Below are 113,078 nucleotides of genomic sequence, written 5' to 3' on the forward strand. Positions count from 1 at the left end.
GCGACGAGGGGGCCGTGTTCGGCGATGGCCTCGGCGGTCTCCTCGGAGGTGGCGCGCCAGCGGAGGACGATGCGGTCGGCGACGTCCAGGCCGGAGTTCTTCCGGGCCTCCTGGATCTGGCGGATGGCGTCGCGGGCGATGCCGAGCCGCTTGAGCTCCGGGGTGATGGCCAGGTCGAGGGCGACGGTGGCACCGGACTCGTTGGCGACGGCCCAGCCCTCGCGCGGGGTCTCGGTGATGATCACCTCGTCGGGGGAGAGGGTGATCGTCTCGCCGTCGTGCTGGACGCTGGTCTGGCCGGTGGCGCGCAGTTCGGTGGCGAGGTGGGCGGCGTCGGCGGCGGCGACGGCCTTGGCGACGCCCTGGACGCCCTTGCCGAAGCGCTTGCCCAGGGCACGGAAGTTGGCCTTGGCGGTGGTGTCGACGAGGGAGCCGCCGACCTCGGCGAGGGACTCCAGGGTGGAGACGTTGAGCTCCTCGGCGATCTGCGCGCGCAGGTCGGCGGGCAGTTCCTCCCAGCCCTGGGCGGCGATCAGCGCGCGGGACAGCGGCTGGCGGGTCTTCACACCGGACTCGGCGCGGGTGGCGCGGCCGAGTTCGACCAGGCGGCGGACCAGTGCCATGTGGCGGGAGAGCGCCGGGTCGACCAGGGTCTCGTCCGCTTCGGGCCAGGCGGCCAGGTGGACGGAGGCGGGGGCGGTCTCGTCGATCGGGACCACCAGGTCCTGCCAGACCCGCTCGGTGATGAACGGGGTGAGCGGGGCCATCAGACGGGTGACGGTCTCCAGCGCCTCGTGCAGGGTGGCGAGTGCGGCGGCGTCGCCCTGCCAGAAGCGGCGGCGGCCGCGGCGGACGTACCAGTTGGACAGGTCGTCGACGAACGCGGACAGCAGCTTGCCGGCGCGCTGGGTGTCGTAGGCCTCGAACGCCGCGTCGACCTCGCGGACCAGGGTGTTCAGCTCGGAGAGCACCCAGCGGTCCAGGACCGGACGGTCGGTGGGGGCCGGGTCGCCCGCGGAGGGGGCCCAGTCGGCGGTGCGGGCGTACAGGGCCTGGAAGGCGACGGTGTTCCAGTAGGTGAGGAGGGTCTTGCGGACCACCTCCTGGATCGTGCCGTGGCCGACCCGGCGGGCCGACCAGGGCGAGCCGCCGGCCGCCATGAACCAGCGGACCGCGTCGGCGCCGTGCTGGTCCATCAGCGGGATCGGCTGCAGGATGTTGCCCAGGTGCTTGGACATCTTGCGGCCGTCCTCGGCCAGGATGTGGCCCAGGCAGACGACGTTCTCGTAGCTGTTCTTGTCGAACACCAGGGTGCCGACGGCCATCAGCGTGTAGAACCAGCCGCGGGTCTGGTCGATCGCCTCGGAGATGAACTGCGCCGGGTAGCGCTTCTCGAACAGCTCCTTGTTCTGGTACGGGTAGCCGTACTGGGCGAAGGGCATCGAGCCCGAGTCGTACCAGGCGTCGATGACCTCGGGCACGCGGGTGGCGGTGCCGCCGCAGTCGCGGCAGGCGAAGGTCACCTCGTCGATGAACGGGCGGTGCGGGTCGAGGCCGCTCTGGTCGGTGCCGGTGAGCTCGGACAGCTCGGCCAGCGAGCCGACGCAGGTGAGGTGGCCCTCCTCGCAGCGCCAGATCGGCAGCGGGGTGCCCCAGTACCGGTTGCGGCTGAGCGCCCAGTCGATGTTGTTGTTCAGCCAGTCGCCGAAACGGCCGTGCTTGACCGTCTCCGGGAACCAGTTGGTGGCCTCGTTCTCCCGGATCAGCGCGTCCTTGACGGCGGTGGTCCGGATGTACCAGGACGGCTGCGCGTAGTAGAGCAGCGCGGTGTGGCAGCGCCAGCAGTGCGGGTAGCTGTGCTCGTAGGCGACGTGGCGGAAGAGCAGGCCGCGCTCCTTGAGGTCCGCGACCAGGGCCTCGTCGGCCTTCTTGAAGAACTGGCCGCCGACCAGCGGGACCTCGGGGGCGAAGGTGCCGTCGGCGAGCACCGGGTTGACCACCGGCAGGCCGTACTTGCGGCAGGTCGTGAGGTCGTCCGCACCGAAGGCGGGGGCCTGGTGGACGATGCCGGTGCCGTCCTCGGTGGTGACGTAGTCGGCGTTGAGGACGAAGTGGGCGCCCTCGATGTCGACCAGCTCGAACGGGCGCCGGTAGCCCCAGCGCTCCATCTCGGCACCGGTGAAGGACTCGCCGGTGGTCTCCCAGCCCTCGCCGAGCGCCTTGGCGACCAGCGGCTCGGCGACGACGACCTGCTCGGTGCCGTCGGTGGCCACCACGTAGGTGACGTCCGGGTGCACGGCGACGGCGGTGTTGGAGACCAGGGTCCACGGGGTGGTGGTCCAGGCGAGCAGCGCGGCGCGGCCGGCGAGCGGGCCGCTGGTGAGCGGGAACCTCACGTAGACCGAGGGGTCGACGACCGTCTCGTAGCCCTGGGCCAGCTCGTGGTCGGACAGGCCGGTGCCGCAGCGCGGGCACCAGGGGGCGACCCGGTGGTCCTGGACCAGCAGGCCCTTGTCGAAGATCTGCTGGAGCGACCACCACACGGACTGGACGTAGGACGGGTCCATCGTGCGGTAGGCCTCGTCGAGGTCGACCCAGTACCCCATGCGGGTGGTCAGCTCGGCGAAGGCGTCGGTGTGGCGGGTCACCGAGTCGCGGCACTTGGCGTTGAACTCGGCGATGCCGTAGGCCTCGATGTCCTGCTTGCCGGAGAAGCCGAGCTCCTTCTCGACGGCCAGCTCGACCGGCAGGCCGTGGCAGTCCCAGCCGGCCTTGCGGGCGACGTGGTAGCCCTTCATGGTCCGGTACCGGGGGAAGACGTCCTTGAAGACGCGGGCCTCGATGTGGTGCGCACCGGGCATGCCGTTGGCGGTCGGCGGGCCCTCGTAGAACACCCACTCGGGACGGCCCTCGGACTGCTCCAGACTGCGCTGGAAGACCTTGTTGTCCTGCCAGAAGGACAGGATCTGGTGTTCCAGGGCGGGGAGATCCACCTGTGCGGGGACGGGGTTGTAGGTGCTCATCGCGGGTGTCTACCTCCGGCGGATGCTGGGACTGAATCCTCCGGAGGGACGAGACGGCCTTCGCCGACCCGCGGTACCACCCTCCTTGGCCGCGGTGGTGCGGTGCGGCCCTCTTGTTTGGGGTTGCTGCCGGGTCTAGTGGGCCGCCGTGGTGGTGGCCGTTCTTCCGGCGGCTCCGGGGTGATCTTCCCGCCGCGCACACCCCCGGGCTCGCACCGTCCCCGGGTCGCTGGTGGCTGCGTACGTCGGTACTCGTCCCATCTGCGCCTTGCAGGCCCAGTGTATCGGCTGCCGCAAGTCGGTTTCGTCCGGCGCGGGGTGCGCGGGACGCGCCGAACGGCTGCTCGCGGGTGCTCCCGGGAGCGCGCCGCGGGGTGGTTAGGAGGGGGTGTTCTGGGCACAAGTCTGGTCAGCGCGAGGGGCGTGGCGGTTGGGGCGGCTGCCTGGGTGGGATCATGGTGAGGCGTCGGTATGTCATGTTGTGACCGGTTTTGATCGGGATTATCGTTCCGGCACTGGAAGCCGCCGGGAACCGGCGGCTCGATTCGTTCGTAGATGGGGTCGAAGCCATGGCTGAGAAGGCAACCGGCGCGGGTACCGCCACCAAGCGGGCACGCAAGGCCGTGGCGGCCGATCCAGGGGAGGGGACCGTGACCACTACCGCACGGCAGAACACCAGCACCGACACCGTCACCGTGCTGCGCGGCGCAGAATCCGTGGACCCGGCCACGCTGCCGGTCCGTCCAGGCGAGGAGCCGTGGACCTCGGAGGAGGTCCACGAGCTGCACAACGAACTGATCAGCGAGCTGGAGCGGCTGCAGAACGAGATCGGCGCCGCCGAGGCCGCCATCTCCGGCCTGATGCGCGACTCCAACGACGGAGCCGGCGACGACCAGGTGGACGCCGGCACCAAGAACATCTCGCGGGAGAGCGAGCTCGCCCTCGCCAACAACGCCAGGGACAGCCTCGCCCAGATCGAGCGCGCCCTGGAGCGGCTGGAGGGCGTCGGCTTCGGCGTCTGCGAGTCCTGCGGGCAGGCCATCGGCAAGGCCCGGATGCAGGCCTTCCCGCGGGCGACGCTCTGCGTGCAGTGCAAGGCCAAGCAGGAACGCCGCTGAACCGCCCGACCGGCGCGGCGCGGGGGGTCGGGCTTGCCGTACGCTCGACCCCGTAACGTCGCCTGAACGTCGCCCGACGCCCCCGTGACGGGGAGCGACCGGTGTCGTCACCGGCCCACCACCCTCCCCCACCTCCGGCCGGGGGAGCTCCATCGGCAGCGGAGCGGATCATCAGTACGCAAGGTTCTCCCCAGACCCGGGACGACGCCGTCCCTGCCCCCGCCGAAGCCGTGGAGGTGGCCGTGGCCGAGCCTGCAGAGCCCGCGGAGTCCGCCGAACCGGCCGCCACGGACGGTGCCACGGCGGTGGAGAAGGGCAAGGGGCCGCGGCGGATCGGCGTCCTGCTGGTCGTCGCCGTGCTCGCGTTCCTCATCGACCTCGGCAGCAAGCTGCTTGTCGTCGCCCGGCTGGAGAACCACGCGGCGATCAAGGTCGTCGGCGACGTCGTGACCTTCCAGGTGATCCGCAACTCCGGGGCCGCGTTCGGCATGGGCCAGGCGCTCACCGTCGTCTTCACCATGATCGCCTCGGCCGTCATCGTCGTGATCTGGCGCATCGCCCGGCGGCTGTACAGCCTGCCGTGGGCGATCGCGCTCGGGCTGCTGCTGGGCGGGGCCCTCGGCAACCTCACCGACCGGCTGTTCCGCGCGCCCGGCGTCTTCCGCGGGCACGTCGTGGACTTCATCTCCGTGCAGCACTTCGCGGTCTTCAACCTCGCGGACTCGGCGATCGTGTGCGGCGGGATCCTGGTCGTCCTGCTGTCGTTCCGCGGGAGCAACCCGGACGGGACCGTGCACCAGCAGGCGGAGAAGCCGGCGAAGTAGCGGCGCAACCGGGCGGCCGGGAGGGACGGGCGGAAGGTGGCGGCCGCCTTTCCGGCATACTCGTACGGGTGAGTACCGCAGCGCAGATCCGCAGCCTCCCCGTACCCGACGGCCTGGAGGGCGAGCGACTCGACGCCGCCCTCGCCCGGATGTTCGGCTTCTCCCGGACCAAGGCCGCCGAGTTGGCCGCCGACGGCAAGGTGACGCTCGACGGCGCCCAGGCCGGCAAGTCGGACCGGGTGACCGCCGGCTCCTGGCTGGAGGTCGAGATCCCCGCCCCCGCCGCCCCGGTGCAGGTCGTCGCCGAGCCGGTCGACGGCATGCGGATCGTCCACGAGGACGACGACATCGTGCTCGTCGACAAGCCCGTCGGCGTCGCCGCCCACCCCAGCCCCGGCTGGACCGGCACCACCGTCATCGGCGGCCTCGCCGCGGCCGGCTTCCGGATCTCCACCTCCGGCGCGGCCGAGCGCCAGGGCATCGTCCACCGGCTCGACGTCGGCACCTCGGGCCTGATGGTCGTGGCGAAGTCGGAGCGCGCGTACACCGACCTCAAGCGCCAGTTCCACGACCGCATCACCGAGAAGCGCTACCACACGCTCGTCCAGGGCCACCCGGACCCGATGAGCGGCACGGTCGACGCGCCGATCGGGCGCCACCCCAGCTCGGACTGGAAGTGGGCGGTGACGCGCGAGGGCAAGCCGTCCGTCACGCACTACGACCTCATCGAGGCGTACCGGGCCGCGTCGCTGCTCGACATCAAGCTGGAGACCGGCCGCACCCACCAGATCCGCGTGCACATGTCCGCGCTGCGCCACCCGTGCGTCGGCGACCTCACCTACGGCGCCGACCCGACGCTCGCCAAGCGGCTCGGGCTGACCCGGCAGTGGCTGCACGCCGTCTCGCTCGGGTTCGAGCACCCGGCGGACGGGCAGTGGGTCGAGTTCTCCAGCGAGTACCCGGCGGACCTGCGCAAGGCGCTCGACATCATCGCGTCGGAGAGCTGAGATGACGGCGGCCGCGGGGATCCGCGTCGCGGAGGGCGACGCGGACCTGGAGCTCGTGCGGGCGGTCCGGCGCGAGGTGTTCGTCGTCGAGCAGAACGTGCCGGAGGAGCTGGAGTACGACGAGTACGACGCCACCTCGGTGCACGTGCTCGCGGTCGCGGGGGACGGCACCGCGCTCGGCACCGGTCGGCTGATCCACGGGGACGCCGCGCTGGAGCTCACCGGTGGGCGCGCCGGGCGGGTGCTGCTGGGGCGGCTCGCGGTGGTGCAGGCCGCCCGGGGGACCGGGCTCGGGGCCTCGCTGGTGCGGGCGATCGAGGCCGCGGGGATCGCCCGTGGGGCCGTGGAGCTGGAGCTGCACGCGCAGGTGCAGGCGCTCGGGTTCTACGAGCGGCTGGGGTACGCGGCGGAGGGGCCGGTGTACGACGCGCACCGGACGATGACGCGAGTGCTGTAGGCCCCGCGATCCCCCCGCGCCCCGGAAGGGGTGCGGGGGGATTCGTCGTTCAGGGGGTCGTGCGGAGGCGCGGGAGGGCTTCGGGGTGTTCGTCGCGTAGGTACGCGATGAGGTGTTCGCGGATGTCGAAGCGGAGTTGGGCGGCGTCGTCGGGGGTGCGGGCGGTCATCGTGGCGCGGACGACGATGGTGCTGGGGGTGGCGTCGGTGACGTTGAGGGCCCACTCGGTGCCGTCCCAGAGGGGGTGGGTCTCCAGGCGGGTGTGCAGGGCCCCGCGCAGGGCGTCGACCGGGGTGGTGTGGTCGAGGTGGAGCAGGACCGCGGCGAGCAGGCCGGGGTCGCGGCGGGTCCAGTTCTCGAACGGCTTGTTGACGAAGTAGGAGACCGGCACGATCAGGCGCCGGTGGTCCCAGAGCCGCACCACCAGGTAGGAGAGCGTGATCTCCTCGACCGTGCCCTGCTGGCCGTCCACCACCACGGTGTCGCCGATCCGGACCGTGTCGCCGAAGGCGATCTGCAGGCCGGCGAAGAAGTTGCCCAGGGCGCTCTGGGCGGCGATGCCCGCGACGATGCCGATGATGCCGGCGGAGGCCAGCAGGCTGGCGCCGATTGTGCGCATCGCGGAGAACGTCAGCAGCATCACGGCGACCGTCACGATGACGATGCCGGCGCTCACCGCGCGGCGCAGCATGCTGATCTGGGTGTGCACGCGCTGCCTGCGGGCGGGGTCCTCGGTGACGGTCTCGTACCGGCCGAGCAGCGCCTCCAGGAGCGCCGCCACGACGCGGACGGTCAGCCAGCCGAGGGAGGCGAGGAGGAAGAGCAGGAGCAGGTGGTGCGCGCCCTCGTCGTTCTTCAGGTGGAAGATCCGCTTGAGCGGGCTCGCCGCGAGCAACAGGGCGGTGATGACGGTGAGTTGGAGGGGGATCCGGCACCTGCGGAGCAGTGGCCAGACCGGGGCCCCGGGGTTGCGGGCGGCGATGCGCTGGAGGGCCTGGTCGACGGTCCAGCCGGTCGCCAGGGTGGCGACGATGGTGGCGAGCAGGGTGATCAGCGGCCGGAACACGGGCACCTCGCCGAGGGGACTGGGGTCGGGTGAGCGGTACGATACCCGGGCATAGCGGACTGGAAGCGGGTGAAACGGGCGGGGGCCGGGGCGGTGGCTTTATCGGACGCCTACTCGTGCGGCCGTTACGATCAACGGCCATGGAGTTCGGTGGCGCGTGGCGTCGGTGGCGCGGCCGCGGTGCGGTGACGCGGCGGAGACTGCTGGCCGGTGCGGTGGCCCTGGTGGCCGTCGCGGGGATCGGCACGGCGGCGGTGGCGTCCGGCGGGGAGCAGCCGGTCCACCAGGAGGATCGTTTTCTCAGCATGCCGGAGACGCCCGGCAGCGCCCAGCAGGTGCAGCTGGACACCTCGTTCTTCACGACGGGCTCCACCCCGCGCCCGGCGGTCCTACTCGCCCACGGCTTCGGCGGCTCCAAGGAGGGCGAGCACGACCGGGCCGAGCAGCTGGCCCGGCAGGGGTACGCGGTGCTGACCTGGTCGGCGCGCGGCTTCGGGCACTCGGGCGGGAAGATCGGGCTCAACGCGCCCGACCGCGAGGTCGAGGACGTCAAGCACCTGGTGGACTGGCTGGCCCAGCGGCCCGAGGTGCAGCTGGACGGGCCCGGCGACCCGCGGGTGGGCATCACCGGTGCCTCCTACGGCGGCGCCGTCTCGCTGCTGGCGTCCGCGTACGACCACCGGATCGACGCCGTGGCCACCCAGATCACGTGGTGGAACCTGGCCGACGCGCTGTTCCCGCAGGGCGTGCAGGGGTCGGGCGCGGCGGACGGGGTGTTCAAGAAGCTGTGGGCCGGGATCTTCTTCACGACCGGCGCCGCGGGCGACCTCGGGCCGTCCGGGGGCTCGCCGCGCGAGGGCGGCCGGCCGGCGGGCGGCGACGGCGGGCCGGTCGGGTGCGGGCGCTTCCTGGAGTCGCTCTGCCGGATGTACGACCGGGTCGCCACGAGCGGGCACGCGGACGCGGACGCCGTCGCGCTGCTGGACAAGTCGAGCCCGTCCTCGGTGGCCGGGCAGCTCAAGGTGCCGACGCTGGTCGTGCAGGGGCAGCAGGACTCGCTGTTCCCGCTGGACCAGGGGGACCGGATCGCGCAGGCGGTGGCGGCCAACGGCGCGCCCGTCTCGGTGGACTGGTTCGCCGGCGGGCACGACGGGGGCACCGACACGAGCGCCCGGGTGGACGACCGGGTGACGGCCTGGTTCGACCACTACCTGCGGGGGCGGGGGAACGACACGGGCCCGGCGTTCCGGGTGACCCGGACCGGCGGGGTCGACTCGACCGGGTTCCAGGCCGTGCTGCGCGGCGCCACGGCGGACGCGTACCCCGGGCTCGGCGGTACCGGCTCGCGGTCGGTGGACCTGACCGGCGGTGAGAAGACGCTCCCCAACCCGCCGGGCGGCGCTCCGCCGGGGATCTCGACGCTGCCGGGGATCGGGGCGCTCAGCCAGGCGGCCTCGCTGGGGGCCGGTCTGGCGCTGGACTTCCCCGGGCAGAACGCGGCCTTCGAGTCGGCGCCGCTGGACGGGCCGCTGCACCTGACCGGACAGCCGACCGTGCCCGTCCGGGTGCAGGCGGACCGGCCGGAGGCGGTGCTGTTCGCGAAGCTGTACGACGTCGGGCCGGACGGCAAGGCCCAGCTGCCGCAGCAGCTCGCCGCGCCGCTGCGGGTCACCGGCGCGGACGCCGGGCGGACCGTCACGGTGGCGCTGCCCGCCGTCGACCACACGTTCCCGGCGGGGCACCGGCTGCGGCTCGTGCTGGCGAGCACCGACCTCGCGTACGCCTCGCCCGCCGAGCCGGCCACCTACCGGGTGGCGGTCGCGGGGGCGCTGGCCGTGCCGACCGTCGAGCAGCTCGTCACCGAGTCGACGCCGCTGCCCGCGCGGACCTGGATGCTCCCGGTGGCCGCCGTCGTGGTGGCCCTCGGGCTGGTGCTGGCGCCCCGGCTGCGGCGGCGCGCGCGGGGGGCCGGCGGGCCCGCGTACGACCCGGCGCTCGGCGGGGTGCCGCTGCAGATCACCGGGCTCGGCAAGCGCTACAAGGGCTCGGCGGACCGGTACGCCGTACGGGACCTGGGCTTCCGGGTCGAGCAGGGGCAGGTGCTCGGGCTGCTCGGGCCGAACGGCGCGGGCAAGACCACGACGCTGCGGATGCTGATGGGCCTGATCCGGCCGGACGCGGGCGAGATCCGCGTCTTCGGCCACCTCGTGCGGCCCGGCGCGCCGGTGCTCTCGCGGGTCGGCGCGTTCGTCGAGGGCGCGGGATTCCTGCCGCACCTCACCGGGCGGGCCAACCTGCGGCTGTACTGGCAGGCCACCGGGCGTCCGGAGGAGGACGCGCACCTCGCCGAGGCGCTGGAGATCGCCGGGCTCGGCGAGGCGCTCGACCGCGCGGTGCGCACGTACTCGCAGGGCATGCGGCAGCGGCTCGCGATCGCCCAGGCCATGCTCGGGATGCCGGACCTGCTGATCCTCGACGAGCCGACCAACGGGCTCGACCCGCCGCAGATCCGCGAGATGCGCGAGGTCATGATCCGGTACGCGGCCGGCGGGCGGACCGTCATCGTCTCCAGCCACCTGCTCTCCGAGGTCGAGCAGAGCTGCACGGACCTCGTGGTCATGGACCGCGGGCGGCTCGTGACGGCCGGCGCCGTCGGCGACATCGTCGGGGCCGGGGAACTGCTGATGATCGGGGTGGTGCCGTCGTTCGCGCCGGAGACGGTCGTCGAGAAGGTGGGCGAGCTGGCCGGGGTCGGCTCGGCCGAGGCCGTGGAGGGCGGACTGCTGGTGCGGCTGGACGGGATGGCGGCGAGCGAGCTGGTCGCCGAGCTGGTGCGCCTCGGCGTGCCGGTGGAGAGCGCCGGGCCGCAGCGGCGGCTGGAGGACGCGTTCCTGTCGTTGATCGGAGGTGCGGCGTGAGCGGCGTCGTTTCGGCGGACCACGCCGAGGGGTACCGGGCGGGGCGGACGCTGCCGCTGCGGGTCGAGATCGTCCGGCAGCTGCGGAGGCGGCGGACGCTGGTGATCGGCGGGGTGCTGGCGGCGCTGCCGTTCATCGTCCTGGCGGCCTTCCAGGTCGGCGGCACCCCCGGGCGCCAGGACCGGACCACGTTCATCGAGCTGGCCACCGCGTCCGGGGCCAACTTCGCGACCACGATGCTGTTCATGGGCACCGGGTTCATGCTCGTGATCCCGGTCGCGCTGTTCTGCGGGGACACCGTCGCCTCGGAGGCCAGCTGGTCCTCGCTGCGCTACCTGCTGGCCGCGCCGGTACCGCGGGCGCGGCTGCTGGCGCGCAAGTTCGTGGTGGGGATGCTGTTCTCGGCGGTCGCGGTGGTCATGCTGCCGGCGATCGGGCTGGTCGTGGGGACGGCCGCGTACGGCTGGGGGGACCTCAAGCTCCCCGCCGGGGCCAGCCTGCCGGCCGCCGACGCGCTGCCTCGGCTGGCCGTTGCTGTCGCGTTTGTTTTTTTGAGCGAGCTCGTGATCGGGGCGCTGGCCTTCTGGCTCTCGACGGCCACCGACGCGCCGCTCGGCGCGGTCGGCGGCGCGGTGTTCGCCTCGATCATCACCGGGGTGCTGGACGCCGTCACGGCGCTCGGGAGCCTGCGGGAGTGGCTGCCGGCGCACTGGCAGTACGCGTGGGCGGACGCGCTGCAGCCGCAGCTGGAGTGGGGCGGCATGGTGCAGGGCGTGTCGCTGTCGCTGTCGTACGCGGCGGTGCTGCTCGCGCTCGCGTTCCGCGGGTTCGCCCGGAAGGACGTGGTCTCGTAGGGGTCTCGTAGCGGGGCGGGTCCGTCCGGGGCGATGAGGGATCATGGGTGGGTAGCCGACCTCTCCCGAAGGACCCCCGCCGTGGCCCAGATCGTCCTCTTCCACTCCGCCTACGGGCTGCGCCCCGCCGTCCACGCCGCCGCCGAGCGGCTGCGCGGCGCCGGGCACACCGTCCACACGCCGGACCTGTTCGACGGGCGGACCTTCGACGACATCGAGGCCGGGCTGGCGTACCAGGAGGAGCTCGGCGGGAGCGACGAGCTGCTGCGGCGGGCGGTGACCGCGGTCGCCCCGCTCGCGGACGGCGGGCTGGTCTACGCCGGGTTCTCGCTCGGCGGCTCGCTCGCGCAGAACCTGGCGCTGGCCGACGAGAAGGCGCGCGGCCTGCTGCTCCTGCACGGCACGTCGGACCTGCGGGAGGACGCGGCCACCGACATCCCGGTGCAGCTGCACGTCGCCGAGCCGGACCCGTTCGAGACCGAGGACTGGCTGAACGCCTGGTACCTGCAGATGCGCAAGGCCGGGGCGGACGTCGAGGTGCACCGCTACCGCGGCGCCGGGCACCTGTTCACCGACGCGGAACTGGCGGACTACGACGCCGAGGCGGCCGAGCGAGCGTGGGCCGTCGCGCTGGACTTCCTCGCGGAGTGCGACCACTGAGCGGGTACTCGCGGACGCCGCTGGCGCGCAAGCTCGGCATCCGGACGGGGGACGAGCTGCTCCTGGTGGACGCGCCGGCGGGTTTCGCGGTGCCGGACCTGCCGGAGGGCGTCACGGCAGCCGCCGGATCGTTCGACGTCTGCGTGTGGTTCCCGGCCGGGCGCGCCGCCTACGAGACCGGGCTGCCCGGCCTGCGGGCGCTGATGCGGCCGGCGGCGGGGCTGTGGGTGGCGTGGCCGAAGAAGTCCTCGGGGGTGGTGAGCGATCTGGACGAGAACGGGGTGCGGGAGGTCGCGCTGCCGACCGGGCTGGTGGACAACAAGGTGTGCGCGATCGACGAGGTGTGGTCCGGGCTGCGGCTGGTGATCCGGCGGGAGCTGAGGGGACGTGACTGAGCGGAGATACGAGTACGCGCCGGCGGGGACGCTGCCGGGGCTCCTGCAGCGGGGGCGCGGGCTGGGTGCGCTGATGGCGGCGGAGGACCCGGCGGCCGCCGCCGGGCTGGTGTACGGGTGCCTCCGGTGGGAGTGGCGCTGGGACCGGCAGGTCGACGAGCGGGCGCTCTACCTGGCGCGGCTGGTACGGGACTTGGCGCTGCCGCTCGGGCCGGTGGCCGAGCTGCCGGCGGGGAACGCCCGCGTGCGGGCGGACGAGGTGCTGGAGCTGCCGGCGCGCGGGCCCGTCCGGCGGGACGGGCACGGTGATCACGGGCGGGACGAGGATTCCCGTCCGCTGCCGGTGCTGCTGGAGGAGCTGGAGCGGTGCTGGGTGGAGCGGACCTGGTGCGGGCCGGCCGCGCTCGCGCGGGGGCTGGCGCGGTTCGGGCCGGAGGCGGGCGGGGCGGCGTCGCTGCTGCGGCGGTTCTGGCTGTGGACGCCGCACTCCTCCGAGCGGCCGGCGTACCTGGAGGCGCTCGCCGCGGTGGCGCCTGCGGGGCTCGACGAGGCGTACGTGGAGAGCCTCTGGGACTGTGAATCCGGTGCCAGGCTGTTGGGGGTCCGACACGCTCCGGAACGGCCCGAGGTGGGGGAGCGCCTGGTCGCTCTGCGCGACGATCCGCTGGAGGAGACGGCCGTGCGGGACGCCGCCGCGGTGCGGCTCGGCGGGGGCGGGGCGGGCTAGAGTAGACGCGTGAACGCGTGAGGGATGGTCCGGACCCCGGGAGGTGGTTCGGACCACATCTGTTTCCAGGGAACCCCTGTGACCTGCGCGTTCGCCGGCCCACCACAAAGCCCAGAGCCTCTGGAGGCCCCGCCTTGAGCGATCAGCCGTTCGCGCACCTGCACGTCCACACCGAGTACTCGATGCTGGACGGCGCCGCCCGGTTGAAGCAGATGTTCAAGGAGGTCGAGCGGCTGGGGCAGACCCACGTCGCGATGACCGACCACGGGAACATGTACGGCGCCGCCGAGTTCCACAAGCAGGCCACCGCGGCCGGGATCACCCCGGTGATCGGCATCGAGGCGTACGTCGCGCCCGAGTCCCGGTCCAACACCAAGCGCGTCCTGTGGGGACAGCCGCACCAGAAGAAGGACGACGTCTCCGCGTCCGGCGCCTACACCCACAAGACCATCTGGGCCCGCGACAAGGAGGGCCTGCACAACCTCTTCAAGCTGACCTCGCGCTCCTACGCCGAGGGCTGGCTCGTGAAGTGGCCCCGCATGGACAAGGAGCTGATCTCCGAGCTGTCCGGCGGCCTGATGGCCACCACCGGCTGCCCGTCCGGCGAGGTGCAGACCCGGCTGCGGCTCGGGCAGTTCGACGAGGCGGTCAGGTCCGCGGCCGACTACCAGGACATCTTCGGCAAGGAGAACTACTTCCTGGAGCTGATGGACCACGGCCTGGACATCGAGAAGCGGGTCCGCGACGGGCTGCTGGAGATCAGCAGGAAGCTGAACATCCCGCCGGTCGTCACCAACGACTCCCACTACACCACCGAGGCCGACGCCGGTGCGCACGACCTCCTGCTCTGCGTGCAGACCGGCAAGAACCTCTCCGACCCGGACCGCTTCCGCTTCGACGGCACCGGCTACTACATCAAGTCCGCGGCCGAGATGTACGCCCTGGACTCCTCGGACGCCTGGCAGGAGGGCTGCCGCAACAGCCAGCTCCTGGTCGCCTCGCGGGTCGACGCCGAGGGCATGTTCACGTTCAAGAACCTCATGCCGCGCTTCCCGATCCCGGACGGCTTCGAGTCCGAGGCGGACTTCTTCAAGTCCAAGGTCTGGGAGGGCATGGACTGGCGCTTCCCGGGCGGGTACGACGAGGAGCACAAGAAGCTCGCCGAGTACGAGATGGACACCATCATCCAGATGGGGTTCCCGGCGTACTTCCTCGTGGTCGCCGACTTCATCATGTGGGCCAAGAGCCAGGGCATCGCGGTGGGCCCCGGCCGCGGTTCGGCGGCCGGTTCGCTGGTCGCCTACGCGATGGGCATCACCGACCTCGACCCCATCCCGCACGGCCTGATCTTCGAGCGCTTCCTCAACCCCGAGCGCATCTCCATGCCCGACGTCGACATCGACTTCGACGAGCGCCGGCGCGGTGACGTCATCCGCTACGTGACCGAGAAGTGGGGATCCGACAAGGTCGCCATGATCGTCACGTACGGCACCATCAAGGCGAAGGCCGCCATCAAGGACTCCTCGCGCGTCCTCGGCTACCCGTACGCGATGGGCGACCGGATCACCAAGGCGATGCCACCGGACGTCATGGGCAAGGGCATCCCGCTGTCGGGGATCACCGATTCGAGCCACCCGCGCTACGGCGAGGCCGGCGAGATCCGCGGCCTGTACGAGACCGACCCGGACGTGAAGAAGGTCATCGACACCGCGCGCGGCATCGAGGGCCTGATCCGCCAGCCCGGCGTGCACGCGGCCGGCGTCATCATGTCCGCCGAGCCGCTGACCGACCACATCCCGGTCTGGACCCGGCACACCGACGGCGTCACCATCACGCAGTTCGACTACCCCACCTGCGAGGGCCTCGGCCTTCTCAAGATGGACTTCCTCGGCCTGCGCAACCTGACGATCATGGACGACGCCGTCAAGGCGATCGAGAAGAACAAGGGCGAGAAGATCGAGCTGCTCAAGCTGCCGCTCGACGACAAGCCGACCTACGAGCTGCTGGCGCGCGGCGACACGCTCGGCGTCTTCCAGCTCGACGGCGGGCCGATGCGCTCGCTGCTGCGCCTGATGAAGCCCGACAACTTCGAGGACATCTCCGCCGTTCTCGCGCTGTACCGGCCCGGCCCGATGGGCGTCAACTCCCACACGAACTACGCGCTCCGCAAGAACGGGCAGCAGGAGATCACCCCGATCCACCCGGAGCTGGAGAAGCCCCTGGAGGAGGTGCTCCGGCCGACGTACGGCCTGATCGTCTACCAGGAGCAGGTGCAGAAGGCCGCGCAGATCCTCGCCGGGTACTCGCTCGGCCAGGCAGACCTGCTGCGCCGTGCGATGGGCAAGAAGAAGAAGGAGATCCTGGAGGCGGAGTTCGTCCCCTTCCAGAAGGGCTGCCGCGAGCGCGGCTACTCCGACGCGGCCATCCAGGCGGTGTGGGACGTCCTCGTCCCCTTCTCCGGCTACGCGTTCAACAAAGCCCACACCGCCGGGTACGGGCTCGTCTCGTACTGGACGGCCTACCTGAAGGCCAACTACCCGGCCGAGTACATGTCCGGCCTGCTGACCTCGGTGAAGGACGACAAGGACAAGTCCGCCGTCTACCTGAACGAGTGCCGCAAGATGGGCATCCAGGTGCTGCCGCCGGACGTCAACGAGTCGGACTCGGACTTCACGCCGCACGGCAGCGACACCGTCCGGTTCGGGCTGACCGCCATCCGCAACGTCGGCGGGCCGGTGGTCGACTCGATGATCCGCACCAGGAAGGCGAAGGGGAAGTTCGTCTCCTTCCCGGACTTCCTGGACAAGGTGGAGTCGGTGGTCTGCAACAAGCGGACCGTCGAATCGCTGATCAAGGCGGGCTCGTTCGACTCGCTCGGGCACACCCGCAAGGGCCTCAGCGCGCAGTTCGAGCCGATGATCGACAACGTCGTCGGGGTCAAGCGCAAGGAGGCCGAGGGGCAGTTCGACCTCTTCGGCGGCGACGCGACCGCGGACGAGCCGAGCTTCGGACTGGACGTCACCTTCTCCGACGAGGAGTGGGACAAGGCCTTCCTGCTCACCCAGGAACGGGAGATGCTCGGCCTGTACGTCTCCTCGCACCCGCTGCACGGCATCGAGCACGTGCTCGCCGACAAGGCGGACTGCGCGGTGGCGGACCTCGCGGAGCGGCCGGACGGGACGATCGTCACCATCGGCGGCATCATCTCGGGCCTCCAGCGGAAGATGACCAAGCAGGGCAACGCGTGGGCGATCGCCACCGTCGAGGACCTGGCCGGCTCGATCGACTGCATGTTCTTCCCGGCGAGCTACCAGCTGGTCTCCTCCCAACTCGTCGAGGACGCCGTGGTGTTCGTGCGCGGCAAGCTGGACAAGCGGGAGGACGTGCCGCGGCTGATGGGGATGGAGCTGGCCGTCCCCGACCTGTCCAACGCGCACGCCGAGGCGCCGATCGTCATCAACATCCCGAGCGTGAAGGTGACGCCGCCGCTGGTGGCCCGGCTCGGTGAGGTGCTGAGCAGCCACCGGGGGACGACGGAGGTGCGGTTGCGCCTGGAGGGCGCTCGGTCGACGACGGTGCTGCGGCTCGACCGGCACCGGGTGAAGTCGGATCCGGCGTTGTTCGGGGACCTGAAGCAGCTGCTGGGGCCGAGCTGTCTGGCGGGCTGAGAGCACTTCGGGGAGCGGGGAGCTGTGGGCCTGCGGGTGACGGGAGTTGCCTGGCTGGTCGCGCAGTTCCCCGCGCCCCTTTCGGGGCGCGGGGATTGAAGGGGGTAGAGGGAGCGTGGGATTGAGGGGGAGTTGAAGGCCGGGATCCTCAGACGGTGCCGCCGAGGCCCGGGGGGACCGAGGTGTGGAGGGCCGAGACGAAGGCGGAGATCGCCGGGTGGGAGCCGGCGCCGGCCCGGAAGGCGGCGCGGGTGCGGCGGTACATGGGCAGGCGGGTGAGGACCACGCCGGGCGGGGGCGCGGCGGTGCCCAGGTGGGGGACGAGGGCGACGCCCTGGCCGGCGGCGACCAGGGCCAGGACGGTCGTGAAGTCGTCGATCTGGTGCCGGACCCGCGGCGCGAAGCCGGCGGCCTCGCAGGCGCGCACGGCCATGCTGTGGCAGAGCGTGCCGCGCGGGGCCAGGATCCAGGGCGCGGAGCGCTGCTCGGCCACCGTGCCCGGGGCACGCGCGGCCAGGTACATCGGCTCGGTGAACACCGGGCGGGTCACCGCGAGGCCGGGCTCGGCGTCGGCCGGGACGAGGTCGTACTCGTGGACCAGGGCGACGTCGAGCTCGCCCGCGCGCAGCGCCGCGCCGACGCCCGCCGGGTCGACCTCGGTGACCATCGGCTCCAGGCCCGGGTGCCAGCCGGCCAGTTCGGCGAGGACGGCCGGGATGATCGCGCGGGCCGCCGAGGGGTAGGTGCCGATCCGCAGCGGTCCGGCCAGGCCCCGGCGGGCGTGGGCGAGTTCGGCGTCCGCCTGCTCCAGCCGGGCCAGCACCGCCTCGGCGTGCCGGACCAGGCCCAGCGCGGCCGGGGTGAGGGCGACCCGGCGGCCGGTGCGCTCCAGCAGCGGGACGCCGGCCTCCTTCTCCAGGACGGACAGCTGCTGGGACACCGCCGAAGGGCTGAAGGAGAGCGCCTCGGCGACGGCGGCGATGGTGCCGAGGTGGGCCAGTTCGCGCAGCAGGCGCAGGCGTCGGACGTCGAGCATCGGCTCAGCTTACGAGAAGCGTCGGAAATGTGAACTGGACCTGGGTGATCGGCGCGGCGCAGGATCGGTCGCATGGAACTCGCGGGTATCTACGTCCCCCTGATCACTCCCTTCGCCGCCGACGGCTCCGTCGCGCTGGACGCCCTGGAGAAGCTCGCGCACGAGGTGCTCGACGCCGGTGCGGCCGGGCTGGTCGCCCTCGGTACGACCGGTGAGCCCGCCGCGCTGGGCGCCGAGGAGCGGCGGGCGGTGATCGACGCGTGCGCCGCCGTGTGTGCCGCGCGCGGCGCGCAGCTGATCGTCGGCGCGCACGGCGGCGACACCCGGGCCACGGCGGAGGCGCTGGCCGAGCTCGGTGCCCGGGTGCCGCGGGCCGCGGCCGCGCTCGTCACCGTCCCGGCGTTCCTGCGGCCGGGCGAGGCGGGGACGGTGGCGCACTTCCGGGCGCTCGCGGAGGCGAGCCCGCTGCCGCTGGTCGTCTACCACATCCCGTACCGGACCGGACAGCAGCTGTCGGCCGCCGCGCTGCGCGAACTCGCCGCGCTGGACGGCGTGGTGGGCGTCAAGTACGCGACCGGCGGGCTGGACCAGGCGGCGGTCGAGCTGCTCGCCGCCGGTCCCGAGGGGTTCGCGGTGCTCTCGGGGGAGGACGCCTTCGTGTCGTCGATGCTGGCCCTCGGTGCGGCCGGCGGCATCCTCGCCGCCGCCCACCTGGCGACCGGCCGCTTCGTCGAGCTGGCCGAGGCCTGGCGGGCCGGGGACGTGGAGCGCGCCCGCGCGCTCGGGCACCGCCTGACCGGGCTGGCGCTGGCCGTCTTCGCCGAGCCGAACCCGACCGTGGTGAAGGGTGTCCTGCACGCGCAGGGCCGGATCCCCACCCCGGACGTGCGGCTGCCGCTGCTGCCGGCCGGGCGGGCGCAGGTGGACGTGGCGCTCGTTCTCGCGAGTGGTCTGGACCACTAGACCGGGTCCCAGCCCTCTCTCACACCGTGGAATACCAGGTCGCCCTCGCCGCGTGACAAGGCATGATGGGCAGAGTGCGGCTGTGAAAGCACCATGCAGAGGAGTCAGTCGGAATGAAGATCGGTATTGTCGGGGCCACCGGCCAGGTCGGCGGCGTGGTCCGCGAGATCCTGGCGGAGCGCAACTTTCCGGTGGAGCAGCTGCGGCTGTTCGCCTCGGCCCGCTCGGCCGGCCGCACGCTGCCGTGGCAGGGCACCGAGGTCACCGTCGAGGACGCGGCCACGGCCGACTACAGCGGCCTGGACATCGTGATCTTCTCGGCCGGCGGCAGCACCTCCAAGGCCCTCGCCCCCAAGGTCGCCGCGGCCGGCGCGGTCGTCATCGACAACTCCTCCGCCTGGCGCCGCGACCCCGAGGTCCCGCTGGTCGTCTCCGAGGTCAACCCGGAGGCCGTCGCCGACCGGCCCAAGGGCATCATCGCCAACCCGAACTGCACCACCATGGCCGCCATGCCCGTGCTGCGCCCGCTGCACGAGGAGGCCGGGCTCGCCGCCCTCGTCGTCTCCACCTACCAGGCCGTGTCCGGCAGCGGCGTGGCCGGCGTGGCCGAGCTGCAGGACCAGGCCGCCAAGGTCGTCGACGGCGCCTCGGCGCTCGCCCACGACGGCTCGGCCGTCGAGTTCCCCGAGCCCAAGGTCTACCAGCGGCCGATCGCGTTCAACGTGGTGCCGCTCGCCGGCTCCATCGTCGACGACGGCTCCAACGAGACCGACGAGGAGCAGAAGCTCCGCCACGAGAGCCGCAAGATCCTCGGCATCCCCGAGCTCAAGGTGGCCGGCACCTGCGTGCGCGTTCCGGTCTTCTCCGGCCACTCGCTGCAGATCAACGCCCGCTTCGAGCGTCCGATCAGCCCCGAGCGCGCCGCCGAGCTGCTCGCCGCCGCCCCGGGTGTCGAGCTGTCCGACATCCCCACCCCGCTCCAGGCCGCCGGTCGGGACCCGAGCTACGTCGGCCGCATCCGGGCCGACGAGACGGTGGAGCACGGGCTGTCGCTGTTCGTCTCCAACGACAACCTGCGCAAGGGCGCCGCGCTCAACGCCGTCCAGCTGGCCGAGCTGGTCGCCGCCGAGCTGAAGGGCTGAGACCCGGGCGAGCCGAAGGGCCGGGACGCCTGCGAGCCGTAGGGCCGGGACCCCGAAAGCGCAGCCCGCGTGACGTTTGGCGGGCCCCGTCGTTGAACGGGGCCCGCCTTTGCTTTCTATTGGGAGGGCCGTTGCGCGACCGCGACGTCCCCCGGGGTTCGGCGCGCGAACCATGGGGAAAAGGTGAGCCAACGATCGGGCGGTCGCGGAAGCCCCCTCACCCACCGCGTCCGTTCCCCGGGCGGACCGCGCCCACCTGGCCTGACCCGAGGGCGAGCGGAAAGAGGTGCGCGATGGATCGCTGTGTCGTTCTGGTGGATGCCGGATACCTGCTGGGCGCCGCCGCCAGCCTGCTCGCCGGCGACCCGTCCCGCTCCCGGGTCACCGTCGACCACACCGCGCTGATCACCGCGCTGCGCGAACGCGCCGAGGCCGAGACCGGGCTCCCACTGCTGCGGATCTACTGGTTCGACGCCGCCCCCGACCGGCGCCCGATGCCCGAACACCGGCGGCTGCGGGTCCTGCCCCGGGTGACCGTCCGGCTCGGCGCCCTCACCCGCGCGGAGGGCCGCTGGGTGCAGAAGGGCGTGGACGCCGCCATGCACGCGGAGCTCTCCGAGCTCGCCCGCAACCGGGCCTGCGCCGACGTCGTGCTGATCACCGGCGACGGGGACCTCCTGCCCGGCATGATGTCCGCCAAGGAGCACGGCGTCGTCGTCCACCTGTGGGCCCTCCAGGCCGCCGACGGCGACTTCAACCAGTCCGAGGACCTCGTCGGCGAGGCGGACGAACGGCGGGTCCTCGACCGCGAGTGGATCGAGAACTCGTTCAGCCTCCGCGAGACCGCGAACGTCTTCCCCGCCCCCGGCCAGGGCCCCCGGCAGGAGATCGCCAAGATCCTCGCCGCACCGCCCGCCGCACCCCCGGCCGCCGTGCCGCCCACCGGGCCCGTACCGGTCCGCCCGGCCGCCGGCGCGCCCGCGCCCGTCGCCCCCGCCGCCACCAACGGGCGGCCGCAGCCGGCCACCGCGCTCAAGGTCGTGCCCACCCCCAAGGACCTCGCCGGGCGCACCGCCGCCGCGCCCGTCGCCACCGCGAACGGCAGCGCCGCCCACACCGGCCCGGTGCTGCGCTGGTCCTCCGACCGCGGCTGGGTCGACCGGCCCGCCCCCGAGCCCGCCGTCACCGCCGGCGACAGCCTGCCGACGCTCGCCCAGCTCACCACCGCCGAACAGCGCTGGGCCGACCGCGAGGAGGACATCACCTCCATCGGCGGCGACGCCCACGAGGTCGGGCAGGTCTTCGCCCGCCGCTGGAGCGAGCGCCTCGGCGACGTCGAGCGGCTCACCGTGCTGTGGCCCGACTACCCGCGCATCCCGCACCGCGTCGACGGCGAACTCCTGCGCTACGCGGCCCGGTTCGGGCTGCTCGCGCACAAGGACGACCAGATCGACGAGCACGACAGGTACGCGATCCGGGCCGGGTTCTGGAAGGAGCTCGCGTCCCGGGTGCCGGGCGGGTCGATGGTCGTCGACGACTGAGGGCGCGGCCGGTCCCGGGCGTCGCACGGCGGGCGGGAGTCCGCAGGCAGGCCCGACGGGCCCCCTTGTCCGGTTCGCCCGTGTGAGCGCGTAAAGTCGTCCGTCGTGAACGAGACGGCGGCAGGGCGAGCACCCAGGGGCGGCCTGCCGTGCTGTGCCGTCCGCGACCTGGTGAAGACCTACCGCGCCGGACGCGGCTCCGCGGCCACCGGCATCCGGGCCAACGACGGGATCACGCTGACCGTCCGGACGGGTGAGATCTTCGGGCTGCTCGGGCCCAACGGCGCCGGCAAGTCCACTCTCGTGCGCCAGCTCTGCGGGCTGCTGCGCCCCGACTCCGGCTCGATCGAACTCTTCGGGCACGACGTCGTGCGCCACCCCGAGCTGGCCGCCCGCCTGCTCGGGTACCTCGGGCAGGAGTCCACCGCCCTCGACGAACTGACCGTCGCGCTCGCCGCCGAGACCACCGGACGGCTGCGCGGGCTCAGCCGGGCGCAGGCCCGGGCCGAGGCCGGCGAGGTGCTGACCGAACTGGGGCTGGAGCCGATCGCCGGCCGGCCGCTCGCCAAGCTCTCCGGCGGGCAGCGCCGCCTCGCGTGCTTCGGCGCCGCGCTGGTGGGGGAGCGGCCGCTGCTGGTGCTCGACGAGCCCACCACCGGGATGGACCCCGTCGCCCGCCGCGCCGTCTGGGCCGCCGTCGACCGGCGCCGGGCCGAGCGCGGCACCACCGTGCTGCTCGTCACCCACAACGTCATCGAGGCGGAGACCGTCCTCGACCGGGTCGCCGTGGTCGACGAGGGACGGGTCATCGCCTGCGACACGCCGGGCGGGCTCAAGGCCCTCGTGGACGGCGACGTCCGGCTCGACCTGGTGTGGCGGGACGAGGCCCCGGTCGGGGTGCCGGCCGTCGCCGAGCTCGCCGAACGGGCCGAGCGCACCGGCCGCCGCTGGACCGTGCGCACCAGCCCCGAGCAGGCCCGCGAACTCGTCGCCGCCGTCACCACCGGCCCGGCCTTCGCCGCCCTCGACGACTTCACCCTCGCCACGCCGAGCCTTGAGGACGCCTACCTCAAGCTGGGCGGCCGCCACGGAGGACTGGCCAAGTGACGCTGCTCTCGGTGCCGCCCCGGACCGCCGCCGACCCGGGCCCCGCGCCCGCCCCGCTCGCCCCCGCGGCGCGGCTGCTGCCCGCGCTCGCGGCCGTCTACCGGGCACAGCTCGCCCGCGCCCGGGTGGCGCGGATCCCGCTGCTGTTCGTGGCGACGTTCCAGTCCCTCGGCATCCTCGTGATGATGCGGGGCGTCGTCGACCCCGGGCAGAACTCGGCCGCGCGGTCGGTGGTCGCCGGGTCCAGCGTGCTGGTGGTGGCGTTCGTCGCGCTCAACCTGCTCGCGCAGTACTTCGGGAAGCTGCGGGCCACCGGCGGCCTCGACCACTACGCGACGCTGCCGGTGCCGGCGGCCTCCGTGGTGCTGGGCGCGGCCGGGGCGTACGCGTCGTTCACGCTGCCCGGCACGGTGGTGACGGCGGCGGTGGGCGCGGTCATGTTCGGGCTGCCGCTCGGCCAGCTGTGGGTGCTGCTCGCGGTGGTGCCGCTCGCCGGGGCCGCGCTGTCCGGGCTCGGTGCGGCCTGCGGGCTGCTCGCGCCGCGGCAGGAGATCGCCACCATGCTCGGGCAGCTCGGGATGTCCGCGGCGCTGCTGCTCGGCGTCCTGCCGGTGGACCACCTGCCGCAGCCGGTGCTGTGGCTGCGCGACCTGCTGCCGTCCACGTACGGCGTGGAGGCCTTCGCCCGTACGTTCACGGCCGACCCGGACTGGGCGCTGGTCGCGGGGGACCTCGCGGTCTGCGCGGGGGTGGGCGTCGTGTCGCTGGCGATCGCCACCTGGGCGTACCGGCGGGCCGTCTCCCGGTAGGGCGCACGGCCGCGGCACCCGGGCGGCGGTCCCTCCGGGGCGCGATCGTGAAACGATGGGGTCCGTGACCGTACCGAACACACCTCCGGATCCCACCCGCGACGACGTGCCCGCGGTGCCGGACGCCAACCCGTTCGCGCCGCCGCAGACCCACGACGTCGCCGGGCTGCCGCCGCTCCCGGAGGGGATCGGGGGCGTCTCCAAGGCCGAGAGCTCGCCGGTGGACCGGCTGATGTCGGAGCTGCGGATCGGTGCCGCGACGGTGGTCGTGTGCGCGGTCCTCGGGCTCGCCATGGCCGGGCTGTGGGCCTGGCTGGCGCCCAAGGTGCCGCTGGTCGTCGACGGGGACCGGATCCTGTACGCCGACCCCGAGGGCGAGCAGCGCGCCGGGGCCGACGCGGTGTTCGTGCTCGTCGGGCTCGGCATGGGGATCGTCACGGCGCTCGGGGCCTTCCTCGTCACGCGCCGCCGCGGCGGGGGCATCTCGGTCGCGGTGGGGCTGGCCGTCGGCGGGCTGCTCGGCTCGCTCGGCGCCTGGCGGCTCGGGCGGTCGTTCGGACCCAGCCACGACCTGATCGGGGAGGCCCGGCGGGTCGGCAACGGGGGACGCTTCTACGCGGACATCGACCTGGGGGCGCACGGCGCCCTGCTGGCCTGGCCGATGGCGGCGATGGTGCTGCTGCTCCTGCTGTCGGCGGCGTTCGGCAAGCGCGAGGAGGACCCGCCGCCGTACTGGGCGGGGCCGTACGGGCAGCCTCCGCTGGAGGGGCCGGTCGGGCAGGCCGGGCTGGACGGGCACGCGGGGCCGGACGTGAAGGACGGGCCGGCGGGGGAGCAGGGCGGGGCTGACGGCCGGCGGCCGGGTCTCGGGTAGCGGCTCTTCCAGGCCGCCTCAGCGGGCGATGGGGGCGGTCGTCGCCTTGGTCAGGGTGATCAGGTCGGTCGGGGCCAGTTCCACTTCCAGGCCCCTGCGGCCCGCCGACACGTAGATCGTCGGGTGCGTCATCGCGCCCTCGTCGACGACCGTCCGCAGCGGGCGGCGCTGGCCCAGCGGGGAGATGCCGCCGCGGACGTAGCCGCTGCTGCGTTCGGCGGCGGCCGGGTCGGCCATGGCGGCGCGCTTGCCGCCCACGGCGGCGGCCAGCGCCTTGAGGTCGAGCTGGCCGGCGACCGGGACCACGCCGACGGTCAGGACGCCGTCCACGTCGGCGACCAGGGTCTTGAAGACCCGTTCGGCGGGGACGCCCATGGCCTCGGCGGCCTCGCCGCCGTAGGAGGCGGCGGCCGGGTCGTGCTCGTAGGAGTGCACGGTGAACGGGACGGCGGCGGTCTCCAGGGCGACGGTGGCCGGGGTGCCCTGGCCGCCCTTCTTCGGCTTCCTGGCCACGGGAGCTCCTCGGGTCACACGGGGTTCGGCGGAGGTCAGTTGGGGCTGAACGACTGGCGGGTCAGGTCCACCGCGGGCAGCGACGGCAGCCAGCTGAGCACGGCCGTCTCGCGGCGCAGCAGGTCGAGTTCGGTGCGCAGCCGCTGGGCGGTGTCGGGGCAGGCCAGCAGCCGCTGCTTGACCGGCGTCTCGAACACCGAGGCGGCGGCGACCAGGTAGGAGAGCACCTGCGGGTCGTCGGGGAGCTCCTGGTGGCCGACGGTGCTGGCCTCGCGGGCGCCGGCCAGCCGCTTCTGGTAGGCGCGGAACGCCCGCTCGACCTCGGCGGCGAGGGCGCCGGAGCCCTCGCCGGGCCGCTCCTCGATCGGCTCGATCTCACCGGTCAGGTACGGACCGGAGGCGTCCACGTCGCGCAGCAGGAACCGGGTGGTGCCGGTGACCAGGAGCTCGTACCGGCCGTCGGGCTGGTCCTGGACGGAGGCGACGTCGGCGACGCAGCCGACGCGGTGGATCGCCTCCAGGGCGTCCCCGGTGAACGTGCCGAGGCCGTCCAGCGGGCCCGCCGGGCCCTCGTCGGGGCGGACCGGGGCGACCTCGCGGCCGTCCTTGATCGCGAGCACGCCGAAGCGGCGCGGCTCGTCCTCCGGCTGTTCGAGCAGGTCGGCGACGAGACGGCGGTAGCGCTCCTCGAAGACGTTCAGGGGCAGCACGAGGCCCGGGTAGAGCACGGTGTTCAGCGGGAAGAGCGGCAGCCGTTCTGTCACGGCCGACAGCGTAGTTCCCCGGGCCCCGGCCTTGTCGCGGGGTTTGTCACGGGGTTCGTCGCGGTCGGCCGCGCCGGAGTCCGGCTCACCCGCGCTGGAGCATCCGCGTGGCGCCCGCGACGACGGTGGTGGCGAGCAGCCAGCCGACCACGACGAGGCCGGCGGAGACCCACTGGGCGAGGCCGCCGGGGTTCCACGCGCCCTGGTTGAGGTCGACGATCGGCAGGAGCTGGTTGAGCGTGTACAGCACCGGGTTCCAGTTCGGGCGCTCGTCGGCCTTCAGCGGGTTGAGCGGGTGGGTGGCGAAGAACACGCTGCCGAGGGCCCAGGCGAGGAGCAGCCACAGGGCGGCGCGGCCGGGGCGGAATCCGTAACCGACGCTGACGTCCTGGACGGTGCCCCAGATCCGGGCGGGCAGCGGGAGCGTCTCGCGGCGGCGGCGCTGCTTGGCGTAGAGCACCTCGCGGGCGTCGTCGTCGGCGCCGTCGCGGCGCATGGCCGCGGCGAGCTGCTCGTAGGACTCGGGCTGGAAGTCGACGGTGGAGCCCTCCAGCCAGGCGATGCGCTGCTGGACGGTGAACGGCGCGGCCGGGCGCAGGACCTCGTAGGTGAAGCCGGTGAGGCCGAGGTGCTTGCCGAGCGGCCAGGCGTCCGGGGTGTCGACGAGGTTGCCGACCCGGGCGCGGGAGAGCGAGACCGGGCCGGTGGGCCGCATGCGGCAGGTGAAGCGCAGTTCGGGGGTGTGGATGCGGCGCAGCGAGAGCTCGTCGTCGCCGTCCAGGTGGAACTCGCCCGAGATCAGGCAGGCGCCGTCGAAGCGGGCGTCGGACAGCCGCACCTGGCCGTGGGCGCGGAACGGGGTGCTGGGGGCGCCGGCCGGCGCGGTCTGGCCGTAGCCGGAGCCGTAGTAGCCGCGGGAGCCGAACCAGCCGCCGTCGGCGGAGCTGGTGAGGTAGGCGGTGTGGCCGACGGTGATCCGGACGGCGTTGAGGCAGATCCGGTTGTCCGGGACGGCGTGGAGCTGGGCGCCGCGCAGCGAGAGCCGGCCGCCGATGCGGGCGGTGCGCAGGCTGAGCTCGCCGTGGACCTCGATCCGGTCGGCCTCGAAGTCCTGGTGGACGGTCATGCCGTCGGCGGAGAGCGCGCGTCCGTAGCGGTCGGAGCCGAGGCGGGTCACGTTGAGCAGCAGGTCGGTGCCGATCTTGGCGTCGGTGAGCCGGACGCCCTCCGGTATGCGGCAGCGCGCGAGGTGGAGGTCGCCGGTGGTGGCCAGCCGGGAGGCCTCCAGGCGGGGTATCAGGCAGTCGACCATCCGGACGGTGCTGGCCTCGGCCTCGGACATCAGGACCTTGTGCTCGAAGCGGCAGCCGTACAGCTCGACGTACTGGTTGATCCGGCCGCCGGCGAGGTTGAGCGCGCCGGTGACGTTGACGCCGTTCATCCGCAGGGAGGAGACCCGGCCCGGGGCGGCGGTGGGGCCGGCCAGCAGCAGGCGGGCCAGGACCTCGGCGCGGACGGTGCGCTCGGAGCCCCATTCGGCGTCGCCGTAGGGGTCGTCCTCGGCTGATTTCCGGGCCCGGCGGTCGAAGACGTCCCCCTGGCGGAAGGCCTCCCAGAGTTCCTTTTCCGTGTCGGTCCAGTCCTCCGGCGCGCGCTCCGCCATGCTTTCCCCCGTCCCCCCGGTCGTCTCGCCTTTCGTATCACGGAGTGAAATGCGGGACCAGTGGTTTCGGCCACTCCTTACACTGGGTGGCGTGATCTCTCGAATCGACCTCCGCGGCTCGCTGGACGACCCGCGTGACCTGCTGCCCCGTGCCGAGTTCGACGTGGCGGCCGCCCTGGAGAAGGTGCGGCCGATCGCCGAGGACGTGCACCATCGCGGGGTCGCGGCGCTGATCGAGATCACCGAGCGCTTCGACGGCGTCCGGCTGGAGTCGACCCGTGTCCCGGCCGAGCAGCTCACCGAGGCCCTGGAGACGCTGGACCCGAAGGTGCGCGCCGCGCTGGAGGAGTCGATCCGCCGCGCCCGGGCCGTGCACGCGGACCAGCGCCGCACCGGGCACACCACGCAGGTGGTGCCGGGCGGCACCGTCACCCAGCGCTGGGTGCCGGTGGACCGGGTCGGGCTGTACGTGCCGGGCGGGCTGGCGGTGTACCCGTCGTCCGTCGTGATGAACGTCGTGCCGGCCCAGGAGGCGGGCGTCCGGGGCATCGCCGTCACCTCGCCGCCGCAGAAGGAGTTCGGCGGCCGGGTGCACCCGACGATCCTGGCGGCCTGCGCGCTGCTCGGCGTGGACGAGGTGTACTCCGTCGGCGGCGCCCAGGCGGTCGCGATGTTCGCGCTCGGCACCGAGGAGTGCGCGCCGGTGAACATGGTCACCGGCCCGGGCAACATCTACGTCGCCGCCGCCAAGCGCTACTTCGCCGGCCGGATCGGCATCGACTCCGAGGCCGGCCCGACCGAGATCGCCGTCCTCGCCGACGACAGCGCGCTGCCGTCCGACGTCGCCGCCGACCTGATCAGCCAGGCCGAGCACGGCCCGACCTCCGGCTCGGTGCTGGTCACCGACTCGCCGGCGCTGGCCGACGCGGTCGAGGCCGAGCTGGCCGTGCAGGTCGCGCGGACCAAGCACGGCGAGCGCGTCGCCGAGGCGCTCGGCGGCCGGCAGTCCGGCATCATCCTGGTCGACGACCTGGAGCAGGGCCTGACCGTCGTCAACGCCTACGCCGCCGAGCACCTGGAGATCCAGACCCGGGACGCGCACGCGGTGGCCGCGAAGGTCCGCAACGCGGGCGCGATCTTCATCGGCCGCTGGACGCCCGTCTCGCTGGGCGACTACGCGGCCGGCTCCAACCACGTCCTGCCCACCGGCGGCTGCGCCTGCCACTCGTCCGGCCTGTCGGTGCAGACCTTCCTGCGCGGCGTCCAGGTCGTCGAGTACGACCGGGACGCGCTCGCGGACATCGCCGCGCACGTCGTCAACCTGGCCGACGCGGAAGACCTGCCGGGGCACGGCGACGCCATCAAGGCTCGGTTCGATTGGACGGTTCCCGGCTCGTGACGCGCACCACTCGCATTGACGACCTTCCCATCCGGGACGAGCTGCGGGGCCAGTCCCCCTACGGCGCGCCGCAGTTGGACGTGCCGGTACAGCTCAACACCAACGAGAACCCGTACCCGCTGCCCGAGGAACTGGTCGCCCGGATCGCCGAGCGGGTCGCCGAGGCCGCCCGGGGGCTCAACCGCTACCCCGACCGCGACGCGGTCGAGCTGCGCGAGGGGCTCGCGGCCTACCTGAGCCGCACCACCGGCTTCCCGGTGGCCCGCGAGCAGGTCTGGGCCGCCAACGGCTCCAACGAGGTGCTCCAGCAACTCCTCCAGACCTTCGGCGGCCCCGGCCGCCGCGCGCTCGGCTTCGAGCCGTCCTACTCGATGCACGCCCTCATCTCCCGGGGCACCGGCACCGAGTGGATCTCCGGCCCGCGCAACGACGACTTCACCATCGACGTGGACGCGGCCGTCGCCACGATCGCCGAGCACAGGCCCGAGGTGGTCTTCGTCTGCTCGCCGAACAACCCCACGGGCACCGCGGTGGCCGCCGACGTCGTGCTGCGCCTGTACGAGGCCGCCCAGGCGGCCCGGCCCAGCCTGGTCGTCGTCGACGAGGCCTACGTCGAGTTCTCGCACCGCGCCTCGCTGCTGCCGCTCATCGAGGGCCGCCCCAACCTGGTGGTCACCCGCACCATGTCCAAGGCCTTCGGCGCGGCCGGCCTGCGCCTCGGCTACCTGGCCGCCGACGCGGCCGTGGTGGACGCGGTCCAGCTGGTCCGCCTGCCCTACCACCTGTCGGCCGTCACCCAGGCCACCGCGCTGGCCTGCCTGGAGCACACCGACACCCTGCTCGGGTACGTCGGGCGGCTCAAGGAGGAGCGCGACCGCCTGGTGGACTCGCTGCGCGGGCTCGGCCTGGAGGTGACCGACTCGGACGCCAACTTCGTCCAGTTCGGCCGCTTCGCCGACACCCACGCCGTCTGGCAGGCCATCCTCGACCAGGGCGTCCTGGTCCGTGACAACGGCGTCCCGGGGTGGCTGCGCGTCACCGCCGGCACGCCGGCCGAGAACGACGCCTTCCTGGACGCCGTTCGCACTGTGATCAAGGAGCTGTAACCCCGTATGTCCCGCATCGGACGCGTTGAGCGCACCACCAAGGAGACCTCGGTCCTGGTCGAGATCGACCTCGACGGCACCGGCAAGACCGACATCTCCACGGGCGTCGGGTTCTACGACCACATGCTCGACCAGCTCGGTCGCCACGGTCTGTTCGACCTCACCGTCAAGACCGACGGCGACCTGCACATCGACACCCACCACACCATCGAGGACACCGCCCTCGCGCTCGGCGCCGCCTTCAAGCAGGCGCTCGGCGACAAGGTCGGCATCTACCGCTTCGGCAACTGCACGGTGCCGCTGGACGAGTCGCTCGCCCAGGTCACCGTCGACCTCTCCGGCCGCCCCTACCTGGTGCACACCGAGCCGGAGCACATGGCGCCGATGATCGGCAGCTACGACACCACGATGACCCGGCACATCCTGGAGTCCTTCGTGGCCCAGGCGCAGATAGCCCTCCACGTCCACGTGCCGTACGGTCGCAACGCGCACCACATCGTCGAGTGCCAGTTCAAGGCGCTCGCACGGGCCCTGCGCTACGCCTCCGAGCGCGACCCGCGCGCGGCCGGCATCCTCCCCTCGACCAAGGGTGCACTGTGAGCAAGACCGCCGTGGCTCTCCTCTTCGTCGGCCTCTTCCTGGCCGGCGGGGTGATCTCGTTCTGGAAGCAGAAGCTGCCGAAGGGCGTCATCCTGGTGCTCGCGATCGGCTCCGTGATGTGCCTGGCCGCCGGCGCCATGCGCCTGTAGTGCGCGCGTACGCAGAGAGACTGGACACCTGAACATGGGCAAGAACGTCGTCGTCCTCGACTACGGATCGGGCAACCTGCGCTCCGCGCAGCGGGCCCTGGAGCGCACCGGCGCCACCGTCACCGTGACCTCCGACTTCGACACGGCGATGGCCGCGGACGGCCTGCTCGTTCCCGGCGTCGGCGCCTTCGAGGCGTGCATGCGCGGCCTCAAGTCGGTCCGCGGCGAGTGGATCATCGGCCGCCGGCTCGCCGGGGGCCGCCCGGTCATGGGCATCTGCGTCGGCATGCAGATCCTCTTCGAGAAGGGGGTCGAGCACGGCGTGGAGACGGCCGGCTGCGACGAGTGGCCGGGCACCGTCGAGCCGCTGGACGCCCCGGTCGTCCCGCACATGGGCTGGAACACCGTGGACGTGCCCGAGGGCAGCCGGATGTTCGCCGGCCTCGACCCGCAGACCCGCTTCTACTTCGTGCACTCCTACGGCGTGCGGCACTGGGAGCTGGAGGCGCACAGCGCGCGCATCCACGCCCCGCTCGTCACCTGGGCCACCCACGGGCAGCCGTTCGTCGCGGCCGTCGAGAACGGGCCGCTGTGGGCCACCCAGTTCCACCCCGAGAAGTCCGGCGACGCCGGCGCCGCCCTGCTGACCAACTGGGTCAACACCCTCTGACCGTCTGAGAGTTGTTACTGATGAGCCTTGAGCTGCTGCCTGCCGTCGATGTCCGGGACGGCCAGGCCGTCCGTCTGGTCAAGGGCGCCTCCGGCACCGAGACCTCCTTCGGCGAGCCGCTCGCCGCCGCACTCGCCTGGCAGAACGCCGGCGCCGAGTGGCTGCACCTGGTCGACCTGGACGCCGCCTTCGGGACCGGGAGCAACTACGAGCTGCTGCGCGAGGTCACCGGCCGGCTGGACATCAAGGTCGAGCTGTCCGGCGGCATCCGCGACGACGAGTCGCTCGCCCGCGCCCTCGCCACCGGCTGCACCCGCGTCAACCTCGGCACCGCCGCCCTGGAGGCCCCCGAGTGGGTTGCCAAGGCCATCGCCGAGCACGGCGACAAGATCGCCGTCGGCCTCGACGTCGTCGGCACCACCCTGCGCGGCCGCGGCTGGACCCGCGACGGCGGGCAGCTCTTCGACGTCCTGGACCGCCTGAACCAGGAGGGCTGCGCCCGCTACGTCGTCACCGACGTCAACCGCGACGGCACCCTCACCGGCCCCAACCTCCAGCTGCTGAGCGACGTCTGCGCCGCCACCGACCGCCCGGTCGTCGCCTCCGGCGGCGTCTCCTCGCTGGACGACCTGCGCGCCATCGCCGGCCTCGTCGGCGAGGGTGTCGAGGGCGCCATCGTGGGCAAGGCACTGTACGAGCAGAAGTTCACCCTCGAAGAGGCCCTGGCGGCGGTTTCGGGCTGATGCCGCCGATGTCGGGCCGGCGTCGGGCCGAGGTGAGGCCGACGCCGCCGATGACGGAAGAGACGGTTACAGGATGACGGAACGTCGGATCGTACGCGGCCGGGTCGCCGGATTCTCCCCCTGGGAGGACGAGTTCGGCTACTCGCGCGCGGTCGTCGCGGGCGACCACGTGCACGTGGCCGGCTCCACCGCCTGGGTGGACGGCCGGATCGAGCACGAGGGCGACCCGTACGGGCAGACGCTCGCCGCGTTCGGCGTCGGGCTCACGGCCCTGGCCGCGTACGGTCTGACGGCGGACGACGTCGTCCGCACCCGGATGTACATCACCCACGTCCGCGACGCCGAGGAGGTGGGCCGCGCCCACCGTCAGCTCTTCGACGCCGCCCGCCCGGTGGCCACCATGGTGGTGGTCGAGGGCCTGATCGACTCCCGGATGATGGTCGAGGTCGAGATCGACGCGTACCGCACCGGGCTGGCAAAGACCCTGGAAGCCCCGGAAGGCAATCAGCCGTGACCCTTGCAGTACGTGTCATCCCCTGCCTGGACGTCGACGCCGGGCGGGTGGTCAAGGGCGTCAACTTCCAGAACCTGCGCGACGCCGGCGACCCGGTCGAGATGGCCAAGCTCTACGACGCCGAGGGCGCCGACGAGCTCACCTTCCTCGACATCACCGCCTCCTCCGGCGACCGCGAGACCACCTACGACGTGGTCCGCCGCACCGCCGAGCAGGTGTTCATCCCGCTCACCGTCGGCGGCGGCATCCGCGCCGTCGAGGACGTCGACAAGCTGCTGCGGGCCGGCGCGGACAAGGTGGGCGTCAACACCGCGGCCATCGCCAGGCCGGAGCTCGTGCGGGAGATCGCCCAGCGGTTCGGGCGACAGGTGCTGGTGCTGTCGGTCGACGCCCGGCGCTGCCCTCCCGGCACCGAGACCGAGTCCGGCTTCGAGGTCACCACGCACGGCGGGCGCCGCGGCACCGGCCTCGACGCGGTCGAATGGGCGGGCCGCGCGGCCGAGTTGGGCGCGGGCGAGATCCTACTCAACTCGATGGACGCCGACGGCACCAAGGACGGCTACGACCTGGACCTGATCCGGGCCGTGCGCAAGGCCGTCTCCGTGCCGGTGATCGCCTCCGGCGGCGCCGGCAAGCTCGCCGACTTCGCCCCGGCCGTCGAGGCGGGCGCGGACGCGGTGCTCGCGGCGAGCGTCTTCCACTTCGGGGACCTGCGGATCGGCGAGGTCAAGAACGCGCTGCGGGAGGCCGGGCACCCGGTGCGGTGAAACGCGTTCTCCGCGTCGAGCAGGGCCCGCCACCGTCCCTGGTGGCGGGCCCTGCTGGCTGGGCCGCTACTGCCGGGGCTCGCCCTTGATCAGCGCGAAGGGGGCGCCGTTCGGGTCCGCGAGCCAGGCGATCCGGCCGACGTTCTCCACATCCGCGGCGGGCATCAGCACCGTGCCGCCGGCCGCCGTCGCCTTGGCGATCAGCGCGTCCACGTCGTCGGCGGCGAAGTACGGCGTCCAGGCGGACGGCTGGGCCGCGTCCATCACCGGGGCGATGCCGCCGAAGCTCGTCTCCTGCTGGTCGCCCTCGGCGGTCGAGATCACCCGGTAGCTCATGCCCGGGGACGGCTCGAAGTTCTCCACCCGCCAGCCGAACAGGGTCTCGTAGAACGCGAAGCCGGCGTCCTGGTGGGAGGTGTGCAGTTCGGACCAGCACATGGTCCTGTCGGTCGAGACGGCGTCCAGGCCCTTGGTGTTGCCGGCCTCCCACAGCGCGAACCGGGCACCCTGCGGGTCGGTGACCTGGGCGAAGCGGCCCTCGCCCATGACGTCCATCGGCGGGACGAGCACCGTGCCGCCGGCCTGCTCGGCGGTCTTGACGGCGGCGTCCACGTCGGGGGTGCGGAAGTACGTCGTCCAGGTGGACTGGTCGCCCTCGTCGAGCGGGCCGACGGCGCCGACGGTCTTGCCGTCCAGCTGGAGGAAACCGTAGCCGCCCGTCTCCGGGCCGGCCGACTGGAACGTCCAGCCGAAGACCTTGTCGTAGAACTCGGCGGTGGCGGGGATGTCCGGGCTGCCCAGGTCGATCCAGCAGGGCGAACCGGCGGGGAAGTCGGTGGTGAGCATGAGGTGGTGCCCCTTCGACGGAGAACTGACCGGAGCGGTTTCCGACAGGCGCGCGCACGCCCCCTCCCCGGCCACCTGAGAGTCTGCACCGGGCCACTGACAATCGCAGCCGGGACGGGATGGGGCGGCTCGGGCCGGTCCCTCGAACGGGGCATCCCCGGCGATGCCGCGGCCCGTGCGCGGGAAGTCGGCGCGGTCGACTTCCCGCACGTGGTCGGCCGGTTCCGGACGGGCGGCCGGGTGTCGTCGTCGCGCGGGTGCGCTCGGGGTGTTGCCCGCCGGCATGTCGGCGGGCAACACCGTGGATCATCGGGCGCGCTACCGAGGGGGCAGGGGCAGGGCGTGGCGGAGGGCCTCGACGGCGTCCGAGGGGCCGTCGACGGTGAGGGTCGTGCGGGCGCCGCGGCCGTAGGTGAAGAGGATCAGGTCGGCCGGCTCGCCGGTGATGCGGACGACCGGGGCGCCGGTGGGGCCGGCGGTGACGGTGCGGCCGTCGGGGTGGTGGAGTTCGAGGCGGACGGGGGAGCGGCGGCCGGCTTCGAAGCGGGCGAGGAGGGGGAGGCGGCGCCACAGGGCCTCGGCGCGGCCGGGCGGGACGGGGTGGGGGGTCCAGTCGTCGGCCGCTCGCAGGACGTCCTCGGCGTGCACGAAGTACTCGACGGTGTTGGCCGCTTCGTCCGCGCCGGGGAGCGCGAAGAAGGAGAACACCGGCGGGCCGGAGCGGAAGAGGCCGACCAGCTCGTCGTACGGGCGCTCGGCGTAGGCCGACTGCACCCGGTGGGTCCAGCCCGCGAGGGCGCCGACGCGGATGCCGGGGGCCGCGTCCGCCCGGCGTTCGCGGATCACCAGGTGGGCGGCGAGGTCGCGGGTGGTCCACCCGGCGCAGAGGGTGGGGGCGTCCGGCCCGGCGGCGGCCAGGAGTTCGGCGAGGCGGTGACGCTCGGCGAGGGCGTGGTTCGACATGGCGTCACCTTAGAACGTGGTGGGCTCAGCGGAGGTGGCCGGTGAGCTTGGGGCCGCCCTGGCGGTTGCTGAGGGTCAGCGCGCACGTGTAGTCCCGCCAGCCCTGCTGGTAGTTGGCCATGGTCGGGCCGACCGGGCGGCCGTAGTAGGTGCGGGCGTCGCCCTGGCGGGCCTTGGCGGCGGTCTCGGCGGCCTTGCAGCCGTCGAGGATCGCGAGGTTGATCTTGAGGTCGCCGGTGAGGCCCTCGGGCAGCTTGAGGTCGGCGATCACCTCGCCGTCGTGTTCGCCGGTGCAGGGCCGTTCCTCGGACCGGACGATCGCCGGGCTGAGCTGCGGGTGGTCGAAGCAGGTGCCGACCGGGAAGAAGGCGTACGGCGGGGTGGGGGTCGGGGTGGGCGTGGGCGTCGGGGTGGGGGCCGGCGTCGCGGTGGCCGTGGTCGTGGGGGTGGGCGGGGGAGGTGCGGCGGCCGGCTTCTTGTCGTCGGGCCAGAGCATGACGGTCGCCACCACCGCGAGCAGGGCGACGAGGACCGCCGCGACGGTGAGGACCAGGCCGCGGGACGGGCGCGGGTCGGCGGCTGCGGACGGCGGCTGCTCGGAGGTCATGGCCATGAGGATGGCCCAAACCGGTGCTCCGCGGCAGGTGGTTGGCCGAACTCGTCCCCCCATTGGGTAGGCTCCCGGGCGGCACGACACGATCCCGGGAGTTGGGAATGCGCGTCGGAATCACCGGACACCAGGGCCTGTCGGGCGGCATCACGGAGATGCTGGTCCGCGGCGACCTCTGGCAGCTGGTCACCACCTTCGGCTCGTACGAGCTCGTCGGCGTCACCTGCGCCGACGAGGGGCCGGACACCTGGTTCGCCCGGTCCGTCCTGGAGCACGGCGGCAAGCTGGAGATCATCGTCCCCGCGAGCGCGCCGCTCGTCGGCCGCGCCGACGACCACCACCGGGCCACCCGGCTGGAGCTGATGAACGAGGCGAACGCCGTCCACCGGCTGGCCGCGGCCGAGCGCGGGGGCCTCGGCGACGACACCGGGCGGGCGCTGGTCGGCATGATCGACGAGCTGATCGCCGTCTGGGACGGAGAACCGTGGGACGGCGAGCCCGGCAACGGGCCGGCCCGGGTGGCCGCACTGGCTCAGGAGGCCGGGCTGTTCGTCCACCGGATCTGGCCCGCCGGCTGCGAGCGGCCCCGCTGACCTGCGCCGGCCGCGATGCGGACGGCGCACCGGGCGCCCCGGCCGGGCTGACACAATGTCCCCATGTCCACCACACCCGCCGCCCCCGGCACCACCGCCCTGGACCCCGCGATCGCGGCCCGCCTCAAGCGCACCGAGGACGGCCTGCTGCCGGCCATCGCGCAGCAGCACGACACCGGCGAGGTGCTGATGCTCGGCTGGATGGACGACGAGGCGCTGCACCGCACGCTCACCACCGGCCGCTGCACCTACTGGAGCCGCAGCCGCCGCGAGTACTGGGTCAAGGGCGACACCTCCGGGCACGTCCAGGCGGTCAAGTCGGTGGCGCTCGACTGCGACGGCGACACCCTGCTGGTCAAGGTCGACCAGACCGGTGCCGCCTGCCACACCGGCGACCGCACCTGCTTCGACGCCGACGTGCTCCCGCTCGCCTGACCACACCAAAGCCTCCGACCCTGAAGGTGCCGCCCGCCATGGACCTCGAAGCCTTCCGCAAGCTCGCCGTCGACACCCGGGTCATCCCGGTCACCCGCAGGCTCCTCGCGGACGGCCTCACCCCGATCGGCCTCTACCGCAGCCTGGCCGGCGAGCGGCCCGGCACCTTCCTGCTGGAGTCCGCCGAGCAGGGCCGCAGCTGGTCGCGCTACTCCTTCGTCGGCGTGCGCAGCGCCGCCACCCTCACCGTCGGCCCGGACGGCGACGCCCGCTGGCTCGGCGCCCCGCCGGTCGGCATCCCCACCGGCGGGGACCCGCTGGAGGTGCTGCGCGCGGCCCTGGAGGCCCTGCACACCCCCCGGCACTCCGACGACGGCCTGCCGCCGCTCACCGGCGGCCTGGTCGGCTACCTCGGCTACGACGTCGTGCGCCGCCTGGAGAAGCTGCCGGACCTCAACCCGGACGACCTCGGGCTCCCCGAGCTGACGATGCTGCTCGCCACCGACCTCGCCGTGCTGGACCACGTCGACGGCACGGTGCTGCTGATCGCCAACGCCGTCAACCACAACGACCTCGCCAGCGGCGTCGACGAGGCCCACGCGGACGCGGTGGCCCGGCTCGACGCGATGGAGGCGGACCTGCTCAGGCCCGTCGACCCCGGGCTCGCCACCTTCACCCCGGCCGGCCCCGGCGACGTCCGCTCGCCGTTCGGCGGCGCGCCCTACCGGGCCGCGGTGGACGTGATCAAGGAGCGGATCCGGGCCGGCGAGGCCTTCCAGGTCGTGCCCTCGCAGCGCTTCGAGGCACCCTGCCCGGCCTCCGCGCTGGACGTCTACCGGGTGCTGCGCACCACCAACCCGAGCCCGTACATGTACCTGTTCCGCTTCCCGGGCCCGGACGGCGGCGCGGAGGGCGGCTTCGACGTGGTCGGCTCCAGCCCGGAGGCGCTGGTCAAGGTCACCGACGGCGAGGCGATGCTGCACCCGATCGCCGGCACCCGCCACCGCGGCGCGAGCCCGCACGAGGACGCGGCGCTGGCCGCCGAGCTGCTCGCCGACCCCAAGGAGCGCGCCGAGCACCTGATGCTGGTCGACCTGGGCCGCAACGACCTCGGCCGGGTCTGCGAGCCGGGCAGCGTCGAGGTGGTCGACTTCATGCACATCGAGCGCTACAGCCACGTCATGCACATCGTCTCGACCGTCACCGGCAAGGTGGCGCCCGGGCGGACCGCCTTCGACGTGCTGACGGCGTGCTTCCCGGCCGGCACCCTCTCGGGCGCGCCCAAGCCCCGGGCGATGCGGATCATCGAGGAGCTGGAGCCCACCCGCCGGGGCCTGTACGGCGGCTGCGTCGGCTACCTGGACTTCGCCGGCGACTCCGACACCGCGATCGCGATCCGGACCGCGGTGCTGCGCGACGGCACCGCGTACGTGCAGGCCGGCGCCGGTGTGGTGGCCGACTCCGACCCGCACGGCGAGGACACCGAGTGCCGCAACAAGGCGGCCGCCGTGCTGCGGGCGATCGCCACCGCCAATACGCTGCGGACGCCGGAGCTTTCGTAGCCCCACAGGTACGCAAGGGAGGCGGCCGGGATGTCCGAGGTGCCGCAGGACGAGCGGCGGTGGGTGGCCGTGCTCGCCGCCGCCGTCCAGATCGGGGACCAACTGGCGGGCCACGGAAGGGTGTTGTCGCAGGTCCTGATCGACTTCCGGGCCGCGCCCGGCGGCCTCGCCCCCGACCTGGCGGTGATCGCCCCGGGTGCCGCGCGGGGCGCCGGGGGGCGCTACGACGGGACGTCCGTGGAGGCCGTCCTGGAGGTGGCCGCCCCGGGCGGCGGCCACGGCGCGGCGGCGCGCGCGTACGCGGAGTCCGGGCTGCCGCTGTACGTGGTGGTCGACCCGGTGGCCGGCGTCTGCACCGTGCACACCGCGCCGGCGCCGGGCGGGGTGTACCGGGAGGCCGAACGGGTGCCGATCGGCAACGACCTCTTCCTGCCGCTCGGCGAGCGGACGCTCGTGCTCCAGACCGACGGGTTCGTGGTGGAGCGCCCCACCCCGGGTACGGCCTGAGAACGCGGCCGGGGGATAGTGGACGGGTGAGCGCTGACCAGAACCCCGTACCCGACACCGCCCCGGCCGCGCGGCCGGGCCGGCGCACGCTCGGCGTGATGCTGCTGCTGACCGTGCTGAGCGCCGTCCTGGTGCTGACCGCGGTCGGCCGGGACTGGGCGCAGGGCCGGGCCGGCACCCTGGAGGTGTCCGTCAGCGGCGGCCGGATCTCCGAACTGCCCGGCGGGCTGGCCCTGGTGGGCCTGGCCGCCGCCATCGCGGTGTTCGCGGTGCGCGGCGCCGGACGGCTCGCGGTCGGCGCGCTGACCCTGCTCGCCGGGATCGGCGTGGCCGCCACGGCGGTGGCCGGCGCCGGCGACACCGCCGCGCTGGACGCCGAGGCGGCCCGCAAGCTCGCCCTGGCCGGCTCGACGGCCACGGAGGTCGGCCACAGCGGCTGGCCGTGGGTGGCGGTGGTCGGCGGGGTGCTGCTCGCCGTCGCCGGGCTGCTCACGCTGCGCTTCGGCCGCGGCTGGCCGGCCATGGGCAGCCGCTACGAGGCGCCCACCGGCAAGGCCCCGGTGAAGGGCCCGGCCAGGGGCCCGGCCAAGGGTGCCGTGAAGGGCGCGGACACCCCGGCCGACCTGTGGAAGGCGCTGGACCGCGGCGAGGACCCGACGGCCGTCTAGGGCCTGTCCTTCGGCGCAACCGGAAGACACTTCCCAGGCCCGTCCCCGGCCGTCCACTGTGACGCGATAGACCCGCCACCCGCTTTGGGCCGCCGACATGTGGCCCGGCACAATGGAACCCGTCAAACCCGCCGGCGGCCCCGCAGGCCCGGCCGGGCCCCGAGAGCCAAGGAGCACCATCGATGGCAGCAGCAGCACACGGCCACAACCCCGCCGCCTGGACCGGCGTCGTCATCTCCTTCGTCGGCTTCGGCATCGCGGGCGTCGCGATGATCCTGCCGTCGCCGCTGCTGGTCGTGGCCGGTCTCGCGGTCGTCCTCGTCGGCGGCATCGTCGGCAAGGCCATGGCGATGGCCGGCATGGGCAAGCAGCCGAGCACCAACGTCTACACGTCCGTCCAGGAGCAGACCGAGGCCCGCGCCGCGCGCGCTGCCGTCGCCGCCTGACGACGACACCCTTCGCACTGCAGAACGGCGGGCGCCACGCCCGCCGTTTTCGCATCCCCGGCCCCCGCGCCGGGCACAATCGGGGGCGTGAACGCCGCCCCCGCCGCCTCCGCCCCGCCGCCCGTGCTGCGGCGGATGGGCCCGCCGCTGGCCGCACTGGCCGCCGCGGCCGTGCCCGCCGTGTACGTCTCCGTGGTGGACCCGAACGCACCCGGGCACTACCCGACCTGCCCCTTCCTGGCCGCGACCGGCTGGTGGTGCCCCGGCTGCGGGGGACTGCGCTGCGTCCACGCGCTGGCCCACGGGGACTTCACCGCCGCGCTGCACGACAACGCCGTCGCGGTGCTCCTGTTCGCCGTCCTGGCGCTGATGTGGCTGCGCTGGGCCTGGGCCGCGCTGACCGGCGGCCCGGTGCCGCGGATGTCGGTCGGGGCGCGCCGCTGGGCGCTGATCGGACTGCTGGTGCTGGTGTTCACCGTCGTGCGCAACCTGCCGGTCGGGGCGGGGCTGGCTCCGCCGCTGGTCTGAGCCGGGGAGCCCGGTCCGGGCCGGGGGCGCCCGGCCCTGGGTGGAGAAGCGGTGAAGTCGCAGTTGAGAGCCGCCGCAAGGGGCGTCCGGTCCGCGAGACGCGCGCCGGGCTGATGCGGTTCGCGCCCCCGGGTGCCGATACCATCGAAGAGCCGACGGGCCTCTGTCCGACGGCTACCGGCTAGCTGAACTAGCAGAAACGATGGGGGCACTGCGCCGTGAGTGAGCGGAGCGACCGAACCATTGACAGGTGCGTGTTGCGCGATGCGCCTGCCGAGCGCAGCGAGGTGGACGCATGAGTGTGCTCGACACGATCATCGAAGGGGTCCGCGAGGACCTCGCCGAGCGGCAGGCCCGGGTCTCCCTGGACGAGCTCAAGGAGCTCGCCGCCAAGGCCCCGGAGGCCAAGGACGGCGTCGCCGCCCTCAAGGGCGACGGGATCCGGGTGATCTGCGAGGTGAAGCGCTCCAGCCCGTCCAAGGGCGCCCTGGCCGCGATCGCCGATCCGGCCGCCCTGGCGGTCGACTACGCGGCCGGCGGCGCCGCCGCGATCAGCGTGCTGACCGAGCAGCGCCGCTTCGGCGGGTCGCTGGCCGACCTCGACGCGGTCCGCGCGGCGGTGGACACCCCGCTGCTGCGCAAGGACTTCATCGTCACCGCCTACCAGCTGTGGGAGGCCCGCGCGCACGGCGCCGACCTCGCGCTGCTGATCGTCGCCGCCCTCGACCAGCCGGCCCTGGTGTCGCTGATCGAGCGCGCCGAGTCGATCGGCCTCACGCCGCTGGTGGAGGTGCACGACGAGGAGGAGATCAAGCGCGCGGTGGACGCCGGAGCGCGGATCATCGGCGTCAACGCCCGCAACCTCAAGACGCTGGAGGTCGACCGCGACACCTTCGGCAACGTCGTCCACGCGATCCCGGACGGCATCGTCAAGGTCGCCGAATCCGGCGTGCGCGGCCCGCTGGACGTCATCTCCTACGCCAACCTCGGCGCGGACGCGGTGCTGGTCGGCGAGTCCCTGGTGACCGGCAAGGACCCGCGGGCCGCGGTCGCCGACCTGGTCGCCGCCGGGGCCCACCCGGCCGTGCGGCACAAGGACTGAGCGCAGCAGATGAAGATCGCCACCCGTCTCGCCCCCGGCTGCCGCCCGCGCGGCTGCCGCGCGCCCGCGCGCCGGGTGCTGGGGCGGCGGGTGCGCTACGTCATCGGCTGCGAGCCCGGGCAGGTGCCCGGCCGGCGATGGCGCGGGACGCTCGGCTGATCACCGGCCACGAGACGTCACTGTCGTCATCTCCCCAAGGGAAACCACCATGTCCGACAAGGACCACCAGTCCGGCGCACACGTGCCGGACGCCCGCGGCTACTTCGGCGCGTACGGGGGCCGCTTCATCCCGGAGGCGCTGGTCGCCGCCGTCGAGCAGGTCGCCGAGGAGTACGAGAAGGCCAAGACCGACCCGGCCTTCACCGCCGAGCTCGACGCCCTGCTCAAGGACTACACGGGCCGTCCGAGCCCGCTGACCGACGTGCACCGCTTCTCCGCCGAGGCGGGCGGCGCGCGGATCCTGCTCAAGCGCGAGGACCTGAACCACACCGGCTCGCACAAGATCAACAACGTGCTGGGCCAGGCGCTGCTCACCCGCCGGATGGGCAAGACCCGGATCATCGCCGAGACCGGCGCCGGCCAGCACGGTGTGGCCACCGCCACCGCCTGCGCGCTGTTCGGCTTCGACTGCACGATCTACATGGGCGAGGTCGACACCCGGCGCCAGGCGCTGAACGTCGCCCGGATGCGGATGCTCGGCGCCGAGGTGGTGGCCGTCAAGTCCGGCAGCCGCACCCTCAAGGACGCCATCAACGAGGCGTTCCGCGACTGGGTCGCCAACGTCGACTCCACGCACTACCTGTTCGGGACCGTCGCCGGGCCGCACCCCTTCCCGATGATGGTCCGCGACTTCCACCGCGTCATCGGCGTCGAGGCGCGCGAGCAGGTCCTCGACCGCACCGGGCGGCTGCCCGACGCCGTCGTCGCGTGCGTCGGCGGCGGCTCCAACGCGATGGGCATCTTCCACGAGTTCATCCCGGACGCCGGCGTGCGCCTGATCGGTTGCGAGGCGGCCGGCGAGGGCGCCGAGACCCCCAGGCACGCGGCCACCCTCACCAAGGGCGACCCCGGCGTGCTGCACGGATCGCGCACCTACGTCCTCCAGGACGAGGACGGCCAGACCATCGAGTCGCACTCCATCTCGGCCGGCCTCGACTACCCGGGCGTCGGCCCGGAGCACGCCTGGCTCAAGGACACCGGACGGGCCGAGTACCGCCCGGTCACCGACGACGCCGCGATGCAGGCGCTGCGCCTGCTCTCCCGCACCGAGGGCATCATCCCGGCCATCGAGAGCGCCCACGCGCTGGCCGGCGCCCTGGAGCTCGGCCGCGAACTCGGGCCCGAGGCCACCATCCTGGTCTCGCTCTCCGGGCGCGGCGACAAGGACATGCACACGGCGGCCCAGTACTTCGGCCTGTACGACGAGGCGGCCGGCGACGCGGCCGACGGGGGTAAGTGACATGGCGAGCAAGCTCAGCGGCATCCTGGCCAAGGCCAAGGCCGACGACCGCGCCGCGCTGATCGGCTACCTGCCGGCCGGCTTCCCGACCGTCGACGGCGGCATCCGGGCGATCGGGGCGCTGGTCGAGGGCGGCTGCGACGTCGTCGAGGTCGGCCTGCCGCACTCCGACCCGGTGCTGGACGGCGCCGTCATCCAGACCGCCGACGACATCGCCCTGCGCGGCGGCGTGCGGATCAAGGACGTCCTGCGGACCGTCCAGGAGGTCGCCACCGCGCACCCGCGGGCGGCGGTGCTGGTGATGACCTACTGGAACCCGGTCGACCGCTACGGCGTGGCCCGCTTCGCCGCCGACCTGGCGGCCGCCGGCGGGGCCGGCTGCATCCTGCCGGACCTGCCGGTCGAGGAGTCCCGGGAGTGGCGCAAGGCGGCGGACGAGCACGGTCTGGACACCGTGTTCGTGGTCGCCCCCAGCAGCAAGGACGAGCGGCTGGCCGAGGTCACCGCGGCCGGCAGCGGGTTCGTGTACGCCGCCGCGGTGATGGGCGTGACGGGCACCCGCAGCGCGGTCGGCTCGCTCGCCGAGGACCTGGTCGCCCGCACCCGGGCCACCACGGACCTGCCGGTCTGCGTCGGGCTCGGCGTCTCCACGCCGGAGCAGGCGGCCGAGGTCGCGGCCTTCGCGGACGGCGTGATCGTCGGGTCCGCGTTCGTGAAGCGGATCCTGGAGGCGGACGGGGACGAGCCGGCCGCGCTCGACGCCGTCCGTGCCCTGGCCGGCGAACTGGCGCAGGGCGTGCGGCGACGCTGACGCGCTGACCGATAGGGACGGCTGACGGCCCGTCGCTCCTGGGGGAGCGACGGGCCGTCGGCTTTGGGGCGGGAGACGGGGGTCATCGGCCTTTCGGATGAGGGTGACGCGTCATCGGATGTCCGCTGGCAACCCGAACGGGTGAACACTGGCGGGCACACGCATCAGCCGCGATTGACGGGCGTTGAGTGGAGGGACGAGTGCACGAACGACGTGCACGGGGGCGAGCGAAGGGGTGAGCCGGTGAGGTGTTTCCACCGAGCCGTCCTGCTGCGGGCGGCGGCGGCCGCCCTGGCCCTCGGCGCCGCCGTCGGGGCGCACTCCGAGGTCGGGCACGCGCTGGCCAGGGCCGCCGTCGAGCGGGCCGAGCGGGACGCGTCCGTGTGCGCCGAGGCGGCCCGCTGGGAGGCCGCCGCGCGGGACTCCCACCGGCACCACGAGAGCCGGACGGACCTCGTCGACCCGGGGCGTCCGCTGATCTGCCGGTAGCGTGCCGGGCCCGCCCCATTCGCACGACGGTTCGGGCGTAATCGGACGAGCCGTCATCAGCCGTCACTCATACGGCTTAATTCCTGAATACGGAGAAACCGGGCTTCATCCCCTACGGTTCGTCAGGAAGTGAACGATTTTCCCGAGGGGGGTTCCCTGATGGCCGGCCCGGCAGCGCAGCCCGGCGAATCCGTGTCCGCGGACTCCGCGCCGCCCGGGCGCCGGCCCGCGCCGGTGTGGACGCAGTGGGCCGGCACCGCCGTCCGGCTCGGGCTCGCCGTGGTGTGGGGCTGGGCCGGGCTGGCCAAGATCGCCGACCCGGCGGAGGCCGCCCAGGCCGTCCGTGCCTACGAGATCCTGCCGGAGGGGCTGGTCAAGCCGATCGGCTACGGGCTGCCCTTCCTGGAGCTGGCGCTCGCCCTGCTGCTGGTGATCGGCCTCGGCGTCCGGCTGGTCGCCGCCGTCTCCGTGCTGCTGCTGCTCACCTTCATCGCCGGGATCGGCTCGGCCTGGGCGCGCGGCATCTCCATCGACTGCGGGTGCTTCGGCGGCGGGGGGCACGTGGACGCGTCGCAGACCGAGTACCTGCAGGAGATCCTGCGCGACACCGGGTTCCTGCTGCTGGCCGGGTGGCTGCTGTGGCGGCCCCGCACCAAGTTCTCGGCGGACGGCTGGCTGACCAGCTGACCGCCCGGCGCCCACCACACCCCAACCCCCGACCGAGGTCCTCCCCGATGGATGTCAAGGCAATGAGCGAGAAGAACCGAGAAGGCAAGCGCACCGCCCGCGAGCGGATGCAGGCGCAGCGGGCGGCCGACGAGGCCGCCGGGCGGCGCAGGAAGAAGCTCATCGTCGGCGGCTCGGTGCTCGCGGTGATCGCCGCCGCGGTCGTCGTCGGCGTCGTGGTGCAGAACCAGCGCTCCAAGCCGGAGACCCCGGCCGCCGCCCCGGCCGGGACGGTCGGCGACAAGAACCTCGTCATCCCGGTCGGCTCCGCCGACGCCCCGTCCGTCCTCACGGTGTACGAGGACCCGCGCTGCCCCGCCTGCGGCATGTTCGAGCGCGAGTTCTCCTCGACCATCGACCAGTTGGAGGACCAGGGCAAGATCTACACCAACGCCCACATCGTCTCGTTCATCGACCGCGCGCTGCCCGGCAAGGGCTCCAAGAACGGGGCCAACGCCCTGGCCTGCGCCCAGGACGCCGGGCACTTCCGGGACTTCCACGACGTCCTCTACCGCAACCAGCCGGACGAGACCAACGACGCCTTCGGCAACAAGGCCGTCCTGCTCAACCTCGCCAAGCAGGTCAACGGCCTGGACACGCCCGCCTTCGAGGCCTGCGTCAACGACAACAAGTTCGGCGGGTGGGTGTCCGCGGTGCAGCAGGACTTCGACAAGTCCAGCTTCAAGTCGACCCCGACCGTGCTGCTCAACGGCCAGCCGATCTACCCGAAGAACGGCACCGAGGAGATCACCCCGGCGAACCTGGCGAAGTGGGTGGACGCCGCCAACCAGGGCAAGCAGCCCGGCACCCCGGGCACCAACGGGCAGACGCCGGCCCCCACCAGCGCCGCCTCGGAGGCCAACAACCCGTCGCCGAACGCCGGCTGAGCCTCCCGCGCCGCCCGCCGCCGCCGTCCCCTCCCCGTCCGGAGGGGGCGGCGGCCGGCCGTCGTGGGCGGCCCCGCCCCCTGTTGTTCGGTTTCTGTGACCCCTGGGGTGTCCGGCGGGGGCCGCCGACCCTGTAGCGTCGGAGCTGTCATGGATATCGCCTTCATTCCCAGCCCGTCGCGGGGCGTCCTCCACCTCGGACCCGTCCCGCTGCGCGCCTACGCCTTCTGCATCATCCTCGGTGTCGTCGTCGCCGTCTGGCTCGGCAGCAAGCGCTGGGTCGCCCGGGGCGGTGCCAAGCACACGGTCGGTGACATCGCCGTGTGGGCCGTGCCGTTCGGCCTCGTCGGCGGCCGGCTGTACCACGTGATCACCGATCACCAGCTGTACTTCGGCGACGGCCGCAACCCCTGGAACGCCTTCAAGATCTGGGAGGGCGGCCTCGGCATCTGGGGCGCGGTCGCGCTGGGCGCGGTCGGCGCCTGGATCGGCTGCCGCCGCCGGGGCGTGCCGCTGCCCGCGTACGCCGACGCCATCGCGCCGGGCATCGCGCTCGCGCAGGCGATGGGGCGCTGGGGCAACTACTTCAACCAGGAGCTGTTCGGCCGGCCGACCACGCTCCCGTGGGGCCTGGAGATCGCGCCCGCCCACCGTCCGGCCGCCACGCCCGATGCCGCCACCTACCACCCCACCTTCCTGTACGAGTCGCTGTGGTGCATCGGGGTCGCGCTGCTGGTGATCTGGGCGGACCGGCGGTTCAAGCTGGGCCACGGCCGGGCGTTCGCGCTGTACGTGGCCGCGTACACGGTGGGCCGGTTCTGGACCGAGTGGCTGCGGGTCGACGAGGCGCACGTCTACTTCGGCCTGCGGCTGAACGACTGGACGTCCATCGTGGTGTTCATCGGCGCCGTGGCGTACTTCCTGATCGTCGGCAAGAAGCGGCCCGGCCGCGAGGACCCGGCGAGCATCGACCCGGCCGCGCACGAGGAGGAGGCCGCGATCGCGGACAAGGCCGAGACCGCCAGCAAGGCCGAGACCGTGGGCAAGGCCGATGGTTCGGGCAAGGCCAAGGGGTCGGGCAAGGCCGAGACCGCGGGCACGGCAGAGGCGGGCGAGAAGAAGGCCGCCCCGTCCGAGAAGGTCGCCGGAGCCGGTGAGACCGCCGAGTTGTCTCGGCATGCGGACGATGAGCCGGGCGCCGAGAAGGCCGCCGCGACCGCCGAGAAGGCCGGCAAGGACGTCGAGAACCCGATCTGACCTGGGGCGTTCCCCGCACTGAGGCCACCCTTCGCACCGCCTGCGAAGGGTGGCCTCAGTGCTGTTCGGACAGCCTTACTTTGCTGGAAATGCCCAGGTCAACCCGGCTACGTTCGAGTCAGACGAACGAAGACGGAGGGGCAGAACCGTGAGCGCGACCATCCTTGAGCCCGAGGCCGGGCAGCACCCCCGCATACCCGCGGCGGACCACCACCGGGACGTCAACGGCGGCTGGCTGCGGCCCGCGGTGTTCGGTGCGGTCGACGGCCTCGTCTCCAACTTCGCGCTGATGACCGGTGTGGTCGGCGGTGCGGCGTCCAACGGCACGGTGATCCTCACCGGCCTCGCCGGGCTGGCGGCCGGTGCCTGCTCGATGGCGGCGGGGGAGTACACCTCGGTGGCCTCGCAGCGCGAGCTCGTCCAGGCCGAGATCGAGGCCGAGCGGCTGGAGCTGAGCCGCAACCCGCACGGGGAGCTGGCCGAGCTCGCCCAGCTGTACGTCTCGCGCGGGGTGGACCCGGACCTCGCCCACGAGGTGGCCCGGCAGCTGTCCGCGAACCCGGACCAGGCGCTGGAGATCCACGCCCGCGAGGAACTGGGCATCGACCCCAACGACCTGCCCTCGCCGCTGGTCGCCGCCGCGTCCTCCTTCGTGTGCTTCGCGCTCGGCGCCCTGCTGCCGCTCCTGCCGTACCTGCTGGGCGCGACGACGCTGCTGCCCGCCATGCTGCTCGCGGCGGCCGGGCTGTTCGGCTGCGGCGCCGTGGTGGCCCGTGTGACGGCGCGCAGCTGGTGGTACAGCGGGCTGCGGCAGCTCGTGCTGGGCGGCGCGGCCGCGGGGGTGACGTACCTGCTGGGCTGGCTCATCGGCGGGCACGTGGGCTGACCCGGGGAGGCGGGCGGCGGGCTGTGGGATGACACAGACCCTTGCATGACTATGCCGGTGAATGCGTGACGTTCCGCACATGGCCGTCGCGCATGGCCTGGCCTAGTCTCACCATCCGAGCCCTGGAGCCGCAGATTCGCATCTGCGACGCGGCCCCGGGAAAGGATTCGCAGGCGACCTTGATCGCCTCGTGTGGCGGTCCGGTTTCGCCCCTGTTTCGGGCGGCCGACCGCCGGGCACAATCGTCGGGACGTGCACTGTGGCGCGTCCCTTCACCCACCCCGTGACCTGCGGATCCGTCCACCATGCGGACGAGGCATTCCGCTTCCCGGGATCTTGGGCATCATGTAACTTGCACGAAATCGTTTCACCGCATCAGGGCCAACGTCGTCCCTACGTGCACCAACTTGCCGAAAGACGACGACGGGAGAGCCGATGCTGTCTGCATCCATGCACTCCGCAAACGAGCCCCAGGCCGGCGCCGCCCGCCCGCCGTACGCGCTCGTTCCGGATGCGCGACCTGCTGCTCAGGGCCTGTACGACCCGCGAAACGAGCACGACGCCTGCGGCGTCGGTTTCGTCGCCACGCTGACCGGCATCGCCGACCACACCATCGTCGAGCAGGCGCTGACCGTCCTGCGCAACCTGGAGCACCGCGGCGCCACCGGCGCCGAGCCCGACTCCGGCGACGGCGCCGGCATCCTCACCCAGATCCCGGACGCCTTCCTGCGCGGCAAGGTCTCCTTCGAGCTCCCGGCCGCCGGCTCCTACGCCGTCGGCATCGCCTTCCTGCCGGACGAGGACGCGGCGGCCGCCGCCGCCGTCGCGCAGATCGAGGCCATCGCCGCCGAGGAGGACCTCACCGTCCTCGGCTGGCGCGACGTGCCCGTCACCCCCGACCTCCTCGGCGCCACCGCGCGCAGCGTGATGCCCCGCTTCCGCCAGGTCTTCCTGTCGCACGCCGACAAGGCCGGGATCGAGCTCGACCGGATCGCCTTCGTCGTCCGCAAGCGCGCCGAGCGCGAGGCCGGCGTCTACTTCCCGTCGCTGTCCGCCCGCACCATCGTCTACAAGGGCATGCTGACCACCGGCCAGCTGGAGCCCTTCTTCCCCGACCTGTCGGACCGCACCTACGCGTCCGCCATCGGCCTGGTGCACTCGCGGTTCTCCACCAACACCTTCCCGAGCTGGCCGCTCGCCCACCCGTACCGCTTCGTCGCGCACAACGGCGAGATCAACACGGTCAAGGGCAACCGCAACTGGATGCGCGCCCGCGAGTCCCAGCTCGCCACCGACGTCATCCCCGGCGACCTGAGCCGGATCTTCCCGGTCTGCACCCCGGACCACTCCGACTCGGCCTCCTTCGACGAGGTCCTGGAGCTGCTCCACCTCGGCGGCCGGTCGCTGCCGCACTCGGTGCTGATGATGATCCCGGAGGCGTGGGAGAACCACGCCACCATGGACCCGGCCCGCCGCGCGTTCTACCAGTACCACTCCAACCTCATGGAGCCCTGGGACGGCCCGGCCTGCGTCACCTTCACCGACGGCACCCGGATCGGCGCCGTGCTCGACCGCAACGGCCTGCGCCCGGCCCGCTACTGGGTCACCGAGGACGGCCTGGTCGTGCTCTCCTCCGAGGTCGGCGTCCTCGACCTCGACCAGCAGAAGGTGGTCCAGAAGGGCCGCCTCCAGCCCGGCAAGATGTTCCTGGTCTGCCTCAACGAGAACCGGATCGTCCCGGACGAGGAGATCAAGGCCGGCCTGGCCGCCGAGCACCCCTACGAGGAGTGGGTCACCGCCGGGCAGATCCAGCTCGCCAAGCTCCCCGAGCGCGAGCACATCGCCCACACCCACGCCTCCGTCACCCGCCGCCAGCAGACCTTCGGCTACACCGAGGAGGAGCTGCGGGTCATCCTCGCGCCGATGGCGAAGACCGGCGCCGAGGCGCTCGGCTCGATGGGCACCGACTCGCCGATCGCCGCGCTCAGCGAGAAGCCGCGCCTGCTCTTCGACTACTTCGTGCAGCTCTTCGCGCAGGTCACCAACCCGCCGCTGGACGCCATCCGCGAGGAGCTCGTCACCTCGCTGCTCAGCAACCTCGGCCCCGAGGGCAACCTGCTGGCCGCCGAGGCCGCCGCCTGCCGCTCGGTCGGCATCACCTTCCCGGTGATCGACAACGACGAGCTGGCCAAGCTCGTCCACATCAACGCCGACGGGGACCAGCCCGGCCTCAAGGCCGTCACGCTGTCCGGCCTCTACAAGGTCGCCAGCGGCGGCGAGGGCCTGGCCGCGCGCCTGGCCGGGATCGCCGCCGAGGCCGACGCCGCGATCGCCGACGGCGCCCGCATCATCGTGCTCTCCGACCGCCACTCGGACGCCGAGCACGCCCCGATCCCCTCGCTGCTGCTCACCTCCGCGATCCACCACCACCTCATCCGCACCAAGCAGCGCACCCAGGTGTCCCTGCTGGTCGAGGCCGGTGACGTCCGCGAGGTGCACCACGTCGCGCTGCTGGTCGGCTACGGCGCCGGCGCGGTCAACCCGTACCTGGCGATGGAGTCCGTCGAGGACCTCGTCGCCCAGGGCGTCTTCATCCAGGGCGTCGAGCCCGAGAAGGCCATCCGGAACCTGATCAAGGCGCTCGGCAAGGGCGTGCTCAAGGTCATGTCCAAGATGGGCATCTCGACCGTCGCCTCCTACCGCGGCGCCCAGGTCTTCGAGGCCATCGGCCTCTCGCACGAGCTGGTCGACGGCTACTTCGCCGGCACCACCACCAAGCTCGGCGGCATCGGCCTGGACGAGATCGCCAAGGAGACCGCCGCCCGCCACGCCAAGGCCTACCCGGCCTCCGGCATCCCCGCCGCGCACCGCGCGCTGGAGATCGGCGGCGAGTACCAGTGGCGCCGCGAGGGCGAGCCGCACCTGTTCGACCCGGACACCGTCTTCCGGCTCCAGCACTCCACCCGCAACCGCCGGTACGACATCTTCAAGCAGTACACGGACCGGGTGAACGAGCAGTCCGAGCGCCTCATGACGCTGCGCGGCCTGTTCCGGCTCGACGCGCTCGGCCGCGAGGCCGTCCCGGTCGAGGAGGTCGAGCCGGTCTCCGAGATCGTCAAGCGCTTCTCCACCGGCGCCATGTCCTACGGCTCGATCTCCCGCGAGGCGCACGAGACCCTCGCCATCGCGATGAACCGCCTCGGCGGCAAGTCCAACACCGGTGAGGGCGGCGAGGACCCGGACCGCCTGTACGACCCCGAGCGCCGCTCGGCGATCAAGCAGGTCGCCTCCGGCCGCTTCGGCGTCACCTCCGAGTACCTGGTCAACGCCGACGACATCCAGATCAAGATGGCCCAGGGCGCCAAGCCCGGCGAGGGCGGCCAGCTGCCCGGCCACAAGGTCTACCCGTGGGTCGCCAGCACCCGGCACTCCACCCCGGGCGTCGGCCTCATCTCGCCGCCGCCGCACCACGACATCTACTCCATCGAGGACCTCGCCCAGCTGATCCACGACCTCAAGAACGCCAACCCGGCCGCCCGCATCCACGTGAAGCTGGTGTCCGAGGTCGGCGTCGGGACGGTCGCGGCGGGCGTCTCCAAGGCGCACGCGGATGTCGTCCTCGTGTCGGGCCACGACGGCGGCACCGGCGCCTCGCCGCTCACCTCGCTCAAGCACGCCGGCGGCCCCTGGGAGCTCGGCCTCGCCGAGACCCAGCAGACCCTGCTGCTCAACGGGCTGCGCGACCGCATCGTCGTCCAGACCGACGGCCAGCTGAAGACCGGGCGCGACGTCGTCATCGCCGCGCTGCTCGGCGCCGAGGAGTTCGGCTTCGCGACCGCCCCGCTCGTCGTCTCCGGCTGCATCATGATGCGCGTCTGCCACCTGGACACCTGCCCGGTCGGCGTCGCCACCCAGAACCCGGTGCTGCGCGACCGGTTCTCCGGCAAGCCCGAATTCGTCGTCAACTTCTTCGAGTTCATCGCCGAGGAGGTCCGGGAGATCCTGGCCTCGCTGGGCTTCCGCTCGATCGAGGAGGCCGTCGGCCACGCCGAGCACATCAACTCCCAGGCCGCCGTCGACCACTGGAAGGCCGCCGGGCTGGACCTGGCGCCGCTCTTCCACGTCCCCGAGCTGCCCGAGGGTGCCGCGCGCCACTGCACCACCACGCAGGACCACGCGCTCGACAAGGCCCTCGACAACCAGCTGATCACCCTCGCCGAGGACGCCCTGGAGCGCGGCGAGACCGTCCGCATCCAGCTGCCGATCCGCAACGTCAACCGGACGGTCGGCACCATGCTCGGCCACGAGGTGACCAGGCGCTACCGCGGCGAGGGCCTGCCCGAGGGCACCATCGACGTCACCTTCACCGGTTCCGCCGGGCAGTCGTTCGGCGCCTTCGTGCCCCGCGGCGTCACCCTGCGCCTGGAGGGCGACGCCAACGACTACGTCGGCAAGGGCCTGTCCGGCGGCGTCGTCGTCGTCCGCCCGGCCCGCGAGGCCGCGGCCATCGGCAACGACGCGCAGAACCACGTCATCGCCGGCAACACCATCGGCTACGGCGCCACCTCGGGCCGGATCCACCTGCGCGGCAAGGCCGGTGAGCGCTTCGCCGTCCGCAACTCCGGCGCCACCCTCGTCGTCGAGGGCGTGGGCGACCACGGCCTGGAGTACATGACCGGCGGGCGGGTCGTCGTCCTCGGCGAGACCGGGCGCAACCTCGCGGCCGGCATGTCCGGCGGCATCGCCTACGTCCTCGACCTGCGCCCCGCGAACGTCAACGACGGCATGGTGGGCATCGAGGCCCCCACCGCCGACGACCGCGAGTGGCTGCGCGAGACCGTGCAGCAGCACTACGAGGAGACCGGCTCCACCGTCGCCGCCGAACTCCTGGCCGACTGGGGCAGCGGGGTCTCCCGCTTCTCCAAGATCATGCCGACCGACTACAAGGCAGTGCTCGCCGCCAAGGACGCCGCTGAGCGCGATGGCCTCTCCGAGGCCGAGACCACTCGCAAGATGATGGAGGCGGCACATGGCTGACCCCAAGGGCTTCCTGACCACGCCCAAGCAGCTGGCCGAGCGCCGTCCCGTGGACGTCCGTCTGCGGGACTGGAACGAGGTCTACGTCGAACGCAGCCTCCTGCCGATCATCACCAAGCAGGCCGGCCGCTGCATGGACTGCGGCATCCCGTTCTGCCACAACGGCTGCCCGCTCGGGAACCTCATCCCCGAGTGGAACGACCTCGCCTACCGGGACGACTTCGTCGGCGCGATCGAGCGGCTGCACGCGACCAACAACTTCCCGGAGTTCACGGGCCGCCTGTGCCCGGCCCCGTGCGAGTCCGCGTGCGTGCTCGGCATCAACCAGGACGCGGTGACCATCAAGAACGTCGAGGTCACCATCATCGACAAGGCGTGGGACCGCGGCGGCGTCACCCCGCAGATCCCCGAGCGCCTCTCCGGCAAGACCGTCGCCGTCGTCGGCTCCGGCCCGGCCGGCCTCGCCGCCGCCCAGCAGCTCACCCGGGCCGGGCACACCGTGGTGGTGTACGAGCGCGCCGACCGCATCGGCGGCCTGCTGCGCTACGGCATCCCCGAGTTCAAGATGGAGAAGCGCCACATCAACCGCCGCGTCGAGCAGATGCGCGCGGAGGGCACCCGCTTCCGCACCGGCGTCCACGTCGGCGAGGACATCACCGGGCAGCAGCTGCGCGAGCGCTTCGACGCCGTCGTCGTCGCCGCCGGCGCCACCACGGCCCGCGACCTGCCGGTGCCCGGGCGCGAGCTCAAGGGCGTCTACCAGGCCATGGAGTACCTGCCGCTGGCCAACAAGGTGCAGGAGGGCGACTTCGTCGAGTCGCCGGTCAGCGCCAACGGCAAGCACGTCGTCGTCATCGGCGGCGGCGACACCGGCGCCGACTGCGTCGGCACCGCGCACCGGCAGGGGGCGGCCTCCGTCACCCAGCTGGAGATCATGCCGCGCCCGGGCGAGGACCGGCCCGGGCACCAGCCCTGGCCGACCATGCCGATGACGTACAAGGTCACCTCCGCGCACGAGGAGGGCGGCGAGCGGATCTACTCCGTGAGCACCACCCACCTCAGCGGCGACGAGGAGGGCAACGTCCAGGAGCTGCACCTCGTCGAGGTGGAGTTCAAGGACGGGAAGTTCGAGCAGGTCCCCGGCACCGAGCGGGCCATCCCGGCGCAGCTGGTCACCCTGGCCATGGGCTTCACCGGGACGGACGTGAAGAACGGGCTCGTCGAGCAGCTGGGGGTGGACCTCGACGCGCGCGGTAACATTGGCCGCGACGGCCGGTTCGCCACCAATGTCGATGGCGTGTACGTCTGCGGAGACGCCGGCCGTGGCCAGTCCCTGATCGTCTGGGCCATCGCGGAGGGCCGTTCGGCCGCCGCGGCGGTGGACAAGTACCTCGGTGGCAAGACCCCGCTTCCGGCCCCGATCCGGCCCACCGACCGCCCGCTCGTGGTCTGACGGTCCGACCGGCCCCCTGAACCCCCGGCACCGCATTGCCGGGAGCTCAACCCGCTGCCCCCGCCAGCGTCGTCGGGCCAATGCGGTCTCCTGGCGCTCGCCCCCTTCCCCGACCAGTTGGGGGGCGAGCGCCGACGCGTTTTCTGCGTGAAGTCTCTTCTGCCGCACGGTGGTTGATGGGTTTCGGCCACGGGGTGGGGCGCGTTCCGCTTCGTCACGGGCGCAGCAGCAGGTCCGCCGCCTCGGTGCGGGTGTACAGGACGGTGCGGCCGGTGCGGTGGCGGGCCAGGAGGCCGGCGTCGTGCAGGGCGCCCAGGTGGTGGGAGACGTTCGGGGCGGACAGGCCGGTCCGGGCGGCGAGCTCGGTGGTCGAGGCGGGGGAGTCCAGCTCGGCGAGCAGCCGGGCGCGGGTGCGGCCGAGCACGCGGGCCAGGCCCTCGGGGACGGGGGTGGCCGCCGCCTCCCACAGCGTCGCGACCCCGCGCGGCGGGTAGACCAGGGCGGGCTGCCACGGCGGGTTCTGCTGGGAGAACACGCCCGGCCAGGCGAAGACCGTCGGCAGCAGGACCAGGCCGCGCTCACCGTCCAGCCGCCGGTGGACGTCGATCCGGTGCCCGATCCGCAGGGTGTCGTGCTCCCAGGACACCCGCGGGTGCAGGTCCGCGAAGAGCGCCGCCGGGCCGCCCGCCGACATCTGCCGGCCGCGGCGCAGGACCTCCCCGTCGACGAGCCGCTGCATCCGCGGCCAGTGCGGGGCGATCGCCGCATCCCAGTACGCCCGTACCTCGGCCGTCAGCCGCTCCAGGCCGGCCTCCGGGTCCCGCGCCAACTCGGCGACCAGCGGGTGGAGTTCGCCGTCGAGCCGGCCGAGGTCGCGGCGCACCACGGCCGGGTCGGTGGCCGCCAGCACGGCCGTCTGCCCCTCGAACGTCCCGTCCGCGTCCGGCGGCACCGGGGTCAGGAAGTCCGGCACGTACACCGTCGGCAGCCGCACCAGCGCCGACAACAGCTCCCAGCCAACCCCCTCCAGCCGCTGCCGGGCCCCGCGCACCCACGGCAGGTGCGCGGCCTGCCGGCCCGGGTCCTTGAGCACCTCGACGCTCGTCACGACCTCGGTCAGCGGGGAACGGGCGAAGCGCGTGCGGGCCAGGTCCTGCGCCGAGAACTCCCAGGTCAGCACGGGCACCTCCGGTGAGGATTCGATCCTGGTGGAATCAGTGGGCGGTGGCGATCATGCCAGGGACGCTCGGTCCATGACCACCGTCACCGCGCCCCCGCTGCGCGACCGCCTCGGCCTGCCCGCCACCGCCGGCCGCGCCCGCCTGATCGGCGCCCACGTCATCGACAGCCTCGGCACCGGACTGATCCTCGCCTTCACCCTCGTCTACTTCGCGGGCACCACCGGCCTGTCCGTCGCCGCCGTCGGCGCCGCCGTCTCCACCGCGCGCCTGCTCGCCCTGCCCACCGCCGTCGCCGTCGGCCCGCTGCTCGACCGGTACGGCGCCCGCGCGGTCGCCACCGCCGGCAACGCGCTCTCCGCCCTCGCCTACGGCGGCTTCCTGCTCGCCCACCAGGCCTGGCAGATCGTGCTGGTCTGCCTGCTCGCCCAGGCCGGCCACGCCGCCTACTGGACCTCCAGCACCGGCCTGGTCGTCCTCGCCGCCGACGAGGGGCAGCGCCCGCGCTGGTTCGCGCTCGTCCAGACCCTGCGCAACGCCGGACTCGGCCTCGGCGGCGCGCTCGGCGCCGTCCTGGTCGCCGACGGCGGCGCCCTGCGGCTCCTGGTCGGGCTCAACGCGGCCAGCTACGCCCTCGCCGCGGCCCTGCTGGCCACCTGGCGGCCCGCCGGGGCCGCCCTGCCCCCGCAGGCCCGCACGGCCGCCCCCGGCGGCTACGGCGCCGTCCTGCGCGACCGGCGCTACCTGCTGCTGATCGCCGTCAACCTGACCTTCGTCCTCGCCTCGATGGTCCTCAGCGTGCTGCTCGCCGCCTACCTCACCGCCGGCCTGCACCGCGACGCGTGGACGGCCGGCGCGCTGCTCGTCCTCAACGGCGTCCAGGTGGTGCTCACCCAGAACGCCGTCGCCCGCCGGCTCGAACGCTTCCGCCCCACCCGGGTCGTCGCCGCCGGTGCCCTGCTCAACGCGCTCGCCTTCGGCCTCTTCGCCCTCGTCGCCGCCGCCCCCGGCTGGGCCGTCCTCGCCGGACTCCTCGCCGCCATGGCCGTCTACAACCTCGCCGAGACCGTCGCCACCCCCTTCCGCGAGGACCTCAGCGTCTCCCTCGCCGACCCCGAGCGGCGCGGCCGGTACCTCGCCCTCTACCAACTCTCCTGGAACGTCGGCCAGGCCGTCGCCCCCGCCCTGCTCACCCTGCTCCTCGCCCGCGCCGCCGCCCTGCCCTGGCTCTTCCTGCTCGTCCTCAGCGCCGCCGCCGTGCCCGCGCTGCTACGGCTGGAACGCACCGCCTGACGGACTGTTGTTCGTCGGTGCCAGATGGCAGACTGCGGCCGACGGCCGGGGGGCTGCGCGAGTGCGGAGGTTGACGCGATGAGCACGACTCAGGCAGGCGGAGGCGCGACGGTGCGGCGCCTGCTGCTGGGATCACACCTGCGCAAACTCCGCGAGGCCAGGGGCGTCAGCCGCGAGGAGGCCGGCTACTCGATCCGCGCCTCCGAGTCCAAGATCAGCCGCATGGAGCTCGGCCGGGTCGGCTTCAAGGAACGCGACGTCGCCGACCTGCTCACCCTCTACGGCGTCGACGCCGAACACGAGCGCGCCGGCGTCCTCGGCCTCGTCCGCGACGCCAACGCCACCTCCTGGTGGCACGGCTACGGTGACGTGCTGCCCCCCTGGTTCCAGAACTACGTCGGCCTGGAGGAGGCCGCCACCGAGATCCGCAGCTACGAGGTCCAGTTCGTCCACGGGCTCCTCCAGACCCCCGACTACGCCCGCGCCGTCATCGCCGCCGGCGGCCACGTCACCGAACCCGACGAGATCGAACGCCGCGTCGAGGTCCGCCTCAAACGCCAGGCCGTCCTCACCGCCGACCGCGCCCCCCACCTGCTCGCCGTCCTCGACGAGGCCGCGCTGCGCCGCCCCTGGGGCGGACCGGAACTGATGCGGGCCCAGATCGACCGGATGCTCGACCTCACCGACCTGCCCAACGTCGACCTCCAGGTGATGCCGCTGGGCTTCGGCGGACTGCGCGCCGAGGGCGGCGCGTTCACCGTGCTCGGCTTCGCCGAACCCGAACTGCCCGACGTCGTCTACCTGGAGCAGTTCACCACCGCGCTCTACCTCGACAAGCCCGCCGAGGTCGCCGAGTACACCGGCGCCATGGAAGGCCTCCTCGCCGACAGCCTCGGCGCCGAACCGACCCGGGAACTTCTGCGCTCCGTACGCCAAGAGCTTTAGTCCATCAGTACGATGAGCACCGATCAGATCTGATCAAAGGCGTTCCACACCGAACCGTGCCAGGCGCGATCTCCTGGGCACGCGTCTCAGGCACGAGAGGGATCGGATGTCGTACTTCTCCGAGTTGGCGGCGCAGTACATCGACGGCGAATGGCTGGCCGGCGACGGCTCCTGGGACATCGTCGACGTCGACCCCTACACCGGCGACAAACTCGCCACCGTCACCGTCGCCACCGTCGAACAGGTCGACCGGGCCTACCGCGCCGCCGCCCGCGCCCAGAAGGAATGGGCCGCCACCAACCCCTACGCCCGCCGGCTCGTGTTCGAGCGCGCGCTGCGCCTCGTCGAGGAGCGCGAGGACGAGATCACCCGCGCCATCATGGCCGAACTCGGCGGCACCGCCCTCAAGGCCGGCTTCGAACTCTCCCTCACCAAGGACATGCTGCGCGAGTGCATGCAGCTCTCCCTGCTCGCCGAGGGCCGCCTGCTGCCCTCGCCCGTCGACGGCAAGGAGAACCGCCTCTACCGGCTGCCCGTCGGCGTCGTCGGCGTGATCAGCCCGTTCAACTTCCCGCTGTTCCTGTCCCTCAAGGCCGTCGGCCCCGCCCTCGCGCTCGGCAACGGCGTCGTGCTCAAGCCGCACCAGGAGACCCCGGTCGTCGGCGGCACCCTCCTCGCCAAGATCTTCGCCGACGCCGGACTGCCCGCCGGGCTGCTCAACGTCGTCGTCACCGACATCGCCGAGATCGGCGACGCCTTCATCGAGCACCCGGTGCCCAAGGTCATCTCCTTCACCGGCTCGGACAAGGTCGGCCGCCACGTCGCCACCGTCGCCGCCTCCCACTTCAAGCGCACCGTCCTCGAACTCGGCGGCAACAGCGCCCTCATCGTCCTCGACGACGCCGACCTCGACTACGCCGTCGACGCCGCCGTGTTCAGCCGCTTCGCCCACCAGGGCCAGGTCTGCATGGCCGCCAACCGGGTGCTCGTCGACCGCGGCGTCGTCGCCGAGTTCACCGAGAAGTTCGTCGCCAAGATCGCCTCGCTCACCGTCGGCGACCCCAGGGACCCGGCCACCCAGATCGGCCCGCTCATCAACCCCGTCCAGGCCGACTCCATCAACGCCCAGGTCGACCAGGCCGTCCAGGCCGGCGCCACCGTCCTCCTGCGCGGCGCCACCGTCGGCAGCCTCATGGACCCCGTCGTCCTCACCGACGTCCCCGCGGACTCGCCCATCCTCCAGCGCGAACTCTTCGGCCCCGTCGTCCTCGTGGTGCCCGTCGACGGCGAGGACGAGGCCGTCCGCATCGCCAACGACACCCCCTTCGGCCTCAGCGGCGCCGTGCACACCGGCGACGTCGAGCGCGGCGTGCGGGTGGCCAAGCGGATCGAGACCGGCATGATCCACGTCAACGACGGGACCATCGCCGACGAGCCGATCGTGCCCTTCGGCGGCGAGAAGAACTCCGGCGTCGGACGGCTCAACGGCGAGTACACGGTCGACGCGTTCACCACGGTGAAGTGGATCTCGATCCAGCACGGGCGCAGCCGCTTCCCGTTCTGATCCGCTGCTGCTGCTGCTGCTGCCGCCGCTGCTGCGGTCAAGCGGCCCGGGCCTCCCGGCGGTAACCGCCGGGAGCCCGCCCGTACTCCCGCTTGAACGCCTTCGCGAACGCGTACTCCGAGCCGTAGCCCGCCTGCGCCGCCACCGCCGTCAGCGGCGCGTCCGACTCCCGCAGCAGACGCGCCGCCGTCGTCATCCGCCACCGCGTCAGGTACGCCATCGGCGGCTCGCCCACCATCGAGCTGAACCGGCGGGCGAACGCCGCCCGGGACAGGCCCGAACGCCCCGCCAGCGCCTCCACCGTCCACGCCGTCGCCGGCGCGCCGTGGATCGCCGCCAGCGCCGGCGCCACCGCCGAATCGCCCAGCGCGGCCGCCCACCCGGCGGCCGTCGCGGGCGGCTGCGCCTCGAACCAGGCGCGCAGGATGTACAGCAGCAGCGCGTCGACCAGCGCCGGCACGATCCCGGCCGAGCCGATCCGCGGGCGCTCCAGCTCGGCGCCCAACAGCCGCACGGCGGCGTCCAGTTCGGGGTGCGAGCCGCGCCCGCTCGCCAGGTGGATCAGCTCCGGCAGCTGGCGCACCAGCGGGTGCGGGCGGCCCTGGTCCAGGTGGTAGCTGCCGCACAGCAGGCTGGTGCGGGCGCCGTCGCCGCCGCCCAGCGAGAGCGTGCCGATCGGCAGGCTCTCCTCCACCCGGTAGGCCGACGCGTCGAGCGCCGGGGTGTCCGGGTGGTCGGCCAGGACGTGGCCCCTGCCGTCCCGCATGAAGACGACGTCCCCCGTGTCGAGCATCAGCGGCTCCGCGCGGCCGTCCTGCGGCACCAGCCAGCACGTGCCGTGCAGCACCACGTGGAACCCGGCGCCCATCACCGGCGGCAGCCGCAGGCCCCAGGGGGCACGGCCCTCGGTGCGGACGGACGCGGGGTGCGCCGTGCGCATCGAGCCCAGCGCCTCGGTCAGGATGTCCAACTCCCGGCCCTTCTCCCCGTTCGTACCGTTCAGTCGACGGTCAGGACGACCTTGCCCTGGACGCTACCGGACGCCACCAGCTCGTGCGCCCGGCCGGCCTCCGCCAGCGGGAACGTCGCCGAGACGTGCGGACGGACCAGGCCCTCGTCCACCAGCGCGGCGATCGCCTCCAGGCCGGCGTAGTCCGGCTCCACCGACACCCCGGCGAAGCGGCGGCCGGCGGCCTCGATCTCGGCGGCGAGGTCCTTGTTCCAGTGCTCCATGATCGTGACCAGCGTGCCGCCGGGCTTCAGCACCTCCAACGCCTTGGTGCCCTCGGAGGACGAGTCGAAGACGACGTCGACGTCCGAGACCGCCTCGGTGTAGTCGGTGGTGCGGTAGTCGATCACCTCGTCCGCGCCGAGCCCCTTCACGAACGCGTGCTTGGGCTCGCTCGCCAGCGCGATCACGTACGCGCCGCGGGCCTTGGCGATCTGCACGGCGAGGTGGCCGACGCCGCCCGCGGCCCGGTGGACCAGCACCCGCTGTCCCTTCGTGACGCCGGCCAGGTCCACCAGGCCCTGCCAGGCCGTCAGCGCGGCCAGCGGCAGGGCCGCCGCCTGCACGTGGTCGAGCGTCGCGGGCTTGCGGGCCAGCTGGCGCGAGGGCGCGGCGACGTACTCGGCGTAGCCGGTGGCGGCGCGCGGGAAGAACGGCATCCCGTACACCTCCTCGCCCACCCGGTACCGGGCCCCGGGCGCGGCCTCCTCGACCACCCCGGACACGTCCCACCCGACCCCGAACGGCGGCTCCCCGAGCAGCGGGAACGCCCCCGACCGCACCGCGATGTCCGCCGGGTTCACCGCACTGGCCCGCACCCGCACCAGCACCTCCCCGCTCAACAGCTGCGGCCGCTCCACCTCGACCACCTCCAGCACCTCGGGCCCACCGAACGCCTTCTGGATCACTGCACGCATCGAACTCTCCCTGTCCGTGGCCGGCCCGTCCGCCGGGCCGTTTGGCGATGCCTCCACGGTAGGGAGATCGAACGAGCGGATGAATATCCTCAAGTCTTCGGAAGATGTCCCGTCGTCTCGTCGGGAGGCTCGATCGATCAGGCGGGATAGCGGAGGAGAGCGTCGGTGGCGAGCTCGAACCCGAAGGGGGCGGGGATCGGCACGCGGTCGCCGAACGTGCCGTTCCAGCGCTGGTGGTAGCCGGTGTCGGACGGCTCGGATTCTTCCAGCGCGGACGGCGAAAGGCCGCCGTCCCGGGACGTGGTGTCCGGGGCGGCGGCCTTCGTGGTGGGGCTTAGAAGACCGGCTGGCCGGCGCGGACCAGGCGCCAGGAGTTGGTGAAGAAGTCGGCCGGGTCGATGACGCCCTTGGCCTTCACCCAGGCGATCATCGTGTTGCGGATCTCGTCGGAGTTCGCCCAGACCGCCTTGGCGGTCGCGACGTGCGGGAAGTTGCCGCCGCCGTTGGCGCGGTAGTTGTTGACCGCGAGGACGAACTGGGCGGCCGGGTCGATCGGCTTGCCCTGGTAGGACAGGTTGACGATCCGGCTGCCCTTCGGCTGCGAGACGTCGATGTCGTAGCTCAGACCGTAGATCGAGTCGTAGTTGTAGTCCGGGGTGTCCTCGGCGTTGGTCAGGGTGTCCTTGTTGACCGGTGCGCCCGCGGCGAGCTGGTTGAAGTACTTGGCCGAGAACTCCAGGTAGTCCTTGAGCTGGGCGCCCGTCAGGATGCGGGCCTCCAGGGTGTTCTCGTAGATGTACAGGCCGGCCGCGTCGCGCAGCTTGACCTGGCCGGCCGGGATCATCGCGGTGCGGTTGAACGGCGCGGCCTGCGCGAGCACCGGCAGGTTGGCGTACTGCCCGCCCGCCAGCGCCGCCTTCACCGCGTCGGCCTGCACCTTGCCGATCAGGTCGACGATGGGGGTCGACTTGAACCGGGCGTCGGCGATCGACAGCTCGATCTTGCTGGTGCCGATGTTCTGGTTGACGTACGCCACGACCTTCTTGTGCTGGTCGGTGATGGCGTTCGAGATCTCCGGGTTCTCCGGCACGGTGTTGGAGTTCAGCACGCGCGAGGAGACCGACAGCACCTTCCAGGCGCCGTCGACGAGCTCGACCTCGAAGTCGAAGCAGCTCAGGCGCTGGCCCCAGCACAGCGGCTCGGACAGCACGACCGTCTTGCCGGTCTTCTTGTTGACGATGAGGCGCTGCGGCACCTCCTTGTGGGTGTGGCCGACGAGCACCGCGTCGATGTCCGGGACCTTCTCGGCCATCTCGCCGGAGGCGTCCTCGGGCCAGGGGAGCTGGTCGCCGTAGGTGGTGGCCTCGTCGATGCCGGAGTGGGCGGAGACGACGATGACGTCCGCGCCCGCGGCCTTCATCCGGGGCACGTACTTCGCGGCGGTCTCGACGATGCCCGGGAAGACCATCTGGCCGCTGACGTTGGCCTTGTCCCAGATCGCGATGCCCGGGTTGGTGAGGCCGAGGATGCCGACCTTGATCGGGGTGTCCTCGTCCAGCCACACCTCCTTGATCACGTACGGCTTGAAGGCGGGCTTCTCGTTCTTCGCGTGCAGGGCGTTGGCGCCGAGCAGCGGGAACTCCAGCTGGTCCTCGAAGGCCTTCACGGTCGGGATGCCGTAGTTGAACTCGTGGTTGCCGAGCGCGGCGGCGTCGTAGCCCATGAGGTTCATGGCGACGGCCATCGGGTGGTCCGGCACGTTGTCGCCGTCGGTGGCGATCGGCTCGACCCGGGCGTAGTAGTAGGTGAGCTGGGTGCCCTGGATGATGTCGCCGGAGTCGATCAGCAGGCAGCGGTCCCAGCCCTTCTCCTCGCGGACCTGGTTGGCCAGCGTGGAGATCCTGGCGAGGCCCACCGCGTTGTGCGCCTTGTCGACGTACTCGGCGTCGGTGAAGTAGTCCCAGTTGAGCACCCGGCCGTGCAGGTCGGTGGTGCCCATGACGGTGAAGGCCTGCTTGCGGTCTTCGCCGCGGTGCTTGGTGCCCTTGGCCTGCGCGGTGTCCGGCTCGGCGGCCGCGGCGGCGGGGGCGGCGGCGAGGGCGGTGCCGCCGGCCAGGGCGGCACCGGCGGCGGTGGCGGCGGACCGGGTGACGAAGTCACGGCGGTTCAGGGACATCGACGACTCTCCCGAGTGGGGGGACTTGCTGGCGAATGGACCGTCAACCGGGCCCGGTGTGGCGTGAAACCCCCGTGCAACTCCGTACAACCCCGTTTGACGCGCGTAGAAGGACGCGCGTAGAAGTGTGCCGTGCGCGCGGGCGGTTGGATAGCCCTCCGACGTTTCCAACAGGTGAGATCTTGGCGACTCGTTCGTGACGTGAGTGCACGGGGCCCGCGAGTGGTAAAGGCGGAAATCAGCCGAGTTGTGCGCTCAGCAGGCCCACCTCGCGCGCGAGTTCGGCGTCCGGATCCGGACCGTCCGCGCCCGCCCACGGCTGCCACGTGCGGGCCCGCAGGTAGCCGGCCACGGCCAGCGGCAGGCCGTCCCGCACGATCCGCCGCCCCGCCGCCGGGCCCGGCCCGGCGGCGCGCAGCGCCTCCAGCAGGCCGTCCACCCGGGCGGCGGGCGGCAGCGGGACGGTCCGCAGGTAGGCGACCAGGGCGTCCAGCTCGGGGTGCTCCGGCGGGTCGTCCTTCGGCCCGGGCGCGAGCAGCGCGCCCGCCGCGTACAGGCCCGCCACCACCCCCGGCCACCACGCCCCGCCCAGGCCCGCGAAGTGCAGCCCCAGCCCGATCGCGCCGCCCGCGCAGCCGACCAGGTTCCGGCCCGACTCCAGGTACTTCAGGGCCTGCCGGCCGGGCCCGTCACTGGTAGCCACGGATCTCCTCGAACACGCCGTCCAGCGAGCTCGTCCCGTCGAAGAGCTTGCCGCCGCTCTCGTCCGCGATCCCCTGCAGCTGGCTCACCGCCGCCTCGCCGAACTTGATCGGGAAGACCGGGATCGCCTTCGGCCCGGCCGCCAGCGCGTCGTGGAACTTCTTGAAGTCCCCGTCCGTGGCGCCCTCGTTGCTCTCCCCGTCCGTCATCAGCACGATCGAGGTGAACCGGTCGTCCCCGGCCGCCTTCTGCTGCCGGTCGATCACCCGGTACGCCTCCTCCAGTGCGTCGTACAGCGCCGTGCCGCCGTCGGCCGACAGGGACTGCACGTCCGCGTTGATCGACCCCAGCTCCGCCTCCGGCCCCGGCCGGCTGCCGGAGGCCGGCACCGCGTGCGTCTTCGTCCACTTCACCTTGGACGCGAAGGAGATCAGCGTGACCTCCTCGCGGTCCCGGAAGCGGCTCACCCCGCGGGTGTCGTCGGTGCCGGTCAGGCGGCCGAGCGCGGACTTCAGCGACGTGATCCGCGAGCCCTCCATCGAACCGGAGGTGTCCAGCACGTACACCGTCCGGGACGGGCGGCGCAGCTCGTTCTGGTACGAGGACAGCAGCCCGTCCGCGACGGCCCGGGTGCCCGGGAACGGCAGCTCCCGGCGGCGGTCGGACGGCAACGACGGCGCGGCCGCGGCCCCCGGGGTCACCGGGCGGCGCAGCGTCACCTCGGAGATGCGTTTCTGCACGTCCGGCGTCAGCAGGTACTGCGTGAGCCGCTGGAACGAGTCGCGCTCGCTCTGGGCGCTGGACGACAGCAGCGACAGCGGGTAGTCCGCCGACACCACGCCGTCCACCGGGCGCACGACCGTCAGCTGCCGGTCAGCCGGCAGCGTCTTGTTCATCGACAGCAGCACCGACTCGTAGTTGACCAGCGCCCCCACCTTGCCCGGCTCCGCCCGGGTGTACGCCTGCGCCAGCCAGCCCGACGAGCCCGAGGTCAGCTTCTGGCCGGTGAAGAACTTCTTCAGCGACGGCGTCGCCTTCTGCACGTCCTCCTCGGTCAGCGCCGCCCCCGCCCCCGAGAACGCGGACGCCACCGCGACCAGCGTCGAGAAGCCCGAGTTCGACCGGGACGGGTCGGACATCCCGTACGACAGCTTCCCGGCCGACGCCGCGTCCCCGATCTGCGCCCAGGTGACCTTCGAACCGTCCCCCCAGCCCAGGTCGCCCAGGACGGAGGAGCGCACGCCGACCGCCACCGGGGAGACCATGACCGGGGTCTCGGACAGGAGCTTCGACCGTCCGTTGCCGTCCAGGCGCAGGTACTGGTTCGACGGGAACCACACCGCGTCGTACTTGCCGTCCGCCTTGCCCGAGGACACGGCGTCGGCTCCGTCGAGCGAGCCCGTCCACGCGAACTGGACCGTCACCCCGGTGGCCTTCTTCGCGTCCTCCAGGATCGGCGCCATGTCCTGCAGCTCGCTGCCCGCCAGGATCCGCAGCACACCAGGGCGCGCGGTGGGCGCGGGAGCGTCCGTGGCGTTGGGGGACGGGTCGGGCTTCGGCGCCGAGGACGTACAGGCCGTCGCCACGAGCAGCGCCACGGCGGAGGCGGCCAGGCGCCACGTCGTACGGACGGTACGGCTGTTCACTGAGCGTTCCCCTTCGCCGCGGCGACCAGTTTCTGCAGGACGTCCTTGGTCGGCACCTGCCACTGCTTCAACTTCGCCGACGAGAGGTCCGGCGCGAACGTCGGCTTCCGGCCGTTCACCTCCTTGGCGAACACGTCCTTGTCGGCCTGCGGGCGGAAGCCGAACTTCGCCTCCAGGCGCCGGAGTTCGGGATCGTCCTGGAGCAGGCCGGCCAGCTTGGCGCCCTTGTCGTCGCGGGCGACCACCGTGTGGTCCGAGTAGATCGTCGAGTCCGGGTACATCACCACCATGTCGCCGGTCGGCACGCCGCTCAGCACGAGCTGCGCGGCCTGCGACTCGTAGGCGAACACCAGCGGGTTGCCGACGCCCGCCAGGAAGTCCTTGAACGGCTCGTCGCTGCTGCTCTTCTGGCCGCCCTGCACGGACGTCGCGGTGCGCAGGACGTCCTTCGAGGCGTCGATCCCCGCCTGGTCGGCCACCGGCTGGTGGCCGTTGAGGAGGTACGACAGCAGGGCGACGTACATCGCGCCCGACGACGAGCTCTGCGGGTCCGTCGTGGTCACGAAGATCCGGCCGGACAGCTCGGGGTGGGCGGTCGCGCCGTTCAGGTCCTGCCACTTCTTGCTGTTCCGCAACGCCTCCAGGTACGCGTCCATCCGGAACGTCACGATGCCCGCGTCCTCGGTCGCCAGGCCGTTCGCCTTCAGCACGGCCGCGACGGCCTCGTGCGTCACGATCACCAGCGGCGAGTAGAACGGCACCAGCGGCGAGTCCTGGAGGCCCCAGATCTTCTGGATGTCCTTCACCGGCGACGTGCTCGCCGGGAAGGCGAAGTCGATGTTCGCCTGGTTCGCCTGGTCGACCATCGTCCACGAACCGGTCGAGTCCGCGTGCACCTCCAGTCCCTGCTTCGCCAACTCGTCCTTGACCTCCTGGTTCTCGAAGAAGGCGCGCTTCTCCGAACCGATCAGGCCGTTCACCTTGACGAGCGGCCCGGGCCCCGGATGCGGATCCGGGTCCGGGATCAGCGCGTACGTCACTCCGCCGAGCAGCACCAAGGCCGCCAGCACCCCCAACGCGCGTCTCATGCCGAACGCTTCCCCCTCATGCTTCCCCCCTCGTCCGTTACGTCCGTTACGTCAACCGGGTGGTCCCCGGGTGACGAGCGTCCCGCCGGGCCGGGAGCGGCGGCCGAAGCGACGGTGAACCGGGGGTGAACTCCCCTTCACGGAATCGCATCGGCCGACCGGGCGGCGAGCACCGCGACCGGGCCCGTCGCACACCGGTCCGAGGATGTGTCAGATTGTTCAACTCGCCGTCCGGCAAAGGTCATCCCGAGGCCCGGACCCACGTCGGTGTTACGCGCCGGTAATGCCTACGCTCAGCAGTATGCGCCGAGCAAAAATCGTCTGTACCCTCGGGCCCGCCACCGACTCGTACGACCAGATCAAGGCCCTGGTCGACGCCGGGATGGACATCGCCCGCTTCAACCTCAGCCACGGCTCCCACATCGAACACGAGGAGCGCTACCGCCGCGTCCGCAAGGCCGCCGACGAGACCGGCCGCAGCGTCGGCGTCCTCGTCGACCTCCAAGGCCCGAAGATCCGCCTCGACACCTTCGCCCACGGGCCCGTACTCCTCGAACGCGGCGACGAGTTCACGATCTCCACCGACGACGGCGTCGTGGGGGACAAGGACATCTGCGGCACCACCTACAAGGGCCTCGCCGGCGACGTCTCGCGCGGCGAGCGCATCCTCGTCGACGACGGCCGCGTCACCCTGGAGGTCACCGAGGTCGACGGGCCGCACGTGCGGTGCATCGTCATCGAGGGCGGCCTCGTCTCCGACCACAAGGGCCTCAACCTCCCCGGCGTCGCCGTCTCCGTCCCCGCGCTCAGCGACAAGGACGTCGCCGACCTGCGGTGGGGCCTGCGGACCGGCGCCGACCTCGTCGCGCTCTCCTTCGTCCGCAGCGGGCGCGACATCCTCGACGTCCACCGGATCATGGCCGAGGAGGGGCGGTTCGTCCCGGTCATCGCCAAGATCGAGAAGCCGCAGGCGGTCGAGAACCTGGAAGCCATCGTCGACGCCTTCGACGGCGTCATGGTGGCCCGCGGCGACCTGGGCGTGGAGATGCCCCTCGAACAGGTCCCGCTCGTCCAGAAGCGCGCCGTCAAGCTCGCCAAGCGCAACGCCAAGCCGGTCATCGTCGCCACCCAGATGCTCGACTCGATGATCAACGCCTCCCGGCCCACCCGTGCCGAGGCCTCCGACGTCGCCAACGCCGTCCTGGACGGGACGGACGCGGTGATGCTCTCCGGCGAGACCTCGGTGGGCAAGTACCCCGTCGAGACCGTCAAGACCATGGGCCGCATCATCGAGGCCGCCGAGAACGACATCCTGGCGGCAGGCCTGCCGCCCTTGACCATCGGCAGCAAACCGCGCACCCAGGGCGGCGCCGTCGCCCGCGCGGCCGCCGAGATCGGCGACTTCCTGCACGCCAAGTACCTCATCGCCTTCACCCAGTCCGGCGACACCGCGCGTCGCTTGACCCGCTACCGCTCGCCCATCCCCGTCCTCGCCTTCACCTACGAACCCGCCGTCCGCAGCCAACTCGCCCTCACCTGGGGCGTCGAGACCTTCCTCGGGCCCTTCGCCCCGACCACCGACCAGATGGTCGAACAGGTCGACGCCGCCCTGCTGTCCCTGGGCCGCTGCCAGAAGGGCGACATCGTCATCATCACCGCCGGCTCCCCGCCCGGCCTCGCCGGCTCCACCAACCTCGTCCGCGTCCACCACGTGGGCACCCTGGACGTCTGAGTCCCCACTTCGGCGCGGCCCTTCGTGCGGAAGGGCCGCGCCGCCGTCAGTGCTTGGGGCCGATGTGGGCGTCCATGAGGGCGACGTCGTCCTTGCGGGCGACGGAGACGTTGACGGCCCCGGTGGGGCGGGTGACGGACTTCCAGCGGACGCCGACGGCGTCGAGTGTGGCGGTGAAGAGGCCGACGATGTCGGCGGAGGTGTTGGTGAAGAAGTACCGCGGGTACTCGTAGCGCTTCTGGACGCCGCTCACGGTTCGGGTGGTCCAGTTGGTGATGCGGCAGCCGTCGGAGTGGATGAGGCCGCGCAGGAACTCCCAGGGGTGCTCGTCGACGATCTCCTGCTGCCAGGGGGCGAGGGTGATCCGGCGCAGGTGCTTGGGGCCGGGCCCGTGCTGGGGAAAGAGGCAGGGCCAGTGCTTGCTGGTGCTGACGACGCTGGTGCAGCCGGGCGCGTGGACGCGCAGGACCTTGTTGTGCGGCATGACGGCGGAGACGGCGCGCTCGCATTCGTCGATGAGACCGGGCCAGGTGTCGCAGCAGGCGATTCGGAGGGCGTAGGCCTTGCGGCGGCCCTCGCTGATGCAGCCGTCGCCGAGGTAGAGGCCGAGCAGGTAGGCATAGCTGGAGTGAGGCCGCGAGGGGTCGAGTCGGCCGTCGAGGAGCGGACACTCGGCGGTCATGCGGGGGCTGGGTGCTGCACCGGAGGCCCACTCGCGGATCGCCGATCGGGATATGCCAGTGGTTCGGCTTACTTGGCTGAAGGTCAGGCCGGAGGCGTGGAGGGCGTGTTGCCGAGTGGCCAGGTCGTACATGGCGTCGTCAGTGCTTGGGGCCGATGTGGGCGTCCATGAGGGCGACGGAGTCCTTGCGGGCGATGGAGATGTTGACCTGGCCCGTGGGGCGGGGGATCGAGGCCTTCCACTCGACGCCGACGGCGTCGAGTGTGGCGGTGAAGAGCCTGATGATGTCGGTCGAGGTGTTGGTGAAGAAGTACCGCGGGTACTCGTAGCGGCGGACGACGCCGTTCTTTGTCCGGGTCGCCCAGTTGGTGATGCGGCAGCCGTCGGAGTGGATGAGGCCGCGCAGGAACTCCCAGGGGTGTTCGTCGACGATCTCCTGCTGCCAAGGCTCCAGGGCTATGGTGCGCTCGTGCTTCTTGCCAGGACCGTGCTGAGGGAAGTAGCAGGTCATGTGCATGGAGTAGAGCTTGACGTTGTGGCAGCCCGGGCGTTGCAGTCGGTAGGTGTTGTTCTTCGGGAACACCCTGCGCATGGCTTGCTCGATAGCATCCATGACCCCTGGCCACTTGTCGTCACACGTGACGAACAAGCTCTGTGTCCTGGACATGTTCGAGTGTGTGATGTGGCCGTCGCCCAGGTAGGCACCGAGAAGGTAGGCGTAGGCCTGGCGGTTGAGCTCGTCGGAGTAGCAGCGGAAGCACGTGGCGCGCTCAGGGGCCGGGAAGTCCCCGTGTTCGGCGCGATCCTGCAGCTTCCACCATGAGACGGTGCCGGTTGGAACTCCGAGTCGGCGGGAGACATCGCAGTTGCGGGCGCCCTGACGTAGCAGCAGGACGGCTTCTTCGCGGAGGGATCGAACTGCCATGCGGGCGATCCTGCGACCCTTGCGTCGAACGCGCGGGCGAACGGGATTGTTTCCACTCGAACGAATGAAGATCGCCAACCATTAGGTAGCCCTAAGTGGCTTTAGAATCGAAGGAAAAGTACCCCGGGTGGGATTCGAACCCACGCTGGCGGCGTTTTGAGTGCCGTGTCTCTTCCGCTGGACTACCGGGGCATCCACAGATTCGAAGGTTGCCCCCCGACCCTGTTGAACTCAAACATACCGTGTCTAGGTACCCTCGTGCATGCAGTACCCCGCCGGAACGAGGAGCCACGTGAGCGCCGCCGACGAGCAGGCACAGCCGCTTGAGACCGATATGCCCCAGATCACTCGGATTGTGATCGCCGAGGACGAGGCGTTGATCCGTCTTGATCTCAAGGAGATGCTCGAAGAGGAGGGTTACACCGTCGTCGGCGAGGCCGGGGACGGGGCCACGGCGGTGCGGCTGGTGGAGGAGCTGAAGCCGGATCTGGCGATCTTCGACGTGAAGATGCCGGTCCTGGACGGGCTCTCCGCAGCGGAGCAGATCCATGAGAAGCACCTGGCTCCGGTGCTGATGCTGACCGCGTTCTCGCAGCGGGAGCTGGTGGACCGGGCGCGGGACGCCGGGGCGATGGCGTACATCGTGAAGCCGTTCTCCAAGGCGGACCTGGTGCCGGCGATCGAGATGGCCGTTTCGCGGTACGCGGAGATGCGCACGCTGGAGCAGGAGATCGCGGACCTCTCGCAGCGCCTGGAGACCCGGAAGCTGGTGGACCGGGCGAAGAGCGTGCTGCAGACGAAGTTCGGGCTGAACGAGCCGGCTGCCTTCCGGTGGATCCAGAAGACGTCGATGGACCGCCGCATGACGATGGCCGCCGTCGCAGAGGCGGTCATCGAGGAGGGCGAGGCCCAGGACCGCAAGAAGGCGGACGAGGGCAAGCCCGCCGAGTAGGACGGCATGGCGAAGGGCCCGGCAGATCGTTTCTGCCGGGCCCTTCGCCGTGTGCGGGGATCAGTCCTCGCCGAGGTACGCCTTGCGCACGGACTCGTCGTGCAGGAGGTCGGCGCCGGTGCCGCTGAGGACGATGCGGCCGGTCTCCATGACGTAGCCGCGGTCGGACAGCGAGAGCGCCGCCTGGGCGTTCTGTTCGACGAGGAGGATGGTCGTGCCGCTCGACTTGAGTTCGACGATCGTCGCCATGATCTTCTGCATCATCAGCGGCGACAGGCCCATCGACGGCTCGTCGAGCATCAGCAGCTTGGGCTGGGACATCAGCGCCCGGCCCATCGCGAGCATCTGCTGTTCGCCGCCGGACAGGGTGCCGGCGGCCTGCTTGCGGCGCTCGCCGAGGATCGGGAACAGGGTGTAGGCCCGTTCCACGTCCGCGGTGATGCCGGCGGTGTCGCTGCGCAGGAAGGCGCCGAGGAGGAGGTTCTCCTCGATCGTCATGCGCGGGAAGATGTGCCGGCCCTCGGGGGAGTGGGCGAGGCCGAGGGCGACGATCTTGTGGGCGGGGACGGTCGCGAGGTCCCGGCCCTCGAAGGTGATCCGGCCGGCGGTGGGTCTGAGCAGGCCGGAGAGGGTGCGCAGGGTGGTGGTCTTGCCGGCGCCGTTGGTGCCGATGAGGGTGGTGACCTCGCCCTGGTTGACGGTGAAGCTGATGCCCTTGACGGCTTCGATCTTGCCGTAGGAGACGCGGAGGTCCTCGACCTCCAGGAGCGCGGTCACTTGGTGTCCTCCGGTGTTGCGGTGGTGCTGTCCTCCAGCGGGGCGCCGAGGTAGGCGGTGATGACGCGCTCGTCGTTCTGGACGGTCTCGCGGTCGCCCTCGACGATCTTCTGGCCCTGGACGAGCACGGCGGTGCGGTCGCAGAGGTTGAAGATGAACCGCATGTCGTGCTCGATGACGAGGATGGAGATGCCCTTGTCGCGGATGGCGAAGACGAGTTCCTCGGCGGCGCGGGTCTCCTGGGGGTTCATGCCGGCGGTGGGTTCGTCGAGCAGGAGGAGGCCGGGGTCGGAGGCGAGGGCGCGGGCGATCTCCAGCTTGCGCTGCTCGCCGTAGGGGAGGTTTCGCGCGAGGTGGTCGGCCTTCTCGGCGAGTCCGGTGAACGCGAGGAGTTCCATGGCCCGTTCGCGGCTCTCGGCTTCGGCGCGCTTGTACCCGGGGCCGCGGAGGATGGCGGAGAAGAGGCCTTCCTTGGTGCGGGTGTGGCGGCCGACGAGGACGTTCTCCAGGACGGTCATGTTGGCGAAGAGCCGGATGTTCTGGAAGGTGCGGGCGATGCCGGCCTGGGTGACGAGGTGGGGTTTGGGCGGCAGGACGGTGCCCCGGTAGCGGACCTGGCCCTCGGTGGGGACGTAGAGGCCGGTGAGGCAGTTGAAGAAGGTGGTCTTGCCGGCGCCGTTGGGGCCGATGAGGCCGATGATCTCGCCCTCGCCGACGGTGAGGGAGACGTCGTTGACGGCGGTGAGGCCGCCGAAGCGCATGGTGACGCCGGTGACGTCGAGGATCGGCTCGGTGGACTTCGGTGCGTCGGCGGGGGGCGTATCGGTGGTGGTCATCGGGTCGGTCACGCCCCTGCCTTGGTGAGTGCGGTCGGCTCGCCCGTGGGCTGGGCCGGGATGGCGGCCTCGTGGAACTCGAGCTGCTGCCGCCGGTTGGGGATGAGGCCTTCGGGGCGGACGCGCATGAGGACGATGAGGGCGGCGCCGAAGGCGAGGAGCTGGTAGTCGGAGAGGAATTCGAGCTTCTTCGGGATGAGGAAGAGGAGGGTGGCGCCGGCGAGGGGTCCGCTGATGGTGCCCATGCCGCCGAGGATGACGGCGGCGAGGAGGAAGGCGGAGTTGGGCGGGAGGGCCTCGGCGAAGGTGTACTGGTCGGGCGTCACGGTGTAGCTGACGTGGGCCTGGACGGTGCCAGCGAGGCCGGCGAGGCAGGCGCCGAGGGCGAAGGCGAGGAGCTTGAGGCGGAAGCCGTTGATGCCCATGGCCTCGGCGGCGGTCTCGTCCTCGCGGATGGCGACCCACGCGCGTCCGATGCGGGAGTTGCCGACGCGGGCGAAGACGAGCACGACGAGGGCCGTGACGAGCAGCATCAGCAGGTAGTAGTTGGAGAACCGGCCGAGTTCGAAGGCGCCGATGCTGTGGGACTCGCCGAGGTTGAAGCCGAAGATCTCCAGGTCGGGGATCCGCGGGATGCCGTTGGCACCGTTGGTGATCTTGGGGCCGGTGGTGCCGTTGAGGTTCTGCATGGTGATGCGGAAGATCTCGCCGAAGCCGAGCGTGACGATGGCGAGGTAGTCGCCGCGCAGCCGCAGGGTCGGGGCGCCGATGAGGACGCCGAAGATCATGGAGACGGCGGCGCCGGTGAGCATCGCGGCCCAGAACGGGAACTGGACGTGGATGGGCGAGGCGGGGGAGCCGGAGACGAGCGCGGCGGCGTAGGCGCCGACACCGAGGAAGGCGACGTAGCCGAGGTCGAGCAGGCCGGCGAGGCCGACGACGATGTTGAGGCCGAGCGCCACCGTCGCGAAGATCAGGATGTTGGTGGCGACGGAGGTGTACTGGTCGCTGCTCTGGGTGAACGGGAAGCTGGCGGCGGCGGCGAAGGCGGCGCCGGTGGTGACCGGGCGGTGCTTGACGGTCAGCGCGCGCAGCCGGGCGACGAGTCCGGACCGGGTGAGGGCGGAGGCGACGAAGACGGTGAGGAGCAGGTAGCCGGTGAAGAGCTCGCCGTAGTCGGTGTCGACGCCGAAGGTGATCACGAACAGGCCGGTGCCGAAGGCCAAGACGATGATCAGGACCTCGACCCAGGAGGGGAGTTGGCGCGGCGCGGGCAGCGGTCGGTCGATCTTCCCGAGGCGCAGCCAGGTGTTGGCGAAGTGGCCGAGCTGGACGAGGAGGACGGCGCCGGTGGCGATGGCGACGGCGCCGGCGAGGGCGGTCATGACGGGGGCGACGGGCTTGTCGCCGGGGATGGCGTGGGCGCCGATCCAGGCGAGGGGCGCGGCGGGGACGAGGAGGAAGAGCCGCCGGTCGAGGATCTTCAGCGGGACGGCGGTGCGGCGGTCGAGGGGGAGGCCGAGGGCGCCGGCGAGGCTGAGGATGCCGCCGGCGGCGAGGACCCAGCCGCCGGGTTCGAGGTTGGCGAGGCCGCCGAGGTCGACGGAGATGGCGGTGACGGAGAAGACGGCGACGGCGAGGGCGCCGGTGGCGGCGTACAGGACGGCGTTGTGGTTGCGGCCGGGGGCGGCCCAGCGCAGGCCGGGGGTGCCGTGGGTGGCGAGGAGGAGGACGAGGGTGAGGAGTCCGGCGACGAGGGCGAGCCACTGGAGGCCGGCGGGGGAGCCGTAGTAGGTGAGGTCGCCGGGGAAGTCGGAGGTCCAGGTCCAGGACATGGCGGCGGAGGCGGCGGTGGCGAGGGCGCCGAGGCCGGTGAGGGCTGCGGCGGCGCGGGCCGGGAGGGGGATGACCGGGCTGGTTTCGGTTCTGGTGGTCATGGTGGTCACGCCCTGTCCGCGACGCGCTCGCCGAGCAGGCCTTGGGGCCGGACGAGGAGCACGAGGATGAGGAGTACGAAGGCCCAGACGTCCTTCCAGGCGCCGCCTCCGAAGAGGCTCATGCCGGGCAGGTGCTGGATGTAACCGGTGGCGAGGCTTTCGGCGAGGCCGAGGGCGACGCCGCCGAGCATGGCGCCGTAGATGTTGCCGATGCCGCCGAGGACGGCGGCGGTGAAGGCCTTGAGGCCGAGGATGAAGCCCATGCGGAAGTCGACCTGGCCGCTGCGCAGTCCGTAGGCGACGGCGGCGACGGCGGCGAACGCGGCGCCGATGGCGAAGGCCATGACGATGATGCGGTCGGTGTCGATGCCCATGAGCTTGGCGGTGTCGGGGTCCTGGCTGGTGGCCTGCATGGCGCGGCCGGAGCGGGTGCGGGTGACGAACCAGCCGAGGGCGAGCATGCACAGCGGGGCCGCGGCGATGAGGAAGAGGTCGCTGGGCTGGATGGTGACGGAGCCGAGGCTCAGGGGGTCGCCGGGGATCTTGGGGAAGACGCGGGCCTTCTTGGCGTCGGGGTAGAAGGAGAAGACGAGCTGCTGGAGGAGGATGGACAGCCCGATGGCGGTGATGAGGGGCGCGAGGCGGGGGGCGCTCCGCAGGGGCCGGTAGGCGAAGCGTTCGGCGGCGACGGCGGTGAGGGTGGAGACCAGGATGCCGGCGATCAGCATCAGCGGTAGGGCCAGCCACATGGTGGTGCCGCCGGGGAGGGCGAGGTAGGCGGTCAGGGCGCCGAAGCCGCCGACCATGACGATCTCGCCGTGGGCGAAGTTGATGAGCTGGACGATGCCGTAGACCATCGTGTAGCCGATCGCGACGAGCCCGTAGAGGGCTCCGAGGATCAGGCCGTTGGCCAGCTGCTGCGGTAGGTCGTGCACCGCTGGGCCTCCGTTGTGCGTTCGGGTGTCCGCGTGGGGTGGGTGGATGTGGGCGCGCGCGGGGGCACTCGTGGCGCCCCCGCGCGGGTGGTGCTGGTGAGGAAGGTGCCTCGGCCGTCGGGCCGGTGGCTCAGCGGTTCAGTCGTCGGGCCGGTGGCTCGGCGGTTCGGTCGCCGGGCCGCCGGCTCAGCCGTTGAAGGTGCCGGACTTCGCCACGTCCCACTTGCCGTCCTTGACGGTGTAGACGGTGAGCTGCTTGTTGGTGGTGTCGCCGAACTCGTCGAAGGAGACCTTGCCGGTGACGCCGTCGAAGGAGATCTTCTGGACGGCGTCGACGACGGCGGCGCGGGCGTTCGAGGGGAGCTTGCCGTTGTTGGCGCTCACGACGTTCTTGACGGCCTCGATGATGGCCCAGGCGCTGTCGTAGGAGTAACCGCCGTAGGTCTCGAACGGGTCCTTGTAGCCGGCGGCCTTGTAGTCCGAGATGAACTTGGTGGCGGTGGGGAGCTTCTCGACGTCGCCGCCGACGGCGGTGGCGAAGTCGCCGGCGCTCTTGGGGTTGAGCTTGATGTAGTCGGCGCTCTGCATGCCGTCGCCGCCCATGAGCGGGATGTTGAGGCCGGCCTCCTTGAGCTGGAGGGAGAGCGGGCCGGCGGCGGGGTACTCGCCGCCGTAGTAGACGGCTTCGGCGCCGGAGCTCTTGACCTTGGTGACGATGGCGGAGAAGTCGCGGTCGTCGGGGTTGACGTGCTCCTCGCCGGCGACGGTGCCGCCGAGCTTGGTGAACTCGCCCTTGAAGGTGGCGGCGAGGCCGGCGCCGTAGGTCTTCTGGTCGTCGATGATGAAGACCTTGGTCTTCTTCGAGTCGGTGTAGAGGAACTGGGCGGCGAAGGGGCCCTGGACGGCGTCGGTGGTGGCGGTGCGGAAGTAGCTCTTGAAGGGGCGCTTCTTCTCGCCGGTGGCCCACTTCTCGCCCTGGGAGAGGGCGACGCCGGTGTTGGCGGGGGAGATCTCGACGAGGTTGGCGTCGTTGAAGATCTGCTGCATCGACTGCGCGACGCTGGAGTTGAGGGGGCCGACGACGCCGAGGACGGTGTTGTCGGCGACCAGCTGGGTGGCGTTCTGCTGGCCGGGGGCGGGCTTGGCGGTGTCGTCGAGGGGCTTGATCGCGAACTTGACCCCGGGGACCTCGTTCGTCTCGTTGGCCTTCTTGACCGCGAGGTCGACCGAGTTCTTGATGCCGATGCCGATGGCGGAGAGGTCGCCGGTGAGCGGGGCGTCGACGCCGATGGTGACGGTGGTGCCGGAGCCGCTGCCGCCGCCGTCGGCGGACTTCTTGTCGCCGCGGGAGCCGCACGCACTGAGGCTGAGGGCGGCGATCACGGAGATGCTCACGACAACTGCGGAACGATGACGCACGGGGGTCCCCTTCGGTACAGGAAGGCGCCGCGCCGTAGTGGCGGGAGCCGGGATGCGCGGTGGCCTGGCCCAATCAGGGTGGCGCGGTGACTGGCCGTGACTCTAGGCGCCGTGAGGCGGCTGGGGCAGTGGTGTAGCGAGGCTGTGATTCTCTTGTTATGAGCACACGTAGTATTTGTCTCAGCATGTGGTCGTTCTGATTCGACCGACCCGGCGGCGGCGGGCGTTTACTTGCTGGTAGAGCGATGTAAGGGCCAGAAATGGGGGTTGCTGCTGGCTGCACCGATAATCGAACAGCGCCGTCCGGTGTGCAGGTTCCGGGCGTACTCGTCCGGATTGCGGACAAACGATGGCATGTCAAGGCGCTCCGGCTGCCCTTCGGGCTTCGGAGTGGCCGAATGCTCGGATTTCCTGGCTGTTACGCAGCGTTACAGATGAGGGATATCCTGACGCGTGTCCGGATATGCCACCGCCCCCTTGCCTGGACCAACGCCTGCCCACGATGGCAGAAGGTCAAACAAGGGGGCGGACAAGAGATCTGACGGGGCATCTGCCCTGGCGGGACGCCGTCAACGGCGCCCTGCGGGCCGTCAGAGGTCGCGCAGCATGCAGGTCAGCCGGCAGCTGGTGACCCGGCGCCCGGTGTCGTCGGTGATCGCGATCTCGTACGTGGCGGCGGTGCGCCCCTTGAAGACGGCCGTCGCGACGCCGGTGACCAGCCCGGACGTCGCCGAGCGGTGGTGGGTGGCGTTGAGGTCCACGCCGACCGCGTACCGGCCCGGGCCCGCGTGCAGCATCGCGCCGATCGAGCCGAGCGTCTCCGCCAGCGCCGCCGACGCGCCGCCGTGCAGCAGCCCGTACGGCTGCTGGTTCCCCTCGACCGGCATCGTGCCGACCACCCGGTCGCCCGAGGCCTCGACGATCCGGATGCCGAGCTTCTCGCCGAGGTGGCCGCCGGAGAACGTCTCCGGGCTGACGCCGAGCTTGGCGAAGTGGTCCAGCACCTCCTGCGGGACCTTCAGGACGGGGGTGGCGTCGGGGGCCGCGTCGGTCATGGGGGAACTCCTGCCGCTCGGGGGGTCACGTCGTGCTGCTGGTGCTGGTGCTGGTGCTGGTGCTGGTGCTGGTGGTGCTGGTGCGGGCGATGCCGGTGGTGCCGGCTGTGCGGGCCGGGCCGGGCCGGCCGTCGTGGTGGTGCTCGTCGTGCCGGTCGCGCCGACTGTGATCGTACGACCGTCCTACTCGACGGTAGCCACGGCCCGCCGCCTCGCCCGGGCGCGTCGCACTCCCGTCCGGCGCGCCCCGTTTTGTCGGTGCCGGGCCATAGGATCGGGGGCCGGTAGTGGAATCGGCAGGAACGGACGTTGACGTGGCTACGCAGAGTACGGACAAGGGCGCGACGGGTGGCGGCGGGGCCGGCCGGCGGCCCCGGCTGATGCTGCTCGACGGGCACTCGATGGCCTACCGGGCCTTCTACGCCCTGCCCGTGGAGAACTTCAACACCTCCACCGGCCAGCCCACCAACGCGGTCTACGGCTTCGCCTCGATGCTCGCCAACACCGTCCGTGACGAACAGCCCACCCACCTCGCGGTCGCCTTCGACCTCTCCCGCCAGACGTTCCGCTCCGTCGAGTTCCCCGACTACAAGGCCAACCGCGCCAAGACGCCCGACGAGTTCCGCAGCCAGATCGGCCTGATCGGCGAACTGCTCGACGCGATGAACGTCCCGCGGCTGACCGTCGAGGGCTTCGAGGCCGACGACATCATCGCCACCCTGGCCACCGCCGCCGAGGCGGCCGGCTTCGACGTCGACATCGTCACCGGCGACCGGGACTCCCTCCAGCTGGTCACCGAGCACGTCACCGTCCTCTACCCGACCAAGGGCGTCTCCGAACTCACCCGCTACACCCCGGAGAAGGTCGCCGAGAAGTACGGCGTCACCCCGCGCCAGTACCCCGACCTCGCCGCCCTGCGCGGCGACCCGTCGGACAATCTGCCCGGCATCCCCGGCGTCGGCGAGAAGACCGCCGCCAAGTGGGTCAACCAGTTCGGCTCCTTCGACGAACTCGTCTCCCGCGCCGACGAGGTGAAGGGCAAGATCGGCGAGAAGCTGCGCGAGCACCTCGACTCCGTCAAGCGCAACCGCGTCCTCACCGAGCTCGTCCGTGACGTCGAACTCCCGCTCGGCGTGCCCGACCTGGCCCGCGCCTCCTTCGACAAGGCCGCCGTCGGCACCCTGATGGAGTCGCTGGAGTTCCGCAACGCCAACTTCCGCGACCGCGTCTTCGGCATCGACCCGGCCGGCGGGTCGGAGGCCACCGAAACCGAACTCGCCCCCGGCGTCGAGGTCGACGGCGAACTGCTCACCGACCCGGGCACGCTGGCCGCCTGGCTGCGCGAGCACGCCGCCGACGGCAAGACGCCGGTCGCGCTGGCCGCCGTCTACCAGTGGGCGCTCGGCACCGGCGAGGTCACCGAAGTCGCCCTCGCCGTCGGGGAGACGGCCGCCTGGTTCGACCCGGCCCTGCTCGCCGAGGAGGACGAGCGGGCCTTCGCCGTCTGGCTCGCCGACGCGGCCGCCCCCAAGGCCCTGCACATCGCCAAGCAGGTCATGCGCGCCTTCGCCGAGCGCGGCTGGACGATCGAGGGCGTCGTCGCCGACACCGCCCTCGCCGCCTACCTGGAGAAGCCCGGCCGCCGCACCTTCACCCTGGAGGTCCTCGCCGAGGAGTACCTGGCCCGCTCGCTCACCCCCGCCGCCCCGGCGGCCGAGAGCGGCCAGCTCGCCTTCGACGCCCCCGAGGAGGACCCGGCGGCGGGCGCCCAGGCCCTCATGCTCCAGGCCCGCGCCGTCCTCGACCTCGCCGCCCTCTTCGACACCCGCCTCGCCGAGGTCGGCGCCGTCGAGCTCATGCACGACATGGAACTGCCCATCGCCGCCCTGCTCGCCCGCATGGAGCGCTACGGCATCGCCGCCGACCGCGACTGGCTCACCACGCTGGAGACGCAGTTCGCCGCCGAGATCCAGCGCTGCGTCGAAGAGGCGCACGCCGCCGCCGGGCACGAGTTCAACCTCGGCTCGCCCAAGCAGCTCCAGGAGATCCTCTTCGGCGAGCTCGCCCTCCCCAAGACCAAGAAGATCAAGACCGGCTACACCACCGACGCCGACGCCCTCACCTGGCTCGCCACCCAGACCGACAACGAACTGCCGGTCATCCTGCTGCGCCACCGCGACCAGGCCAAGCTGCGCACCACCGTCGAGGGCCTGCTCAAGACCGTCTCGCCCAAGGGCCGCATCCACACCACCTTCAACCAGATGGTGGCCGCCACCGGCCGGCTCTCCTCGCAGGACCCCAACCTGCAGAACATCCCCGTCCGCACGGAGGAGGGGCGCGCCATCCGCCGCGCCTTCATCGTCGGCGAGGGCTACGAGTCGCTGCTCACGGCCGACTACTCCCAGATCGAACTGCGCATCATGGCCCACCTGTCGGAGGACGAGGCCCTGATCGAGGCCTTCGCCTCCGGCGAGGACCTCCACACCACCGTCGCCTCCCAGGTCTTCGAGGTCCCGGGCGGCTCGGTGGACGCCGAGATGCGCCGCAAGATCAAGGCGATGTCCTACGGCCTCGCCTACGGCCTCTCCGCCTACGGGCTCTCGCAGCAGCTCGGCATCAAGCCGGCCGAGGCGCAGGGCCTGATGGACACCTACTTCGAGCGCTTCGGCGGCGTGCGCGACTACCTGCGCCGCGTCGTCGACGAGGCCCGGGCCACCGGCTACACCGAGACCCTCCTCGGCCGCCGCCGCTACCTGCCCGACCTCAACAGCGACAACCGCCAGCGCCGCGAGATGGCCGAGCGGATGGCCCTCAACGCCCCGATCCAGGGCTCGGCCGCCGACATCGTCAAGATCGCCATGCTGCGCGTCGACGACGCCCTGCGCGAGGCCGGCCTCACCTCCCGGATGCTGCTCCAGGTCCACGACGAAATCGTGCTGGAGCTGGCCCCGGGCGAGCGCGAGCCGGTCGAGGCGATCGTCCGCGAGCAGATGGCCGGCGCCTACCCGCTGCGCGCCCCGCTCGACGTGTCGGTGGGCATCGGCGCCAACTGGGAGGCGGCGGCGCACTGACGCTATTTCGGTGGGCCCGGGCGCGTGCAGCGCCCGGGCCCACCGGTTTTGGGCTCGGAGGAGATCCCGCTTCAGACCTGCTCGAAGTGGAACGCCTTGATGAAGCAGTCGCGGGGCTGGGCGACCGCGAAGAGGACGCACTGCACGAGGGACTGTGCGGTGAGGGCGTCCTCGGCCCCGCGCGGTGTGGTCTCCCACTCCTCGGCGAGGGGGTCGGGGTTGGCGAAGTCGGGAGGGTAGAGGGAGATCACCCGAACCCCCTGGGGCCGCAGGCGCTTGGAGAGGATGTCGACGAACCCTGCCTGGGCGCTCTTGGCCGCGTAGAAGGCGTCGTGCGCGTCCGACCGGTGATGCCCAGCGGTGCCGCAGGCGGAGACCATGGTCACCACATCCGGCTTGTCCGAGTTGAGCAGGAGGGGGAGGAAGCTCTTCACGGTCAGGACGGTGCCGGTGGCGCCGGAGGCGATCGTGTCGACGACATCGCCATCGGAGGCGGACAGGAGGTCCGGGCCTTCGAGGTAGCGGGAGCCGTTGTTGATCAGCACGTCGACGTGGTCGGTGTGCCGGCCGACTCCGGCAGCGAAGCCGCGGATCGAGGCGGGGTCCGTCAGGTCGCAGGCGAAGGCGTGGACGCGCTGGTGCCCTCGGTCACGAATCTCGTCGCGGACCCGCTCGGCGGCGGCGAGAGTGCGCGCGGACAGGAACACCTCGGCGCCGAGGTCCGCGAGACGAACGGCCAAGGTGCGCCCGAAATCCCGGCCGGCAGCGGTGATGACCACTCGGTGGTCGTCGAATCTCATGTCAGTGCTCCTGGCTGGCGGATCGGGTGTTGCGGTGGCGGCAGTTCCTGCCGGCCATGCGTCCAGGCTTGCCGACGCACAGCGGTGTCACATCCTCCTGGACGGCCGGAGCCATCCCCTCGCCGGGGGAGACCGGGGGCGTCGATGACGGTCCTGGCCCGCCGCTACGATCTGCTCGGTTCGCTGCGCGAAGGGCGCGGCGCAGGGCGGGGGAGCGGGCGTTGGCCGAGGTGGACGAGGGCGCGGGGCAGAAGTGGTACCGGCGGCCCCGGTTGGTGATTCCGGCTGCCGCGGCGGTGGCGCTGCTGCTCGTCGGCGGGTCGGTGTGGGCGCTGTCCGGTGCGGACGGTGTGACGCCGACGGCCGTGGCGACCGCGAGTGCGAGCCCGACTGCCGTCCCGACTGCTGTCCCGACTGTGACGGCCACGGTGGCAGCCACGCCGACGCCGAGTCCGACCGAGGCGCCGCCGTCGCCGCAGCCGTCCGCCACGGAGACGGCGACCCCCACGGCGGAACCCACGAGCGACGCTCCGGCCCCCGCCGCGAAGAAGCCGACGAGCACCCCGGCAGCGCACCCCAGGACGGCCGACACCCCCGCACCGAAGCCGAAGCCCCAGGACCCGAAGCCCCCGGCCGCCCAGGACCCCCACACCATCCCGCCCGTGCCCTGCACCGTCTGCTCGACGACCCCGCAGCCCGGCTCGGGCGACTGCTACCCGCGCGGGGCCGCCCAGGTCATGGTCTGCGGCCCGGTCCAGACCGGCATCCCGATCCCGCGCCCCCCGGCCCCGGCCTTCACGCCGGGCTCCGTGCACTGAGGCAGGGGTCTCGACCACCGAGGACATGTCCGTCCCGGATGAGTCCGTGTGCCGTCTCCGGCGGATGTCCCGAGCAGGGTCCCGACGAACCGTCGGAAACCGGGCGTGTCCGTGACGGGTAGCATGCGGTCAACATCTCGTCAGATGTCGGGAGTTGGCGTATGAGCACACTGGTGGTGGGGTCGCGGGCCAGCCATCTGGCGCGGGCCCAGGTGAGGGAGTTCCTGGCGCCGCTGCGGGAGCGCTTCCCCGATGTGGTCTTCCGCCGGCGGGTGATCACGGAAGCCGGCGACCAGGACCGCAGGTCGGCTCTCCGGGAGGTGTCGGAGCGCGGCGGAGGCTCGGCCTTCTCCGTGAACCAGGTGAACGCGCTGGCGTCCGGTGAGGTCGATGTGATCGTGCACTCGCTCAAGGACCTGCCGACCGCGAACCCGCCCGGCCTGATCCTCCTGCCCCCGCCCACCCGTGCCGACGTGCACGACGCGCTGTGCGGCTCGACGCTGGCCGGTCTCCCGCGCGGCGGAAGGATCGGCACGTCGGCGTCGCGCCGGATCGCCCAGCTGCTGCACGTCCGTCCGGACCTGGTGCCGGTGGAGATCCGGGGGAACGTCCCGACCCGCCTCGGCAAGCTCCGGACACAGCGGCTGGACGCGGTGGTGCTGGCGGCGGCCGGGATCAAGCGGCTCGGCCGCGGCGAGGAGATCAGCGAGATCCTGCCGATCGGGCTGTTCCCGCCGTCGCCGGGGCAGGGCGCGCTGGGCATCCAGATCCGGGAGGACAACGAGCTGGCCCGCCGGATCCTGTCCGGTGCCGGCGACCCGGTGACGGATGCGGAGGTGCGGGCCGAGCGGGCGATGCTGGCCGAGCTCCACGGCGGGTGCTCGGTGCCGGTTGGCGCGTTCGGCAAGGCCGAGGGCGATGTGCTGACCCTGTACGGGCAGGTCACCTCCGTGGACGGCGGGCGGCAGCTGGAGGCCCACTACTCTGGTCCGTTGGGTGAGCCGGAGAAGCTGGGCATGCAGGTGGCGGGCCTCCTGCTGGACCAAGGCGCGGAGAAGATCCTGGTGGAGGCCCGGCCGGCGGCATAGGCGCGGAGGCGGGACACGTCCAGGGCCGCGTAGGTGATGGTCCGGTCCGCTTGAGCTGAGGGCTGTGAGGATGCCCACCGGTCGGCATGCCCGCTGTCCGGGGTGGTTCTGCTGCGCGGGAAGCCGGGTGGGTCGACTTCCTGTGCGTGGTTCGGTGGTTGGCTGGCGTTGCCGCAGCCGAACAGGCTCAGGGCGGGGCGGTCAGATGTGTCCGTCGGTGGTGGTGGCGTCGGTCCAGTGGGTGGCTTCGAGGACGGCGGAGGCGGTCTGGGCGGGTGTCAGGTCGGTGGTGTCGACGGTGATGTCGGAGATCCCGGCCGCTTCCAGGACGAGGTGGAGTTCCTCGGCCCGCCGCAGGTGCCAGGGCAGGGAGGCCGTGTCGTGATCGGTCTCGTGGCGCGTCCGGAGTCGGGTGTGGACGGTGGCGAGGTCTGCGGTCAGGCGGCACACCCTCAGCGGCATGCCCAGGGCCTCCTGGTAGGCGTTCCGTTCGGCGGTGTTCTCGGCGACGCCGGCCAGCACGAGGCGCTGGGCGCCCGCCGCGCGGTAGTTGCCGGCGACCGCCCGCAGGTTGGCGAGCAGGAGACGGTGCTGGAACGGGTCTCCGTAGGGGGCGGGCCACGCCTGGCAGAGCCGGTCGAGGTCGATGACCGCGTGCGGCACGCCCCTGTCGGCCAGTAGGTCACCGAGCAGATCGGCGGTGGCGGTCTTGCCCACACCGACCGTGCCCGTCAGGAGTAGTGCTTCCTGTCGGGCGGAGCGGCGGGTGGGGAGGTTGTGGTCGTGGGTCATGCGGTGTCCAAGCGGTGCGGGCCCGTTCGGGGGCGTGGTCAGTGGGCGGGCTCGGACATCGTTGAGCTGGGAGTCCGTGCACCACACCCTGCCAACGTTCGCCCGATTCGACCACGAATTATGTGCTCCGCCCGGTCATGCCGTGATCGGCTTCGGCCGGGACGGTGACGGCGGGGAGCACAGGAAGTTGGTGGGGTCGACTTCTTGTGGGTGGCGGCTTGGGTGCGGCAGTGGGTGAGGACGGGTTTGATGCGGGAGTCGGGGGTGGGGGTGATGGTGAGGGGTTCGCCGGTGTCGGCCTCGGTGGGCCGGGGCGTGGAACCGACGCGGGAGACGAGTGCGGCGAAAGTTCCCCAGGGGGCGGATGAGGGAGCGCGAGGGTAGTGCGCTATCACGCTGTGCATGTAAATGATTGCGTTCTGGTGTTAGTCAGAGGGGCCGCAGAGGTACGGTGACGCCAGATCGGCGTGCGGGCGTGCGGTGCACAACTGGGGGCAGTGATGACGCAGCGGAAGGCCCGGGGGACGACGGCGAGTTCCGCGATCATGTTCGGCGAGGAGATCCGCTTCGCCCGGGATGCGGCGGGCTACCGGCAGGAGGACGTGGGCAAGCTCCTGCACTGCGACCGGACGGTGATCTCGCGGACCGAGGGTGGGAAGCGCAAACCTTCGCCTGAGGAGGTCGAGGAGCTCGATCGGCTGTACGGCACGGGCGACTTGCTGAAGCGGCTGTACGGACGGGTCGACTGGACGGCTCAGGTCGAGCATCCGGACTGGTTCCAGGCCCATGCGGATACGGAGGCCGAGGCAGCGGGGCTCCAGGCGTTCCAGGCGAACTACGTTCATGGGCTGCTGCAATGCAGGGACTACGCGAGGGCGATGTTCGAGGCGGGTGGGACCGACGAACGCCCTGAAGTGATCGAGGATCGGGTCAACGCGAGGCTTGCGAGGCAGGAGCGGTTCCTCGCCGAGGGTGGGCCGCAGTTGGTCGTGCTTCTGGACGAAAGTGCCATCCGGTCGGTGGTTGGCGGGCCGAGGGTGATGGTGCGGCAGATGTATCACCTGCTGCGCGTTGCTGAGCACGGAAACATCGTCGTTCAGGTGGTGCCGTTCACGGCTCGGGCGACGATCATCAACATGTCAATGGTCCTTCTGGAGATGCCCGATGGACAACACTCGGTGTATTCGGAGAGTCTTGACATGGGGTGTCCCAGCGGCGATCCGGCCATCGTTTCCGGGCATCGGCGGCGCTATGATCGGCTGCGCGGCGATGCACTCACGGCGGCCGAATCGCTCGCGCTGATCGCCGAGGCGCTGGAGGGGTTCAGAGATGACGTGGAACGAGCTCAACGAAGCCAGTTGGTGCAAGAGCAGCTACAGCGGCACGAACGGCGGCGACTGCATCGAGGTGGCCCCCGGATTCCCCGGCCTCGTCCCCGTGCGTGACTCCAAGGATCCGCAGGGGCCGGTGCTTGTGTTTCCGGCCGCTGCGTGGGAAGCCTTTGTGACGGCCGTCCGTGAGGGCGACCTTCCCATGTAGGACTTTGGGGGGCGGGCTGTGTTGACGTGGCGGAAGAGCAGCTACAGCGGAGGCAACGGGGGCGACTGCATCGAGGTGGCCCCCGGGTTCCCCGGCCTCGTCCCCGTGCGTGACTCCAAGGATCCGCAGGGGCCGGTGCTTGTGTTTCCGGCCCCTGCTTGGGCTTCCTTCCTCTCCGGGCTTCAGGCTGGTGACTTTTCGGATCTGTAGCTCCGTCACTTCCTTGTGTTGGCGCGGCGGGTGGGCTCTGCCGTCGTCGGGTCCTCCGGCCAGGGGTGGCGGGGGTAGCGGCCCCTCAGGTCTGCGCGGACGGCGTGGTAGCCGGTTTGCCAGAAGGACGCCAGGTCTCCTGTGACTGCTGCGGGGCGGCCCGCTGGGGAGAGCAGGTGGATGGTCAGTGGGACGCGGCCTCCGGCCAGGGCGGGCGTGGCCGTCCAGCCGAAGAGTTCTTGCAACTTGACGGCCAGCACTGGGCGTTCGTCGCCGTAGTCGACTCGGATCTTGGAGCCGGACGGCACCGTGATCCGCTCGGGGGCGAGCTCGTCCAGGCGGCCTGCCTCCCCGGTGGCCCAGGGGAGTAGGCGCTGGAGGGCAGACGTCGTATCGATCCTCGCGAGGTCGGATCGGCGGCGGGCGCGGGAGAGTTCGGGTTCCAGCCACTCCTCGGCGCGTTCCAGGAGCGAGGCATCGGAGACGTCGGGCCAGGGCGCGCCGATTGCCGTGTGCAGGAAGGCCAGGCGTTCGCGTAGGCCGGGGGACGGAAAGGTCAGGAGCGCGCTGACGCCCTCTCGGGTCAGGCCTTCCAGGACGGCGGCGCGGACCAGCAGCGGGTCGGGGCGGTCCAAAGGGGACGCGGAAAGCTCGATCGCTCCCAGGGAATCGAGCCGGCGGGAGACTACCTCGCTTCGTCGGGTGTCCCAGTGGACTTCCTCAGCGGTCGTGAGCAGTGGCGCTCCCGCGAGGCGGGCGGTGTCCTCGTCCAGTGCTGCGGCGTGCAAGATGCGCGCCGAGTGTGAGCCCGCTGGGCGGTCGGCGACCGCCACGGCCAGCCAGGGCAGCGCGCCCAGCGTCGTGCCGGGGGCCAGCTCGGCGGCCGTTCCGGAGGCCATCAGATAGGGGCTGCGCTCGCCGGGTGCCGGCTTCTCCACCCGCGCGCGGGCGATCCGCTCGGGGAAGGCGAGAGCCACGACCAGGCCTACGGCGGTCGTGTCGGGAAGCCGAGTGGCGGGCTCGTCGCCCGCAGCGCGCTCCAAGCGGCGGACTTCGTCGCGCCAGCGGCCGGCGTAGGGGTCCTTGGAAGAGCGGACCGTCCGCCATACCGCCCCCAGGTCGTCGCCCAGTGCCCGCGGAGGCTCCTCGGAGAGCAGCGCGACCACCTCGGCCGCACGCTTCGCACCGACGGCGGGAGCCCCGTCGACCAGCGCGCGCCCCAACCGGGGGTGCAGCCCCGTCCGGGCCAGCCGGACGCCGCGCGCCGTCGCCCGGCCGTCCACGTCCACGGCGCCCAACGCCTGGAGCGTCTGCCGGGCGGCGGCCATCGCGCCCGCCGGGGGCCGGTCGGGCAGGGCGAGGCCCGTGGCGTCCGGGTCGCCCCAGCAGGCGGCCTGCAGAGCGAACGGGGTGAGGTCGGCGAGCGCGATCTCGGGTGTCGGGAAGCGCGCGGCCAGCGCGTCCTCGGCCTCCGCCCAGCACCGGTAGACGGTGCCCGGGGCCTCGCGCCCGGCGCGGCCCGCGCGCTGGCGGGCGGCGGCGAGCGAGGCGCGGACGGTGACGAGGGCGGCCAGGCCGCGGGCGTGGTCGGTGCGCGGTTCGCGGGCGAGTCCGGCGTCAACGACAACGCGGACGCCGGGCACGGTGAGCGAGGACTCGGCGACGGCGGTGGCCAGGACGACACGGCGGCGTTCCCCAACCGAGAGCGCGGCGTCCTGCACGGCCTGCGGCGCGCGGCCGTGCAGTTGCAGGACGTCCACGGACAAGCCGCCCAACTGCCCCGCCACCCGCGCGATCTCGCCGACGCCGGGCAGGAAGCAGAGCACGTCCCCCTCCTGCTCGGTCAGCGCCCGCCGCACCACCGCCGCGACGTGGTCGAGCAGCGCCGGGTCGACCCGCGTGCCGTGCGCGGGCCTGACGGCGCGCGGCGGCGGTGCCCACACGACGTCGACCGGGTGCGAGACGCCGTGCGCCTCCACCACCGGTGCGCCGCCGAGGAGTTCGGCCCAGGCCTCGGTGTCCGAGGTGGCCGAGGCGCAGACCAGCCGCAGCTCCGGCCGCAGCGCGGCCCGGACGTCGAGCAGGAACGCGAGCGCGGTGTCGGCGTCCAGGTGCCGCTCGTGGCACTCGTCCAGGACGACCACGTCCACCCCGGGCAGCTCCTGGTCGCGCTGAAGCCGTTGCAGCAGCACGCCGGTGGTGACGACCTCCACGACCGTCGAGGGCCCGACGCGACGCTCCCCGCGTACGGTGTAGCCGACTTCGCGGCCCACGGACGAGCCGAGCAGCCAGGCCATCCGCCGCGCGGCGGCCCGCACCGCGAGCCGCCGCGGCTCGGCGACGAGCACGCGTCGAGAAGGACCGGAACCGAGCAGCCCCGCCAGCGCCAGCGGCACCAGCGTCGTCTTGCCGGTGCCGGGCGGCGCCGCGAGGACGGCGGTGCCGTGCCCGTCCAGCGCGCGGTGGAGGGCGGGCAGGGCGGTGCGGACCGGGAGTTCCCGCCACGAAGGATGCAAGGTCAGCCCCGCTCGGCCACGAAGATCGCGGTGCCGGGGATCAGCCGCCCGCGCAGCGGGGACCAGCCGCCCCACTCCTGCTCCAGGCCGGCCGGCCACTCCGGCTCGACCAGGTCGAGCAACCGGAAGCCGGCGCCGACGAGTTCGCGGACCCGGTCGCCGGTCGTGCGGTGGTGCTCGACGTAGCTGGCGCGCCCCTGCTCGTCCTCCTCGACGTACGGGGTGCGGTCGAAGTAGGAGGCGGTCGCGGTGAGGCCCTCGACGCCCGGCTCGTCGGGGAAGGCCCAGCGGATCGGGTGGGTCACCGAGAACACCCAGCGCCCGCCGGGCCGCAGCACCCGGTGCACCTCGCGCATCAGGCGCGCGGTGTCGGCGCTGAACGGCACGGCGCCGTAGGCGGAGCAGACGATGTCGAAGGAGCCGTCGGCGAAGGGCAGCACGGCGGCGTCGGCCTGGACGACCGGGACGGGCGCGTCGCCGCGGCCGAGGTCGATCCGGCGGGAGTGCTGGAGCTGGCGGAAGGAGATGTCCAGGGCGACCGGCCGCGCGCCCCGGCCGGCGAGCCAGCGCGAGCACTGGGCGGCGCCGGCGCCGAGCTCCAGGACGTCCTTTCCGGCCACCTCGCCGAGCAGCCGGGCGTCGGCCTCGTCCAGGCCTTCCGGGCACCAGGTGAAGCGGTCGTCGCCGAGGAACTCGCCGTGCTCGTCCTGGTACTCGTCCGCGTTGCGGTCCCACCAGTGCCGGCTGGCGCGGCTGCTCTCACCGGCTCCGGCCTGGCGCCTTACCGCGTCGTCGCCGTCGTCGTCAAGATCGTTGAGCTCGGACTGGGGGGTGGTGGCCACGGTGATAATGCCCATCGCGTAGGGTGTGGTGTGCGGAAGCGCCGCTGCCGCGAGCCGGCCCGAGAGGGCTCGGATCCAGGCGGTGGCATCCGGGGAGTAGGGCCCCTGCGGGCGCCGCCGTCAGGCGCGCAATCGGAGGATATGGCCTGATCCGTACCAGGCTCCACCGTCTTGCCGCTCTTGGCGTTGACCGTGCCTGGCCGTCCCCGTATGCTACAAGTTGCGCTGCGGGCCTGCGCGCCTCGGACGGAGCAGGTCGCGCTCGCATCTGTCGAAGACCCCACGGTCGCAAGACGGACGCCGGTTCTCGTTGTCTACGGGAAGGCCGGTGCGCCGTGTTCTTGGCTGTCCGGCTTTCGGTGGGAGCGATACGGGCCCTCCGCGTGGCATTACCTACGACTTTCATGTCCGTACCGGAGCCCTTTTCCTAATGACGAGCCCCACCGACTCCTCCCTCAGCACCACCCCGCAGGTCGCGGTCAACGACATCGGCGACGCGGAGGCCTTCCTCGCCGCCATCGACGAGACCATCAAGTACTTCAACGATGGCGACATCGTCGAGGGCGTCATCGTGAAGGTCGACCGTGACGAGGTCCTCCTCGACATCGGTTACAAGACCGAGGGCGTCATCCCGTCCCGCGAGCTCTCGATCAAGCACGACGTTGACCCGCACGAGGTCGTCGCCGTCGGTGACAACATCGAGGCCCTGGTTCTCCAGAAGGAGGACAAGGAGGGTCGTCTCATCCTGTCCAAGAAGCGCGCTCAGTACGAGCGTGCCTGGGGCACGATCGAGAAGATCAAGGAAGAGGACGGCATCGTCACCGGTACCGTCATCGAGGTCGTCAAGGGTGGTCTCATCCTCGACATCGGCCTCCGCGGCTTCCTCCCGGCCTCGCTCGTCGAGATGCGCCGCGTCCGCGACCTCCAGCCCTACGTGGGCAAGGAGCTCGAGGCCAAGATCATCGAGCTGGACAAGAACCGCAACAACGTGGTCCTGTCCCGCCGTGCCTGGCTGGAGCAGACCCAGAGCGAGGTCCGCCAGACCTTCCTCACCACCCTCCAGAAGGGTCAGGTGCGCTCCGGCGTCGTCTCCTCGATCGTCAACTTCGGTGCCTTCGTGGACCTGGGTGGCGTCGACGGCCTCGTGCACGTCTCCGAGCTGTCCTGGAAGCACATCGACCACCCGTCCGAGGTCGTCGAGGTCGGCCAGGAGGTCACCGTCGAGGTTCTCGACGTTGACATGGACCGCGAGCGCGTCTCCCTGTCGCTGAAGGCGACCCAGGAGGACCCGTGGCAGCAGTTCGCCCGCACGCACCAGATCGGCCAGGTCGTCCCCGGCAAGGTCACCAAGCTGGTTCCGTTCGGTGCGTTCGTCCGCGTGGACGAGGGCATCGAGGGTCTGGTCCACATCTCCGAGCTGGCCGAGCGCCACGTCGAGATCCCGGAGCAGGTCGTCCAGGTCGGCGACGAGATCTTCGTCAAGGTCATCGACATCGACCTCGAGCGTCGTCGCATCAGCCTGTCGCTCAAGCAGGCCAACGAGGCCCTGGGTGCCAACCCGGCCGAGGTCGAGTTCGACCCGACCCTGTACGGCATGGCCGCCTCGTACGACGACCAGGGCAACTACATCTACCCGGAGGGCTTCGACCCCGAGGCGAACGACTGGCTGCCCGGCTTCGAGAAGCAGCGTGAGGAGTGGGAGCGCCAGTACGCCGAGGCGCAGGCCCGCTTCGAGCAGCACCAGGCCCAGGTCATCAAGAGCCGCGAGGCCGACGCCGAGGCCGCTGCCGAGGGTGGCGACGCGGTTGCCGCCGCCGCCGGTGGCTCCTACTCGTCCAGCAGCGACGAGGGCTCGGGCGCCCTGGCCTCCGACGAGGCCCTGGCCGCCCTGCGCGAGAAGCTGGCCGGCGGCCAGAGCTGAGGCTCTCGCTTCCCGCTAGCGACTAGCTAGGGGAGGGGCCCCACCCGGATTCCGATCCGGGTGGGGCCCCTTTCGTTTTCCGATTTGACTTATGTGGTGTTTATGTGCAGGAAAGTGTGAGATGAGGCTCATCGCCCTTCTCTAGGCCGGAGTTCGGGTTCCACCTACATTGAGTGGAACTGCCCGAAAGGCTCCTTCATGCACAAGCCTTCCGCCGCTGCCGCCGACCTCCGGGTCCGCGGGCGGCTCGCCGCCCTCGGGCGGTTCTGCTTCCGGCACCGGCGCTGGGTCCTCGGCTTCTGGGCCGTCGTCCTGGTCGTCGGTGTCGTGATCGGGGGCCGGGTCTTCGAGGGGTCGGTGGCCGGGGCCTCCTCGGCCAGCTCCGAGGCCGACCGGGGCAGTGCGGTCGCCACCGCGGCCGATCCGGCCCGGGGAGTCGTCACCGCCGTCGTCGACGGGAGGCCGGTGGACGACGGGGCGGTACGGGCGGCCGTCGCCAAGGCCACCCAGGAGATCGCCGCCCTGCCCGGCGTCGCGTCCGCGAACGACGCGTACGGGCCGGGGCCGGCCGCCGCCGCGCTGCGGTCCGCCGACGGGAACGCGAGTCTGGTGACCGTCCGGATGGCCGACACGAGCACGGCCGCCCAGGCCGACGCCGTCACCCAGCGGCTGGCCGCGCTGAACGGCACCGGCGGCGCGCACGTCACGGTGGGTGGTGACCTCGTGCTCCAGCAGGAGGTCAAGAAGCAGACCGAGCAGGACACCCGCTTCGGCGAGATCGTGACCCTGCCGCTCACCCTGGTCGTCATGGTGCTGGTCTTCGGCGGCCTCGCCGCGGCCAGCCTGCCGGTGATCGGCGCGGTCGCCTCGGTGGGCGGGGCACTGCTGGCGATGTTCGGCTTCAGCCGGATCATGGACATCGACACCAGCGTGCTGCCGATCGCCACCGTGCTCGGGCTCGGGCTCTCGATCGACTACGCGCTGCTCATGGTGAACCGTTTCCGCGAGGAACGCGGGCACGGCGCCGGCATCGCCGCCGCCGTCGAGCGCACCGCCGCGACCGCCGGGCGCACCGTCGCGTTCTCCGGACTGACCGTCGCCGTCGCGCTCTCCGGCCTCTTCGTCTTCACCAGCCCGGTGCTCGGGGCCGTCGCCGCCGCCGGCGTGAGCGTGGTCGTGATCGCCGTCGCCGCGGCGCTCACCCTGATCCCCGCGCTGCTCGGCTTCGCCGGCTCGCGGATCAAGGCGCCCGCCGCGCCGGTGCCCGACGAGGGCTTCTTCAGCCGGACCGTCCGCCGGGTCCGCAAACGGGCGGTGCCCGTCGCACTCGCCTGCACCGCGCTGCTGATGGCGGCCGGGGCGCCGTTCCTGCACGCGGAGATGCGCAACTCCGGGGCGGCCGTGCTGCCCGCCTCCTCCGCCGGGCGGCAGGTCGCGGACGCGATCGACCAGCGCTTCCCGCAGGTCGCCGCCGCGCCGATCACGGTGGTGGTCGAGGGCGGGGCGCCGGTCGCGCAGGCGTACGCGGACAAGGTCGTCGCCAAGCTGCCCGGGGTGAGCGGGGTGCGGGCGGTCACGCCGGTGAGCGACTCCGTCTCGACGATCGACGTGCTCGTCCACGGGGACCCGCAGGGCGGGACGGCCAAGCAGGTCGTCGACGAGCTGCGGGCCGACCGCGGCGGGCTGAAGACCTACGTGACCGGCGGCGCCGCCTCGGTGGTCGACTTCTCGAACGAGCTGACCTCGCGCGGGCCCTGGGCGCTCGGGCTGGTCGCGCTCGGGACGCTGGTGCTGCTGTTCCTGATGACCGGCTCGGTGGTGATGCCGGTCAAGGCGCTGCTGATGAACCTGCTGTCGCTGGGCGCCTCGCTCGGCGCGCTCACGCTGATCTTCCAGGACGGGTACTTCAGCGGGCTGCTCGGGTTCAGTCCGACCGGCGGGCTGGAGACCTTCATCCCGGTGCTGGTCTTCGCGTTCGCGTTCGGGCTGTCCATGGACTACGAGGTGTTCCTGCTCGCCCGCATCAAGGAACTGCACTCGCGCGGCTACAGCTGTGCGAAGGCCGTGGAGCTGGGCGTGCAGCGCAGCGGGCGGATCATCACCTCGGCGGCGCTGCTGATGGTGATCGTCTTCGCCGGGTTCGCGCTCGGGGACATGCTCATGGTCAAGCAGATGGGCATCGCCCTGGCGGTCGCCGTCGCGGTGGACGCCACGCTGGTGCGCTGTCTGCTGGTGCCGGCCGCGATGAGCCTGTTCGGCGAGTTCAACTGGTGGGCGCCGGCGCCGCTGCGGCGGCTGCACCGGCGCTTCGGGCTGAGCGAGCACGTCGAGCTGCCGCCGATCGCACCGGCGGTGATCCCGGCGCAGCGTCCCGAGCTCGTGGGCACGGGGACGGGCTCGGCGCCGGCGGCTCAGTGAAGGGCTCGGCACAGCCGGCCCGGTGACCGGATGAGGACCGGAGGCCTGGTGACGGGCCCAGGGTCGGCGACTCGGTGACGGGCTCAGCGCAGTCGGCTCAGCAGGGCGACGCTCGCGCGCAGGGTCTGCCGCTCCTCGGGGGTGAGGCGGGTCTCGATGGCGGCGGCGATCTGCGCCTCGCGGCGGGCGCGCTGTTCGAGGAGGGCGTCGTGGCCGGCCCCGGTGGCGGTGACGAGCAGCTTGCGGCCGTCGGTGGGGTGCGGGCCCTGGGTGACCAGGCCGGCCTCGGTGAGCAGGGCGACGGTGCGGGCCATCGACTGGTGGCGCACGCGCTGGCGCTCGGCGAGCTCGGCGACGGTGTAGGCGCGTTCGTCGCGGACGAGGAGGCCGAGGACGGCGGCCTGGTTCTGGGGCAGCTCGTCGTTGTCGCGCAGGGAGCGGACCAGGCCGCCGAGGGCGGCGCGCAGGTCGGCGGCGAGTTCGAGGGTCTCGGGGGCCGGACTGTTCATGGCAGAAGCCTACCGGGAATCTGTGCAGCAAAACTGTGTAGGTATGCTGCGCAGTTTCGCTGTATTGTTTTTCCCATGCGAATCACCAAGTTCGGACACGCCTGCGTACGCCTGGAGCACGACGGCACCACCGTCGTCATCGACCCCGGGATGTTCACCGACCCCGCCGCCCTCGCCGGGGCCGATGCCGTCCTGATCACCCACGAGCACATGGACCACTTCGAGGAGTCCCGGCTGCGCGCCGCGCTGGAGGCCCACCCGGCCCTGCGGGTGTGGACCAACGACGCGGTGGCCGCCCAGCTCGACGGCGTGGCGCAGCGCGTGAGCGCCGTCGGCGAGGGCGACGCGTTCGAGCTCGGCGGGCTGGAGGTGTCGGTGCACGGCGAGTGGCACGCGGAGATCCACCGGGACGTCCCGCTCGTGAAGAACATCGGCTTCCTGTTCGGCGGCCGCCTCTTCCACCCCGGCGACGCGCTCACCGTGCCGCCGCACGCCGTCGAGACGCTGCTGCTGCCGATCGGCGCGCCCTGGAGCAAGGCGGGCGAACTGGTCGACTACGTCCGCGAGGCCGCCCCGCGCGTGGCGGTGCCCGTGCACGACGCGGTGCTCAGCCCGATCGGGCTCGCCGTGCACTCCCGCCTGGTCGGCGAGGACGGGCCGGGCGGTGCCCGGCTGCGGGCGCTGGGCGAGGGCGAGAGCCTCGACCTCGGCTGACCGCCGGGAGGGTGGCGCCGGTAGCCTGGCGCCATGCTGAAGATCGGACTGACGGGTGGCATCGGCGCCGGCAAGAGCGAGGTGTCCCGGCTGCTCGCCGCCCACGGCGCGGTGATCGTGGACTCCGACGTGCTCGCCCGCGAGGTGGTCGCGCCCGGGACGGCCGGACTCGCCGCCGTGGTGGCCGAGTTCGGGCCCGCCGTGCTGCGGCCGGACGGTTCGCTGGACCGTCCGGCCCTCGGTGCGATCGTGTTCGCCGCCCCGGACCGGCTCCAGGCGCTGAACGCGATCGTCCACCCGCTGGTGCGGGCCCGCTCGGCCGAGCTGGAGGCCGCCGCCGCGCCGGACGCCGTCGTCGTGCACGACGTGCCGCTGCTCGCCGAGAACGGGCTCGGCCCGCTGTACGACCTGATCGTCGTGGTCGACGCGGCGGACGACGTGCGGGTCGCGCGGCTGGTGGAGCTGCGCGGCATGACCGAGGACGAGGCCCGGGCCCGGATGGCCGCGCAGGCCACCCGCGAGGAGCGGCTCGCGATCGCGGACGTCGTGATCGACAACAGCGGTCCGCTGGAGGAGCTGCCGGCCCGCGTCGCCGAGGTGTGGGCGCGGCTGCGGCCCCGCTCCTGATCAGGCCGCGTCGGCCGGCACGTCGGCGGTGAGCGGCAGGCGGGCCCGGACGGCGAAGCCGCCCTCCGGGGTGGGGCCCGCCTCCAGGGTGCCGCCGAGGTCGTCCGCGCGGGTGCGCATGCCCTCCAGGCCGTGTCCGCCGGAGGGCAGGTGCGGGTCCTCGCCGCCGTCGCCGGGGGAGTTGACGACGGACAGGCGCAGCCCGTCCGCGCGGATCTCGACCGTGACGGCGACGGTGGCCGAGGGGGCGTGCTTGTGCACGTTGGTGAGCGCCTCCTGGACAATCCGGTAGGCGGCGTACTGGACGGCGGGGCTCGGCTCGGGCCCGCCGTCGGCCGGGCCGTCGATGCTCAGTCGTACGGACAGGCCGGCCCGGCGGGACTCCCCGACGAGTGCGGGCAGTCCGCCCAGGGACGGGCCCTCGTCGGAGGCGGGCGTCAGCACGCCCAGCAGTCCTCGTAGTTCGGTGAGGGCCTGCAGGCCGAGGGTACGGATCAGCCCGAGGGTCTCCTTGACGACGGCCGGGTCGTTCGGCGCGGCGACCTGGCAGGCGCCGGCGTGCAGGGTGATCAGCGAGACCCGGTTGGACACGACGTCGTGCATCTCCCGGGCGAGCCTGGCCCGTTCGGCGGCGGCGGCGCGTTCCTCGGCGTGCTGCCGGGCGGCCTCCAGCAGGCGGTTGCGGTCTTCGAGCAGGTCGACGGCGCGGGCGCGCTGGTGGGCGGTGAGGCCGAGGGCGAGCGGCACGGCGCCGTACACGAGGGGGTCCTCGATGATGTTGGCGATGTTGTTCAGCGTGCTGAGGTCGCCGAGGTCGAACGGGATGAGCAGGCGGATCTCGGCGAGGACGGCGATCACGACGAGCGCCCGGGTCCGGCCGCGCCGCGCGGCGAACCCGTAGAGCGCGACGGCGAGGGGGAGCTGGCCGCTCAGCAGGGTGAGCGCGGTGACCGTCGCCGGGGCCCGCCAGCGGAAGGCCAGGGCGAGCGCGCCGATCGCCATCAGGGTGGCGTTGACCCCGCGGGAGGACGTCGGCCCGACGTCCGGGTCGCCCGCGGCGAGCGGGACCAGGATCAGCAGGGCGAGGACGGTCGGGGCGAGCGCGACGACCGGGGCGGGCAGCCGGACCGGCAGGCTCACCAGCATGGTGGAGCGGTGGGCGGCCCGCAGGCCGGGGACCGGGCGGTGCCCGGGCTGCTGGTCGGTGGGCTGGCGCATGGGGGCATGCTTCCACACCGGGGTTCCGGCCGGCCTTGGATCACGGTCGGCCCTGGATCCCGGGCGGGCCCTGGATTCCGTGAGCCCCGGAAGCGACCATGGCGGGATGACCGATCATCTTCCCCCCGGGAGCCCCGCCGCGCCGGTCGAGGTCGTGCGGCTGCCGCAGTACACCCGTGCCGACCAGGACGAGATCCTCGGGCCCGGCGACGACCCCTACGGCGTGGCGCACACCGGGCTGACGTTCCTGCCCAAGGAGATCCACTTCGGCGTCCGGTCCGCCGGGGGCCGGCTCGTCGCGCACACCGGCCTGCTGCCGCTGCCCCTCACGATCGGGAGCGCGGAGGTGCCGGCCGTCGGCGTCGGGGGCGTCGCCGTCGCCGCCGACCGGCGCGGCGGCGGCCTCGCACGCGCCGTGGTCGGGGCCGCCCTCGACCACGCCCGCACGCTCGGCCCCGCCTACGCCCTGCTGTTCTGCCGTCCGCCGCTCGTCGGCCTCTACGAGCGGCTGGGCTTCCGGAAGGTGCCCGGCGAGGTGACGGTCGAGCAGCCCGGCGGGCTGCTCGCCGTGATGCCGCTGCGCACGATGTGGGCGCCGCTGCGGGCCGGCGCCGCCTGGCCGGAGGGGGCGGTGCGGCTGCGGTCGCTGCCGATGTGACGGGCCGGCACCAGGGCGGGCGGGCCGGGCGGGGCCGTCAGGCGGAGGCGGCGCGCTCGACGGAGGCGGCCCGCTCGACCGCGGCGGCGGCCAGGGCGCGGATCATCGCGTGCGGGCGGGTGCCGTCGCCGGACAGCTCCGGCTGGAACAGCGAGGCCAGGAAGAACGGGTGGTCCGTCAGCTCCAGGATGCGCACCGAGCCCGCCTCGTCCGCGCCGCTGAACCGCAGCCCGTGCTCGCGCAGCCGGTCCAGGTAGGCGGAGTTGAGCCCGTACGCGCAGTGGTAGCGCTCCAGCGTGCGAGTGGTGCCGAGGACGCGCTCGGCGAGCGTGCCGGGCGTGACGTTCACCGCGCCCTCGTGGCCGACCAGCGAGCACGCGAGCGGCTCGATGACCTGCTCGTCCCGGTCCGGGTCCTGCTCGGCGTGGACGGCGTCGCCGATGCCGCAGACGTCGCGGGCGAACTCCAGCACCGCGTGCTGGAAGCCGGCGCAGGTGCCGAGGAACGGGATGCCGAGCTCGCGGGCGGTCCGGACGGCGGCCAGGGCGCCGTCCTCGCTGCGGTAGGGGCTGCCGGGGAGCAGCCAGATCGCGTCGAAGCCGTCGAGTGCGCCGGGTGCCCCGGCGTCCTCGGTGGGGATCCAGTAGGCGTCCAGGTCGAGCTGGTCGCGGGTGGCGAGGGCGTCGAGCAGGCCGGGGATGCGGGCGTGCGAGCGGACGGCGGGGGAGCGGTCGCCGACCAGGGCGATGCGCGGGGTCTGGTAGGTCATGCGGCTATCCTGGCCCGGCACCCGAGATCACCGCCAACGATGATTTCTTACCCATCGATCAGATCGGCTGATGAGACTGTGGATCCGCAGCAGCTGCGCACCTTCGTCACCGTCGTCCGCCTCGGCTCGTTCTCCGAGGCGGCGCGCGAGCTCGGGTACACGCAGTCCGCCGTCTCGCAGCAGATCGCCGCGCTGGAGGCGGACCTCGGGGCGCCGCTGCTCGTCCGCCGCCCGGTCGGCCCGACCGAGGCGGGCGTGCGGCTGCTGGAGCACGCCGAGCCGCTGCTCGTGCGGCTGGAGGCGGCGCGCGCCGACGTCGCGCGCCTGGTCGGTGCCGCGAGTGCCCGGCTGGTGCTCGGCGCCACCCCCCTGGCGCTCGGCACCGCGGTCGGGCGCGCACTCGGCGAGGTGCGCCGGATGTATCCGCGCGCGGAGGTGGACGTCCGGGTGCTCGCCCAGGACGTGCTGCCCGCGCTGGTCGCCACCGGGGACGTCGACCTCGCCCTCGTCGACGGGCTCGCCGCGCCCAGCGACCCGCTGCCGCTGCCCGACGTCGGCCCGCTCGGCACCGTCGCCGTCGCCGAGCAGCCGGTCGTCGTGGCGCTCCCCGTCGGGCACCCGCTGGCCGGCCGGCCCGGGGTCGCCCTCGCCGACCTGTCCGCCGCCCGCTGGCTCGACGCCCCCGACCTCACCCCGCCGCCCGCCCGGCTGCGCGCGGCCACCGGCACCGACGGCTTCCGCCCCGCCACCCGCTACCGCGGCACGGACGTGCACGCCCTGCTCGCGCTCGTGGCCACCGGCCACGGCCTGGCCCTGCTGCCGCCGTCCGCCCTGGCCGCCGCCCCCGGCGTCGTCGGGGTGCCGGTCACGCTGCCGCGCCTGGTGCACCGCACCGAACTCGTGCACGGCAGCCTCCCGGAGGGCCCGGCGGCCCTGCTGGCCCGGGAGTTGACGCACCGGCAAACTCTTACCAAGTAGTTCACGTCCCGGGGCTGACGGTGTTCGTGGTGGCGCTGCTGTCATGGGGCACAGTCGCCCGGCATTCGGCCGGGCCGGCCCAGGAGAGAGCCTCCATGATGCTTCGTCAGCGCCTGACCGTGGTCGCCGCGGCCACCGCCCTCGCCGCCGCCGGGATCGCCGCCGGAACCGGGACCGCGCAGGCCGCTTCGCACCCGTCCGCCCACAAGTCCGGTGCCCGTGCGGCCGGTTGTTCGCGCGCGTACCTGCCGCTGCCCGACCCGTCCTGCACGCCGGGCGCCTACAACCCGGCCGTCACCCAGGCGACCATCCAGAAGACGATCTGCGTCTCCGGCTGGACCGCCACCGTGCGCCCGCCGGCGAGCTACACCAACGCCCTGAAGGTGCAGCAGATCGCGCAGTACGGCTACTCGGACACCAACCCGGCCGACTACGAGGAGGACCACTTCGTCCCCCTGGAGCTCGGCGGCGCCCCGCGCGACCCGCGGAACCTGTGGCCCGAGCCGCGGTACGGCAACGAGCCCGCGCAGAGCAAGGACACCGTCGAGAACCGGCTGAAGAAGGCGGTGTGCGGCGGGCAGGTCACGCTCGACGCCGCGCGCAGAGCGATCGCCTCCGACTGGACGACCGCGCTGAGCCGCCTCGGCCTCTGACGGCCGGCGGCGCGTGGTGACGGGCCGGCCCGTCCGGTCCCCTGTGCCGGACGGGCCGACCCGTCGTGCCCCGGTATCGCGACCGGGGCGGTCTGTGCGGGCTGCTCAGCAGCCCGGGAGGGCCTCGCAGGGCGGGGCCGCACCGGTGACGCCGGCCGGGCGGGTGGTGCGCAACCGACGGCTCCTCACGTGTCCGGTGTGCCGGATCGGGGTCGGGTGCCCGGTGGCTCCCGGCGCCTGGTGGGCACGCGGCACGGCTGGTCCTTCCCCCGTACGTCCGGGGGCACGACACCGTTTCCGACCTGGGCTTGAGGGGTACTCAGCCCTGCGCGGCATCGACAGCGGTCGAAACTTAGTGCTATCCGGCCATCCCTTGCAAAGTGGAAAACCGGCTGGTAGCCCGGGGTGCCGGACAGTTGCAGCCGCCCGGTGGCGAAGGTGTGCGCGCCCGCGGAAGAAGCGATGGCGGGCCGGAGGTGGGAGCCGCCCTCCGGCGGCCCCGCACGGCCGGTCGGCCCTTCTGCCGCCTGGTGAACGGCCGTTGCGGGGAGGCGGGGCGGGGTCGGGGACGTCAAGGGTTTCCCCGGCGAGGTTCGTGTGGGGACCAGCTGCCCCTACGCCCGGGTGCCCGGGACGCCGAGCTGGGCGGCGAGCCAGGGCAGGGCCTGGACGAAGGTCGCGGCGCCGGTCTGCCAGGTGTGCTTGCCGGAGCCGACGGCCGTCGTCGTGCGGATGCCGTCCTTCTTCGCCGCGTCGTTCAGCACCTTGGCCGACTCGATCTGGCCGTGCTCCTCGTCGCCCTGGCCGAAGTAGCCGGACACGCCCTGGTACTTGGGGTGGTGGGCGAGGACGGTCACCGGGTCGTGCGCGGACCACGCGGCGGCGTCACCGCCGTAGAGCTCCTGGACGGTGTGGTCCTTGTCGCCGATGTACGGGCCCTTGTCGCCCGAGAAGTCGCCGAAGTGGGTGAAGACCGTGGGGTGTTCGACGGTGAGGTCGAAGGCGCAGGTGCCGCCCATCGACCAGCCGGCCACGCCCCACTTGTGCGGGTCGGTGGCGGCGTTGAAGGTCTTCTGGACGAACGGCGGGACGTCCTTGACCAGGTGGCTCTCGGAGTTGCCGTGCGGGCCGTCCACGCACTCGGTGTCCACCCGGAAGCCGCCGGTCGCGTCGACGAAGACGAGGATCGGCGCGAAGCCGTTGTGCTTGGCGGCGAACGCGTCCGCCGTCTTCACCGCGTCGCCGGAGCGGATCCAGTTGTCCGGCGCCGAGAACTCGCCGCCGATCATCTCCAGGACCGGCAGCTTGGGCCGGCTCTGGCTGCGGAACCACGCGGGCGGCAGGTAGACCAGCTCCTGGCGGTGCGCGAAGCCGCTGGCGGTGTCCGGGGTGTCGACCTGGACGATGCGGCCGGTCTTCGTCTTCCCGTGCATCGAGCCGAGCTGGGCGAGCGTGATCTGGTCCGGCAGCGGGTCGCCGCTCAGCTCGCCGACCGCGTCGCCGATGGTCGGGTAGTAGCCGGTGGCCACGTTGAGGCTGTTGGCCGCCGCGAACAGCGCGAGGACGGCGGCGAGCGGCGCCAGCGCCCGCCGCCACCAGCGGGCGCCGCGCCAGCCGAACCCGAGCACGCTGAACGCCCCCACCGCCACGCCGCTCCACAGCCAGACGCCGAACGGGATCGGGTCGGTGATGCCGGACAGGGTCAGCACCCCGACCGCCGCGAGCGCGGTCAGGCCCGCCGCCGCCCCGAGGGCGATCGGACCCCACTTGACGCGCCAGGTCCGGTCCCGCCAGCCGACGGCGGTGACGAACAGGGCGACGGCGACGGCCTGTACGGTCCACGGGAACCAGCCGCCGAGCAGCGAGACGTTCATGCGGCGGAGGCTAGGACGGGGACATGAGAGGGCGCTTAAAGGCTGGTGATCGTCTGATGGTCCGCTGGGAGGCTCCTGGGAGCCCGTCGGTGCGGGGCGTCGGGCCTCAGGGCCGCCGGAACAGCGCGGTGAGCAGGAACGGCACGCCGAAGAGCGGCGAGTCCGGGGACTGCTCGGCCATCGGACGGATCTCGACCGGCTCGAAGTCCGCGAAGAGGGCGCGCAGTTCCGCGGGCGCGTAGGCGAGGCCGCCCTCCAGGCCGCCGACGCGGTACAGGTCCTCGTCGGGCCGCTCCGAGCCCATCGCCCCGGCGGCGAAGGTGCTGAGCACGAAGTGGCCGCCGGGCGCGAGGACCCGGTCGAGCAGGGCGAGGTAGCCGACCCTGCGGTGCGGCGGCAGGTGGTGGAGGCAGCCGGAGTCGAGGACGAGGTCGTACCGGGCGTGCGGGAGCTCGACGTCGAAGATGTTCCCGCAGTGGAAGCGCGGGCCGAGCCCGGAGGCCGCCGCCCGCTCCTCGGCCCACGCGACGGCGGCGGGCGAGAGGTCGACGGCGTCGACGTCGAAGCCGAGCGCGGCCAGGTGCAGGGCGTTGCGCCCCGGACCGCAGCCGAGGTCGAGCGCCCGGCCGCCGGGGGCGACGAGGCCGCGGTCGAGGTAGGAGACGAGGTGCTCGTCCGGCTTCGGCACGAAGAACGGGCGCCCGGCGCTCCGGTCGGCGTAGAAGCCGTCCCACCAGGCGGAGGCGTCGGAGGTCCAGCGGTCGGCGGCCGGGGGGAAGAGGCGGTCGAGGAGGGCGAGGACGTCTTCGGTCGTGCGGATCGTGCGGTTCATGGGGTCGAGCCTAGGCGGCCGCGAGAGTCTTTCCCAGGGCCAACTCCCCTGGTGGGAAGGGGTGTAGCGGCTCCTGGCGGTGGGCTGCGAAGGGGGGCCTCCGGCCGCACCGGCTCCGGGGTGTGCAGGTGGCGGCGCGGGCGCCAGGGGGCGGGAAGGGCCGTTCCCGGGCGGGGCTGGGAGGTGCCTGGGAACGGCCCCGGATAACGCTTTCGCGACGGTCTCGACGGGCCCGCCGCGGCCTGCCGTCAGCCCGCGAAGCGCTCGCGCAGGGCGCGCAGGCCGGCCGTGAACACGCCGTGCACCAGGGCCGTCGACGCCTCGCGGTGCTCGCGCTCGACGTCGTACGTCGCGCTCCACTCGACGAACGCCGCGTCGGACTCGGTGACCGGCACCACCCGCAGGGTCGCCCGGTAGGCGCTCAGCTCGAAGGTGCCGTCGGCGAAGCCGTACGTGTAGCTCCGGGCCCCGTCGTCGTAGCCGAGCAGCGTCTCGCTCAGCTCCGTGTCGCCGAGCTCGAAGAGGCGGACGGCGCCGACGGCCGTGCCGCCCAGGTCGTTGCCGCGCCGGCTCGGGGGCAGGTCCGGGTGCCACGCGCCGAGGGCGTGGAAGTCCCCGATCAGCTCCCACACCTTGCCGGCCGGAGCCTCCACCACCGTGCTGACCGTCGTCCCCGCCATGGCCGTTCCCCTTCGTCGCCGGATCCCGTGCGTCCCCGACCATCTTGGCCTGCGGCGAGACGATATGAGGAACGGTCAGGGAAACTCGCGCGTTCGGGCGGACATGAACGAAGAACCGGTGACCCTGCGCCCGATCGCCGAGGCGGACCTTCCGGTCCTCCACACGATGATGAACGACCCCGACGCGCTCGGCGAGTTCCAGTGGTACGGCTGGCGGGACTTCGGGCCGATCCGCCGGCAGTTCGCCGAGGACGGGCTCCTCGCGGACCACCGCTCGGTGCTCGCGGTGGAGAGCGGCGGCGCGTTCGCGGGCTTCGTCTCCTGGCGGCAGGCGAGCCCGCGGGCGGCGTCGGCGTACTGGAACATCGGCGTGCAGCTGCGCCCGGAGGCGCGCGGCCGGGGCATCGGCACGGAGGCCCAACGGCAGCTCGTGGCCTACCTGTTCGCGCACACCCCGGTGATGCGGCTGGAGGCGGACACCGAGGACACCAACCTCGCCGAGCAGCGCGCCCTGGAGAAGTGCGGCTTCACCCGGGAGGGCGTCCAACGGGCCCTGGCCTTCCGCGACGGCGCCTGGCGCGATGTTGTGCGCTACAGCATCCTGCGGACGGACCCAAGGCCCTGAGGCCATGAGGTCCTGGGGCCCTGAGGCCCTGGGGCCCTACGGCGCTACGGCCGGCTCCGGGCCGGTGCCGGGGTCGCGGGTGAGGAGGTAGCGGGCGCCGGGGCCGGAGGCGGCGGCGCGGTCGGCCGCGTTGTAGAGCGCGCAGCGGGAGAGCGAGAGGCAGCCGCACCCGATGCAGCCGGTGAGCTTGGCCTTGAGGCGCTCCAGTTCGGCGATCTGCTCGTCGATCCGGCTCTGCCAGGACGTGGCGACCGCGTCCCACTCGGTGCCGGTGGGGACGCGGTGCTCGGGGAGGCGGTCGAGGGCGACGCGGGCCTCGTCGAGGGAGAGGCCGACGCGCTGCGCGGCGCGGACGAAGGCGACGCGGCGCAGCGTGGCGCGGTTGTACCGGCGCTGGCCGCCGGCGGTGCGGGTGGCGTGGATGAGGCCGAGGCTCTCGTAGTAGCGCAGGGCGGAGGTGGCGAGGCCGCTGCGTTCGGCGAGCTGGCCGATGGTGAGGAGGTCGTGGCGGGTGGGGCCGTGGCCGGGCGCTGCGGTCATGCGGCCCACTCTATCCATGGACTTCAAGCGGACTTCAGGCGGACTGCAAGGGGCTCCAGGGGGCTTCGGGTGGGCCGCGGGCGGGTTCGGAGGCCCGGTCAGTCGGTGCCGAACCACTCCTCCGCGAGGTCGTCGAGCGGGAGGCCGCCGACGCCGAGCCGGTCACAGAGCGCAGCGGCGCCCGGCCGCATCACCGATTCGTCGGGCACGACCGCGTCCCACTGCTCTTCCGTCTCCACCACAGGCAGCACGGCAGGACGCTAGGCGTGCGAACGGCCTTGCGGCAACCGGTTTTCCGGCCGGGCCGCGGACACCGTCGGTGATCGCTTGACTTCAAGCTGGCTTTAAGTTGCACCATCATCGTCATGACGAAGCAGATGACGCAGACGACGCACACGACGCAGACGGCGAGCGGGACCCGGGCCGGCGCCCGCTTCGAGGACCTCCCGGCCCTCATGGCGCTGATGACCGGCGACGAGAAGCACGGCCCCGCCGCCACCTCCACGCTGGACGCGCTCTGGGTGCTCTACGACCGGATCCTGCGGGTGACCCCGGGGACGGCCGAGCACCAGGACCGCGACCGCTTCCTGCTCTCCAAGGGCCACGGTCCGATGGCGTACTACGCCGTGCTCGCCGCCAAGGGGTTCATCGACCCCGAGGTGCTGCCGAGCTTCGGCGCCTACGACTCCCCGCTCGGCCACCACCCCGACCGGATGCTGGTCCCGGGCGTCGAGATCGCCTCCGGATCGCTCGGCCACGGCCTGCCGCTGGCCGTCGGCACGGCGCTCGGGCTGCGCGCCCAGGGCCTGGCCGATCCGGCGGTGTGGGTGCTGCTCGGGGACGCGGAGTTCGACGAGGGCTCCAACCACGAGGCGGTGGCCTTCGCCGGCGCCTACGGGCTGGACCGGCTGCACGCCGTGGTCATCGACAACTCCTCGGCCACGCACGGCTGGCAGGGCGGCATCGCGGCCCGGTTCGCGGCCGAGGGCTGGTCGGCGCAGACCGTCGACGGCCGCGACCACGAGGCGCTGCACGCGGCCTACACCGCCGCGCACCCGGGCCGCCCGCGGGTCGTGGTGGCCCGCGTCGAGCCCAAGGACTCCTGAGCACTGCCGAGCACTCCCAGGCACTACCGAGCACCGCCGGGCACTCCCGGCCGAGCACCACCGCCGTCACGCACAACCCGCCGATACACAAGGGGACTTCACCGATGGAAACCATGCGCGAGCGCTTCTTCGACGTCACGACCGACCTCCTCGACCAGGACCCGCGCGTCGCCCTCGTCCTCGCCGACATCAGCGCGGCCTCCTTCGCCCCGGCGGCCGGGCGCCACCCCGACCGCGTGATCAACGTCGGCATCCGCGAACAGCTGCTGATCGGCGCGGCCGGCGGCCTGGCGCTGACCGGGATGCGCCCGATCGCCCACACCTTCGCCAGCTTCCTCGTCGAGCGGCCCTTCGAGCAGGTCAAGCTGGACCTGGTCCACCAGGGCGTCGGCGCGGTCCTGGTGAGCGCGGCCGGCTCGTACGACTGGCCGGCCGGCGGCCGCACCCACATGTCGCCCGGTGACGTCGCGCTGCTGGACACCCTGCCGGACTGGACCGTCCACGTGCCGGGCCACCCGGACGAGGCCGAGACGCTGCTGCGCCACGCCGTCGCGGACGGCGACCGCAACGTGTACGTCCGCCTGTCCGCGCACCAGAACGAGGCGCCGGTGGCCGTCGAGCCGGGCCGGTTCACCGCCGTGCGCGAGGGCTCGGGCGGGGTGGTCGTCGCCGTCGGCCCGATGCTGGACGCGGTGCTGGCGGCGACCGAGGGCCTGGACGTGACCGTGCTGTACGCCGCCACCGTCCGCCCGTTCGACGCGGCCGGGCTGCGCGCGGCCCTGGGCGACCGGCCGGACGTCGTGCTGGTCGAGCCGTACCTGGCCGGGACGTCGGCGAACGAGGCGCACGCGGCGCTGGCCGACCGCCCGCACCGGGTGCTGGGTCTCGGCGTGCCGCGCGAGGAGCACCGGCACTACGGCTCGATCCCCGAGCACCTGGCGGCCTACGGCCTGGACGCGGCCTCGCTGCGGGAGCGGATCGCCACCTTCCTGTGGTAGCCGCGGCCGGTCACGGCAGGACGACGGCCACCGCGTCCGCCCCCAGCCGCACCGTCGGACCGTCCAGTGCGGCCGGCCCGAACGCGGCCACCACCTCCCGCCCTTCGCCGCCCAGCGGCAGCGCGGCCTCGCCGGACCCGAGGTTGACCGCCACCCGGTACGGCCCCCGGTGGACGACCAACCACCGTGCGGCCTCGTCGAATTCGACCCGCACCGCGCCCAGGTCCGGATCGGACAGCTCGGGCCGCTCCCGCCGCAGCCGGATCAACCGCCGGTGCCAGTCGAGCAGTTCGGCGTGCGGCCGGCGCCGCGGCTCGGTCCAGTCGAGCACCGAGCGCAACACGGTGGCCGGCTCCTGCGGGTCCGGGACGGCCTCCGCGCGCCAGCCGTGCTCGGCGAACTCCCGGCGCCGGCCGCGCCGGACGGCCTCGGCGAGGTCGGGGTCGGTGTGGTCGGTGAAGTACTGCCAGGGCGTGGCGGCGCCCCACTCCTCGCCCATGAACAGCATCGGCGTGAACGGCGAGGTGAGCACCAGCGCGGCGCCGGCGGCGAGCCGCCCGGGGGTGAGCGTGGTGGAGATCCGGTCGCCGAGCGCCCGGTTGCCGATCTGGTCGTGGGTCTGCAGGTAGCCGAGCAGCCGGTGCCCGGCGCCGGCCGGCGCGAACGGGCGCCCGTGGCGGCGCCCGCGGAAGGCGGACCAGGTGCCGTCGTGGAAGTACCCGCGGGTGAGCGTCCTGGCGACGGCGGCGAGCGGCGCCCGCGCGAAGTCGCCGTAGTAGCCCTGGGATTCGCCGGTCAGGGCGGCGTGCAGGGCGTGGTGGAAGTCGTCGCTCCACTGGGCGTCGAGACCCTGGCCGCCGGCCTCGCGCGGCGTGGTGGTGTGCGGGGTGTTGAGGTCGGACTCGGCGATCAGGAACAGCGGGCGGTTGGTGGCCGCCGCCAACTTCTCGACCTCGCCGGACAGTTCCTCCAGGAAGTGCACCGCCCGGTCGTCCGCGAGGGCGTGCACGGCGTCCAGGCGCAGCCCGTCGATGCGGTAGTCGCGCAGCCAGGAGAGCGCGCTGCCGATGAGGTACGTCCGCACGTCGTCGGAGCCGGGGCCGTCCAGATTGATCGCGGAGCCCCACGGGGTGTGGTGCCGGTCGGTGAAGTACGGGCCGAACGCCGGAAGGTGGTTGCCGGACGGGCCGAGGTGGTTGTGGACGACGTCGAGGATCACCCCGAGGCCCGCGCGGTGCGCCGCGTCGACGAAGCGCTTCAGGCCCTCGGGCCCGCCGTAGGGCTCGTGGACGGCCCACAGGGAGACGCCGTCGTAGCCCCAGCCGTGCTTGCCGGGGAACGGGCAGACGGGCATCAGCTCGACGAAGTCGACGCCCAGGCCGACGAGGTGGTCGAGGTGTTCGGCGGCGCCGTCGAAGGTGCCGCGGGCGGTGAAGGTGCCGACGTGCAGCTCGTAGACCACCGCCCCGGGCAGCGGGCGGCCGCGCCAGCCGGTGTGCGACCAGCGGAACGCGGCGTGGTCGACGGCCCGGCTCGGGCCGTCCGGGCCGTGCGGCTGCCGGGCCGAGCGCGGGTCGGGCAGGGGGCGGCCGCCGTCGAGGCGGAACGCGTAGTCGCCCTCCGGCGCCTCGCCGCCCCACCAGCCGTCCCGGTCCGGGCGGCGGTCCAACGGGTGGGGGATGCCGTCGACTTCGACCTCGACCCGGTGGGCGGCGAACGGCGCCCACACCTCGTACGGCCTCACGCCGGGCTCCTCCTCGTCAGCAGTGCCACGGGGTACGTCGCCAGCAGGTCGGCGGCCGGCACCGGTCCCGCCGGGTGCGTGCGGTGGGTCAGTTCGTCCGTCCACGGCCCGCCCGCGGGCAGGTCGAGGAAGGTGTCCCGCCAGCCGCCGGCGCGCTCCAGGCCGTACGGGAGGCGGGTGACGGCGGTGACGACGTCGTCGCCGCGGGCGAAGGCCAGCAGGTGGTCGGAGGCGAGGTCGGTGGCGGGCAGCGGCCGGTAGGGGCCGAGCGGGCGGGCGCGCCGCAGGTGCAGGGCGGTCGCGGTGAGGTGGAGCTTCTCGCGGGCGAGGTCGCCGGGGCGCGGGGTGGCGGCGTCGGTGAGCCGGACGGCGAGGGCGCCGAGGTCGACGACGCCCCGGTTGTCGGGGTCGACGAGGGTGTACAGCGGTTCCTCGCTGCCCTGGTAGAGGTCGGGGACGCCGGGCACGGTGAGGTGCAGCAGCGCGGCGGAGAGCGTGTTGGAGCGGGCGTACGGCGCGAGCGCGTGCACCCGGCCCTCGATGCGGGGGAGCAGCCCGGGGTCGTCGTACACGGCGCGGGCGCGCTCCTCCAGGGCGCGTTCGAAGGGGGCGTCGGGGGCCGTCCACGAGGTGTGCAGCTTGGCCTCGCGGGCGGCCTTGAGGAGGGCGGCGACGAGGCGGTCCGGGCCGATCGGCCAGGCGGCGACGAGGGTGTGCCACAGCAGCCAGTCGCCGTCCCGGTCGCCGCCGGGCCCGGCCGCGGCGGACCACGCGGCGGCCTCGGCGGCCCACGCCTCGGGCTGCTCGGCGAGGACGGCGAGGCGGGCGCGCGCGTCGGCGCTGCGCTTGGTGTCGTGGGTGGAGAGCGCGGTCATGCTGAGCGGCCAGGCGCCTTCCAGGTACCGGCACCAGTCGTGGAAGCCGGCGGGCTCCAGTCCGGGGCGGGCGGGTTCGCCGCCGACCTCGTTGAGGCCGGGCAGGGCGTTCCACCGGTAGAAGGCGGTGTCCTCGACGCCCTTGGCGGCGACGGCGGCGGCGGTCTGGGCGAAGCGGGCGCAGAACTCGTCCTTCTCGGGCCCGCGCCCGAGCTCGCCGAGGGCGAGGGCGGCGACGAGGGAGTCGGTGGGGTCCGCCGTGCCGTCGAGCAGCGCGCGCAGGTACCCGTCGTCGCCGGCCTCGCCGGGCCGCACGTAGGGCCGGTAGACCGGGTAGCCGGTGAGGAGCCGCTCCAGCGAGGCGCGCAGCTGCCAGGGCGCGTGGTCGGCGTGCTCGGGCTCGGCGGCCCCGACCCGCACCGCGAGCCGGACCAGCCGGTCGACCTCGGCCGCGAGCTCGCCGCGCGGTGCGGTCATCTCGGCCCGGCCGCGCAGGGCCGCGGCGACCGCCGGGTGGGGGTCCGGGCGGAGCTCGGCGGGGGCGGCGGTCCCGTGCAGGAACGCCTCGTAGGCCGCGGCCAGCCGGCCCGCGCCGGCCCGGTCGGTGAGCACCCCGTCGATGCGGCGCAGCGCGTCGTACCCGGTGGTGCCGGCGCACGGCCAGTCGGCGGGCAGCCGCTCGTCCCCGGTGAGGATCTTCTCGACGACGGTGTAGGCGCCGCGGGTGGCCGCGGCGAGGCGGGCCAGGTAGCCGCGCGGGTCGGCGAGGCCGTCGGGGTGGTCGATCCGGAAGCCGTCGAGGACGCCGTCGGCGTGCAGCCGCAGCAGCACGGCGTGGGTGGCGTCGAAGACCTCGGGCTCCTCGACCCGCACGGCGATCAGCTCGTTGACGGTGAAGAAGCGCCGGTAGTTGAGCTCGGTGCGGGCCAGGCGCCACCAGGCGAGGCGGTACCACTGGCGGGCGAGGAGTTCGCCGAGCGGCAGGTGCCCGGTGCCGGGGCGCAGCGGCAGGACGTGGTCGTGGTAGCGCAGCACGTCGCCGTCGACGGTGATCCGGCCGAGTTCGTCGCCGAGCCGCCCGCCGAGCAGCGGCAGCAGCACCCGGCCGCGTCCGGGGGCGTCGGCGGGGCCGGGCTGGGCCGCCCAGTCGATGTCGAACCAGCGCGCGTACGGGGAGTCGGGCCCGTCGCGCAGGACGTCCCACAGCTGCCGGTTGAGCCGTTCGGGGACGGGCACGGCCATGTGGTTGGGCACGACGTCGGCGAGCAGCCGCAGGCCGTGCCGGTGCGCGGCGGCGGCCAGCTCGCGCAGGGCGGGCTCGCCGCCGAGCTGTTCGCTGACGCGGCCGTGGTCGACGGTGTCGTAGCCGTGGGTCGAGCCGGGGGCGGCCTCCAGCAGCGGGGACAGGTGGAGGTGGGAGACGCCGAGGGCGGCGAGGTAGGGGACGGCGGCGGTGGCGTCGCGGAGGGTGAAGCCGGGCTGGAGCTGGAGTCGGTAGCCGGCGGTCGGCGTCCAGGACGGGGGGACACTGGCGGCCGGGCGGGTCCGTGCGGGCTCGGCGGCGGAGGTCATAGCTCCATGAGTACCCGGGGGAGCCCGCCGCCAAGACCCGCTGCTGATCCGAACAGGTGACCGTCCGCGGGTTCACGCCGGGCGCTGGAGCACCATGAGCGACCGGTCGGTGAGCCAGAGCGTGTCGCCGGCCTTGACCCGGGCGCCGGTACCGGGGGCGGGCAGCCGGGGCTGCGCGGTGTCCACCACGACCTGCCACTCCTGGCCGTGGTCGGCGGGGACGGTGAACTCCAGCGGCTCGAAGTGCGCGTTGAACATGAGGAGGAAGGAGTCGTCGACGATCCGCCCGCCGCGCCGGTCGGGCTCGGAGATCGCGTAGCCGTTGAGGAAGACGGTGAGCGACTTGGCGTAGCTGGCGCCCCAGTTGCGCTTGGTCATCTCCTCCCCGCTCGGGGTGAACCAGGCGATGTCGGTGAGGTCGTCGTAGCCGCCCGCCTCCGCCGCCGCGCGGCCGGCGGCCGGCTGCCCGGAGACCACCCGCCCGGAGACCGGCCGCCCGTGGAAGAAGCGGCGGCGGCGGAACACCGGGTGGTCGCGGCGCAGCCAGATCATCCCCTGGGTGAACTCCAGCAGCCGCGCCTGCGGCCCGTCCTCCTGGGGCCAGTGCACCCAGGTGAGCTCGTTGTCCTGGCAGTAGGCGTTGTTGTTGCCGTGCTGGGTGCGGCCGAGCTCGTCGCCGTGGGAGAGCATCGGCACGCCCTGGGAGAGCATCAGGGTGGCGATGAGGTTGCGCTGCTGGCGCGCTCTCAGCTCCTCGACGGCCGGGTCGTTGCTCGGGCCCTCGACGCCGCAGTTCCAGGAGCGGTTGAAGGACTCGCCGTCCCGGTTGTCCTCGCCGTTGGCCGCGTTGTGCTTCTCGTTGAAGGAGACGAGGTCGCGCAGGGTGAAACCGTCGTGGCAGGTCACGAAGTTGATGGAGGCGATGGGCCGGCGGCCGTCGTCCTGGTAGAGGTCGGAGGAGCCGGTGAGCCGGGAGCCGAACTCGGCGAGCGCGGCGGTCTCGCCGCGCCACAGGTCGCGCACGGTGTCCCGGTACATGCCGTTCCACTCCGTCCACAGCGGCGGGAAGTTGCCGACCTGGTAGCCGCCCTCGCCGAGGTCCCAGGGCTCGGCGATCAGCTTGGCCTGGGAGACGACCGGGTCCTGCTGGACGAGGTCGAAGAAGGAGGAGAGCCGGTCGACCTCGTGGAACTGCCGGGCCAGGGTGGCGGCCAGGTCGAAGCGGAAGCCGTCGACGTGCATCTCGGTGACCCAGTAGCGCAGCGAGTCCATGATCAGCTGGAGCACGTGCGGGCTGCGCATCAGCAGGCTGTTGCCGGTGCCGGTGGTGTCCTCGTAGAACCGCTGGTCCTGGGCGAGCCGGTAGTAGGAGACGTTGTCCAGGCCGCGCAGGGAGAGCGTCGGCCCGAGGTGGTTGCCCTCGGCGGTGTGGTTGTAGACGACGTCCAGGATCACCTCGATCCCGGCCGCGTGCAGCGCCTTGACCATCGACTTGAACTCCTGCACCTGCTGGCCGCGGTCGCCGTCGGAGGAGTAGGAGGAGTGCGGGGCGAAGAAGCCGATCGTGTTGTAGCCCCAGTAGTTGGCGAGGCCGAGGTCGCGCAGCCGGTGGTCGCGGACGAACTGGTGCACCGGCATCAGCTCGATCGCGGTGACGCCGAGCTTGGCGAGGTGCTCGATCACCGCCGGGTGGGCGAGGCCCGCGTAGGTGCCGCGGATCTCCTCGGGGATGCCGGGGTGCAGCCGGGTGAGGCCCTTGACGTGCGCCTCGTAGATGACGGTCCGGTGGTAGTCGGTGCGCGGCGGGTGGTCGGTGCCCCAGTCGAAGTAGGGGTTGATGACCACCGAGTGCATCGTGTGCGGGGCGGAGTCGAGGTCGTTGCGGCGCTCGGGGGCGCCGAAGTGGTAGCCGTAGACGGACTCGTCCCAGTCGACGTTCCCGCTCATCGCCTTGGCGTACGGGTCCAGGAGCAGCTTGGCG

103 protein-coding genes and 1 tRNA gene (2 of these 104 cut by a window edge) are annotated in these 113,078 nt (G+C 72.6%); 64 read left to right on the forward strand and 40 right to left on the reverse strand.

Annotation, left to right across the window (positions count from 1 at the left end):
• Window positions 1–3,023: the 5' portion of an isoleucine--tRNA ligase gene (ileS, locus tag ACFVSN_RS21185; RefSeq protein ID WP_387956384.1), read on the reverse strand. 106 nt of this gene lie to the left of the window's left edge; only the first 3,023 of its 3,129 coding nucleotides appear in the window; its start codon is at window positions 3,021–3,023; the stop codon falls past the left edge of the window.
• A 650-nt stretch (window positions 3,024–3,673) separates the two neighbouring features.
• On the opposite strand from ileS, the gene ACFVSN_RS21190 reads away from it, so the two are divergent.
• The 4 genes from ACFVSN_RS21190 (at window position 3,674) to ACFVSN_RS21205 (ending at window position 6,429) form a co-directional block, all read left to right on the forward strand.
• Window positions 3,674–4,141, forward strand: a complete 468-nt coding sequence (locus ACFVSN_RS21190; protein WP_380440596.1) for a TraR/DksA family transcriptional regulator — start codon at window positions 3,674–3,676, stop codon at window positions 4,139–4,141.
• Between the two features lie 167 nt (window positions 4,142–4,308).
• Window positions 4,309–4,965, forward strand: a complete 657-nt coding sequence (gene lspA / locus ACFVSN_RS21195; RefSeq protein WP_380440606.1) for a signal peptidase II — start codon at window positions 4,309–4,311, stop codon at window positions 4,963–4,965.
• 68 nt (window positions 4,966–5,033) lie between these two features.
• Entirely contained in the window at window positions 5,034–5,972 is a 939-nt protein-coding gene (locus tag ACFVSN_RS21200) for an RluA family pseudouridine synthase (RefSeq protein ID WP_380440594.1), read from the forward strand.
• Window position 5,973: 1 nt separating this feature from the next.
• Window positions 5,974–6,429, forward strand: coding sequence for a GNAT family N-acetyltransferase (locus ACFVSN_RS21205; RefSeq protein ID WP_387956385.1), 456 nt, complete (start codon window positions 5,974–5,976; stop codon window positions 6,427–6,429).
• 49 nt (window positions 6,430–6,478) lie between these two features.
• Here the strand turns inward: ACFVSN_RS21205 and ACFVSN_RS21210 are convergent, their stop codons facing one another.
• Window positions 6,479–7,501 (reverse strand): mechanosensitive ion channel family protein, encoded by a 1,023-nt coding sequence (locus ACFVSN_RS21210; RefSeq protein ID WP_387956386.1) that lies wholly within the window; start codon window positions 7,499–7,501, stop codon window positions 6,479–6,481.
• 134 nt (window positions 7,502–7,635) lie between these two features.
• Here ACFVSN_RS21210 and ACFVSN_RS21215 point away from each other — a divergent pair, with 134 nt between their 5' ends.
• From ACFVSN_RS21215 to dnaE, 6 genes are all read left to right on the forward strand, one after another.
• Window positions 7,636–10,413, forward strand: coding sequence for an alpha/beta fold hydrolase (locus tag ACFVSN_RS21215; RefSeq protein WP_387956387.1), 2,778 nt, complete (start codon window positions 7,636–7,638; stop codon window positions 10,411–10,413).
• Entirely contained in the window at window positions 10,410–11,267 is an 858-nt protein-coding gene (locus ACFVSN_RS21220; RefSeq protein WP_380440586.1) for an ABC transporter permease, read from the forward strand. Before ACFVSN_RS21215 ends, ACFVSN_RS21220 begins: the two co-directional genes overlap by 4 nt.
• Window positions 11,268–11,300: 33 nt before the next feature.
• The gene (locus tag ACFVSN_RS21225) at window positions 11,301–11,927 is read left to right on the forward strand and encodes a dienelactone hydrolase family protein (RefSeq protein WP_380501048.1); all 627 of its coding nucleotides are present in this window, start codon (window positions 11,301–11,303) and stop codon (window positions 11,925–11,927) included.
• The gene (locus tag ACFVSN_RS21230) at window positions 11,915–12,322 is read left to right on the forward strand and encodes a DUF3052 domain-containing protein (RefSeq protein WP_380501050.1); all 408 of its coding nucleotides are present in this window, start codon (window positions 11,915–11,917) and stop codon (window positions 12,320–12,322) included. The genes ACFVSN_RS21225 and ACFVSN_RS21230 overlap by 13 nt, the downstream gene beginning before the upstream one ends.
• Window positions 12,315–13,049: a hypothetical protein gene (locus tag ACFVSN_RS21235; RefSeq protein ID WP_380501052.1), complete on the forward strand. Its 735-nt coding sequence runs from the start codon at window positions 12,315–12,317 to the stop codon at window positions 13,047–13,049. The genes ACFVSN_RS21230 and ACFVSN_RS21235 overlap by 8 nt, the downstream gene beginning before the upstream one ends.
• A 134-nt stretch (window positions 13,050–13,183) precedes the next feature.
• On the forward strand, window positions 13,184–16,717 hold the full coding sequence (gene dnaE / locus ACFVSN_RS21240) for a DNA polymerase III subunit alpha (RefSeq protein ID WP_387956388.1): 3,534 nt from the start codon (window positions 13,184–13,186) through the stop codon (window positions 16,715–16,717).
• Window positions 16,718–16,865: 148 nt separating this feature from the next.
• Here dnaE and ACFVSN_RS21245 read toward each other — a convergent pair whose 3' ends face one another.
• Window positions 16,866–17,753, reverse strand: coding sequence for a LysR substrate-binding domain-containing protein (locus tag ACFVSN_RS21245; protein WP_380492852.1), 888 nt, complete (start codon window positions 17,751–17,753; stop codon window positions 16,866–16,868).
• Between the two features lie 72 nt (window positions 17,754–17,825).
• Here ACFVSN_RS21245 and ACFVSN_RS21250 point away from each other — a divergent pair, with 72 nt between their 5' ends.
• From ACFVSN_RS21250 to ACFVSN_RS21275, 6 genes are all read left to right on the forward strand, one after another.
• The gene (locus ACFVSN_RS21250; protein ID WP_387601219.1) at window positions 17,826–18,716 is read left to right on the forward strand and encodes a dihydrodipicolinate synthase family protein; all 891 of its coding nucleotides are present in this window, start codon (window positions 17,826–17,828) and stop codon (window positions 18,714–18,716) included.
• A 113-nt stretch (window positions 18,717–18,829) separates the two neighbouring features.
• Complete coding sequence (locus tag ACFVSN_RS21255) at window positions 18,830–19,858, forward strand: aspartate-semialdehyde dehydrogenase (protein ID WP_380501058.1); 1,029 nt, start codon at window positions 18,830–18,832, stop codon at window positions 19,856–19,858.
• Window positions 19,859–20,151: 293 nt separating this feature from the next.
• Window positions 20,152–21,399 (forward strand): NYN domain-containing protein, encoded by a 1,248-nt coding sequence (locus ACFVSN_RS21260; RefSeq protein ID WP_380440570.1) that lies wholly within the window; start codon window positions 20,152–20,154, stop codon window positions 21,397–21,399.
• 105 nt (window positions 21,400–21,504) lie between these two features.
• On the forward strand, window positions 21,505–22,506 hold the full coding sequence (locus tag ACFVSN_RS21265) for an ABC transporter ATP-binding protein (RefSeq protein ID WP_380440568.1): 1,002 nt from the start codon (window positions 21,505–21,507) through the stop codon (window positions 22,504–22,506).
• On the forward strand, window positions 22,503–23,315 hold the full coding sequence (locus ACFVSN_RS21270) for an ABC transporter permease (protein WP_380440566.1): 813 nt from the start codon (window positions 22,503–22,505) through the stop codon (window positions 23,313–23,315). Before ACFVSN_RS21265 ends, ACFVSN_RS21270 begins: the two co-directional genes overlap by 4 nt.
• 64 nt (window positions 23,316–23,379) lie before the next feature.
• Entirely contained in the window at window positions 23,380–24,189 is an 810-nt protein-coding gene (locus ACFVSN_RS21275) for a hypothetical protein (RefSeq protein ID WP_380440564.1), read from the forward strand.
• A gap of 18 nt (window positions 24,190–24,207) precedes the next feature.
• Here the strand turns inward: ACFVSN_RS21275 and ybaK are convergent, their stop codons facing one another.
• From ybaK to ACFVSN_RS21290, 3 genes are all read right to left on the reverse strand, one after another.
• Window positions 24,208–24,702: a Cys-tRNA(Pro) deacylase gene (gene ybaK / locus ACFVSN_RS21280; RefSeq protein WP_387601213.1), complete on the reverse strand. Its 495-nt coding sequence runs from the start codon at window positions 24,700–24,702 to the stop codon at window positions 24,208–24,210.
• A gap of 35 nt (window positions 24,703–24,737) precedes the next feature.
• The gene (locus ACFVSN_RS21285) at window positions 24,738–25,466 is read right to left on the reverse strand and encodes an LON peptidase substrate-binding domain-containing protein (protein ID WP_380492841.1); all 729 of its coding nucleotides are present in this window, start codon (window positions 25,464–25,466) and stop codon (window positions 24,738–24,740) included.
• Window positions 25,467–25,551: 85 nt separating this feature from the next.
• Window positions 25,552–27,129 (reverse strand): oxidoreductase, encoded by a 1,578-nt coding sequence (locus tag ACFVSN_RS21290; protein WP_380440558.1) that lies wholly within the window; start codon window positions 27,127–27,129, stop codon window positions 25,552–25,554.
• Window positions 27,130–27,220: 91 nt separating this feature from the next.
• Here ACFVSN_RS21290 and hisD point away from each other — a divergent pair, with 91 nt between their 5' ends.
• The 8 genes from hisD (at window position 27,221) to hisF (ending at window position 33,077) form a co-directional block, all read left to right on the forward strand.
• Window positions 27,221–28,528: a histidinol dehydrogenase gene (gene hisD, locus ACFVSN_RS21295; RefSeq protein WP_380492839.1), complete on the forward strand. Its 1,308-nt coding sequence runs from the start codon at window positions 27,221–27,223 to the stop codon at window positions 28,526–28,528.
• Window positions 28,525–29,634: a histidinol-phosphate transaminase gene (locus tag ACFVSN_RS21300; RefSeq protein ID WP_387956389.1), complete on the forward strand. Its 1,110-nt coding sequence runs from the start codon at window positions 28,525–28,527 to the stop codon at window positions 29,632–29,634. Before hisD ends, ACFVSN_RS21300 begins: the two co-directional genes overlap by 4 nt.
• Window positions 29,635–29,640: 6 nt before the next feature.
• Complete coding sequence (gene hisB / locus ACFVSN_RS21305) at window positions 29,641–30,234, forward strand: imidazoleglycerol-phosphate dehydratase HisB (protein ID WP_359963098.1); 594 nt, start codon at window positions 29,641–29,643, stop codon at window positions 30,232–30,234.
• A complete protein-coding gene (locus ACFVSN_RS21310; protein ID WP_329928313.1) occupies window positions 30,231–30,383 on the forward strand; it encodes a hypothetical protein in 153 nt (50 codons plus the stop codon). The genes hisB and ACFVSN_RS21310 overlap by 4 nt, the downstream gene beginning before the upstream one ends.
• Window positions 30,384–30,417: 34 nt before the next feature.
• A complete protein-coding gene (gene hisH / locus ACFVSN_RS21315) occupies window positions 30,418–31,053 on the forward strand; it encodes an imidazole glycerol phosphate synthase subunit HisH (RefSeq protein ID WP_380440552.1) in 636 nt (211 codons plus the stop codon).
• Window positions 31,054–31,070: 17 nt separating this feature from the next.
• A complete protein-coding gene (priA, locus tag ACFVSN_RS21320; protein WP_380440604.1) occupies window positions 31,071–31,796 on the forward strand; it encodes a bifunctional 1-(5-phosphoribosyl)-5-((5-phosphoribosylamino)methylideneamino)imidazole-4-carboxamide isomerase/phosphoribosylanthranilate isomerase PriA in 726 nt (241 codons plus the stop codon).
• Between the two features lie 73 nt (window positions 31,797–31,869).
• Window positions 31,870–32,310, forward strand: coding sequence for a RidA family protein (locus ACFVSN_RS21325; protein WP_380440550.1), 441 nt, complete (start codon window positions 31,870–31,872; stop codon window positions 32,308–32,310).
• Window positions 32,307–33,077 (forward strand): imidazole glycerol phosphate synthase subunit HisF, encoded by a 771-nt coding sequence (hisF, locus tag ACFVSN_RS21330; RefSeq protein ID WP_380440548.1) that lies wholly within the window; start codon window positions 32,307–32,309, stop codon window positions 33,075–33,077. The genes ACFVSN_RS21325 and hisF overlap by 4 nt, the downstream gene beginning before the upstream one ends.
• Window positions 33,078–33,143: 66 nt before the next feature.
• Here the strand turns inward: hisF and ACFVSN_RS21335 are convergent, their stop codons facing one another.
• From ACFVSN_RS21335 to ACFVSN_RS21345, 3 genes are all read right to left on the reverse strand, one after another.
• The gene (locus ACFVSN_RS21335) at window positions 33,144–33,923 is read right to left on the reverse strand and encodes a VOC family protein (RefSeq protein WP_387956390.1); all 780 of its coding nucleotides are present in this window, start codon (window positions 33,921–33,923) and stop codon (window positions 33,144–33,146) included.
• Between the two features lie 318 nt (window positions 33,924–34,241).
• Window positions 34,242–34,886 (reverse strand): TIGR03085 family metal-binding protein, encoded by a 645-nt coding sequence (locus ACFVSN_RS21340; protein ID WP_387956391.1) that lies wholly within the window; start codon window positions 34,884–34,886, stop codon window positions 34,242–34,244.
• Between the two features lie 25 nt (window positions 34,887–34,911).
• Window positions 34,912–35,493: a hypothetical protein gene (locus tag ACFVSN_RS21345; RefSeq protein WP_387956392.1), complete on the reverse strand. Its 582-nt coding sequence runs from the start codon at window positions 35,491–35,493 to the stop codon at window positions 34,912–34,914.
• A gap of 107 nt (window positions 35,494–35,600) precedes the next feature.
• Here ACFVSN_RS21345 and ACFVSN_RS21350 point away from each other — a divergent pair, with 107 nt between their 5' ends.
• The 18 genes from ACFVSN_RS21350 to ACFVSN_RS21435 all read left to right on the forward strand — a co-directional run bounded on the left by ACFVSN_RS21350 (window position 35,601) and on the right by ACFVSN_RS21435 (window position 54,342).
• The gene (locus tag ACFVSN_RS21350) at window positions 35,601–36,089 is read left to right on the forward strand and encodes a hypothetical protein (RefSeq protein WP_380440542.1); all 489 of its coding nucleotides are present in this window, start codon (window positions 35,601–35,603) and stop codon (window positions 36,087–36,089) included.
• A 63-nt stretch (window positions 36,090–36,152) separates the two neighbouring features.
• Window positions 36,153–36,524 (forward strand): phosphoribosyl-AMP cyclohydrolase, encoded by a 372-nt coding sequence (gene hisI, locus ACFVSN_RS21355; protein WP_329928306.1) that lies wholly within the window; start codon window positions 36,153–36,155, stop codon window positions 36,522–36,524.
• 38 nt (window positions 36,525–36,562) lie between these two features.
• Window positions 36,563–38,086, forward strand: a complete 1,524-nt coding sequence (locus ACFVSN_RS21360) for an anthranilate synthase component I (protein ID WP_380440540.1) — start codon at window positions 36,563–36,565, stop codon at window positions 38,084–38,086.
• Window positions 38,087–38,116: 30 nt separating this feature from the next.
• Entirely contained in the window at window positions 38,117–38,593 is a 477-nt protein-coding gene (locus tag ACFVSN_RS21365; RefSeq protein ID WP_380492824.1) for a Uma2 family endonuclease, read from the forward strand.
• Window positions 38,594–38,619: 26 nt separating this feature from the next.
• Window positions 38,620–39,261: a TIGR02234 family membrane protein gene (locus ACFVSN_RS21370; protein WP_387956393.1), complete on the forward strand. Its 642-nt coding sequence runs from the start codon at window positions 38,620–38,622 to the stop codon at window positions 39,259–39,261.
• A 182-nt stretch (window positions 39,262–39,443) separates the two neighbouring features.
• Window positions 39,444–39,707, forward strand: coding sequence for an HGxxPAAW family protein (locus tag ACFVSN_RS21375; protein ID WP_380440534.1), 264 nt, complete (start codon window positions 39,444–39,446; stop codon window positions 39,705–39,707).
• 87 nt (window positions 39,708–39,794) lie between these two features.
• Entirely contained in the window at window positions 39,795–40,235 is a 441-nt protein-coding gene (locus ACFVSN_RS21380; RefSeq protein WP_380440532.1) for a DUF2752 domain-containing protein, read from the forward strand.
• Between the two features lie 295 nt (window positions 40,236–40,530).
• Window positions 40,531–41,337, forward strand: coding sequence for an indole-3-glycerol phosphate synthase TrpC (gene trpC / locus ACFVSN_RS21385; protein ID WP_359963056.1), 807 nt, complete (start codon window positions 40,531–40,533; stop codon window positions 41,335–41,337).
• Between the two features lie 9 nt (window positions 41,338–41,346).
• Window positions 41,347–41,496 carry a tryptophan biosynthesis modulator TrpM gene (trpM, locus tag ACFVSN_RS21390; RefSeq protein ID WP_329928299.1) on the forward strand — a complete coding sequence of 50 codons (150 nt, stop codon included), beginning with the start codon at window positions 41,347–41,349 and terminating at the stop codon, window positions 41,494–41,496.
• Window positions 41,497–41,545: 49 nt separating this feature from the next.
• Window positions 41,546–42,796 (forward strand): tryptophan synthase subunit beta, encoded by a 1,251-nt coding sequence (gene trpB / locus ACFVSN_RS21395; RefSeq protein ID WP_387591279.1) that lies wholly within the window; start codon window positions 41,546–41,548, stop codon window positions 42,794–42,796.
• Window position 42,797: 1 nt separating this feature from the next.
• On the forward strand, window positions 42,798–43,607 hold the full coding sequence (gene trpA / locus ACFVSN_RS21400; RefSeq protein ID WP_387591276.1) for a tryptophan synthase subunit alpha: 810 nt from the start codon (window positions 42,798–42,800) through the stop codon (window positions 43,605–43,607).
• Window positions 43,608–43,850: 243 nt separating this feature from the next.
• Entirely contained in the window at window positions 43,851–44,096 is a 246-nt protein-coding gene (locus ACFVSN_RS21405; protein WP_380440526.1) for a hypothetical protein, read from the forward strand.
• Between the two features lie 159 nt (window positions 44,097–44,255).
• Window positions 44,256–44,783: a MauE/DoxX family redox-associated membrane protein gene (locus ACFVSN_RS21410; RefSeq protein ID WP_387591272.1), complete on the forward strand. Its 528-nt coding sequence runs from the start codon at window positions 44,256–44,258 to the stop codon at window positions 44,781–44,783.
• Between the two features lie 62 nt (window positions 44,784–44,845).
• Complete coding sequence (locus ACFVSN_RS21415; protein ID WP_380440522.1) at window positions 44,846–45,709, forward strand: DsbA family protein; 864 nt, start codon at window positions 44,846–44,848, stop codon at window positions 45,707–45,709.
• Window positions 45,710–45,859: 150 nt separating this feature from the next.
• Complete coding sequence (gene lgt, locus ACFVSN_RS21420; RefSeq protein WP_380440520.1) at window positions 45,860–46,966, forward strand: prolipoprotein diacylglyceryl transferase; 1,107 nt, start codon at window positions 45,860–45,862, stop codon at window positions 46,964–46,966.
• 148 nt (window positions 46,967–47,114) lie between these two features.
• Window positions 47,115–47,852 carry a VIT1/CCC1 transporter family protein gene (locus tag ACFVSN_RS21425; RefSeq protein WP_380440518.1) on the forward strand — a complete coding sequence of 246 codons (738 nt, stop codon included), beginning with the start codon at window positions 47,115–47,117 and terminating at the stop codon, window positions 47,850–47,852.
• Window positions 47,853–48,302: 450 nt separating this feature from the next.
• Window positions 48,303–52,889, forward strand: coding sequence for a glutamate synthase large subunit (gltB, locus tag ACFVSN_RS21430; protein ID WP_380440517.1), 4,587 nt, complete (start codon window positions 48,303–48,305; stop codon window positions 52,887–52,889).
• Window positions 52,882–54,342 (forward strand): glutamate synthase subunit beta, encoded by a 1,461-nt coding sequence (locus tag ACFVSN_RS21435; protein ID WP_387591264.1) that lies wholly within the window; start codon window positions 52,882–52,884, stop codon window positions 54,340–54,342. The genes gltB and ACFVSN_RS21435 overlap by 8 nt, the downstream gene beginning before the upstream one ends.
• 214 nt (window positions 54,343–54,556) lie before the next feature.
• Here the strand turns inward: ACFVSN_RS21435 and ACFVSN_RS21440 are convergent, their stop codons facing one another.
• Window positions 54,557–55,528, reverse strand: coding sequence for a DUF5937 family protein (locus ACFVSN_RS21440; RefSeq protein ID WP_380440513.1), 972 nt, complete (start codon window positions 55,526–55,528; stop codon window positions 54,557–54,559).
• Between the two features lie 67 nt (window positions 55,529–55,595).
• On the opposite strand from ACFVSN_RS21440, the gene ACFVSN_RS21445 reads away from it, so the two are divergent.
• From ACFVSN_RS21445 to ACFVSN_RS21455, 3 genes are all read left to right on the forward strand, one after another.
• The gene (locus ACFVSN_RS21445; protein ID WP_387956394.1) at window positions 55,596–56,813 is read left to right on the forward strand and encodes an MFS transporter; all 1,218 of its coding nucleotides are present in this window, start codon (window positions 55,596–55,598) and stop codon (window positions 56,811–56,813) included.
• A 78-nt stretch (window positions 56,814–56,891) separates the two neighbouring features.
• Complete coding sequence (locus ACFVSN_RS21450) at window positions 56,892–57,758, forward strand: helix-turn-helix domain-containing protein (RefSeq protein WP_380440509.1); 867 nt, start codon at window positions 56,892–56,894, stop codon at window positions 57,756–57,758.
• A 106-nt stretch (window positions 57,759–57,864) separates the two neighbouring features.
• Window positions 57,865–59,322: an aldehyde dehydrogenase family protein gene (locus tag ACFVSN_RS21455; RefSeq protein ID WP_387591257.1), complete on the forward strand. Its 1,458-nt coding sequence runs from the start codon at window positions 57,865–57,867 to the stop codon at window positions 59,320–59,322.
• Between the two features lie 37 nt (window positions 59,323–59,359).
• Here ACFVSN_RS21455 and ACFVSN_RS21460 read toward each other — a convergent pair whose 3' ends face one another.
• The 6 genes from ACFVSN_RS21460 to ACFVSN_RS21485 form a co-directional block, all read right to left on the reverse strand.
• Entirely contained in the window at window positions 59,360–60,292 is a 933-nt protein-coding gene (locus ACFVSN_RS21460; RefSeq protein WP_387591254.1) for an AraC family transcriptional regulator, read from the reverse strand.
• Between the two features lie 29 nt (window positions 60,293–60,321).
• Window positions 60,322–61,248 (reverse strand): NADP-dependent oxidoreductase, encoded by a 927-nt coding sequence (locus ACFVSN_RS21465; protein WP_387591251.1) that lies wholly within the window; start codon window positions 61,246–61,248, stop codon window positions 60,322–60,324.
• Between the two features lie 334 nt (window positions 61,249–61,582).
• Entirely contained in the window at window positions 61,583–63,424 is a 1,842-nt protein-coding gene (locus ACFVSN_RS21470; protein WP_387591248.1) for a bifunctional metallophosphatase/5'-nucleotidase, read from the reverse strand.
• 238 nt (window positions 63,425–63,662) lie between these two features.
• Window positions 63,663–64,127 (reverse strand): hypothetical protein, encoded by a 465-nt coding sequence (locus ACFVSN_RS21475; RefSeq protein WP_387956395.1) that lies wholly within the window; start codon window positions 64,125–64,127, stop codon window positions 63,663–63,665.
• The gene (locus ACFVSN_RS21480; RefSeq protein ID WP_380440495.1) at window positions 64,114–65,772 is read right to left on the reverse strand and encodes an extracellular solute-binding protein; all 1,659 of its coding nucleotides are present in this window, start codon (window positions 65,770–65,772) and stop codon (window positions 64,114–64,116) included. Before ACFVSN_RS21480 ends, ACFVSN_RS21475 begins: the two co-directional genes overlap by 14 nt.
• On the reverse strand, window positions 65,769–66,860 hold the full coding sequence (locus ACFVSN_RS21485) for a hypothetical protein (protein ID WP_380492789.1): 1,092 nt from the start codon (window positions 66,858–66,860) through the stop codon (window positions 65,769–65,771). The genes ACFVSN_RS21480 and ACFVSN_RS21485 overlap by 4 nt, the downstream gene beginning before the upstream one ends.
• 301 nt (window positions 66,861–67,161) lie before the next feature.
• Here ACFVSN_RS21485 and pyk point away from each other — a divergent pair, with 301 nt between their 5' ends.
• Window positions 67,162–68,592, forward strand: a complete 1,431-nt coding sequence (gene pyk / locus ACFVSN_RS21490; RefSeq protein ID WP_380440491.1) for a pyruvate kinase — start codon at window positions 67,162–67,164, stop codon at window positions 68,590–68,592.
• 46 nt (window positions 68,593–68,638) lie between these two features.
• On the opposite strand, the gene ACFVSN_RS21495 is transcribed toward pyk, so the two are convergent.
• The 3 genes from ACFVSN_RS21495 to ACFVSN_RS21505 form a co-directional block, all read right to left on the reverse strand.
• Window positions 68,639–69,406 (reverse strand): transcriptional regulator, encoded by a 768-nt coding sequence (locus ACFVSN_RS21495; protein WP_387956396.1) that lies wholly within the window; start codon window positions 69,404–69,406, stop codon window positions 68,639–68,641.
• A 7-nt stretch (window positions 69,407–69,413) separates the two neighbouring features.
• Complete coding sequence (locus tag ACFVSN_RS21500; protein ID WP_380501101.1) at window positions 69,414–70,199, reverse strand: helix-turn-helix domain-containing protein; 786 nt, start codon at window positions 70,197–70,199, stop codon at window positions 69,414–69,416.
• A gap of 119 nt (window positions 70,200–70,318) precedes the next feature.
• Window positions 70,319–70,391 (reverse strand) — tRNA-Leu (locus tag ACFVSN_RS21505).
• A 142-nt stretch (window positions 70,392–70,533) separates the two neighbouring features.
• On the opposite strand from ACFVSN_RS21505, the gene ACFVSN_RS21510 reads away from it, so the two are divergent.
• Window positions 70,534–71,151: an ANTAR domain-containing response regulator gene (locus tag ACFVSN_RS21510; RefSeq protein WP_380440485.1), complete on the forward strand. Its 618-nt coding sequence runs from the start codon at window positions 70,534–70,536 to the stop codon at window positions 71,149–71,151.
• A 60-nt stretch (window positions 71,152–71,211) separates the two neighbouring features.
• On the opposite strand, the gene ACFVSN_RS21515 is transcribed toward ACFVSN_RS21510, so the two are convergent.
• From ACFVSN_RS21515 to ACFVSN_RS21540, 6 genes are all read right to left on the reverse strand, one after another.
• Window positions 71,212–71,928 (reverse strand): ABC transporter ATP-binding protein, encoded by a 717-nt coding sequence (locus tag ACFVSN_RS21515; RefSeq protein ID WP_380440483.1) that lies wholly within the window; start codon window positions 71,926–71,928, stop codon window positions 71,212–71,214.
• Complete coding sequence (locus ACFVSN_RS21520; protein WP_380440602.1) at window positions 71,925–72,764, reverse strand: ABC transporter ATP-binding protein; 840 nt, start codon at window positions 72,762–72,764, stop codon at window positions 71,925–71,927. Before ACFVSN_RS21520 ends, ACFVSN_RS21515 begins: the two co-directional genes overlap by 4 nt.
• Window positions 72,765–72,772: 8 nt before the next feature.
• The gene (locus ACFVSN_RS21525; protein ID WP_387956397.1) at window positions 72,773–74,701 is read right to left on the reverse strand and encodes a branched-chain amino acid ABC transporter permease; all 1,929 of its coding nucleotides are present in this window, start codon (window positions 74,699–74,701) and stop codon (window positions 72,773–72,775) included.
• 5 nt (window positions 74,702–74,706) lie between these two features.
• Window positions 74,707–75,636 (reverse strand): branched-chain amino acid ABC transporter permease, encoded by a 930-nt coding sequence (locus ACFVSN_RS21530; RefSeq protein ID WP_359963001.1) that lies wholly within the window; start codon window positions 75,634–75,636, stop codon window positions 74,707–74,709.
• Window positions 75,637–75,822: 186 nt separating this feature from the next.
• On the reverse strand, window positions 75,823–77,055 hold the full coding sequence (locus ACFVSN_RS21535; protein ID WP_380501105.1) for a branched-chain amino acid ABC transporter substrate-binding protein: 1,233 nt from the start codon (window positions 77,053–77,055) through the stop codon (window positions 75,823–75,825).
• Window positions 77,056–77,645: 590 nt separating this feature from the next.
• On the reverse strand, window positions 77,646–78,110 hold the full coding sequence (locus ACFVSN_RS21540; protein WP_329928273.1) for a hotdog fold thioesterase: 465 nt from the start codon (window positions 78,108–78,110) through the stop codon (window positions 77,646–77,648).
• A 32-nt stretch (window positions 78,111–78,142) separates the two neighbouring features.
• On the opposite strand from ACFVSN_RS21540, the gene ACFVSN_RS21545 reads away from it, so the two are divergent.
• Together ACFVSN_RS21545 and polA are read left to right on the forward strand one after the other, a co-directional pair.
• Window positions 78,143–78,280: a hypothetical protein gene (locus ACFVSN_RS21545; protein WP_387956398.1), complete on the forward strand. Its 138-nt coding sequence runs from the start codon at window positions 78,143–78,145 to the stop codon at window positions 78,278–78,280.
• 210 nt (window positions 78,281–78,490) lie between these two features.
• Complete coding sequence (gene polA / locus ACFVSN_RS21550; protein ID WP_387956464.1) at window positions 78,491–81,181, forward strand: DNA polymerase I; 2,691 nt, start codon at window positions 78,491–78,493, stop codon at window positions 81,179–81,181.
• A 71-nt stretch (window positions 81,182–81,252) separates the two neighbouring features.
• Here polA and ACFVSN_RS21555 read toward each other — a convergent pair whose 3' ends face one another.
• A complete protein-coding gene (locus ACFVSN_RS21555; protein WP_387956399.1) occupies window positions 81,253–81,981 on the reverse strand; it encodes an SDR family oxidoreductase in 729 nt (242 codons plus the stop codon).
• A 221-nt stretch (window positions 81,982–82,202) separates the two neighbouring features.
• Between ACFVSN_RS21555 and ACFVSN_RS21560 the strand changes: the two genes are divergently transcribed.
• Window positions 82,203–82,799 carry a hypothetical protein gene (locus ACFVSN_RS21560; RefSeq protein ID WP_387956400.1) on the forward strand — a complete coding sequence of 199 codons (597 nt, stop codon included), beginning with the start codon at window positions 82,203–82,205 and terminating at the stop codon, window positions 82,797–82,799.
• A gap of 161 nt (window positions 82,800–82,960) precedes the next feature.
• On the forward strand, window positions 82,961–83,887 hold the full coding sequence (gene hemC / locus ACFVSN_RS21565) for a hydroxymethylbilane synthase (protein ID WP_387956401.1): 927 nt from the start codon (window positions 82,961–82,963) through the stop codon (window positions 83,885–83,887).
• A gap of 201 nt (window positions 83,888–84,088) precedes the next feature.
• Here hemC and ACFVSN_RS21570 read toward each other — a convergent pair whose 3' ends face one another.
• Window positions 84,089–84,679: a hypothetical protein gene (locus ACFVSN_RS21570; RefSeq protein WP_387956402.1), complete on the reverse strand. Its 591-nt coding sequence runs from the start codon at window positions 84,677–84,679 to the stop codon at window positions 84,089–84,091.
• A 500-nt stretch (window positions 84,680–85,179) separates the two neighbouring features.
• Here ACFVSN_RS21570 and ACFVSN_RS21575 point away from each other — a divergent pair, with 500 nt between their 5' ends.
• Genes ACFVSN_RS21575 through ACFVSN_RS21585 form a run of 3 tightly spaced genes read left to right on the forward strand, consistent with a single transcriptional unit; the run spans window position 85,180 to window position 86,428 of the window.
• Window positions 85,180–86,124 carry a helix-turn-helix domain-containing protein gene (locus ACFVSN_RS21575; protein ID WP_387956403.1) on the forward strand — a complete coding sequence of 315 codons (945 nt, stop codon included), beginning with the start codon at window positions 85,180–85,182 and terminating at the stop codon, window positions 86,122–86,124.
• Window positions 86,087–86,218 carry a DUF397 domain-containing protein gene (locus ACFVSN_RS21580; protein ID WP_387956404.1) on the forward strand — a complete coding sequence of 44 codons (132 nt, stop codon included), beginning with the start codon at window positions 86,087–86,089 and terminating at the stop codon, window positions 86,216–86,218. Before ACFVSN_RS21575 ends, ACFVSN_RS21580 begins: the two co-directional genes overlap by 38 nt.
• Before the next feature lie 18 nt (window positions 86,219–86,236).
• Window positions 86,237–86,428, forward strand: coding sequence for a DUF397 domain-containing protein (locus tag ACFVSN_RS21585; RefSeq protein WP_387956405.1), 192 nt, complete (start codon window positions 86,237–86,239; stop codon window positions 86,426–86,428).
• Between the two features lie 5 nt (window positions 86,429–86,433).
• Here the strand turns inward: ACFVSN_RS21585 and hrpB are convergent, their stop codons facing one another.
• Together hrpB and ACFVSN_RS21595 are read right to left on the reverse strand one after the other, a co-directional pair.
• Window positions 86,434–88,944, reverse strand: coding sequence for an ATP-dependent helicase HrpB (gene hrpB, locus ACFVSN_RS21590; protein ID WP_387956406.1), 2,511 nt, complete (start codon window positions 88,942–88,944; stop codon window positions 86,434–86,436).
• A gap of 2 nt (window positions 88,945–88,946) precedes the next feature.
• The gene (locus tag ACFVSN_RS21595) at window positions 88,947–89,801 is read right to left on the reverse strand and encodes a class I SAM-dependent methyltransferase (protein WP_380501127.1); all 855 of its coding nucleotides are present in this window, start codon (window positions 89,799–89,801) and stop codon (window positions 88,947–88,949) included.
• Window positions 89,802–90,216: 415 nt separating this feature from the next.
• Here ACFVSN_RS21595 and rpsA point away from each other — a divergent pair, with 415 nt between their 5' ends.
• Together rpsA and ACFVSN_RS21605 are read left to right on the forward strand one after the other, a co-directional pair.
• Entirely contained in the window at window positions 90,217–91,707 is a 1,491-nt protein-coding gene (gene rpsA, locus ACFVSN_RS21600) for a 30S ribosomal protein S1 (RefSeq protein ID WP_218202410.1), read from the forward strand.
• Between the two features lie 198 nt (window positions 91,708–91,905).
• Window positions 91,906–94,125: an MMPL family transporter gene (locus tag ACFVSN_RS21605; RefSeq protein ID WP_387956407.1), complete on the forward strand. Its 2,220-nt coding sequence runs from the start codon at window positions 91,906–91,908 to the stop codon at window positions 94,123–94,125.
• 83 nt (window positions 94,126–94,208) lie between these two features.
• Here ACFVSN_RS21605 and ACFVSN_RS21610 read toward each other — a convergent pair whose 3' ends face one another.
• Window positions 94,209–94,634, reverse strand: coding sequence for a MarR family winged helix-turn-helix transcriptional regulator (locus ACFVSN_RS21610; protein WP_380441019.1), 426 nt, complete (start codon window positions 94,632–94,634; stop codon window positions 94,209–94,211).
• Window positions 94,635–94,709: 75 nt separating this feature from the next.
• Here ACFVSN_RS21610 and ACFVSN_RS21615 point away from each other — a divergent pair, with 75 nt between their 5' ends.
• Window positions 94,710–95,348: an MBL fold metallo-hydrolase gene (locus ACFVSN_RS21615; protein ID WP_380501131.1), complete on the forward strand. Its 639-nt coding sequence runs from the start codon at window positions 94,710–94,712 to the stop codon at window positions 95,346–95,348.
• A gap of 33 nt (window positions 95,349–95,381) precedes the next feature.
• Complete coding sequence (gene coaE / locus ACFVSN_RS21620) at window positions 95,382–95,975, forward strand: dephospho-CoA kinase (protein ID WP_387956408.1); 594 nt, start codon at window positions 95,382–95,384, stop codon at window positions 95,973–95,975.
• Here the strand turns inward: coaE and ACFVSN_RS21625 are convergent, their stop codons facing one another.
• The gene (locus ACFVSN_RS21625) at window positions 95,976–97,193 is read right to left on the reverse strand and encodes a sensor histidine kinase (protein WP_387956409.1); all 1,218 of its coding nucleotides are present in this window, start codon (window positions 97,191–97,193) and stop codon (window positions 95,976–95,978) included.
• Window positions 97,194–97,299: 106 nt separating this feature from the next.
• Here ACFVSN_RS21625 and ACFVSN_RS21630 point away from each other — a divergent pair, with 106 nt between their 5' ends.
• Complete coding sequence (locus ACFVSN_RS21630) at window positions 97,300–97,851, forward strand: GNAT family N-acetyltransferase (protein ID WP_387956410.1); 552 nt, start codon at window positions 97,300–97,302, stop codon at window positions 97,849–97,851.
• Window positions 97,852–97,888: 37 nt separating this feature from the next.
• Here the strand turns inward: ACFVSN_RS21630 and ACFVSN_RS21635 are convergent, their stop codons facing one another.
• Complete coding sequence (locus ACFVSN_RS21635; RefSeq protein ID WP_380492754.1) at window positions 97,889–98,620, reverse strand: hypothetical protein; 732 nt, start codon at window positions 98,618–98,620, stop codon at window positions 97,889–97,891.
• 78 nt (window positions 98,621–98,698) lie between these two features.
• Between ACFVSN_RS21635 and ACFVSN_RS21640 the strand changes: the two genes are divergently transcribed.
• Together ACFVSN_RS21640 and ACFVSN_RS21645 are read left to right on the forward strand one after the other, a co-directional pair.
• Window positions 98,699–99,598, forward strand: coding sequence for a LysR family transcriptional regulator (locus ACFVSN_RS21640; RefSeq protein WP_387956411.1), 900 nt, complete (start codon window positions 98,699–98,701; stop codon window positions 99,596–99,598).
• Window positions 99,599–99,693: 95 nt separating this feature from the next.
• Window positions 99,694–100,251, forward strand: a complete 558-nt coding sequence (locus ACFVSN_RS21645; protein ID WP_380441002.1) for a hypothetical protein — start codon at window positions 99,694–99,696, stop codon at window positions 100,249–100,251.
• 614 nt (window positions 100,252–100,865) lie between these two features.
• On the opposite strand, the gene ACFVSN_RS21650 is transcribed toward ACFVSN_RS21645, so the two are convergent.
• The 3 genes from ACFVSN_RS21650 to ACFVSN_RS21660 all read right to left on the reverse strand — a co-directional run bounded on the left by ACFVSN_RS21650 (window position 100,866) and on the right by ACFVSN_RS21660 (window position 103,637).
• Entirely contained in the window at window positions 100,866–102,125 is a 1,260-nt protein-coding gene (locus tag ACFVSN_RS21650) for an alpha/beta hydrolase (protein ID WP_387956412.1), read from the reverse strand.
• A gap of 106 nt (window positions 102,126–102,231) precedes the next feature.
• Window positions 102,232–102,957, reverse strand: coding sequence for a class I SAM-dependent methyltransferase (locus ACFVSN_RS21655; RefSeq protein WP_380501143.1), 726 nt, complete (start codon window positions 102,955–102,957; stop codon window positions 102,232–102,234).
• Window positions 102,958–103,205: 248 nt separating this feature from the next.
• Window positions 103,206–103,637, reverse strand: coding sequence for an SRPBCC family protein (locus ACFVSN_RS21660; RefSeq protein ID WP_380440996.1), 432 nt, complete (start codon window positions 103,635–103,637; stop codon window positions 103,206–103,208).
• A 118-nt stretch (window positions 103,638–103,755) separates the two neighbouring features.
• On the opposite strand from ACFVSN_RS21660, the gene ACFVSN_RS21665 reads away from it, so the two are divergent.
• On the forward strand, window positions 103,756–104,262 hold the full coding sequence (locus tag ACFVSN_RS21665; protein ID WP_387956413.1) for a GNAT family N-acetyltransferase: 507 nt from the start codon (window positions 103,756–103,758) through the stop codon (window positions 104,260–104,262).
• Window positions 104,263–104,298: 36 nt separating this feature from the next.
• On the opposite strand, the gene soxR is transcribed toward ACFVSN_RS21665, so the two are convergent.
• Window positions 104,299–104,802, reverse strand: coding sequence for a redox-sensitive transcriptional activator SoxR (gene soxR, locus ACFVSN_RS21670; RefSeq protein WP_380492742.1), 504 nt, complete (start codon window positions 104,800–104,802; stop codon window positions 104,299–104,301).
• Between the two features lie 98 nt (window positions 104,803–104,900).
• A complete protein-coding gene (locus tag ACFVSN_RS21675; protein ID WP_380501147.1) occupies window positions 104,901–105,053 on the reverse strand; it encodes a hypothetical protein in 153 nt (50 codons plus the stop codon).
• Window positions 105,054–105,179: 126 nt separating this feature from the next.
• Here ACFVSN_RS21675 and ACFVSN_RS21680 point away from each other — a divergent pair, with 126 nt between their 5' ends.
• Complete coding sequence (locus ACFVSN_RS21680; protein ID WP_387956465.1) at window positions 105,180–105,908, forward strand: transketolase; 729 nt, start codon at window positions 105,180–105,182, stop codon at window positions 105,906–105,908.
• 104 nt (window positions 105,909–106,012) lie between these two features.
• Complete coding sequence (locus tag ACFVSN_RS21685; protein WP_380440989.1) at window positions 106,013–106,906, forward strand: transketolase family protein; 894 nt, start codon at window positions 106,013–106,015, stop codon at window positions 106,904–106,906.
• Between the two features lie 10 nt (window positions 106,907–106,916).
• Here the strand turns inward: ACFVSN_RS21685 and treZ are convergent, their stop codons facing one another.
• From treZ to glgX, 3 genes are all read right to left on the reverse strand, one after another.
• On the reverse strand, window positions 106,917–108,650 hold the full coding sequence (treZ, locus tag ACFVSN_RS21690; protein WP_387956414.1) for a malto-oligosyltrehalose trehalohydrolase: 1,734 nt from the start codon (window positions 108,648–108,650) through the stop codon (window positions 106,917–106,919).
• On the reverse strand, window positions 108,647–111,097 hold the full coding sequence (gene treY / locus ACFVSN_RS21695; protein WP_387956415.1) for a malto-oligosyltrehalose synthase: 2,451 nt from the start codon (window positions 111,095–111,097) through the stop codon (window positions 108,647–108,649). The genes treZ and treY overlap by 4 nt, the downstream gene beginning before the upstream one ends.
• 72 nt (window positions 111,098–111,169) lie before the next feature.
• Window positions 111,170–113,078: the 3' portion of a glycogen debranching protein GlgX gene (glgX, locus tag ACFVSN_RS21700; RefSeq protein ID WP_380440983.1), read on the reverse strand. It continues 260 nt past the right edge of the window; 1,909 of the gene's 2,169 nt are visible here — the last part of the coding sequence; its start codon lies beyond the right edge, outside the window; the stop codon is at window positions 111,170–111,172.

Source organism: Kitasatospora sp. NPDC057904, assembly GCF_042887925.1.
In the GTDB taxonomy this organism is placed as follows: Bacteria; Actinomycetota; Actinomycetes; order Streptomycetales; family Streptomycetaceae; genus Kitasatospora.

Excerpts from the sequence above, each read along its gene's own strand:
- ACFVSN_RS21205 (WP_387956385.1), top strand. The coding sequence starts at position 5,974 with ATGACGGCGGCCGCGGGGATCCGCGTCGCGGAGGGCGACGCGGACCTG.
- ACFVSN_RS21215 (WP_387956387.1), top strand. The coding sequence starts at position 7,636 with ATGGAGTTCGGTGGCGCGTGGCGTCGGTGGCGCGGCCGCGGTGCGGTG.
- ACFVSN_RS21225 (WP_380501048.1), top strand. The coding sequence starts at position 11,301 with ATGAGGGATCATGGGTGGGTAGCCGACCTCTCCCGAAGGACCCCCGCC.
- ACFVSN_RS21245 (WP_380492852.1), bottom strand. The coding sequence starts at position 17,753 with ATGCTCGACGTCCGACGCCTGCGCCTGCTGCGCGAACTGGCCCACCTC.
- ACFVSN_RS21250 (WP_387601219.1), top strand. The coding sequence starts at position 17,826 with ATGGAACTCGCGGGTATCTACGTCCCCCTGATCACTCCCTTCGCCGCC.
- ACFVSN_RS21255 (WP_380501058.1), top strand. The coding sequence starts at position 18,830 with ATGAAGATCGGTATTGTCGGGGCCACCGGCCAGGTCGGCGGCGTGGTC.
- ACFVSN_RS21260 (WP_380440570.1), top strand. The coding sequence starts at position 20,152 with ATGGATCGCTGTGTCGTTCTGGTGGATGCCGGATACCTGCTGGGCGCC.
- ACFVSN_RS21290 (WP_380440558.1), bottom strand. The coding sequence starts at position 27,129 with ATGGCGGAGCGCGCGCCGGAGGACTGGACCGACACGGAAAAGGAACTC.
- hisB (WP_359963098.1), top strand. The coding sequence starts at position 29,641 with ATGTCCCGCATCGGACGCGTTGAGCGCACCACCAAGGAGACCTCGGTC.
- hisH (WP_380440552.1), top strand. The coding sequence starts at position 30,418 with ATGGGCAAGAACGTCGTCGTCCTCGACTACGGATCGGGCAACCTGCGC.
- ACFVSN_RS21325 (WP_380440550.1), top strand. The coding sequence starts at position 31,870 with ATGACGGAACGTCGGATCGTACGCGGCCGGGTCGCCGGATTCTCCCCC.
- ACFVSN_RS21335 (WP_387956390.1), bottom strand. The coding sequence starts at position 33,923 with ATGCTCACCACCGACTTCCCCGCCGGTTCGCCCTGCTGGATCGACCTG.
- ACFVSN_RS21340 (WP_387956391.1), bottom strand. The coding sequence starts at position 34,886 with ATGTCGAACCACGCCCTCGCCGAGCGTCACCGCCTCGCCGAACTCCTG.
- ACFVSN_RS21345 (WP_387956392.1), bottom strand. The coding sequence starts at position 35,493 with ATGACCTCCGAGCAGCCGCCGTCCGCAGCCGCCGACCCGCGCCCGTCC.
- ACFVSN_RS21350 (WP_380440542.1), top strand. The coding sequence starts at position 35,601 with ATGCGCGTCGGAATCACCGGACACCAGGGCCTGTCGGGCGGCATCACG.
- hisI (WP_329928306.1), top strand. The coding sequence starts at position 36,153 with ATGTCCACCACACCCGCCGCCCCCGGCACCACCGCCCTGGACCCCGCG.
- ACFVSN_RS21360 (WP_380440540.1), top strand. The coding sequence starts at position 36,563 with ATGGACCTCGAAGCCTTCCGCAAGCTCGCCGTCGACACCCGGGTCATC.
- ACFVSN_RS21365 (WP_380492824.1), top strand. The coding sequence starts at position 38,117 with ATGTCCGAGGTGCCGCAGGACGAGCGGCGGTGGGTGGCCGTGCTCGCC.
- ACFVSN_RS21375 (WP_380440534.1), top strand. The coding sequence starts at position 39,444 with ATGGCAGCAGCAGCACACGGCCACAACCCCGCCGCCTGGACCGGCGTC.
- trpC (WP_359963056.1), top strand. The coding sequence starts at position 40,531 with ATGAGTGTGCTCGACACGATCATCGAAGGGGTCCGCGAGGACCTCGCC.
- trpM (WP_329928299.1), top strand. The coding sequence starts at position 41,347 with ATGAAGATCGCCACCCGTCTCGCCCCCGGCTGCCGCCCGCGCGGCTGC.
- trpB (WP_387591279.1), top strand. The coding sequence starts at position 41,546 with ATGTCCGACAAGGACCACCAGTCCGGCGCACACGTGCCGGACGCCCGC.
- trpA (WP_387591276.1), top strand. The coding sequence starts at position 42,798 with ATGGCGAGCAAGCTCAGCGGCATCCTGGCCAAGGCCAAGGCCGACGAC.
- ACFVSN_RS21410 (WP_387591272.1), top strand. The coding sequence starts at position 44,256 with ATGGCCGGCCCGGCAGCGCAGCCCGGCGAATCCGTGTCCGCGGACTCC.
- ACFVSN_RS21415 (WP_380440522.1), top strand. The coding sequence starts at position 44,846 with ATGAGCGAGAAGAACCGAGAAGGCAAGCGCACCGCCCGCGAGCGGATG.
- lgt (WP_380440520.1), top strand. The coding sequence starts at position 45,860 with ATGGATATCGCCTTCATTCCCAGCCCGTCGCGGGGCGTCCTCCACCTC.
- gltB (WP_380440517.1), top strand. The coding sequence starts at position 48,303 with ATGCACTCCGCAAACGAGCCCCAGGCCGGCGCCGCCCGCCCGCCGTAC.
- ACFVSN_RS21435 (WP_387591264.1), top strand. The coding sequence starts at position 52,882 with ATGGCTGACCCCAAGGGCTTCCTGACCACGCCCAAGCAGCTGGCCGAG.
- ACFVSN_RS21445 (WP_387956394.1), top strand. The coding sequence starts at position 55,596 with ATGACCACCGTCACCGCGCCCCCGCTGCGCGACCGCCTCGGCCTGCCC.
- ACFVSN_RS21450 (WP_380440509.1), top strand. The coding sequence starts at position 56,892 with ATGAGCACGACTCAGGCAGGCGGAGGCGCGACGGTGCGGCGCCTGCTG.
- ACFVSN_RS21455 (WP_387591257.1), top strand. The coding sequence starts at position 57,865 with ATGTCGTACTTCTCCGAGTTGGCGGCGCAGTACATCGACGGCGAATGG.
- ACFVSN_RS21465 (WP_387591251.1), bottom strand. The coding sequence starts at position 61,248 with ATGCGTGCAGTGATCCAGAAGGCGTTCGGTGGGCCCGAGGTGCTGGAG.
- ACFVSN_RS21470 (WP_387591248.1), bottom strand. The coding sequence starts at position 63,424 with ATGTCCCTGAACCGCCGTGACTTCGTCACCCGGTCCGCCGCCACCGCC.
- ACFVSN_RS21485 (WP_380492789.1), bottom strand. The coding sequence starts at position 66,860 with ATGAGACGCGCGTTGGGGGTGCTGGCGGCCTTGGTGCTGCTCGGCGGA.
- pyk (WP_380440491.1), top strand. The coding sequence starts at position 67,162 with ATGCGCCGAGCAAAAATCGTCTGTACCCTCGGGCCCGCCACCGACTCG.
- ACFVSN_RS21495 (WP_387956396.1), bottom strand. The coding sequence starts at position 69,406 with ATGTACGACCTGGCCACTCGGCAACACGCCCTCCACGCCTCCGGCCTG.
- ACFVSN_RS21500 (WP_380501101.1), bottom strand. The coding sequence starts at position 70,199 with ATGGCAGTTCGATCCCTCCGCGAAGAAGCCGTCCTGCTGCTACGTCAG.
- ACFVSN_RS21510 (WP_380440485.1), top strand. The coding sequence starts at position 70,534 with ATGCCCCAGATCACTCGGATTGTGATCGCCGAGGACGAGGCGTTGATC.
- ACFVSN_RS21520 (WP_380440602.1), bottom strand. The coding sequence starts at position 72,764 with ATGACCACCACCGATACGCCCCCCGCCGACGCACCGAAGTCCACCGAG.
- ACFVSN_RS21525 (WP_387956397.1), bottom strand. The coding sequence starts at position 74,701 with ATGACCACCAGAACCGAAACCAGCCCGGTCATCCCCCTCCCGGCCCGC.
- ACFVSN_RS21540 (WP_329928273.1), bottom strand. The coding sequence starts at position 78,110 with ATGACCGACGCGGCCCCCGACGCCACCCCCGTCCTGAAGGTCCCGCAG.
- polA (WP_387956464.1), top strand. The coding sequence starts at position 78,491 with ATGCTGCTCGACGGGCACTCGATGGCCTACCGGGCCTTCTACGCCCTG.
- ACFVSN_RS21555 (WP_387956399.1), bottom strand. The coding sequence starts at position 81,981 with ATGAGATTCGACGACCACCGAGTGGTCATCACCGCTGCCGGCCGGGAT.
- hemC (WP_387956401.1), top strand. The coding sequence starts at position 82,961 with ATGAGCACACTGGTGGTGGGGTCGCGGGCCAGCCATCTGGCGCGGGCC.
- ACFVSN_RS21570 (WP_387956402.1), bottom strand. The coding sequence starts at position 84,679 with ATGACCCACGACCACAACCTCCCCACCCGCCGCTCCGCCCGACAGGAA.
- ACFVSN_RS21575 (WP_387956403.1), top strand. The coding sequence starts at position 85,180 with ATGACGCAGCGGAAGGCCCGGGGGACGACGGCGAGTTCCGCGATCATG.
- ACFVSN_RS21595 (WP_380501127.1), bottom strand. The coding sequence starts at position 89,801 with ATGGGCATTATCACCGTGGCCACCACCCCCCAGTCCGAGCTCAACGAT.
- rpsA (WP_218202410.1), top strand. The coding sequence starts at position 90,217 with ATGACGAGCCCCACCGACTCCTCCCTCAGCACCACCCCGCAGGTCGCG.
- ACFVSN_RS21605 (WP_387956407.1), top strand. The coding sequence starts at position 91,906 with ATGCACAAGCCTTCCGCCGCTGCCGCCGACCTCCGGGTCCGCGGGCGG.
- ACFVSN_RS21610 (WP_380441019.1), bottom strand. The coding sequence starts at position 94,634 with ATGAACAGTCCGGCCCCCGAGACCCTCGAACTCGCCGCCGACCTGCGC.
- ACFVSN_RS21615 (WP_380501131.1), top strand. The coding sequence starts at position 94,710 with ATGCGAATCACCAAGTTCGGACACGCCTGCGTACGCCTGGAGCACGAC.
- coaE (WP_387956408.1), top strand. The coding sequence starts at position 95,382 with ATGCTGAAGATCGGACTGACGGGTGGCATCGGCGCCGGCAAGAGCGAG.
- ACFVSN_RS21625 (WP_387956409.1), bottom strand. The coding sequence starts at position 97,193 with ATGCGCCAGCCCACCGACCAGCAGCCCGGGCACCGCCCGGTCCCCGGC.
- ACFVSN_RS21630 (WP_387956410.1), top strand. The coding sequence starts at position 97,300 with ATGACCGATCATCTTCCCCCCGGGAGCCCCGCCGCGCCGGTCGAGGTC.
- ACFVSN_RS21635 (WP_380492754.1), bottom strand. The coding sequence starts at position 98,620 with ATGACCTACCAGACCCCGCGCATCGCCCTGGTCGGCGACCGCTCCCCC.
- ACFVSN_RS21645 (WP_380441002.1), top strand. The coding sequence starts at position 99,694 with ATGATGCTTCGTCAGCGCCTGACCGTGGTCGCCGCGGCCACCGCCCTC.
- ACFVSN_RS21650 (WP_387956412.1), bottom strand. The coding sequence starts at position 102,125 with ATGAACGTCTCGCTGCTCGGCGGCTGGTTCCCGTGGACCGTACAGGCC.
- ACFVSN_RS21655 (WP_380501143.1), bottom strand. The coding sequence starts at position 102,957 with ATGAACCGCACGATCCGCACGACCGAAGACGTCCTCGCCCTCCTCGAC.
- ACFVSN_RS21660 (WP_380440996.1), bottom strand. The coding sequence starts at position 103,637 with ATGGCGGGGACGACGGTCAGCACGGTGGTGGAGGCTCCGGCCGGCAAG.
- soxR (WP_380492742.1), bottom strand. The coding sequence starts at position 104,802 with ATGACCGCAGCGCCCGGCCACGGCCCCACCCGCCACGACCTCCTCACC.
- ACFVSN_RS21680 (WP_387956465.1), top strand. The coding sequence starts at position 105,180 with ATGACGCAGACGACGCACACGACGCAGACGGCGAGCGGGACCCGGGCC.
- ACFVSN_RS21685 (WP_380440989.1), top strand. The coding sequence starts at position 106,013 with ATGGAAACCATGCGCGAGCGCTTCTTCGACGTCACGACCGACCTCCTC.
- treY (WP_387956415.1), bottom strand. The coding sequence starts at position 111,097 with ATGACCTCCGCCGCCGAGCCCGCACGGACCCGCCCGGCCGCCAGTGTC.